Annotated in this window: 105 protein-coding genes and 3 pseudogenes (1 of these 108 only partly in view); 48 read left to right on the top strand and 60 right to left on the bottom strand. The window is 64.4% G+C overall.

Features of this window, described 5'->3' with window-relative positions; all coding sequences use genetic code 11:
• The 5 genes from DD542_RS14305 to DD542_RS14285 form a co-directional block, all read left to right on the top strand.
• Positions 1–597, top strand: the 3' portion of a protein-coding gene (locus DD542_RS14305; protein WP_066151269.1) for a methyltransferase domain-containing protein. It extends 243 nt beyond the left edge of the window; 597 of the gene's 840 nt are visible here — the last part of the coding sequence; its start codon lies beyond the left edge, outside the window; it ends in the stop codon at positions 595–597.
• A gap of 24 nt (positions 598–621) precedes the next feature.
• The gene (gene rnhA, locus DD542_RS14300) at positions 622–1056 is read left to right on the top strand and encodes a ribonuclease HI (protein ID WP_066151267.1); all 435 of its coding nucleotides are present in this window, start codon (positions 622–624) and stop codon (positions 1054–1056) included.
• Positions 1057–1218: 162 nt separating this feature from the next.
• Entirely contained in the window at positions 1219–2466 is a 1248-nt protein-coding gene (locus tag DD542_RS14295; protein ID WP_127806112.1) for an efflux RND transporter periplasmic adaptor subunit, read from the top strand.
• Positions 2467–2496: 30 nt separating this feature from the next.
• Positions 2497–5592: an efflux RND transporter permease subunit gene (locus DD542_RS14290; RefSeq protein ID WP_127806111.1), complete on the top strand. Its 3096-nt coding sequence runs from the start codon at positions 2497–2499 to the stop codon at positions 5590–5592.
• Positions 5589–6050, top strand: coding sequence for an isoprenylcysteine carboxylmethyltransferase family protein (locus tag DD542_RS14285; protein ID WP_079365748.1), 462 nt, complete (start codon positions 5589–5591; stop codon positions 6048–6050). Before DD542_RS14290 ends, DD542_RS14285 begins: the two co-directional genes overlap by 4 nt.
• A gap of 6 nt (positions 6051–6056) precedes the next feature.
• On the opposite strand, the gene glp is transcribed toward DD542_RS14285, so the two are convergent.
• The 4 genes from glp to DD542_RS14265 all read right to left on the bottom strand — a co-directional run bounded on the left by glp (position 6057) and on the right by DD542_RS14265 (position 9982).
• Entirely contained in the window at positions 6057–7334 is a 1278-nt protein-coding gene (glp, locus tag DD542_RS14280; protein ID WP_127806110.1) for a gephyrin-like molybdotransferase Glp, read from the bottom strand.
• Between the two features lie 7 nt (positions 7335–7341).
• On the bottom strand, positions 7342–7962 hold the full coding sequence (gene mobA / locus DD542_RS14275; RefSeq protein ID WP_127806109.1) for a molybdenum cofactor guanylyltransferase MobA: 621 nt from the start codon (positions 7960–7962) through the stop codon (positions 7342–7344).
• Positions 7963–7966: 4 nt separating this feature from the next.
• On the bottom strand, positions 7967–9082 hold the full coding sequence (gene moaA, locus DD542_RS14270; protein ID WP_066151251.1) for a GTP 3',8-cyclase MoaA: 1116 nt from the start codon (positions 9080–9082) through the stop codon (positions 7967–7969).
• A 75-nt stretch (positions 9083–9157) separates the two neighbouring features.
• On the bottom strand, positions 9158–9982 hold the full coding sequence (locus DD542_RS14265; RefSeq protein ID WP_066151249.1) for a metal-dependent hydrolase: 825 nt from the start codon (positions 9980–9982) through the stop codon (positions 9158–9160).
• 119 nt (positions 9983–10101) lie between these two features.
• Between DD542_RS14265 and DD542_RS14260 the strand changes: the two genes are divergently transcribed.
• Positions 10102–10698 carry a TetR/AcrR family transcriptional regulator gene (locus tag DD542_RS14260; protein ID WP_127806108.1) on the top strand — a complete coding sequence of 199 codons (597 nt, stop codon included), beginning with the start codon at positions 10102–10104 and terminating at the stop codon, positions 10696–10698.
• A gap of 62 nt (positions 10699–10760) precedes the next feature.
• Here the strand turns inward: DD542_RS14260 and DD542_RS14255 are convergent, their stop codons facing one another.
• Complete coding sequence (locus tag DD542_RS14255; protein WP_127806107.1) at positions 10761–12821, bottom strand: sodium-translocating pyrophosphatase; 2061 nt, start codon at positions 12819–12821, stop codon at positions 10761–10763.
• Between the two features lie 240 nt (positions 12822–13061).
• Between DD542_RS14255 and ppa the strand changes: the two genes are divergently transcribed.
• Complete coding sequence (gene ppa, locus DD542_RS14250; RefSeq protein ID WP_066151241.1) at positions 13062–13598, top strand: inorganic diphosphatase; 537 nt, start codon at positions 13062–13064, stop codon at positions 13596–13598.
• 82 nt (positions 13599–13680) lie between these two features.
• On the opposite strand, the gene DD542_RS14245 is transcribed toward ppa, so the two are convergent.
• From DD542_RS14245 to DD542_RS14220, 6 genes are all read right to left on the bottom strand, one after another.
• The gene (locus DD542_RS14245; RefSeq protein ID WP_066151238.1) at positions 13681–14085 is read right to left on the bottom strand and encodes a polymer-forming cytoskeletal protein; all 405 of its coding nucleotides are present in this window, start codon (positions 14083–14085) and stop codon (positions 13681–13683) included.
• 4 nt (positions 14086–14089) lie between these two features.
• Positions 14090–14569, bottom strand: coding sequence for a hypothetical protein (locus DD542_RS14240; protein WP_079365754.1), 480 nt, complete (start codon positions 14567–14569; stop codon positions 14090–14092).
• 7 nt (positions 14570–14576) lie between these two features.
• On the bottom strand, positions 14577–15167 hold the full coding sequence (locus tag DD542_RS14235) for a polymer-forming cytoskeletal protein (protein ID WP_127806106.1): 591 nt from the start codon (positions 15165–15167) through the stop codon (positions 14577–14579).
• Positions 15164–15616: a polymer-forming cytoskeletal protein gene (locus DD542_RS14230; protein WP_241559558.1), complete on the bottom strand. Its 453-nt coding sequence runs from the start codon at positions 15614–15616 to the stop codon at positions 15164–15166. The genes DD542_RS14235 and DD542_RS14230 overlap by 4 nt, the downstream gene beginning before the upstream one ends.
• A gap of 2 nt (positions 15617–15618) precedes the next feature.
• A complete protein-coding gene (locus tag DD542_RS14225; protein ID WP_127806105.1) occupies positions 15619–15933 on the bottom strand; it encodes a hypothetical protein in 315 nt (104 codons plus the stop codon).
• A 99-nt stretch (positions 15934–16032) separates the two neighbouring features.
• Positions 16033–17187: a GNAT family N-acetyltransferase gene (locus DD542_RS14220; RefSeq protein WP_241559557.1), complete on the bottom strand. Its 1155-nt coding sequence runs from the start codon at positions 17185–17187 to the stop codon at positions 16033–16035.
• A gap of 94 nt (positions 17188–17281) precedes the next feature.
• Here DD542_RS14220 and DD542_RS14215 point away from each other — a divergent pair, with 94 nt between their 5' ends.
• Together DD542_RS14215 and DD542_RS14210 are read left to right on the top strand one after the other, a co-directional pair.
• Positions 17282–18973, top strand: coding sequence for an NAD+ synthase (locus DD542_RS14215; RefSeq protein ID WP_127806104.1), 1692 nt, complete (start codon positions 17282–17284; stop codon positions 18971–18973).
• Between the two features lie 81 nt (positions 18974–19054).
• Complete coding sequence (locus DD542_RS14210) at positions 19055–19393, top strand: P-II family nitrogen regulator (protein ID WP_066151221.1); 339 nt, start codon at positions 19055–19057, stop codon at positions 19391–19393.
• Here DD542_RS14210 and DD542_RS14205 read toward each other — a convergent pair.
• Genes DD542_RS14205 through DD542_RS14195 form a run of 3 tightly spaced genes read right to left on the bottom strand, consistent with a single transcriptional unit; the run spans position 19390 to position 20920 of the window.
• Positions 19390–19977: a TIGR00730 family Rossman fold protein gene (locus DD542_RS14205; protein ID WP_066151218.1), complete on the bottom strand. Its 588-nt coding sequence runs from the start codon at positions 19975–19977 to the stop codon at positions 19390–19392. The genes DD542_RS14210 and DD542_RS14205 overlap by 4 nt on opposite strands.
• Positions 19974–20390 (bottom strand): diacylglycerol kinase, encoded by a 417-nt coding sequence (locus DD542_RS14200; RefSeq protein WP_277750674.1) that lies wholly within the window; start codon positions 20388–20390, stop codon positions 19974–19976. The genes DD542_RS14205 and DD542_RS14200 overlap by 4 nt, the downstream gene beginning before the upstream one ends.
• Positions 20375–20920, bottom strand: coding sequence for an RDD family protein (locus DD542_RS14195; RefSeq protein ID WP_241559801.1), 546 nt, complete (start codon positions 20918–20920; stop codon positions 20375–20377). The genes DD542_RS14200 and DD542_RS14195 overlap by 16 nt, the downstream gene beginning before the upstream one ends.
• 265 nt (positions 20921–21185) lie before the next feature.
• Between DD542_RS14195 and DD542_RS14190 the strand changes: the two genes are divergently transcribed.
• The 6 genes from DD542_RS14190 (at position 21186) to DD542_RS14165 (ending at position 28821) form a co-directional block, all read left to right on the top strand.
• Positions 21186–22967 carry an acetolactate synthase 3 catalytic subunit gene (locus DD542_RS14190; protein ID WP_079365762.1) on the top strand — a complete coding sequence of 594 codons (1782 nt, stop codon included), beginning with the start codon at positions 21186–21188 and terminating at the stop codon, positions 22965–22967.
• A 132-nt stretch (positions 22968–23099) separates the two neighbouring features.
• A complete protein-coding gene (gene ilvN, locus DD542_RS14185) occupies positions 23100–23591 on the top strand; it encodes an acetolactate synthase small subunit (RefSeq protein WP_066151204.1) in 492 nt (163 codons plus the stop codon).
• A gap of 110 nt (positions 23592–23701) precedes the next feature.
• Entirely contained in the window at positions 23702–24718 is a 1017-nt protein-coding gene (gene ilvC / locus DD542_RS14180) for a ketol-acid reductoisomerase (protein ID WP_066151200.1), read from the top strand.
• A gap of 111 nt (positions 24719–24829) precedes the next feature.
• Positions 24830–25639, top strand: a complete 810-nt coding sequence (gene pssA / locus DD542_RS14175) for a CDP-diacylglycerol--serine O-phosphatidyltransferase (protein ID WP_066151197.1) — start codon at positions 24830–24832, stop codon at positions 25637–25639.
• Between the two features lie 241 nt (positions 25640–25880).
• Positions 25881–27422 (top strand): 2-isopropylmalate synthase, encoded by a 1542-nt coding sequence (locus DD542_RS14170; protein ID WP_066151194.1) that lies wholly within the window; start codon positions 25881–25883, stop codon positions 27420–27422.
• A gap of 175 nt (positions 27423–27597) precedes the next feature.
• Entirely contained in the window at positions 27598–28821 is a 1224-nt protein-coding gene (locus DD542_RS14165; RefSeq protein ID WP_079365763.1) for a serine hydrolase, read from the top strand.
• Positions 28822–28884: 63 nt separating this feature from the next.
• Here DD542_RS14165 and DD542_RS14160 read toward each other — a convergent pair whose 3' ends face one another.
• The 4 genes from DD542_RS14160 to DD542_RS14145 are packed head-to-tail and all read right to left on the bottom strand — an operon-like array spanning position 28885 to position 31597.
• On the bottom strand, positions 28885–29688 hold the full coding sequence (locus DD542_RS14160; protein ID WP_127806103.1) for an IclR family transcriptional regulator: 804 nt from the start codon (positions 29686–29688) through the stop codon (positions 28885–28887).
• A 37-nt stretch (positions 29689–29725) separates the two neighbouring features.
• Positions 29726–30466 (bottom strand): arginyltransferase, encoded by a 741-nt coding sequence (locus DD542_RS14155; protein WP_127806102.1) that lies wholly within the window; start codon positions 30464–30466, stop codon positions 29726–29728.
• A complete protein-coding gene (gene aat, locus DD542_RS14150) occupies positions 30463–31236 on the bottom strand; it encodes a leucyl/phenylalanyl-tRNA--protein transferase (RefSeq protein ID WP_079365765.1) in 774 nt (257 codons plus the stop codon). Before aat ends, DD542_RS14155 begins: the two co-directional genes overlap by 4 nt.
• A 4-nt stretch (positions 31237–31240) precedes the next feature.
• Positions 31241–31597, bottom strand: coding sequence for a VanZ family protein (locus DD542_RS14145; protein WP_127806101.1), 357 nt, complete (start codon positions 31595–31597; stop codon positions 31241–31243).
• Between the two features lie 623 nt (positions 31598–32220).
• On the opposite strand from DD542_RS14145, the gene DD542_RS14140 reads away from it, so the two are divergent.
• The 3 genes and pseudogenes from DD542_RS14140 to DD542_RS14130 all read left to right on the top strand — a co-directional run.
• The gene (locus tag DD542_RS14140; protein WP_127806100.1) at positions 32221–33573 is read left to right on the top strand and encodes an integrase family protein; all 1353 of its coding nucleotides are present in this window, start codon (positions 32221–32223) and stop codon (positions 33571–33573) included.
• A gap of 73 nt (positions 33574–33646) precedes the next feature.
• Positions 33647–33847, top strand: a pseudogene (locus DD542_RS14135) (transposase); the annotation flags it as partial.
• A pseudogene (locus DD542_RS14130) lies at positions 33823–34329 on the top strand (transposase); the annotation flags it as partial. The pseudogenes DD542_RS14135 and DD542_RS14130, both read left to right, overlap by 25 nt.
• A gap of 431 nt (positions 34330–34760) precedes the next feature.
• On the opposite strand, the gene DD542_RS14125 reads toward DD542_RS14130, so the two are convergent.
• The 14 genes from DD542_RS14125 to DD542_RS14060 form a co-directional block, all read right to left on the bottom strand.
• Positions 34761–35423, bottom strand: a complete 663-nt coding sequence (locus DD542_RS14125; protein ID WP_008905364.1) for a TetR/AcrR family transcriptional regulator — start codon at positions 35421–35423, stop codon at positions 34761–34763.
• A gap of 135 nt (positions 35424–35558) precedes the next feature.
• Positions 35559–36752: an acyl-CoA dehydrogenase family protein gene (locus tag DD542_RS14120; RefSeq protein ID WP_008905365.1), complete on the bottom strand. Its 1194-nt coding sequence runs from the start codon at positions 36750–36752 to the stop codon at positions 35559–35561.
• 38 nt (positions 36753–36790) lie between these two features.
• On the bottom strand, positions 36791–38572 hold the full coding sequence (locus DD542_RS14115) for an acyclic terpene utilization AtuA family protein (protein ID WP_127806099.1): 1782 nt from the start codon (positions 38570–38572) through the stop codon (positions 36791–36793).
• Between the two features lie 30 nt (positions 38573–38602).
• The gene (locus DD542_RS14110; RefSeq protein ID WP_008905367.1) at positions 38603–39094 is read right to left on the bottom strand and encodes a PaaI family thioesterase; all 492 of its coding nucleotides are present in this window, start codon (positions 39092–39094) and stop codon (positions 38603–38605) included.
• Between the two features lie 38 nt (positions 39095–39132).
• Positions 39133–40773: an MBL fold metallo-hydrolase gene (locus DD542_RS14105; protein ID WP_127806098.1), complete on the bottom strand. Its 1641-nt coding sequence runs from the start codon at positions 40771–40773 to the stop codon at positions 39133–39135.
• A gap of 31 nt (positions 40774–40804) precedes the next feature.
• A complete protein-coding gene (locus DD542_RS14100) occupies positions 40805–42235 on the bottom strand; it encodes a VWA domain-containing protein (RefSeq protein ID WP_164868402.1) in 1431 nt (476 codons plus the stop codon).
• Positions 42219–43187, bottom strand: a complete 969-nt coding sequence (locus DD542_RS14095) for a MoxR family ATPase (protein ID WP_127806096.1) — start codon at positions 43185–43187, stop codon at positions 42219–42221. Before DD542_RS14095 ends, DD542_RS14100 begins: the two co-directional genes overlap by 17 nt.
• Positions 43159–44319, bottom strand: coding sequence for an acyl-CoA dehydrogenase (locus DD542_RS14090; RefSeq protein WP_127806095.1), 1161 nt, complete (start codon positions 44317–44319; stop codon positions 43159–43161). The genes DD542_RS14095 and DD542_RS14090 overlap by 29 nt, the downstream gene beginning before the upstream one ends.
• A 13-nt stretch (positions 44320–44332) precedes the next feature.
• Positions 44333–45496, bottom strand: a complete 1164-nt coding sequence (locus DD542_RS14085) for an acyl-CoA dehydrogenase family protein (protein ID WP_127806094.1) — start codon at positions 45494–45496, stop codon at positions 44333–44335.
• A 55-nt stretch (positions 45497–45551) separates the two neighbouring features.
• A complete protein-coding gene (locus DD542_RS14080) occupies positions 45552–47510 on the bottom strand; it encodes an acetyl/propionyl/methylcrotonyl-CoA carboxylase subunit alpha (RefSeq protein WP_277750656.1) in 1959 nt (652 codons plus the stop codon).
• 132 nt (positions 47511–47642) lie between these two features.
• The gene (locus DD542_RS14075; RefSeq protein ID WP_127806093.1) at positions 47643–49262 is read right to left on the bottom strand and encodes a carboxyl transferase domain-containing protein; all 1620 of its coding nucleotides are present in this window, start codon (positions 49260–49262) and stop codon (positions 47643–47645) included.
• Positions 49263–49337: 75 nt separating this feature from the next.
• Entirely contained in the window at positions 49338–51470 is a 2133-nt protein-coding gene (locus tag DD542_RS14070) for a 3-hydroxyacyl-CoA dehydrogenase NAD-binding domain-containing protein (protein ID WP_127806092.1), read from the bottom strand.
• A 45-nt stretch (positions 51471–51515) separates the two neighbouring features.
• The gene (locus DD542_RS14065; protein WP_127806091.1) at positions 51516–52724 is read right to left on the bottom strand and encodes an acetyl-CoA C-acetyltransferase; all 1209 of its coding nucleotides are present in this window, start codon (positions 52722–52724) and stop codon (positions 51516–51518) included.
• Positions 52725–52794: 70 nt separating this feature from the next.
• Positions 52795–53931, bottom strand: coding sequence for an acyl-CoA dehydrogenase family protein (locus tag DD542_RS14060; protein WP_127806090.1), 1137 nt, complete (start codon positions 53929–53931; stop codon positions 52795–52797).
• 164 nt (positions 53932–54095) lie between these two features.
• Here DD542_RS14060 and DD542_RS14055 point away from each other — a divergent pair, with 164 nt between their 5' ends.
• From DD542_RS14055 to DD542_RS13975, 17 genes and pseudogenes are all read left to right on the top strand, one after another.
• Positions 54096–54779, top strand: a complete 684-nt coding sequence (locus tag DD542_RS14055) for a TetR/AcrR family transcriptional regulator (protein WP_127806089.1) — start codon at positions 54096–54098, stop codon at positions 54777–54779.
• Between the two features lie 24 nt (positions 54780–54803).
• Positions 54804–56417, top strand: a complete 1614-nt coding sequence (locus DD542_RS14050) for a long-chain fatty acid--CoA ligase (RefSeq protein ID WP_127806088.1) — start codon at positions 54804–54806, stop codon at positions 56415–56417.
• A 79-nt stretch (positions 56418–56496) separates the two neighbouring features.
• On the top strand, positions 56497–57246 hold the full coding sequence (locus DD542_RS14045) for an electron transfer flavoprotein subunit beta/FixA family protein (protein WP_008905380.1): 750 nt from the start codon (positions 56497–56499) through the stop codon (positions 57244–57246).
• The gene (locus tag DD542_RS14040) at positions 57246–58184 is read left to right on the top strand and encodes an FAD-binding protein (protein WP_127806087.1); all 939 of its coding nucleotides are present in this window, start codon (positions 57246–57248) and stop codon (positions 58182–58184) included. The genes DD542_RS14045 and DD542_RS14040 overlap by 1 nt, the downstream gene beginning before the upstream one ends.
• A 36-nt stretch (positions 58185–58220) precedes the next feature.
• The gene (locus DD542_RS14035; RefSeq protein ID WP_127806086.1) at positions 58221–59876 is read left to right on the top strand and encodes an AMP-binding protein; all 1656 of its coding nucleotides are present in this window, start codon (positions 58221–58223) and stop codon (positions 59874–59876) included.
• Between the two features lie 208 nt (positions 59877–60084).
• Positions 60085–60873, top strand: a complete 789-nt coding sequence (locus tag DD542_RS14030; RefSeq protein ID WP_127806085.1) for an enoyl-CoA hydratase-related protein — start codon at positions 60085–60087, stop codon at positions 60871–60873.
• A 14-nt stretch (positions 60874–60887) separates the two neighbouring features.
• Positions 60888–62111 (top strand): CoA transferase, encoded by a 1224-nt coding sequence (locus DD542_RS14025; RefSeq protein ID WP_127806084.1) that lies wholly within the window; start codon positions 60888–60890, stop codon positions 62109–62111.
• Positions 62108–64090 carry an acetoacetate--CoA ligase gene (locus DD542_RS14020; protein WP_127806083.1) on the top strand — a complete coding sequence of 661 codons (1983 nt, stop codon included), beginning with the start codon at positions 62108–62110 and terminating at the stop codon, positions 64088–64090. Before DD542_RS14025 ends, DD542_RS14020 begins: the two co-directional genes overlap by 4 nt.
• A gap of 32 nt (positions 64091–64122) precedes the next feature.
• Positions 64123–64908, top strand: coding sequence for an enoyl-CoA hydratase-related protein (locus DD542_RS14015; protein WP_127806082.1), 786 nt, complete (start codon positions 64123–64125; stop codon positions 64906–64908).
• 52 nt (positions 64909–64960) lie between these two features.
• On the top strand, positions 64961–66118 hold the full coding sequence (locus DD542_RS14010; protein WP_008905387.1) for an acyl-CoA dehydrogenase family protein: 1158 nt from the start codon (positions 64961–64963) through the stop codon (positions 66116–66118).
• A gap of 29 nt (positions 66119–66147) precedes the next feature.
• A complete protein-coding gene (locus tag DD542_RS14005) occupies positions 66148–67308 on the top strand; it encodes a CaiB/BaiF CoA-transferase family protein (protein ID WP_127806081.1) in 1161 nt (386 codons plus the stop codon).
• 16 nt (positions 67309–67324) lie between these two features.
• Positions 67325–68695 carry an MmgE/PrpD family protein gene (locus tag DD542_RS14000; RefSeq protein ID WP_008905389.1) on the top strand — a complete coding sequence of 457 codons (1371 nt, stop codon included), beginning with the start codon at positions 67325–67327 and terminating at the stop codon, positions 68693–68695.
• Positions 68692–69531: a CoA ester lyase gene (locus DD542_RS13995; RefSeq protein ID WP_008905390.1), complete on the top strand. Its 840-nt coding sequence runs from the start codon at positions 68692–68694 to the stop codon at positions 69529–69531. The genes DD542_RS14000 and DD542_RS13995 overlap by 4 nt, the downstream gene beginning before the upstream one ends.
• 34 nt (positions 69532–69565) lie before the next feature.
• Positions 69566–70354, top strand: coding sequence for a citryl-CoA lyase (locus DD542_RS13990; RefSeq protein WP_008905391.1), 789 nt, complete (start codon positions 69566–69568; stop codon positions 70352–70354).
• A gap of 85 nt (positions 70355–70439) precedes the next feature.
• Entirely contained in the window at positions 70440–71486 is a 1047-nt protein-coding gene (gene bioB, locus DD542_RS13985) for a biotin synthase BioB (protein WP_008905392.1), read from the top strand.
• Between the two features lie 49 nt (positions 71487–71535).
• On the top strand, positions 71536–71952 hold the full coding sequence (gene panD / locus DD542_RS13980; protein ID WP_008905393.1) for an aspartate 1-decarboxylase: 417 nt from the start codon (positions 71536–71538) through the stop codon (positions 71950–71952).
• Between the two features lie 41 nt (positions 71953–71993).
• Positions 71994–73069: pseudogene (locus tag DD542_RS13975) on the top strand (aminotransferase class III-fold pyridoxal phosphate-dependent enzyme); the annotation flags it as partial.
• Positions 73070–73101: 32 nt separating this feature from the next.
• On the opposite strand, the gene DD542_RS24005 reads toward DD542_RS13975, so the two are convergent.
• The 5 genes from DD542_RS24005 to DD542_RS13955 form a co-directional block, all read right to left on the bottom strand.
• Positions 73102–73362, bottom strand: coding sequence for a hypothetical protein (locus DD542_RS24005; protein ID WP_236944226.1), 261 nt, complete (start codon positions 73360–73362; stop codon positions 73102–73104).
• 590 nt (positions 73363–73952) lie between these two features.
• The gene (locus DD542_RS13970; RefSeq protein WP_008905395.1) at positions 73953–74384 is read right to left on the bottom strand and encodes a Zn-ribbon domain-containing OB-fold protein; all 432 of its coding nucleotides are present in this window, start codon (positions 74382–74384) and stop codon (positions 73953–73955) included.
• Positions 74381–75580, bottom strand: coding sequence for a thiolase (locus DD542_RS13965; protein ID WP_127806080.1), 1200 nt, complete (start codon positions 75578–75580; stop codon positions 74381–74383). The genes DD542_RS13970 and DD542_RS13965 overlap by 4 nt, the downstream gene beginning before the upstream one ends.
• 23 nt (positions 75581–75603) lie before the next feature.
• Positions 75604–77241 carry a class I adenylate-forming enzyme family protein gene (locus tag DD542_RS13960; protein WP_127806079.1) on the bottom strand — a complete coding sequence of 546 codons (1638 nt, stop codon included), beginning with the start codon at positions 77239–77241 and terminating at the stop codon, positions 75604–75606.
• A 47-nt stretch (positions 77242–77288) separates the two neighbouring features.
• Positions 77289–78074: a nitroreductase gene (locus DD542_RS13955; protein WP_164868400.1), complete on the bottom strand. Its 786-nt coding sequence runs from the start codon at positions 78072–78074 to the stop codon at positions 77289–77291.
• On the opposite strand from DD542_RS13955, the gene DD542_RS13950 reads away from it, so the two are divergent.
• Positions 78073–80043: an AMP-binding protein gene (locus DD542_RS13950; RefSeq protein WP_008905399.1), complete on the top strand. Its 1971-nt coding sequence runs from the start codon at positions 78073–78075 to the stop codon at positions 80041–80043. The two genes, DD542_RS13955 and DD542_RS13950, sit on opposite strands and share 2 nt — an antisense overlap.
• Positions 80044–80097: 54 nt before the next feature.
• On the opposite strand, the gene DD542_RS13945 is transcribed toward DD542_RS13950, so the two are convergent.
• The 3 genes from DD542_RS13945 to DD542_RS13935 all read right to left on the bottom strand — a co-directional run bounded on the left by DD542_RS13945 (position 80098) and on the right by DD542_RS13935 (position 81756).
• Complete coding sequence (locus DD542_RS13945; protein ID WP_008905400.1) at positions 80098–80568, bottom strand: luciferase family protein; 471 nt, start codon at positions 80566–80568, stop codon at positions 80098–80100.
• Between the two features lie 111 nt (positions 80569–80679).
• Positions 80680–81507 carry a class III extradiol ring-cleavage dioxygenase gene (locus tag DD542_RS13940; RefSeq protein ID WP_127806078.1) on the bottom strand — a complete coding sequence of 276 codons (828 nt, stop codon included), beginning with the start codon at positions 81505–81507 and terminating at the stop codon, positions 80680–80682.
• 9 nt (positions 81508–81516) lie between these two features.
• Positions 81517–81756: a CDGSH iron-sulfur domain-containing protein gene (locus DD542_RS13935; RefSeq protein WP_008905402.1), complete on the bottom strand. Its 240-nt coding sequence runs from the start codon at positions 81754–81756 to the stop codon at positions 81517–81519.
• Between the two features lie 189 nt (positions 81757–81945).
• Here DD542_RS13935 and DD542_RS13930 point away from each other — a divergent pair, with 189 nt between their 5' ends.
• Positions 81946–82857 (top strand): LysR family transcriptional regulator, encoded by a 912-nt coding sequence (locus tag DD542_RS13930; RefSeq protein WP_008905403.1) that lies wholly within the window; start codon positions 81946–81948, stop codon positions 82855–82857.
• 66 nt (positions 82858–82923) lie between these two features.
• On the opposite strand, the gene DD542_RS13925 is transcribed toward DD542_RS13930, so the two are convergent.
• The 20 genes from DD542_RS13925 to DD542_RS23605 all read right to left on the bottom strand — a co-directional run bounded on the left by DD542_RS13925 (position 82924) and on the right by DD542_RS23605 (position 103008).
• On the bottom strand, positions 82924–83901 hold the full coding sequence (locus DD542_RS13925; protein WP_127806077.1) for an acyl-CoA dehydrogenase family protein: 978 nt from the start codon (positions 83899–83901) through the stop codon (positions 82924–82926).
• 15 nt (positions 83902–83916) lie between these two features.
• Positions 83917–85086 carry an acyl-CoA dehydrogenase family protein gene (locus tag DD542_RS13920; RefSeq protein WP_008905405.1) on the bottom strand — a complete coding sequence of 390 codons (1170 nt, stop codon included), beginning with the start codon at positions 85084–85086 and terminating at the stop codon, positions 83917–83919.
• 60 nt (positions 85087–85146) lie between these two features.
• A complete protein-coding gene (locus tag DD542_RS13915) occupies positions 85147–86316 on the bottom strand; it encodes an acyl-CoA dehydrogenase family protein (RefSeq protein WP_177134691.1) in 1170 nt (389 codons plus the stop codon).
• Positions 86316–87740: an MmgE/PrpD family protein gene (locus DD542_RS13910; protein ID WP_127806074.1), complete on the bottom strand. Its 1425-nt coding sequence runs from the start codon at positions 87738–87740 to the stop codon at positions 86316–86318. The genes DD542_RS13915 and DD542_RS13910 overlap by 1 nt, the downstream gene beginning before the upstream one ends.
• Before the next feature lie 33 nt (positions 87741–87773).
• Positions 87774–88424 carry a carbonate dehydratase gene (gene can / locus DD542_RS13905; protein ID WP_127806073.1) on the bottom strand — a complete coding sequence of 217 codons (651 nt, stop codon included), beginning with the start codon at positions 88422–88424 and terminating at the stop codon, positions 87774–87776.
• A gap of 20 nt (positions 88425–88444) precedes the next feature.
• Positions 88445–89233, bottom strand: coding sequence for an enoyl-CoA hydratase-related protein (locus DD542_RS13900; RefSeq protein WP_069047315.1), 789 nt, complete (start codon positions 89231–89233; stop codon positions 88445–88447).
• 93 nt (positions 89234–89326) lie between these two features.
• The gene (locus DD542_RS13895; protein ID WP_008905410.1) at positions 89327–90247 is read right to left on the bottom strand and encodes an MBL fold metallo-hydrolase; all 921 of its coding nucleotides are present in this window, start codon (positions 90245–90247) and stop codon (positions 89327–89329) included.
• Positions 90248–90329: 82 nt separating this feature from the next.
• A complete protein-coding gene (locus tag DD542_RS13890; RefSeq protein ID WP_127806072.1) occupies positions 90330–92333 on the bottom strand; it encodes a biotin carboxylase N-terminal domain-containing protein in 2004 nt (667 codons plus the stop codon).
• Position 92334: 1 nt separating this feature from the next.
• Positions 92335–93144, bottom strand: coding sequence for an enoyl-CoA hydratase-related protein (locus DD542_RS13885; protein ID WP_127806071.1), 810 nt, complete (start codon positions 93142–93144; stop codon positions 92335–92337).
• On the bottom strand, positions 93144–94304 hold the full coding sequence (locus DD542_RS13880) for an acyl-CoA dehydrogenase family protein (protein ID WP_127806070.1): 1161 nt from the start codon (positions 94302–94304) through the stop codon (positions 93144–93146). Before DD542_RS13880 ends, DD542_RS13885 begins: the two co-directional genes overlap by 1 nt.
• Positions 94305–94324: 20 nt before the next feature.
• Positions 94325–95518 (bottom strand): CaiB/BaiF CoA-transferase family protein, encoded by a 1194-nt coding sequence (locus tag DD542_RS13875; RefSeq protein WP_127806069.1) that lies wholly within the window; start codon positions 95516–95518, stop codon positions 94325–94327.
• A gap of 23 nt (positions 95519–95541) precedes the next feature.
• Entirely contained in the window at positions 95542–97149 is a 1608-nt protein-coding gene (locus DD542_RS13870; protein ID WP_069047310.1) for a carboxyl transferase domain-containing protein, read from the bottom strand.
• 46 nt (positions 97150–97195) lie between these two features.
• Positions 97196–98335 carry an acyl-CoA dehydrogenase family protein gene (locus tag DD542_RS13865; protein ID WP_127806068.1) on the bottom strand — a complete coding sequence of 380 codons (1140 nt, stop codon included), beginning with the start codon at positions 98333–98335 and terminating at the stop codon, positions 97196–97198.
• 8 nt (positions 98336–98343) lie between these two features.
• Positions 98344–99525, bottom strand: a complete 1182-nt coding sequence (locus DD542_RS13860) for an acyl-CoA dehydrogenase family protein (RefSeq protein WP_127806067.1) — start codon at positions 99523–99525, stop codon at positions 98344–98346.
• 29 nt (positions 99526–99554) lie between these two features.
• The gene (locus tag DD542_RS13855; RefSeq protein WP_127806066.1) at positions 99555–100382 is read right to left on the bottom strand and encodes an SDR family oxidoreductase; all 828 of its coding nucleotides are present in this window, start codon (positions 100380–100382) and stop codon (positions 99555–99557) included.
• A 62-nt stretch (positions 100383–100444) separates the two neighbouring features.
• Positions 100445–100861: a MaoC family dehydratase gene (locus tag DD542_RS13850; protein WP_008905419.1), complete on the bottom strand. Its 417-nt coding sequence runs from the start codon at positions 100859–100861 to the stop codon at positions 100445–100447.
• A 10-nt stretch (positions 100862–100871) separates the two neighbouring features.
• On the bottom strand, positions 100872–101315 hold the full coding sequence (locus DD542_RS13845) for a MaoC family dehydratase N-terminal domain-containing protein (protein WP_008905420.1): 444 nt from the start codon (positions 101313–101315) through the stop codon (positions 100872–100874).
• Between the two features lie 33 nt (positions 101316–101348).
• Complete coding sequence (locus tag DD542_RS13840) at positions 101349–102533, bottom strand: lipid-transfer protein (RefSeq protein WP_008905421.1); 1185 nt, start codon at positions 102531–102533, stop codon at positions 101349–101351.
• A gap of 71 nt (positions 102534–102604) precedes the next feature.
• Positions 102605–102847: a hypothetical protein gene (locus DD542_RS13835; protein ID WP_127806065.1), complete on the bottom strand. Its 243-nt coding sequence runs from the start codon at positions 102845–102847 to the stop codon at positions 102605–102607.
• Positions 102844–103008 carry a hypothetical protein gene (locus DD542_RS23605; RefSeq protein ID WP_008905423.1) on the bottom strand — a complete coding sequence of 55 codons (165 nt, stop codon included), beginning with the start codon at positions 103006–103008 and terminating at the stop codon, positions 102844–102846. Before DD542_RS23605 ends, DD542_RS13835 begins: the two co-directional genes overlap by 4 nt.
• A 180-nt stretch (positions 103009–103188) precedes the next feature.
• On the opposite strand from DD542_RS23605, the gene DD542_RS13830 reads away from it, so the two are divergent.
• The 11 genes from DD542_RS13830 to DD542_RS13780 all read left to right on the top strand — a co-directional run bounded on the left by DD542_RS13830 (position 103189) and on the right by DD542_RS13780 (position 115323).
• Complete coding sequence (locus DD542_RS13830; RefSeq protein ID WP_127806064.1) at positions 103189–104367, top strand: acyl-CoA dehydrogenase family protein; 1179 nt, start codon at positions 103189–103191, stop codon at positions 104365–104367.
• A 59-nt stretch (positions 104368–104426) separates the two neighbouring features.
• On the top strand, positions 104427–105227 hold the full coding sequence (locus tag DD542_RS13825) for an enoyl-CoA hydratase/isomerase family protein (protein WP_164868399.1): 801 nt from the start codon (positions 104427–104429) through the stop codon (positions 105225–105227).
• Between the two features lie 34 nt (positions 105228–105261).
• Positions 105262–106509, top strand: coding sequence for a thiolase family protein (locus tag DD542_RS13820; protein WP_127806063.1), 1248 nt, complete (start codon positions 105262–105264; stop codon positions 106507–106509).
• Between the two features lie 9 nt (positions 106510–106518).
• Complete coding sequence (locus DD542_RS13815) at positions 106519–107286, top strand: SDR family NAD(P)-dependent oxidoreductase (protein ID WP_008905427.1); 768 nt, start codon at positions 106519–106521, stop codon at positions 107284–107286.
• A 31-nt stretch (positions 107287–107317) separates the two neighbouring features.
• Positions 107318–108478: an acyl-CoA dehydrogenase family protein gene (locus DD542_RS13810; RefSeq protein ID WP_127806062.1), complete on the top strand. Its 1161-nt coding sequence runs from the start codon at positions 107318–107320 to the stop codon at positions 108476–108478.
• 3 nt (positions 108479–108481) lie between these two features.
• Positions 108482–109282: an ABC transporter ATP-binding protein gene (locus DD542_RS13805; protein ID WP_127806061.1), complete on the top strand. Its 801-nt coding sequence runs from the start codon at positions 108482–108484 to the stop codon at positions 109280–109282.
• A complete protein-coding gene (locus DD542_RS13800; protein WP_241559556.1) occupies positions 109279–111231 on the top strand; it encodes an AMP-binding protein in 1953 nt (650 codons plus the stop codon). Before DD542_RS13805 ends, DD542_RS13800 begins: the two co-directional genes overlap by 4 nt.
• On the top strand, positions 111228–112115 hold the full coding sequence (locus tag DD542_RS13795; protein ID WP_206610673.1) for a branched-chain amino acid ABC transporter permease: 888 nt from the start codon (positions 111228–111230) through the stop codon (positions 112113–112115). The genes DD542_RS13800 and DD542_RS13795 overlap by 4 nt, the downstream gene beginning before the upstream one ends.
• Positions 112116–112118: 3 nt before the next feature.
• The gene (locus DD542_RS13790) at positions 112119–113171 is read left to right on the top strand and encodes a branched-chain amino acid ABC transporter permease (RefSeq protein WP_008905432.1); all 1053 of its coding nucleotides are present in this window, start codon (positions 112119–112121) and stop codon (positions 113169–113171) included.
• Between the two features lie 68 nt (positions 113172–113239).
• Complete coding sequence (locus tag DD542_RS13785) at positions 113240–114469, top strand: ABC transporter substrate-binding protein (RefSeq protein ID WP_127806060.1); 1230 nt, start codon at positions 113240–113242, stop codon at positions 114467–114469.
• Positions 114470–114531: 62 nt separating this feature from the next.
• The gene (locus DD542_RS13780) at positions 114532–115323 is read left to right on the top strand and encodes an ABC transporter ATP-binding protein (protein WP_164868398.1); all 792 of its coding nucleotides are present in this window, start codon (positions 114532–114534) and stop codon (positions 115321–115323) included.
• Positions 115324–115343: the final 20 nt, after the last annotated feature.

Here is a 115343-nt window from a genome sequence, read left to right as displayed (position 1 = left end):
GTGCCCGCAGCCGGAGTCGCAGGGGCATCCTCCTCAGCGATCCCGCGCGTGGCGCTGGTGACCAACGCAGCGGCGCTTCCTTTTCCCGAAGCGAGTCTGGATCTGGTGGTGCTGCCCCACACCCTGGAGCTGAGCGCCGACCCGCACCATGTGCTGCGCGAGGTGGAGCGTGTGCTTGTGCCCGAAGGACGTGTGGTGGTGGCGGGTTTCAACCCCAACAGCTTCTGGGGGCTGCGCCAGAGCCGTGCGCGCCTGATGGGCCGCTTCGGCATCTCGGCGCTGGGTCTGTCGGAGTTGTACCTGCCCGAGGCCGGCGAGTTCATCGGGCCTGGGCGGCTGCGGGACTGGTTCAGCCTGCTGGGCCTCGAAGTCGAGTCGCAGCACTTTGGTTGTTACCGGCCCGCGGTCCACAGCGACAAGTGGCTGCAGCGCTATGCCTGGATGGACCGCGCCGGCCCCCGCTGGTGGCCGATCTTCGGATCGGTCTATTTTTTTGTCGCGGTCAAGCGGGTGCGTGGGGTGCGTCTGCTCGGGCCTGCCTGGCGACCGCGGCGCGCTTCGGGCACCGCGCCCGTGACCATTGCAAACCGGCGCTGAACGCGCCTTTCTGGAGCATTGAATTTGAATCACGTGGTGATGTACACCGATGGTGCCTGCAAGGGCAACCCCGGTCCGGGCGGCTGGGGGGTCTACCTGAAATCGGGCGGGCACGAAAAGGAGTTGTGGGGCGGCGAGCGCGAGACCACCAACAACCGCATGGAGCTGACCGCGGTCATTGAAGGTCTGGCGGCGCTCAAGCGCCCCTGCACGGTGGCGCTCTACCTTGACAGCGAATACGTGCGCAAGGGCATCACCGAGTGGATTCACGGCTGGAAGGCCAAGGGCTGGAAGACGGCCAGCCGGCAGCCGGTGAAGAACGCCGACCTGTGGCAGCGCCTGGATGCGCTGGTGCACCAGGGCACGCACAAGATTGAGTGGCACTGGGTCAAAGGACACGCCGGTGACCCGGGCAACGAGCGGGCCGATGCCCTGGCGAACCGGGGTGTGCCCACCTGAGGTTCGAGCGACCTGATGAATCCCGATGAACGGGTGACCGTTCTCGCGGGGCTTCGGGAACTTGTGCAGCGCAGCAGCGTCTGCGCTGATACATTGCGTTTCTTTCTCCGTCTCATTCGCAGCACGGACGCTGCATGAGGCCTTCGTGGACACGAAGACTACATGGCACAAAAACTCTACGTCTGGGTCGCTGTGGGCGGCATTGCGCTGGCGTCGGCCGGCGCCTGGTGGTTTCAGAACCGTCCCGCTGCAGGTGCACAGCAGGCCGCACCGGGCACTCCCGCTTCCCCCGGTGCTGCCGGTGGACGGCCCGGCCAAGGCGGTGGTGGCATGCCGGGGGTCGAGGTCACCAAGGTCCAGACCCAGCGCCTGCAGGACGATGCCCAGTCCGTCGGCACCCTGCGTTCGCGCCAGAGCGTGACCCTGCGGCCCGAGGTGGCCGGTCGCATCGTGCAGATCGCGGTGTCGGATGGTGCCCGGGTGCGCAGGGGCCAGTTGCTCGTGCAGATGGACGACACGTTGCAGAAGGCGGAACTGAGCCAGGCCCAGGCGCAGTTGTCGATTGCGCGCGCCAACCTCAAGCGCAACGAGGAGCTGGTGGCCCAGGCCTTCGTGGCCCAGCGGGTGCTCGATGAAAGCCGCGCCGCCCTCCAGGTGGCCGAGGCCCAGGTGTCGCTGGCGCAGGCTCGCTTGGCGCGTATGCGCGTCGTGGCGCCCTTCGACGGCACGGTGGGCCTGATCAACATCAACCTCGGCGAGTACGTCAAGGACGGTGCCGACCTGATCAACCTTGAAGACACCTCGCAGCTGACGGTGGACTTCCGCCTGCCCGAGCGCTACCAGAGCCTGGTGGCGGCGGGCCAGTCGGTGCAGGTTCAGCTGGATGCTCTGCCAGGCCAGAACTTTCAGGCCCGCATCCAGGCGGTCGACCCGCTGCTGGACGCCAACGGGCGCTCGGTGGCCGTGCGGGCGGTGCTGCCCTCGACAGCGGGCAAGGACCTGCGCCCGGGCATGTTCGCGCGGGTCAACACCGTGTTTTCGGTCAACGACGCGGCCCTGGTCGTGCCCGAGGAGGCCATCGTGCCGCAGGCGGGCAAGCAGTTCGTCATCAAGCTGCGCAAGGAAGGCGAGGGCGATGGCGCCAAGCTGGTCACCCAGCGCACCGAGGTCCGCATCGGCGTGCGCCGCGCCGGCCAGGTGGAAATCACCGACGGTGTGGCGGTGGGCGACACCGTGGTGGTCGCCGGGCAGCAGCGGCTGCAGCAGGACGGGACCGCCGTCCGTGTGGTGGACATGAGCCGGCCCGAAGCCGGCCAGCCAGGCGCTGGCAAGGGCGGGCCACCGGCCGGCGCTCCCTCAGCCAAGCCGGGTGATGCGCCTGCGGGCGGCAAACCGCCCGCAGCGGGCTGAGGCCGTTCCGCACCGCACAGGAGCCCGACCATGCAACTGCCCGAGATTGCCATCCGCCGCCCGGTCTTCGCGAGCGTGCTGTCCCTGTTGATCCTGCTGGTGGGCCTGGTGGCCTTCCAGGGGCTCACGGTGCGCGAGTACCCCAAGATCGACGAACCGACGGTCACCGTCAGCACCACCTTCACCGGGGCCTCCAGCGAGGTGGTCGAGTTGCAGGTCAGCAAACCGCTGGAGGATTCCATTGCCGGCATCGAGGGGGTGGACGTGATCACCTCCATCAGCCGACAGGAGCGCAGCCAGATCACGGTGCGCTTCAAGCTCGAACGCGACCCCGACTCGGCCGCTGCCGATGTGCGCGACAAGGTCAGCCGGGTGAGGCAGCGCCTGCCGCAGGGCATCGACGAGCCGGTGATCGCGAAGGTGGAGGCCGATGCCTTTCCGGTGATCTGGCTGGCCCTGACTTCCGACACCCACAGCGCGCTGCAGCTGTCCGATCTGGCCAACCGAATCGCCAAGCCGGTGCTGCAGACCGCGCCGGGTGCTGCCGAGGTGCGGGTGTACGGCGAGCGCAAGTACTCCATGCGCATCTGGGCCGACCCCGACCGCCTCGCGGCCTATGGGCTCACGGTGCAGGACATCGAGGATGCGCTGCGGCGTTCCAACCTCGAGGTGCCGGCCGGTCGCATCGAGAGCAGCCAGCGCGAGTTCAACGTGACCGCCGCCACCGACCTGCAGACGCCGCAGCAGTTCCGCGACGTCACCATCCGCAACGTCAACGGCCTGCCGATCCGGCTGGGCGACGTGGCGCGGGTGGTGCAGGGCCCTCAGGACGAACGCAGCTCGGTGCGCCTGAACGGCCGCGACTCGGTGTCGCTGGGCGTGATCCGCCAGGCCACGGCCAACCCGCTGGAGCTGTCCGCGGGCGTGCGCCAGCTGCTGGAAAAGGTCAAGGCCGACCTGCCGCCGGGCATCAACGTCGACATCGCCAACGACAACTCGGTCTTCATTGACCGCTCGATCAAGGCGGTCTACACCACCATCGCCGAAGCGGTGGTGCTGGTGGCACTGGTGATCTTCGTGTTCCTGCGAACGCTGCGCGCCTCCATCATTCCGCTGGTGACGATCCCTGTCAGCCTGGTCGGCTCCTTCGCGCTGATGGCGCTGTTCGGTTTTTCCATCAACACCCTGACGCTGCTGGCGCTGGTGCTGGCCATCGGTCTGGTGGTGGACGATGCCATCGTGGTGCTGGAGAACATCTACCGGCACATCGAGGAGGGCATGAAACCTTTCGACGCTGCCATCAGAGGGGCGCGCGAGATCGGCTTCGCGGTGGTGGCCATGACGCTGACGCTGGCGGCGGTGTACGCGCCGCTGGCCTTCACGCCCGGGCGCACCGGACGCCTGTTCGCTGAGTTTGCGCTTGCCCTGGCCGGCGCGGTGGTGGTTTCGGGCTTCGTGGCGCTGACGCTCTCGCCCATGATGAGCAGCAAGCTGCTGCGCCACAACCCCAACCCAGGCTGGTTCGACAGAGGCATGGAGCGCGTGCTGGTGGCCATCACCAACGGCTACAGCCGCATGCTGGCCGGTGCGCTGCGGGTGCGCTGGCTGGTGGTGGGCATCATGCTCGCCAGCGCGGTGGGCAGCTGGTGGCTGCTCAAGACCACCAAGCAGGAGCTGGCGCCGCTGGAGGACCGGGGCGTGATCCTGGTCAACATCAACGGCCCGGACGGCGCCACGCTGAACTACACGCGCCGTTACGCCGAAGCGGTCGAACGGATCGGACAGGACTACCCGGAGTTCGACCGCATCTTTGCCAACATCGGCAACCCGACCGTGGCCCAGGGCTCGGTGTTCCTGCGTGCCACACCCTGGGAAGAGCGGGAGCGCAGCACCCTGGAAATCGCGCGCGAGCTGCAGCCCAAGATCGGGGCGCTGCCGGGCATCAGCGCGTTCCCGATCACGCCGCCCTCGCTGGGCCAGGGCTTCCGCGAGCGGCCGATCAACTACGTCATCGTCACCAGCGACAGTTACGAAAACCTCTCGCGCACGGTGCGCCGCTTCCAGGACGAGATGGCGAAGTACCCCGGGTTCCAGCAGGTCGACACCGACCTGCGGCTGAACAAGCCGGAGATCCGCATGGACGTGGACCGCGAGCGCGCCGCCGACATGGGGGTGAGCGTGGACGCCATCGCCCGCACGGTGGAGACGCTGCTGGGTGGGCGCACCGTGACCCGCTACAAGCAGGGCGGCGAGCAGTACGACGTGGTGGTGCAGACCGACCGCACGCAGCGCAGCGCGCCCGACGACATCGACCGCCTGTTCGTGCGCGGACGGGGGGACGCCATGATTCCGCTGGCTTCGCTGGTCAAGGTCAGCGAGGTGGTGGTGCCGCGCGAGCTCAACCACTTCGGTCAACGGCGCAGCGCCTCCATCACCGCCAACCTCGGTCCCGAGCTGGCGCTGGGCGATGCGCTGCAGATCATGAACACCATCGCGGCCGAGGTGCTGCCGCCGGGCTACACCACCGACCTCAACGGCCAGAGCAGGGAGTTCCGCAGCTCGTCGGGTTCGCTGGCCATCGTGTTCGCGCTGTCGCTGCTGTTCATCTTTCTGGTGCTGGCGGCCCAGTTCGAGAGCTTCGTCGACCCGTTCATCATCCTGCTGTCGGTGCCCTTGTCCATGCTCGGCGCGCTGCTGGCGTTGCGGCTTACGGGAGGCACACTCAACGTGTTCAGCCAGATTGGTCTGATCACCCTGGTGGGGCTGATCTCCAAGCACGGCATCCTGATCGTGGAGTTCGCCAACCAGCTGCGCGAGCAGGGCCAGTCCAAGCTGGAGGCCGTGACCGCAGCCGCCGCGCTGCGCCTGCGCCCCATCATGATGACCACTGGTGCCATGGTGCTCGGAGCCCTGCCGCTGGCGCTGGCCTCCGGCGCGGGCGCCGAGAGCCGGCAGCAGATCGGCTGGGTCATCGTGGGCGGCATGTCGGTGGGCACGCTGCTGACCATCTTCGTGGTGCCGACCATGTACATGCTGCTGGCGCGCACCCGGCACGGCTCGCGCGTGCTGCCGCAGGAGACCGCCCAGGTTCCGTCGCATCCCGGTGACGTGCTGGTGGCCAAATGAGCTGGCTCGAACACCGGGTGCCGCCGCCCCTGGTGGGCCTGGTCACCGCGCTGCTGATGGTCTGGGCGGCCGGCGGCCCCGAGTGGCATGTGCCCACCGGGTCGAACGGACTGTCGTTGGCGCTGCTGGTGCTGGTCGGACTGTCGTTTGATCTCGCGGGGCTGCTGGCCTTCCGCGCGTCGCGCACCACGGTCAATCCGCTGCGCCCCGAGCGTGCCTCATCCTTGGTCACGCGCGGCGTCTACCGCATCACCCGCAACCCCATGTACGTCGGCATGGTGTTCCTGTTGCTGGCCTGGGGCGTCTACCTCGCGCACTGGCCGGCGCTGCTGTTGGGGCCGATGGCCTATGTCCTGTACCTCACCCGTTTCCAGATCGCGCCCGAAGAACGGGTGCTGCTGGGCCTGTTTGGCGAGGAGTACCGCACCTACATGGCGCGTGTGAGACGCTGGCTCTGAGTTGGCTCAGATCGCGCCATCGAACATCATCACGTCGACAGGATCGCCCACCGCCACGTTGCCTTGGTCGTGGTGCAGCACGATCAGGCCGTTGCCTTCGACCATCGAACGCAGCACGCCCGAGCCCTGGTTGCCGGTGGTGCGCACGCGCAGCGTGCCGTCCGCCTCGCGCGTGACGATGCCGCGCTGGTACTCGGTGCGGCCCGGCTTCTTGCGCAGCGCCTCGGCGCTGCGGGCCTGCAGCAGGACCGGCTCGCAGGCGGTGCAGCCCATCATGCGCTGCAGGGCCGGACGCACGAAGGCCAGGAAGGTGACCATCACGGCCACTGGGTTGCCAGGCAATCCGAAAAGCACCGACGACTTGCCCTCCTGGACGATCCGGCCCACGGCCATGGGCCGTCCGGGCCGCATCGCGATGCGCCAGAACGCCACGTCGCCCAGCTGCTTCATCATGGCCTTGGTGTGGTCGGCCTCGCCCATGCTCACGCCGCCGCTGGTGATGATGGCGTCGGCCTCGGTCGCAGCACGACGGAACGCTGCTTCGAGCGCGGCCGGCTCGTCCTTGACCACGCCCATGTCGAGGACCTCGATGCCCATGCGGGTGAGCAGGCCGAAGACGGTGTAGCGGTTGCTGTCGTAGACCGCGCCCTCGCGCGGCGCCTCGCCCAGGCTCAGGATCTCATCGCCGGTGGAGAAGTACGCCACCTTCAGGCGCCGGAACACGGGGACGGTGGGCAGGCCCAGGCTGGCAATCAGTCCCAGCGCCGCCGGTCCCAGGGTCTGGCCGCGCGCCAGGGCGGGGCGGCCGGCCATCAGGTCTTCGCCGAGCAGGCGGCGGTTGTCGCCCTGGCGGACCACGTCGGCCGGCACGGTGACTGTCTCGTCCTCGACCTTCACGAACTCGATGGGCACCACGGTGTCGGTGCCGGCGGGCATGATGGCGCCGGTCATGATCTTCACGCAGTCGCCCGCACCCGCCTGGCCGCTCCAGGCCTGGCCTGCGTAGGCGGTGCCCAGGCAGCGCAGCACCAGCGGCTGCCCCGGCTGCAACTGGCCGCCATCGAACGCGAAGCCGTCCATGGCCGAGTTGTCGTGCGGCGGCACGCTGATCGGCGAAACCACGTCATCGGCCAGAACCCGCCCCAGGGCACCGAACACGCCGCAGGCTTCTGTCTCGCTGACCGGTGTCACCAGCCGCGCCAGGAACGCGTTGACATCCACGGCCCTGAGGGCCTTGGGGTCGTAACCCTGCAATTCGGCGGCAATCTGTTCAATCGTCTTCATCGGTCGGTCAGGGCTTTTCGAGAGCGTGCAGTTCGTCCAGGGTGTTGGCATTGGCGAACGCCAGCGGGTCGTCGCCCGGGCGGTCAAACGGCACCACCACGGTGCGGTGCTGCCCGGTCCAGCGGTCGATCTTGCGGCCACCGCTGCGGGTGAACTCGGCTAGGCTTTCGAGCAGGCCGACCTTCATCAGGCAGAACACCGGCTGGGCCCGCCATTGCCCGTCGTCCTCGCGGGCGGCCGCCATGGCGATCTCGGTGTCGGGGGCCTCGAAGGCCTGCGCCAGGCGCAGCGCCAGGTCGAGCGGAAAGCGCGGCGAGTCGCAGGGCACGGTCAGCAGCCAGGGGGTTTCGCAGCGCTCCAGACCGGTGAGAAAGCCCGCCAGCGGTCCGGCGAAATTGTCGAGTGTGTCGGGCCAGACCGGGGCACCGAAGGCCTCGTAGGCCGAGAGGTTGCGGTTGGCGTTGACCATCAGGTGGCCGACCAGGTTGCCTTCCTGCATCTGCAGGCGCATGAGCGCGTTCAGCGCCAGCGGCGTGCCGTGGAAGTTCTGCAGCCCCTTGTCGACGCCGCCCATGCGCGAGCCGCGCCCGCCGGCCAGGACCAGCCCGGTGATGTCTCCCGCTTGCATGGGTTCAGCCTCCGATGTAGCTCATTTCGATGCGGCGCCCGCCCGCGCTCTGGTCTGGCGGCATGGAGGCGCGCAGTTCCGAGTAGCGGTCGTCACGGCCCTGCCAGATGCCGGCGATGGCGCTGGCCAGTTCGGCGTCGCTGGCACCACCGCGCACCAGCGGCTTGAGATCATGTCCCTGGGTTGCGAACAGGCAGAGATAGAGCTTGCCTTCGGTGGAGAGTCGGGCGCGGTTGCAGTCGCGGCAGAAGGCCTGCGTCACGCTGCTGATCACGCCAATCTCGCCGCTGCCGTCGGCGTAGCCCCAGCGTTCGGCCGTTTCACCGGGCGCCGACGGGTCCAGCTGCACCAGCGGCAGTTCGCGGTGAATCAGCTGCACCACCTCGGCGCTGGGCATCACCTCGTCCATGCGCCAGCCGTTGGTGGCGCCCACGTCCATGTATTCGATGAAGCGCAGCACCGCACCGGTGCCCTTGAAGTGGCGCGCCATCGGCAGGATCTCGTGCTCGTTGGTGCCGCGTTTGACCACCATGTTGATCTTCACCGGGCCCAGTCCGGCCTCGCGCGCCGCCTCGATGCCGCGCAGCACATCGGCCACCGGGAAGTCGACATCGTTCATGGCGCGGAACACGGCGTCGTCCAGCCCGTCCAGACTCACTGTGACGCGGCGCAGCCCGGCGGCTTTGAGATCGCGCGCCTTGCGTTGCAGCAGCGAGCCGTTGGTGGTGAGCGTGATGTCCAGAGGCCGGCCTTCGGTGGTGCGCAGTGCGGCCAGCTGCTCGATCAGGATCTCGATGTTCTTGCGCAGCAGCGGCTCGCCGCCGGTGAGGCGGATCTTCTGCACGCCATGGGCCACGAACTGGCGCGCAATGCGGGTGATTTCCTCGAAGCTGAGCAGGGCGCTGTGCGGCAGGTAGGGATAGTCCTTGTCGAAAATCGACTTGGGCATGCAGTAGCTGCAGCGGAAGTTGCAGCGGTCGGTGACGCTGATGCGCAGGTCGCGCAGCGGCCGCCCGAGCGCATCGCCGAGCAGACCGGTGGCAGCAATCGGTGTGGTGGGAACGACCGCGGCGCGGGTCGTCATGCGTTGGTCGACCAGGGGAATCACGCGTTCGGACATGGCGAGATTATGGTCGACCCTGCATAGCCCAGCCTGGACACACGGGCTCTGGGCAGGGACAATGCCCGCGGGCACTCAGGCGCTGCTGCCTACCCGCACGAACACCTGGGCGTTGGCAGCCAGCCAGCGCTCGGACAGCTCGCTGTGTTGCTGGGTCGGGTGGAAGTCTCGGCGGAAGTAGCGCTTCCATGGCGTGTAGCTGGTGCGCAGCAGCCCGTCTCGTCCGAGCAGGTGCCGGGCGGCGCTGCGCCAGGTGGACCAGCGCCACAGCGTGCCGTCGGCGCGCAGGTTGGAGACGGTCTGCCGAAGCGCGTCGCCGAGGAAGAACACGGTCACGCGGCGCATCCAGCGCAGCCGCCAGGCTTGACTGCCACCCAGGGCCTGGTAGATGTCGAAGGCTGTGGACTTGTGCTCGGCTTCCTCAGCGCTGTGCCACAACCACAGAGTTTTCAGCCGGGGTTCGCAGCCATCCAGCAACTCGGGGTGTGCGAGCATCCACTCGGCGAAGAGGGCTGTGAAATGTTCGTTGGCTGCCGTGATGGCCACACCGTGGCGCACATCGGCTCCGTCCATCCGTGCCAGCCGCCGACGCGCTCTGGGCTCCCAGTGGTTGGTCAGACCATGTTTCTCGATCTGGGCGTTGAACAAGGCGTGGATGCGTCGGTGCGTGGCCTCCTGGCCCACAAAGCCCTGGACCTCGTCGCGCAGCGGCGCCTGTTGTTCCGGTGGCAGGGCCTTGAAGCCGGCGCGCACCGAGTCGATGAAGAACTGCTCGCCGATCGGGAAGCTCATGGACAGGGCGTTGAACCAGGCGGTCAGGAATGCGTCACCGCCGCACCAGTGGCGTTCCACGGGCTGGTCCAGATCGATCAACAGGCGGCGTACGACAAGTTCGGTCATGACTTCAAGCCTTCAAGCGGTAGTTGGTACCGATTGGTACCAGAGTCGTCATGGTCTTGCTTTCAGGCATGGGTGTCAAGCCGGCAAACCCTGTGGTCCCGCGGCCTAAGATGTCGGTCATGGCCTTGAACCAGACCGCACCAGAGACCTTCAACGGCAGCGAGCACCGGCGACGCCTTTTGCAGGCCATGGCCAGCATGGCCGCTACCAAGGGGCTGGCCGCGGTGACCATTGCCGACGTGGTGGGGGAGGCTGGCGTCTCCAAGCGTACGTTCTACGAGCACTTCGAGAGCAAGGACGCCTGTTTTCTGGAGCTGTACCAAGCGGTGAGCATGAACGCCCTGAAAACCCTGAGGGACTCGGTGTCGGCCGAGCGGCCCTGGCAGCAGCAACTGGAGCAAGCACTGCAGGCCTATCTCACGCACATGGCGGCCAGCCCCGAGCTGCTGCGCACGCTGTTCATCGAGATCCACCACCTGGGAGTGGCGGGCGAACGGGCTCGCAGGGACGTCATGGACGCGTTGGCCTCGTTCATGGTGGAGACCCTTGGCCGCGGGCCGGGGGAAAGCGCCATCGACGAAGGACTGGCTCTGGCCGCGGTGGGCGGCATCAACGAACTGATCCTGCAGGCCATCGAACAGGGGCGGGTGGCGGAACTGCCCGCCATGACGCCAGTGGCCAGCGAAGTGGTGCGTCGTCTGGCGCGTTCGCACTAGGCATGAACAGAAGCCTGCTCCGGGGCCGTGCGCTGTGGCGGTCGGAGCAGGCGTAGACGGCGTCAGACCATCGGCAGCAGCGGCACGATGAGCAGCGCCACGATGTTGATGATCTTGATCAGCGGGTTCACGGCCGGGCCGGCGGTGTCCTTGTAGGGGTCGCCTACGGTGTCACCGGTCACGGCCGCCTTGTGGGCTTCGCTGCCCTTGCCGCCGTGGTGGCCGTCCTCGATGTACTTCTTCGCGTTGTCCCAGGCACCACCGCCGGTGCACATGGAGATGGCGACGAAGAGACCGGTCACGATGGTGCCCATGAGCAGACCGCCGAGTGCCTTCGGACCCAGGAACACCCCCACCAGGATCGGCACCACCACCGGCAGCAGGCTGGGCACGATCATTTCCTTGATGGCCGCGCCCGTCAGCATGCCCACGGCCTTGCCGTATTCGGGCTTGGCCGTGCCTTCCATGATGCCCGGGATCTCCTTGAACTGGCGGCGCACCTCGACCACCACGGCACCGGCCGCGCGGCCCACGGCCTCCATTGCCATGGCGCCAAACAGGTAAGGGATCAGGCCACCGATGAACAGGCCGATGATCACCAGTGGATCGCTCAGGTCGAAGCTCACGCTCTGGCCATAGGTTTCGAGCTTGTGGGTGTAGTCGGCAAACAGCACCAGCGAGGCCAGGCCTGCCGAGCCGATGGCGTAGCCCTTGGTCACGGCCTTGGTGGTGTTGCCCACGGCATCCAGCGGATCGGTGATGTCGCGCACGCTGCTGGGCAGCTCGGCCATCTCGGCAATGCCGCCCGCGTTGTCGGTGATGGGGCCGTAGGCGTCCAGCGCAACCACGATACCGGCCATGCTGAGCATGGAGGTGGCGGCCACTGCAATGCCGTATAGGCCGGCCAGCGAGTAGGCTGCCATGATGGCCACGCAGACGAACAGCACCGGCCAGGCGGTGGAGCGCATCGACACACCCAAGCCCGCGATGATGTTGGTGCCGTGCCCGGTGGTGGACGCCTGGGCGATGTGGCGCACCGGCGAGTACTGGGTGCCGGTGTAGAACTCGGTGATCCACACCAGCGCAGCGGTCAGCACCAGGCCCACCACCGTGGCCCCGAACAGGCGCATCTGGCTGCCGGCGGCGGCAATGGCGTTGTCCGGAATGATGGCAGTGGTCACGAAATAAAAGGCGATCAGCGAGAGCACGCCAGCGATGGCCAGGCCTTTGTAGAGCGCCGGCATCACGTTCTTCATGCCCGGGCTGGCCTTGACGAAGAAGCAACCGATGATGGAGGCGATGATGGACACGCCGCCCAGCACCAGCGGGTACAGCACGGCCTGCATCGGTGCGGCCACGACCATCAGGGCGCCCAGCACCATGGTGGCGATCAGTGTGACCGCATAGGTCTCGAACAGGTCGGCCGCCATGCCGGCGCAGTCGCCCACGTTGTCGCCGACGTTGTCGGCGATCACCGCCGGGTTGCGCGGGTCGTCCTCGGGGATGCCCGCCTCGACCTTGCCCACCAGGTCGGCGCCGACGTCAGCGCCCTTGGTGAAGATGCCGCCACCCAAGCGCGCGAAGATCGAGATCAGCGAAGAACCGAAGGCAAAACCGATCAGCGGGTTCAGCAGCTTGGCCAGGTTCTTGTCGGGTGTGAGGTTGCCATTGCCGACCAGGAACCAGAAGAAGCCGGCCACACCCAGCAGACCCAGGCCCACCACCAGCATGCCGGTGATGGCTCCGCCGCGGAAGGCCACATCCAGCGCCGGTCCGATGCCTCTGGTGGCGGCCTGCGCGGTGCGCACATTGGCCCGCACCGAGATGTTCATGCCGATGAAGCCGCAGGCGCCCGAGAGCACAGCGCCCAGCACGAAGCCGATGGCCGTGGGGCCGTCAAGAAACACGCCGATCAGCACGGCCAGCACAACACCGACGATGCCGATGGTGGTGTATTGCTTGGCGAGATAGGCGGCAGCGCCGGCCTGGATGGCTCCGGCGATTTCCTGCATGCGGGCGTTGCCCGCGTCCTGGGAAAGAATCCAGCTGCGGGACCAGAAACCGTAGACCACAGCCACCAGCCCGCACACCAGCGCAAAGATCAGCGCAGTTTGTCCAACCATAGATTTCTCCTGCTCCGTAACGTTTGACTTGGAGGGGGCAACGCTGAGAGGACTACCCCCGCTGCGTTGCTTCCTCGCGTCCGTCACGCACCCGGGGCGGGTGGGGCAGGGCGATTGGCCAACGAAGTGAATGTAGCGGGAATTGCTTCAGACACGAACTGATATGGATCAGGAAGTCAGGTTGGAATCAGTAAAATCAGGGTTAATCACTAGCGTTTTCTTCAACTTTCCAAAGAACCCATGTCTCTCGACAACGTCACCCCTGGCGACAAGATCCCCGAAGCGTTCAACGTCATCATCGAGATCCCCATGAACGGCGATCCGATCAAGTACGAAGTGGACAAGGAATCGGGCGCGATCTTCGTGGACCGTTTCATGAACACCGCCATGCACTACCCGACCAACTACGGTTATGTGCCCAAGACCATCGCCGGCGACGGCGACCCGGTCGATGTGCTGGTGGTCACCCCCGTGCCGCTGATGCCTGGTGTCGTGGTGCCCTGCCGCGCCATCGGCATCCTGAAGATGACCGACGAAGCCGGGGAGGATGGCAAGGTGCTGGCCGTGCCGACGAACAAGATCCTGTCGCTCTACAGCCGCTGGACGAAGCCGGAAGACCTGAACCCGATGCGCCTGAAAGCCATCGAACACTTCTTCGAGCACTACAAGGATCTGGAGCAGGGCAAGTGGGTCAAGGTCGCGGGCTGGGAAGGTCCCGAGTCTGCGCACAAGGAAATCATGGACGGCATCGCTGCATACAACAAGGCGCAGGGCTGATCTTTCACCGCCACCTTCGAGGTGTCGGGCGCAAAAAAGCCTGCCAAGTGGCAGGCTTTTTTTGTGGGCGCAGCAGAGGGGGTCAGTTCTGCGCTGCGTCGATGTCGCCCCGGTACTCGATCTTGCCGCGCACCCGGGCGCGCGGATGAATGTCGATCAGCTCGTCGTAGCTGGCGTCGCCGATCAGCGTGGCCGAGCCGGTGATTTCCAGCGCCTTGCGGGCGATCACGGCGCCGATCACCTTGCCTTCGATGAACACATAGTCGGCCTCGAGCCGGGTGTTCTCGATCACGCCAGTGGCGCCCACATGCAGGGTGCCGCCGGTTTCGAAGGTGATGTTGCCTTTGAGCTGGCCGTCGACCTTGATGCCCTGGTCGCGCGTGGTGTGAAAGTTGCCGTCGAACACGGCGCCTTCGGCGATCAAGCTGGTGATGGCGGAAAGGCGCTCGGCCGGAACGAGGCGCGTGGACGCAGGGTTGTGGCTCATGAGATCAGGGCTCCTTGCTGTGCAACCAGTTTTCAGGGGTGAGGGTGAGTGTATCGGGAGATGTCAGCGCTTCAACGGCTGTTGTCGTTGCGTTGGCGGCGAATTCAAGCTGCGCGTTGGCGTGCAGATTCAGCGGCGTCCAGTCAGTTTCGGCAATGGACTCCGGAGGGTCCACAGCAGCCGGCAAGGGCGCGTACATCGCAGCCTCTGCTTCGATCATTCGTGGCTCGGCTGCTGCGGGCGTTGCCGGGAGCCAGCCTGCCAGGTAGCCCGCGGCGAACAGCAGTGCCAGTGCGGCCACCAGCCAGGGCAGGTACCGCAGGGCGAACCAGACGATCCAGCGCCAGACGATCCTGCGCCGTGCCACACGCCGGTCCCGGCGCCAGCTGGCCTGGAGCGCGGCCAGACGCACCGCCTCGGAGTCGGGGACCGACGACTGGCGGGGAGCTGGCGGTTGCTGGTGTTCGCTCCGCTGCCACTGCATGAGGCCGTCAGGTCACTTTCCGGGCGGGTGCCACGCGTTCGAGCGTGGCGTTCAGATCGGCGCCGTTGACCTGGATGCGCCCGTAGCGCACCAGTCCGTGAACGCTGGCGGAGTCGTGCAGGGACACTTCGCCCTGGCCCGAGTCGAGCACACCATCGGTGTGCCCCATGACGGAGATCTTGTGGGCGGTGATGTCCCCCTTGACGCGCCCGGTTTCGGTGACCACCACCGACACCTGGATGCCTTCGGCCTGCGTGAGGTTGCCATCAATCTGGCCCGCCACGCTGAACGGCCCCTTGAGCAGGGCGTTGCCCACAAAGTGCATGCCGTCGGCCAGCATGCTGCGGGCCGAGGCCACATCGGTCGCGTCGATCTCAGGCATGGTGCTGTCCTGAGCCTGCAGCATGGGAATCGGTTCTGCCATGGCCGGCGGCATGGCGCGGCCCACGTCCACCTCCAGCGCCTGCGGCAGGTCGGATGCAGGTTGCTGCTCCGGACTGGGCACGGCTGGGAAGCTGTTCTGGTCGTTCATCATGGTCTGGGATCCTGGGTGCTGTTCGAGATGGCGTTCGGGAGGGATATAGCGGCGTGCTTTCATGATCGGCCTCCGGGTGCTCTCAAGGGCTGCTGGGACTGGACATCATGCAACACGGGCAGGGTGCTTCCCAACTTTAGCGTCTTGAACGGCCCGCGAAGATCCGCGCCCTCGTACAGCTGCAATCGTTTGGCCATCAGCGTGCCCGTGGACACACCGGTCTGGGCTACATAGGCCATGCCGTGGCATTCGAGCTGCGTGTCCTGCGCCGAACCTTCGGTCACGCCGAGCTGGCCAAACAGGTACAGGTCGCCCTGCACGCGCACCGTGCCCCGCACCACGCCACCCTTCCAGATGATGAGCCGACCGTTGACCCGAATCTGCCCGGAGATTTCTCCCTGGACCAGCAGACCGCCTTCGAACAGCAAGTCTCCCTCCAGCCGGCTCCCGGCAGCCACCCGGTTGACCACGTTCATGGCGATCGGGTCGATCGTCAGCGTGTCCTGTGGCAACTTTATTTCCACAGCAGCAGCCCCCAGGACACGGCCGACCCGGTCAGCGACAGCAAACCCAGAACCGCCACCCACAGCGCATGACGCTCCATCAGGCGGCGGACACGACCCGGCCGGGTCCTCGCGGTCCCGGGTGGTGTGGCATGGCTGAGCAGCGCCCATTCCTGCCAGAGCTGGCTCAGACGGCTTTCGCCGGTGGCCAGATCAATGCGCAGGCCTTCCGCTTGTGTGCCACCCGGCTGGCGGCGCCGGCCGAGCAGGACAGTGAACGGCGCGCCCACAACGGTCTGGGTGAAGAAGGCGTCAGTCGGGTCCATGGTTCTCGATTGTAGGGAGAGCGTAACAAGTCGCTGAGAGCGTTTGCGCAGGTCGAGTGCCACGAAGCATTCGGTGAAACACGCCCGGGTACGGCGTGACTACGCCAGATTGTCGGGAGTGGTCGCTGGTGGCGCCCCCGCGGATGCACGAACCGGATTGCGCTCTGCCAGATGCGAGAGATAGCTGTCCACGCCGCTCTCCTCGCGCTCCAGGAAACGCGCCACCGCATCGGAAAATACCGGGTGGGCCAGCCAGTGGGCGCTGCTGGTGCGCGTCGGCAGGAGCGCCCGGGCCATCTTGTGTTCGCCCTGGGCCCCGCCTTCGAATCGCTCGAACCCATGGTCAATGCACCAGTTCAGGGGCTGGTAGTAGCAGGCCTCGAAATGCAGGCAGTCCACCCGTTCCAGCGCGCCCCAGTAGCGGCCGTACGCCACCCGCTGTGATGCGTCGATGCCCACCAGGCTGCTCGCAATCGGACGTCCATCGCGTTCTGCGACGAACATCAGCCAGTTCTCGGGCATGTCCCGGGCCATGCGGGCAAAAAAATTAGGCTGCAGGTAGGGCGCATTGTCGTGCTCCAGGTAGGTGCGCTCGTAGCAGCTGTAGAAGAACCGCCAGTCTGCGGGGCTGATGTCCCGCCCCTGTGCATGGCGAAACTGCACGCCGGCGTCGGCGACCTTGCGCCGCTCCTGGCGGATCTTCTTGCGCTTGTCCTGCTGCAGGCTGGCCAGAAACTGATCGAAATCCAGATACTTCTGGTTGTGCCAGTGAAACTGGACCGTGTGGCGCAGCATCAGCCCGGCGTCGACGCAGGCCTGCTGATCGCGTGGCTGGGCAAACAACAGGTGCAGCGACGAGAGTTGCTGTTCCTGACAGTAACGGAGCAGCGCCTGCAGCAATGCGGCGCGCGATGCATCGTCGCGCGCCAGCAGCCGGGCGCCAGGCACAGGGGTGAAAGGCACCGCCACCAAAGCCTTGGGGTAGTAGGAGAGGCCATGCTGCTCGTAGGCGTTGGCCCATGCCCAGTCGAACACGTATTCGCCGTAGGAATGCTGCTTCAGGTACAGCGGGCAGGCCGCCACCATGTGTCCACTGTCCCACAAGGTCATGAAGGCTGGCCGCCACCCGGTGCGGTGGGTGGCACTGCCGCTGGCATCCAGCGCCGCCAGATACTCCAGCCGCATGAAGGGGCTGGGGTCGGCCTCGAGTTCCAGCAGGGCATTCCAATCGGCGAGCGGGATTTCCGCCGGCACGGTGAAAACCCGGGTGACATAATCTTCCACCCCCCCGCCGGGGCCAGGCGCTCCGGCGGTCGTTCCCTGTGTTGTTCCCCTTGATTCCGATTCCATGACGCTCAAGATTTGTGTGGCCCAACTCAACTTCGTGGTGGGGGACATGACTGGCAACGCCAGGCGCATTGTGGAAGCGGCGCGCAGCGCCCATGCGGGCGGTGCGCAGCTGCTCGTGACACCTGAACTGGCGCTGTGCGGCTACGCGGCCGAGGACCTGTTCCTGCGGCCAGCCTTCATCGACGCCTGCGATGATGCGCTCAAAGTGATCGCCAGCGGCACGGCCGACCTCAAAGGCCTGCACATCGTGGTGGGACATCCGGCCCGCAAAGGCGACGAAGCAGGGATGCGCAACCGAAGCGTGTCGGTGGCCAGCCTGTACAACGCTGCGAGCGTGGTCTGCGAGGGGCGCATCACCCACACCTACGCCAAGCGCGAGCTGCCCAATTACCAGGTTTTTGACGAGCGTCGTTACTTTGTTCCGGGGAGTGACCCCTGCGTATTCGATGTTCTGGACAGCACAGGGCAGTCTGCGAAAGTGGGCCTGCTGATCTGTGAGGACGCCTGGTTCGACGAGCCGGCAACCGATGCCCGAGTCGCCGGTGCCGAGGTGCTGGTGGTTATCAACGCCTCGCCTTTTCATGCAGGCAAAGGCGGCGAGCGGGAGGCCACCATGCGCGATCGAGCCCGGGTGGTTGGTCTTCCGCTGGTGTATGCCCACCTGGTAGGCGGGCAGGACGAAATCGTGTTCGAGGGGCGCAGTTTTGTCCTGGGCTCCGACGGGACGCTGGTGGGCCGTGCCGTCAGCTTTGAAGAGACGCTGTTTGACATTGCCATGACCCGGGCCGGCGGTGGCTGGCAGATCGAGGCCGGCATGGACCGGCCGCACAGCCTGGAGGCCGATCTCTGGCACGCGTTGGTGCTGGGGGTGCGCGACTACGTAGGCAAGAACGGCTTTCCTGGGGCGCTGCTCGGGCTGTCGGGCGGTATCGACTCGGCCCTGGTGCTGGCGATTGCGGTCGATGCGCTGGGCAAGGACCGGGTGCGGGCTGTGATGATGCCGTCCCCATACACAGCAGACATTTCCTGGATCGACGCGCGCGACATGGCGGCGCGCCTGGGGGTGCGCTACGACGAGATCGCCATCGCGCCAGAGTTCGAATCATTCCGGGCGTCGCTCAACCCCCTGTTCGAGGGGCGTCCCGAGGACACCACGGAGGAGAACCTGCAGGCGCGCATCCGCGGCACGTTGCTGATGGCGCTGTCCAACAAGTTCGGCTCCATCGTGCTGACCACCGGCAACAAGAGCGAGATGGCCACCGGGTATTGCACGCTCTACGGCGACATGGCCGGGGGTTTTGCGGTGATCAAAGACGTTGCCAAGACCATGGTGTTCCGCCTGGCGCGCTGGCGCAACGCGCACGATCCCTATGGCACCGGAACGAACCCGATTCCCGAGCGCATCATCACGCGACCGCCCAGCGCCGAATTGCGGCCGGACCAGAAGGACCAGGACAGCCTGCCGGAGTACGAGGTCCTGGATGCCATCATCGAGCGCTACATGGAGAACGACCGCAGCCCGGACCAGATCGTGGCGGAGGGGTATCCGCAGGCTGATGTGGACAAGGTGGTTCGGCTGATCCGCATCAACGAGTACAAGCGGCGCCAGGCACCCATCGGCATTCGCGTCACGCACCGAAGTTTCGGCAAAGACTGGCGCTATCCGATCACCAGCCGGTACCGCGCCTGACACGCCCGAGTGCCCCATGGGGGCAGACACCCTTGGGCATAATTACCCGGCAACTTTGCCCGCCTGACTGGAGACCCCGACATGAAGCAGATCACCGCCGTCATCAAACCGTTCAAGCTGGAGGAGGTTCGGGAGGCGCTCGCCGAACAAGGCGTGACCGGTCTGACCGTGACGGAGGTCAAGGGTTTCGGTCGCCAGAAGGGTCACACCGAGCTCTACCGCGGCGCCGAATACGTGGTGGATTTCCTGCCCAAGGTCAAGCTGGAGGTGGTGGTGAAGTCGGACGACGTGGACCGTTGTGTCGATGCCATCGTGCGCGCCGCACGCACCGGCAAGATCGGTGACGGCAAGATCTTTGTGACGCAGGTTGAACGCGTGGTGCGCATCCGTACCGGTGAAGAGGACGAAACCGCGGTCTAAACCCGGTCCAAGTGGTCGGCGGGCGTGATGCCCCCGGCCTGTACCAGTTCCGGCAGCAGCTGTTGCCAGTCGGATCCCACGCGGATCAACTCCATCTGCCAGGGCCCCATGAACTGCTGGTCGACACCGGTTTGCATGAAGCCCAGAAGACCATCGTAGTAGCCATCGACATTGAGCAGGCCGACTGGCTTGTCGTGGTAGCCCAGCTGGCGCCAGGTCCAGACCTCGAAGAACTCCTCGAACGTACCGATGCCGCCAGGGAGGGCGAGGAAAGCATCGGCCCGCTCGGCCATCATGCGCTTGCGCTCGTGCATGGTGTCGACCACATGCAGTTCGCTGCAGCCCTTGTGGGCCCATTCCCGCTCGACCAGTGCCTTGGGAATGATGCCGACCACCCGGCCGCCGGCCGCCAGTGTGGCGTCGGCCAGCAGCCCCATCAATCCGTTGTGTCCGCCGCCATAGACCAGCTGGCCGCCGTGGCGTCCGATCCACTCGCCCACAGACCTCGCAACCTGCGCGTAGGCAGGATTGGCGCCCGGTCGAGAGCCACAGTAGACGCAGAGAGAGAACGCAGGTGATTTCATGAGATTCGATGGATGATGGCTGCAACCCAGGTGCCGGCACACAGCAACAGGCTGAGCAGTACCGCGGCACTGCCCATGTCTTTGGCGCGCTTGGACAGTTCGTGCCATTCAGGTCCGATGCGGTCGATGGCCGACTCCACGCCGGTGTTGAGCAACTCGACGATCAGCACCAGCAGTACCGAGCCCGCCAGCAGAACGACCTCCACCCAACTGCGACCCAGCCAGAGGGACGACGGCAGCAGCAATGCGGCAGCGAGCATCTCCTGCCTCAGCGCCGTTTCCTGCCAGCCTGCGCGCAGCCCCGCCATGGAGTAGCCGAAAGCGTGCCACATCCGGCTGAGTCCGTGCCGGCGCTTCTGGGCGTCGGTGGGCTCGAGAGGGGTATCGGACGCGGTTTTCACAGATGCCAGAATTTGCGCGGACGAGGAGGCAGGTCGGGCTTGAAATGCACCAGGCGTGTGCCAGCCAGCGCGTCATGGACAAACTGGCCCTGCGCGTGGAACCGGGAGAGCAGGGCCCAGACCAGCACCCATCCGATCACGATGACCGACAGTTCCCCCGCGGGCAGCCTGAAGACCCCTCCAGCGGCCAGCGGCGGCAGGAACCACAGCCAGCTCAACAGATAGCGAACCAGCGCCCTTGTCTGGGTCAGGGCATGTCCGTTGGCGTCGACGACACGGATGTGCCAGGTCTTCATGGCCAGCGTCTGCCCCTTGGCCCAGAACCAGACGAAATAAATGCCGAACACGATGAACAGAAACGCCTGCTGCCAGTGGCGGTTGTCCAGTGCGTTTCGGGTCTGGGTGAGTGCGGAAAAAAGATAGCCCGCGATGAACACCACGCCAAAGAGCAGTGTGCCCTCGTACAGCCAGCAGGCCATGCGGCGCATCAGCGGAGGTGCGATGAGAGAGGGCGAAGTGGCAGGGACAGGAGAGGCTTGCATCATGGGGCGCGGGACAGCGGGCGATTGTCGCACCCCGCGACGGGTGCTTTGCGCAACGTTTCTGAACATCTTGGCGGGTCATGCGCGAAGGTTCGTGTTGCAGTGCGATAATGTCGAACTGCAATTCAAAAAAGCAAACGGGTCATGGTCCGGCGGGGTATGTGTCCGCTCATGTCCACTGGCCTCAAGTTCCGACACCGCTTCACGAGAGTAGGTGAAGGAGCACCCAAGGTATTTCGTCAGAGAAATTCTCGAAAGGTTGATCATGGAAATCTCCAAGGCCGAACTTGCCTCGGCCGCTGCTGCTGCCGGCCAATCCCCCGCATCCGAACAGCTCATGGGCGCCGAAATCATGGTGCGCGCCCTGCAGGCCGAAGGTGTGAAGTACATCTGGGGTTACCCGGGTGGTGCGGTGCTCTACATCTACGACGCCCTGTACAAGCAGGACACCATGCAGCACGTGCTGGTGCGCCACGAGCAGGCCGCCGTGCACGCCGCAGACGGCTACGCCCGTGCCACCGGCGATGTGGGCGTGGCGCTGGTCACCTCGGGGCCTGGCGTGACCAATGCCGTCACCGGTATTGCCACGGCGTACACCGACAGTATTCCCATGGTCATCATCGCGGGCCAGGTGCCCACGGCGGCCATCGGCTCGGACGCATTCCAGGAATGCGACACCGTCGGTATCACGCGACCCATCGTCAAGCACAACTTCCTGGTCAAGGATGTGCGCGATCTGGCCGACGTGATGAAGAAAGCCTTCCACATCGCCCGCACCGGTCGTCCGGGTCCTGTGGTGGTGGACATTCCGAAGGACGTGTCCTTCAACAAGGCCACCTGGACCGGTTATCCCGAGTCGGTGGAGATGCGCTCCTACAACCCGGTGCGCAAGGGGCATGGTGGCCAGATCCGCAAGGCGCTGCAGCTGCTGCTGAACGCCAAACGACCTTACATCTACACCGGTGGTGGCGTTCTTCTCGGCAACGCGGTTCCCGAACTGCGTACCCTGGTTGACCTGCTGGGCTACCCGGTCACCCACACCCTGATGGGTTTGGGCGCCTATCCGGCGACCGACCGCAAGTTCCTGGGCATGCTCGGCATGCACGGCACCATCGAAGCCAACCACGCCATGCAGAACTGCGACGTGCTGCTGGCGGTGGGTGCGCGCTTTGACGACCGCGTGATCGGCAACCCCAAGCACTTTGCTTCGGTGGAACGCAAGATCATCCACATCGACATCGACCCTTCGAGCATCGCCAAACGCGTGAAGGTCGATGTGCCCATCGTGGGCGACGTCAAGGATGTGCTGACCGAGCTGATCAACATGATCAAGGAAGCTCAGGCAAGGCCGGACGAGAAGGCGCTGGCCTCCTGGTGGGACACCATTGAGGGGTGGCGTTCGCGCGACTGCCTGCGCTATGACCGCACCAATACGCAGGTCATCAAGCCGCAGATGGTGGTGGAAACGCTCTGGAATCTGACCAAGGACGATGACTGCTACATCACGTCCGACGTGGGCCAACACCAGATGTTCGCGGCGCAGTTCTACAAGTTCAACGAGCCTCGGCGCTGGATCAACTCGGGCGGCCTGGGCACCATGGGTGTGGGTCTGCCATACGCCATGGGCATCAAGCTGGCCAAGCCCGATGCCGACTGCTGGTGCATCACCGGCGAAGGCTCTATCCAGATGAACATCCAGGAGCTGTCCACCTGCCAGCAATACGGCACGGCGGTGAAGGTGTTGTCCCTGAACAACCGCTATCTGGGCATGGTGCGCCAGTGGCAGGAACTGATTTACCAGGGCCGTTACAGCCACAGCTACATGGATGCGCTGCCGAACTTCGTCAAGCTGGCCGAAGCCTACGGTCACGTTGGCATACTGGTCGAGCGCCCACAAGATGTGGAAGCCGCATTGCGTGAAGCGCGTTCCATCAAGGACCGCTGCGTCTTCATCGACGTGCGCACCGACCCGACGGAGAACGTCTGGCCCATGGTGGAGGCCGGCAAGGGCATCACCGAAATGCTGCTGGGCTCAGAAGAGCTCTGACTTTCCCTCCGCACCCGGCGCTGCGCGCATCAGTGTGCAACGCCAAGGTGCTTCCCTTCGACGAATCTATTTGCAGCCGAGCCTGTGCATTACCGTGCGCAGGGGAGGGCTCAGAAAAGAGGAATCTTCATCATGAAACACATCATTGCTGTCCTGCTTGAGAACGAAGCGGGTGCGCTGTCCCGCGTCGTGGGGCTGTTCTCGGCCCGTGGCTACAACATCGAGTCGCTCACCGTGGCGCCGACGGAAGATCCATCGCTCTCGCGCATGACCATCCAGACCACCGGGTCGGACGACGTCATTGAGCAGATCACCAAGCACCTGAACCGCCTGATCGAAGTGGTGAAGGTGGTGGACCTGACCGAAGGCGCCTACACCGAGCGTGAGCTCATGCTCGTGAAGGTGCGTGCGGTGGGCAAGGAGCGCGAAGAGATGAAGCGCATGGCGGACATCTTCCGCGGTCGCATCATCGACGTGACGGAGAAGAGCTACACCATCGAGCTGACGGGCGACCAGGGCAAGAACGACGCGTTTCTGGAAGCCATCGACCGCTCTGCCATTCTTGAAACGGTGCGTACGGGATCGTGCGGCATCGGGCGTGGCGAGCGCATTCTGCGCGTTTAAGATCTCAGGTTTTTCGGGCTCAGCCGAACCGCCGTTCGGGCTGGGCCTGTCGAGGGCCTTCGACGGGCTCGTGTACGAACGGCAAACCAACACTCCAAAGAGGAATGACCATGAAAGTTTTCTACGACAAAGACTGTGACCTGAGCCTGATCAAGGGCAAGACCGTCGCGATCATCGGCTATGGCTCGCAGGGCCATGCCCATGCCCAGAACCTGAACGACAGCGGCGTCAAGGTCGTGGTCGGCCTGCGCAAGGGCGGCGCCTCCTGGGACAAGGTCGGCAAGGCTGGCCTGACCGTGATGGAAGTCAACGATGCCGTGAAGGCCGCTGACGTGGTCATGATCCTGCTGCCCGACGAGCAAATCGCCGAGGTTTACAGCAACAACGTGGCCCCCAACATCAAGCAAGGCGCTTCGCTGGTGTTCGCCCACGGCTTCAACGTGCACTACAACCAGGTCGTGCCGCGCGCCGATCTGGATGTGTGGATGGTTGCACCCAAGGCCCCCGGCCACACCGTGCGCAACACCTACACCCAAGGCGGCGGCGTGCCCCACCTGATCGCGGTGCACCAGGACAAGTCCGGCAAGGCCCGTGACCTGGCCCTGTCCTACGCCATGGCCAACGGTGGCGGCAAGGCCGGCATCATCGAGACCAACTTCAAGGAAGAGACCGAGACCGACCTGTTCGGCGAACAGGCCGTCCTGTGCGGTGGTGCCGTCGAGTTGATCAAGATGGGTTACGAAACCCTGGTCGAAGCGGGCTATGCCCCCGAGATGGCGTACTTCGAGTGCCTGCACGAACTCAAGCTGATCGTCGACCTGATCTACGAAGGCGGTATCGCCAACATGAACTATTCGATCTCCAACAACGCGGAGTTCGGCGAGTACGTGACCGGTCCGGAAGTGATCAACGAAGAGTCGCGCAAGGCCATGCGCAACGCGCTCAAGCGCATCCAGAACGGCGACTACGCCAAGATGTTCATTCAGGAAGGCCGTCTGAACTACCCGAGCATGACCGCTCGCCGCCGCAACACCGCCGATCACCAGATCGAAGTGGTGGGTGCCCAGCTGCGCGCCATGATGCCCTGGATCGCCAAGAACAAGCTGGTTGACCAGACCCGCAACTGATCGCCTCGGCGTCCGATGCAAAGGCCACTTCGGTGGCCTTTGTCGTTTGTGCGGGCTTGCCACTGGCTTACACTGCTTTTTTGACGCTTTTCGGCTTGAAGCCCATTCCTCATGCACGACGGATCCGACCCCCTTCACGAGCCCATGACGGAGAGCCCGCGGCGCCCCAAGGGCATCTACATGCTGCCCAACATGATCACCCTCGCGGCTCTGTTCGGCGGGTTCTACGCGATCGTGATGGCCATGAATGGCCGCTTTGATCTTGCGACCGTGGGCATCTTCGCTGCCATGGTTCTGGACAGCCTGGACGGACGTGTGGCCCGCATGACCAACACGCAAAGTGCCTTTGGTGAGCAGATGGACTCCTTGTCCGACATGGTGTCGTTCGGTGCAGCACCCGCGCTGGTGGCCTATGTCTGGGTCCTCAGGGACATCGGCCGCTGGGGCTGGATTGCTGCCTTCGTGTACTGCGCATGCGCGGCGCTGCGGCTGGCGCGTTTCAACGTCAACACGGGAGTGGTCGACAAGCGTTACTTCCAGGGGCTGCCATCGCCCGCTGCTGCGGCGCTGGTGTCCGGGTTCATCTGGTTGGCCAACGAGCTGGAACTGGTCAAGGCCGATCTCGTGTGGGCGATGTTCGCGATCACGCTGTACTCGGGCCTGACCATGGTGACCAATGTGCCGTTTTACAGTTTCAAGGATTTGAGTCTGAAGAAGAGTGTTCCGTTTGCTGCCATCGTGCTGGTGGCGCTGGGTATTGCGGTGATCAACATCCATCCGCCCACGGTGTTGTTCGGGTTGTTCGTTCTGTATGGTCTTTCTGGCTATGCCATGTATTTCTGGCGCAAGGCCAAGGGGCGGCCAACCAGCGTGATCAGCACGTCGACCGACGAACCGGACGAGCGTGGCCTGCACGAGTGACGCGGCGATGTCAATCGCGGTCATGGACGGTTTTTGTAGGGATGTCCGGGCCGTTGTGCTACATTGCTCTGTATGAAATCCGTTTCCTCCTCGCTACTACTGGGTGTCCGGCACGGGCAGGTCTGGTAACGCGCGAGTGATTTCCAACAACGGCCCGTTTGCACCCGCAGCGGGCCGTTTTGTTTTGGAACTGCGGGTTTTTTCAAGAGTGGTCCACGAGGCCACACACCGGAGAACTGAGATGAGCGACAAACTGATCATTTTCGACACCACCCTGCGCGATGGCGAGCAGTCGCCTGGTGCTTCCATGACCAAGGACGAAAAGCTGCGTATTGCACGTCAGCTCGAGCGGCTGAAAGTCGATGTGATCGAGGCGGGTTTTGCCGCCAGTTCCAATGGAGACTTCGACTGCGTCCAGGCGATTGCCAACACCATCAAGGACTCGACGGTCTGCTCGCTGGCCCGTGCCAATGATCGCGACATCTCTCGCGCCGCCGAAGCCCTCAAAGGGGCCAGCCGGGCGCGGATTCACACCTTCATCGCGACCAGCCCTCTCCACATGGAGAAGAAGCTGCGCATGACGCCGGACCAGGTGTTCGAGCAGGCCAAGCAGTCGGTGCGCTTTGCGCGGAACCTTGTCGATGACATCGAGTTCAGCCCGGAGGACGGCTATCGCAGCGACATCGACTTCCTCTGTCGGGTGCTTGAAGCCGTGATCAACGAAGGGGCCACAACGCTGAATATTCCTGACACGGTGGGGTATGCGGTGCCCGAGCTTTACGGCAACTTCATCCACACGCTGCGGGAGAGAGTTCCCAACTCCGACAAGGCCATCTGGTCTGTGCATTGCCACAACGATCTGGGCATGGCGGTCGCCAACTCGCTGGCCGGTGTGAAAATCGGCGGCGCTCGCCAGGTCGAGTGCACCATCAATGGACTGGGCGAGCGTGCAGGCAACTGCTCGCTCGAAGAGATCGTGATGGCGGTGAAGACCCGTCGCGACTATTTCAATCTGGACATTGGAATCGACACCACCCAAATCGTGCCAGCCAGCCGTATGGTCAGCCAGACCACCGGTTTTGTGGTTCAACCCAACAAGGCTGTTGTCGGGGCCAACGCGTTTGCGCACGCTTCGGGCATCCACCAGGATGGGGTGCTCAAAGCGCGCGACACCTACGAAATCATGCGCGCAGAGGATGTGGGCTGGAGCGCCAACAAGATCGTGCTGGGCAAACTCAGTGGTCGCAACGCGTTCAAGCAGCGCCTGCAGGATCTGGGCATCGAGATGGCGTCGGAAAGCGAGATCAACACGGCGTTTGCCGCGTTCAAAGAGCTGGCTGATCGCAAGAGCGAGATTTTCGACGAAGACATCCTGGCACTGTGCAGCGACGAGAGCGTGACCGCCGAAAAGGAACGATATGGCCTGGTGTCGCTGTCCCAGCGCAGTGAAACCGGTGAACGCCCTCATGCAGAGGTGGTGTTCACTGTCGAAGGCAAAGAGATCCGTGGCTCGTCCGATGGCAATGGCCCCGTCGATGCTTCGCTCAAGGCCATCGAGAGCCATGTCAAGAGCGGTGCGGAACTGGTGTTGTACTCGGTCAATGCCATCACCAGTGGTTCAACCGAAAGCCAGGGAGAGGTGACGGTTCGTCTGCAGCTCGGTGGCCGGGTGGTGAATGGGGTTGGAGCCGACCCCGACATCGTCGTGGCCTCTGCCAAAGCCTATCTGAGTGCTCTGAACAAACTGGAAAGCCAGGCAGAGCGGGTTGCTGCGCAAGGATAAAGCATTACAAATCAACCACTTGTAACGAAATCCTCGGATGAGGCTCCGAATAGCCGTGCATCTTCACGGTTGTTTTGGCGTTCACTGAGGAGTGCGTTACAAGCGTTTGATATTGCTAGTTTTTTTTCGTGCTCCTATACTTGGGCTCATCTTTGAGGTCGCTGGAGTGGAGTCCATGAAATTGTCCCGCGTACGATTTGTCACGCTGCTGCACTTGGTTGCGGTTGCCGTGATGTCGGTGTCCCTGGCGTTGCCGGTGACCGCGGAGGCGGCCTCCAACAAAGCCGAAAAAACCGCTCGCAAAGCGGATGCCCAGCCTGCCGAACGCAGCAAGCGCGCCAGCGTCACCAAACTGAGTGCGCGATCGGGCAAGAAGGAACTCTCCGCCAAGAGAAAGCAGGGGGCAAAGGCCACTCGTGTGGCCCGGTCTGATTCCCGGGCGAGCAAGCGCAAGCCCGAAAACAGCACCCGCTTGGCGAAGTCCCGCAAGTTCAGTGAAGCGAGGTATGTGCGTGGTGGTCGTCAGCCGGTGCGACTGGCTGCGCACCCGCGCAGCAGTACGGTGCGTCCGGTGGCGATGGAGCCCCGTTCTTCGATGGGTGAACAGATGGGGCTTCGGGCTGCTGGAGACCCTCTGGCTCTCAATTCAAGCGTTGCACTGGTGGTGGACCAGCAAACCAATGAGGTGCTGTTCAGCAAGAACGATTCTGCTGTCCTGCCAATCGCCTCGCTGACGAAGTTGATGACCGGGCTTGTGGTCACCGATGCAAACCTGCCCCTTGATGAGATGGTGACCATCACGTCCGACGACGTGGATACGGTCAAAGGCAGTCGCTCGCGATTGGCGGTGGGGACCACCCTGACGCGTCTGGAGTTGATGCACCTGGCGCTCATGTCCAGTGAGAACCGAGCCGCTCATGCTTTGGGGCGCACCTTCCCTGGAGGACTGGACCAGTTTGTGCGTCTCATGAATGCGAAGGCACGAGAACTGGGCATGCGCGACACCCGTTATGTCGAGCCCACTGGCTTGTCCAGTCTGAATCAGTCCAGCGCGCGTGATCTGGCGACTTTGGTGTCGGTGGCGTATCAACGGCCGCTGCTCCGCAGCCTATCGACCTCGCCGAGTCACCAGCTCGAACTGGGCCATAGGACACTGGAGTATCGCAACTCGAACCGATTGATTCGTGATCCCGACTGGGATATCGGTCTTCAGAAAACCGGGTACATCTCGGAGGCGGGGCGATGCCTTGTGATGCAGGCCCGTGTCGCAGGACGCCAGTTGATCATGGTCTTCCTTGATGCCACGGGCCAGCTGGGAAGGGCTCAGGATGCCGAGCGTGTGCGACGCTGGGTCGAGGCCCAACCAATGCACCAGGCGGCGGTGCGTCCGCAAGGGTGAGTCTCTTCTGCCGCCCCAACGGATAAAAAAGCGGCCCGCTTCGGGCCGCTTTTTGTTTGTGGATCAGCGGGCGACTGGCTGTGTGGCGAATCCTTTGGGACACCCCAAAGCAATCGAAATCTCTGCGGCTGTTGAGCGGAGTTTGGGAACCCAGTTTTCGTCGATGCGGTCGGCGGGCGCTGAAATCGACAGGCCAGCGACCAGACGGCACTGGTCGTCATAGATGCCAGCGGCCATGCAACGCACACCCAGTTCCAGCTCCTCGTTGTCGCGGGCCAGGCCTGCCATGCGGCACTGCTGCAACTCGCGTTCAAGATTGGGCAGCTGGGTCAGACTGTTGCGGGTGTTGCCGGCAAGACCGGTTCGGGTTGCATACGCGCGCACCCGTTGAGGTTCGTCGGCCGCCAGAAACAGTTTGCCCACCGAAGTCAGATGCAGCGGGGCACGCCCGCCAATGGCGCGTACTACCTGCATTCCGGACCGTTCGCTGTAGGCCCGTTCTACATAGACGATTTCATCGCCCTGCCGGACGCTCAGGTTGACCGGTTGCTGGATCAGCTTGTGAAGTTCCCGCATCGGAGCGAGCGCGGCATCCCTGACGCTGAGACGCGCTTTCACCAGGTTGCCAAGTTCAAGGAGGCGCATGCCGAGCCTGTAGCTTCCTGCCTCAGGGCGGTCCACGAAGCGGCCGATGGTCAGGTCGTTGAGAATCCGGTGTGCGGTTGAAGGGTGCAGGCCGGTCTTCTCGCTGATTTCCTTGAGCGACACCGGCTCTTCGCGGGAGGCGAGAACCTCCAGAAGATTGAACATCCGTTCTATGACCTGGACAGTCGGGGTGCTGGGCAGGGAGTCGTTTCGTTTTGTCATGGCCGCAATAGAGTTGCGGATATTTTACGAGATGAAATCAAGGCGCCATCACCCACTGCCCATCTCTGAGCAGTTCATGCGGTCTGAAGGCCGCCTTGTAGTTCATCTTCGAACTCTGCTCGATCCAGTAGCCCAGATACATGTGCGACAGGCCCAGCTCACGGGCCTGTTCTATCTGCCAGAGGATGCTGTAGGTGCCGTAACTGGCGCCCGCGTCGGATGGCTCGTAAAACGTGTACACGGCCGATAGTCCGTCGTTGAGGACGTCGACGATGGACACCATCACCAGACGGCTTGGACGGTCTGAGCGGGCGGGCTCACGGAACTCCACCAACCGTGAATTGACACGGCTTTGCAGCAGGAATTGGCTGTACTGGTCAATGCTGTCCTGATCCATGCCACCACCGGCATGGCGACTGTTCTGGTAGCGCAGGTACAGCTGGTAGTGCTCAGGTTCGAAACACAGTCCGAGAACCCGGGTCTCCAGATTGGCATGCCGGGCCATGGAGCGCCTCTGGCTGCGGCTGGCGCGAAACACGTTCACCGGAATGCGCAGCGGAACACAGGCATGGCAACTGTCACAGTGCGGGCGGTAGGTGAACACCCCGCTGCGCCTGAAGCCCAGGGTCACGAGGTTCGAATAGGCGTCGTTGTGGATCAGGTGACTTGGCGTTGCCACCTGCGAACGGGCCTGTCGGCCGGCCAGGTAGCTGCAGGGGTAGGGCGCCGTGGCGTAGAACTGCAACGCCTGCAGCGGAAGTTCTTTCAGGTGCGTCACGCTGTTGCGTCAGGGCCTGTGATGAGGTGGTTCCAGTATACGGGCTCGAATCGCCACACCGGTGCACGGTGGGACGTGGTCTTTCGCAGGTGCTGGCTGAAGTCGGTCCTTGGCATCAGGGTTGCACCGAGTGATGCCAGATGAGAGGTCTCCTGCTGACAGTCGATGAGGGGAATTCCATTGGCCAGGCAGAATGCGACCAGTCCGCACATCGCCAGTTTGGAGGCATTGCTGCGGCGGCTGAACATGGACTCTCCGAAAACCATGGCACCGAGATTGACGCAGTAGAGCCCGCCAGAAAGCTCTCCATCGATCCAGGCTTCCACGCTGTGCGCATGACCTGCGGAATGCAGCTGCAGATAGGCCTGGATCATGGGCTGCAGAATCCAGGTGCCCGCCTGATCTTTGCGGGGCGTATGCGCACAGGCCCGGATCACGCGCTCGAAGTCGTGGTCGAACCGGATGACCAGTCGCTGGTCCAGCAGAAGCTTGATCAGCGTCTTGCGAAGCGAGCGGTGCAACCTGAACTGGTGCGTGCGGAGCACCATCCGAGGGTCGGTCGACCACCAGAGGATCGGCTGCCCCGCGCTGTACCAGGGGAAAATGCCTTCGCTGTACGCGCGCAGAAGGGTGTCAACGTCCAGAGCCCCTCCTGCTGCCAGCAAGCCTGGCGCGGGGTCGGTCGCGCCCCAGGCGCGTTCCACCGCTGGGAATGGATCGCCCGGCTCCAGCCATGGGAGTTCCGGAGTGAACGTGGGGGTGGACGACATGCGCCTATTGTGGGCGGGATCGCTGCGACCAAGGCAGGGGCATTGCGAGCAACAGGGCGCCCAGCCACACACCCACGGCATCGGCCACCAGGTCGAACAGATCGCCGTTTCTCCAGCCTGTTGCGGACTGGGCTACCTCAATCAAGGCCCCGTAGACCAAGAGGCCGACCAACACTTTTCCCCGCGGCCTCTGGTAAGCGAGTCCGCCCAGCAGGGCCAGCAGCAGGAAGCCTCCGGCGTGCTGGGCCTTGTCCCATATGTTGAACACCTGCGCAGGCAGTTCGGTCGCGGGCACGAGCGAGAGGGTGCCCATGAGGACCACGGCTGCCCAGAAGGCGGCTTTTAACAGGAGGCGGTTCATGTGAGGCGGCACAGCCGTTGTTGAAGGTCGTTTCAGACAACAAAAGCACTTGGGCCAATGACCTGAGTGTCCTTTGGGTGCTCCCCGCCCTGGACTCGACCCAGACACCGTAGATCAGCCGTAGGCGTTCAGAGCATCTATTCGAGATTCCCCGGAATTATGAGGGGCGCCATGTCCACGGCGGGAGGTGAATGCGCTTAGGGATGCCGCGAGCGCAAAGCGAAGAGGTCCCGATTCCCCGAGAGGCAGATCGCGTGTTCGCGCGGGGCCGTCATCCAGACGGGGCCGTCGATCATCGAAGCCGGGAGCGTGTGCGTCCGAAGGCCGGCCTCAGAACACTGCTGGCGGCCAAAACAGCGCCCGTCAACCAGAAAATAAAAAAGCCAGCAGGCGAATGCTTGCTGGCTTTTGTGTTTTTGGCTCCCCGACCTGGACTCGAACCAGGGACCTGCGGATTAACAGTCAGTATAAACCGGATTTTCTGGGACGCTATGGGACGTCCTGGGACGATATAAAACCATTCTAAATCAATAGGTTACAAGAATTTGTTGTTTCATGCAGTCCCGCTCGGTAGCATTTGAGCTCAGGATTTTTCGGACACCAGTCGGACACGGAACACGCACATGCCGCTCCTCACGGTCAGAGCGATAGAAACCCACAAAGCCAAAGCGCAGCCCTACAAGCTCACGCTCGACCGAGGCTTGCAGTTGCGCATCGCGCCAGATGGCGTTCGCACATTGTTGGTCCGATACACCGTCAAAGGCTCTGATGTTGAGCGCCAGTATCGATTACCGCAGGAGTATGGGGAAGGTCCGGGCCAGATGAAGCTGGCCACGGCCTGTGCCGAGGCCGCTCGCATCCGGGCGCTGGCCCGCGACGGCGTGGACTGGCCAGCCCAAGAGGAGGCGCGTTTGCGGGCAGAGACAGCTGAGCGCGAGCAACTGGACCGGCAAGAGGGCATGACCGTGGCCAAAGCACTCAGCGAGTACGTCGACAAGAAGCGGCGGGCAAAAGATGGTCTGCCACTGAAGGCCCGTACAAAGGCTGACTACCTGGCCATGGTCGAACCCGGGGAAGTAACCAAGACGGGAAAGAAACTGGCTGACGGGTTGCTATTTCAGCTCGCAAACAAGCTGCTGGTGAAGCTCACTTCCGATGACATTCGGGACCAGTATTCGTCACTGCTCAAGCGGTCAAAGCGGCAAGCAGACTATGCGATGCAGGTGCTGCGAGCGGTGATGCGATGGCATGGGGTTGTGGTGCCAGGCAACCCATTGGGACGCGATACAGCAGGGCGTTATCGGATCGTGCTCACTCCAGCGAAGGGGAATCCGGCTCCCATCCCCCCGGAACGACTCGGCGCCTGGTGGCGGGTGAGCAGCAAAGCCCCCTCACAAATCGCAGCCGACTACTACCGTTTTCAGTTGTTAACCGGGTGTCGTGGAGGTGAGATTCATGGCGACAAGCGCTACAACTACCCGCCGATCAAGGTTAGTGACGTTGACTGTGATGCCGGAAAAGTCGTTCTGCGGGACACAAAGAACCGTAGCGACCACAAGCTGCTCCTGTCCCGACAGGCGCTGGAAATAGCTGCCAAGCACTGCGTAGGCAAGAAGCCCGAGGATGTGTTGTTCTCGATCACCGATGCCCGAAAAACGCTGAAGTGGATCAATGCGAAGGCAAAAACCGATGTGCAAGGACATGGCTTGCGCGATACATTTGCCAGCATCGCTGAAGAGCTGGTGTCAGGTGGTTTGCTGAAGCGAATGCTCAACCACTCGGTCGCAGGGGATGTGACCTTGGGGCACTACGTGGGCAAGAGTGAAGCGCAGTTGCGCGCCGGATGGCAGACGGTAGCTGACTTCATTGAGGCTGCGGCTCTGCAGCCAACGCCTGATGATGTGAAGGTGGTCTCTGGCGCCGCCACTGTGCGCGACTCAGTAGGTACCTCTGCAGGCATAGGTCTAGCCAGCTAAGTTCTAAGAACTTATCCGTAAATAGGTAAAATAGCAATCCGAGCCGCAGCGAACGCGGTGTCGGAGTGAGGTGTTGAGCAAACGAGTTGATTCCTGGGTGGTAACGGATGAGTTCTGGCAGCGCGTGGAACCGCTGGTTCCTCAGCGCGCGTTGGTGCCGGGCAAACAGTACGTTCGCAAGCCTGGAGCAGGTCGGCCGGCGAAGCCGGCGCGCCAGGTGTTCGAGGCCATCGTGTTTGTGTTGCGCACAGGCTGCCAGTGGAAGGCACAGCCAGCGAGTTGCGCTTCATGGGCCACACGCTGATGGAGAACCGCCATGGCCTGGTGGTGGGCGCCATGGTCACGCAAGCCGATGGCTACGCTGAACGCGAAGCGGCCAAAGCCATGGTAGCCCAAGCGCGTCAACGCAACCCCGAGACCGAGATCACACTGGGTGCCGACAAGGGTTACGACGCAGCGGAGTTCATCGAGGCCTTGCAAGAGAAGAAGGTCGTGCCCCATGTGGCACAGAACAAGTCGGGCAGAACGTCAGCGGTCCCGGATGCCATTGCCACCAGCGAGGGCTACGCCATCTCGCAGGAAAAGCGCAAGCTCATTGAACAGGGCTTTGGTTGGGGCAAGCTCATTGGTCCGATTCGTCAGGTGATGGTGCGCGGGGTCAAGAAGGTCGGCCTGCTCTTCACCATGACCATGGCTGCCTACAACCTCGTGCGCATGCGCTCCCTGGGACAAGTCCGTCTGGAGGTTGCGCAGTGAGCGCCAGATGAGCGTAAAAAGCCCTGCAAATGCGTAAAACAGCCCCCCTGGATGGCGCATGGCGCGATCGCGACCGACCAAACCATCCGAAACTGGCTCATCGTGCTGAGGCGGTCAGCTTCGGCAGGGGTATTTCAGCAGCCTGCTAAGATCTTTGCCCGCCTGATCTGATGACGTCGAATCTCACCCGCCTGTGAATCCATCTGGTAAACCTGAAAGACGCTCTTTGCGATATCCAGGCCAATGATGGGGAGCGATGCTGCTTCGAACATGATGAACCTCCAAAGTGGGGTGGAAACACCCTCACTTTGGCATCCGCTGCCTGTTCAAGCCAGAGACCGTGATCGAGTGCACTGCACAGCACGTGATAGGTGGGGTGACCATGCCATCTGACTGGCTCAGAAATTCGAGGGGACTTCAGGCTAACAAAATCAAGTCCGGATTGCCGGGGGGGCTTGTATGCACAGGGCTACCACTGCGTCGGTCAGGGCATCAATCGAGATTCCCTTTTTAGGATTGAACCACAGCGCTGACCCGTTCAATAGTCCAAAGATCAAATGGCGCGCAAGCGACACCTCGCCATGCAAGCAGCCGGTCGACGCGAGTTCTTGGAGCACGGGCGTCCATGTCGCTTCGTAGTCACCTTGCAGCTTCGCGATGACGTTGTGCTGCCTTGTGTTGAGAGAGCGGGACTCGTAGAGCACCGCATGCATGAAGTCGCTGCTTGGCCCCAGTAGCGTATCGAAATGCGATCGGATCAATTGCCGCAGCGTAGTCGCAGCGTCATGTTCGGCAAGGAGCACGATCGTCTGGCGCGCCAGCGCGCTACGCATGCCTTCCTGCATCACCTCATACAACAGCGCATCCTTGCTTTTGAAGTGACAAAACAGTGATCCGGAATGCATGCCAACGGCGCAGGCGATGTCGCGCGTGCTCGTGCCGTTGAAGCCGTTGCGTCGAAACAGTTTGGCCGCAGCCTTGACGATATCTTGGCGGCGGTTGCCTTCATTTCGCTCTTGCGGCGTCTTGCGTGGGCGGCCTCGCGGCCGCTTGGTTGCTGCGAAAGTGGGAAGGGAGCGCGCGGCACACATCATGCGCAAACGAGTAGCGACGCCTGCCAAAGGTGCCGGTTCGTAAGCTCAGGCCAGCCCGAAAGCGGCGGACGGAGGCCTTGACCGTGTTGCGAACCTTGGTCCGGCTGGTCGGCGCCGGGGATGACGGCCATCGGCTCAGTACGACTTCGGCAAGCCCAGCACATGTTCGCCGATGTAGTTGAGCAGCATCTCGTTGTTGATGGGCGCGATTTCCAGCAGGCGCACCATGGGCCACAGCGTAACGATGTCGTAGTCGCGGTCGAACCCGTAACCGCCGTGGGTTTGCAGCGCGGCCTCGACGGCGGCTACTGCCGCTTGCGAGCCTAGCAGCTTGGCCATGTTGGCATGCGCACCGGCGTCCTCGCCGGCGTCGAAGCGCTCGGCGGCGTTGTAGGTCATCAGGCGCGCCGCCTCGATTTGCGCCTTGGCCTGCGCCATGCGGTGCTGCAGCGCCTGGTAGGAGCCGATCGGCTTGCCGAAGGGCTTGCGATCTTTCGAGTAGGCCACCGCCTTGGCCAGCGCATAGTCACCCAGGCCGATGGCGGCGCCGGCGGCCAGCAGGCGCTCGGAGTTCAGGCCTTCGAACATCAGCTTGGCGCCCTTGCCGGCTTCGCCGATCAGCGCGTCGGCGGGCAGTTTGACGTTGTCAAAGAACACCATGTACTGGCGCTCGGCGGTCTCGACCTGGATGTTGAGTTGCGTGAGCTGGATGCCGGGCGTTTTCATGTCGAGCACGAACAGCGAGATGCCTTCGGTGCGGTTTTTCACCTCGCCTGCCTTGGTGGTGCGGGCAATCACCAGCATGTAGTCGGCATCGCGCGCGCCAGAAATGAAGACCTTCTGGCCATTGAGCACCCAGCCATCGCCGTCCGATGTGGCCAGCGTGGTCATGGCAAAGCTGTTGGTGCCGGCATTGGGTTCGGTGATGGCAAAGCACAGTTTCTTCTCGCCGGTGCAGGTGGGCGTGACGAACTTGCGGATTTGCTCGGGTGTGCCGTTGCGCATGATTGGCACCCGGCCCAGGCCGGTGACGACCAGAAACAGCGTGGGAACGCCGGCCAGCGCCAGGGCTTCATTGAGCGCGGTGATCTCCAGCACGCCGCCGCCTGAGCCGCCGTACTCTTCCGGAACCGACAGGCCTAGCAGGCCGAATTCGCCGAGCTTTTGCCACAGCTCGTCGGGGAAGCGGTCTTCCTTGATGCACTGCAGGATGTAGCTGCGTGGGTACAGGGTGGTGACGCCGCGGGCGGCTTCCTGCACGTCGCGGATGCGATCACGCAGGGCTGCGGAAGCGGTGTTGGCAATGGCGGTGGTGGCCGGGGTGTTCATGGTTTGTGTCTCCGTCTTGGGTTAGTGGGTGAACGTTCTCAAAGAGCCATGTCGGCTGGAATGGGTACCGGAAAATCGAGCAGCATCTGCGCAAAGGCTTTGCCCTGCGAGTCCATGCGAACCGAAGCGATGCCGCCGCCGCCCAGGGCTTCGTGCATCAGAAAATTCAGCGCGTGCGTGCCGGGCAAATCGAAGCGCTGCACGCTGCCCTTGACGAGGTGGGCGAACCAGGCCGCCACCGCCTGCTCGCTCAGGGCGGCGCGGATGAAGGGCAGGTAATCGGGCTGGCGCGCCAGGATGCCGATGTTGGCGGCGTCGCCCTTGTCGCCGCTGCGGCCCCAGGCCAGCTTCACCAGCGGCACTATCCGCGTGCCGCGCGCATAGGCGTCGGCGGCAGGCAGCGGGCCGCCGACCTGGGGCAGGGTCGCCGGATCAAACGCCTGGCCGTGCCATGGCGGTGCCGCCACGGTCTGGTCGCCCATGTCGATGCGCGCGGCCACCTGGGTCTTGGGGATCAGACAGGAAAACAGCCGAACCACTGGTTGCACCTTGGGTCGGCCACCGGTGAAGCCCGTGATGGCCGGGGCCGACATCAGGGCCATCGGCGCCACTTCGCGCGAAAACAGTTCGAGCGCGTCCTTGACCGGGTGGCGCACGCCGACCTTGAGCATCACTTCGCGCGCATTGGGCCGCGCGTGGGGGCCGTAGGTATCTTCGGCGCCGATGGCCTCGACACAGGTTTCGGTGAAGTCGGGCCAACCGCGCTGCGCATAGTGGCGCCGCATGCGCGCCAGTGTGGCGGCGCCCACGCGCTGCGCCTTGGCGCCGGCATCGATGCCGCCGATCATGAACAGGCTCATGGCCCGAAAGCCGTCGGCGTAGGTGACGCTGACTTTGGCCTGATCGGTCGGAGGGAGGCCGCGCGCGCCCTTGACCTCGACGCGGTCGGGGCCGATCTGCGTCAGCGTCACGCCGGTGAAGTCGCACACCACATCGGGCAGGATGTAGGCGCGCGGGTCGCCGATTTCATAGAGCATCTGCTCGCCCACCGTGGAGGGGCAGACCAGCCCACCCGAGCCTTCGGGCTTGGTGATGACGAAGCTGCCGTCGGCGCGGCACTCGGCGACGGGAAAACCCATGTCGTCCCAGCCCGGTACCGACTCCCAGTCGGTGTAGTTGCCGCCGGTGGTCTGTGTGCCGCACTCGATCAGGTGGCCGGCCAAGCTGCCCTGCGCGAGCAGATCGTGGTCGGTGGCGGCCCAGCCAAAGGCATGGATCAGCGGCGCCAGCGTGACCGCGCTGTCGACGCAGCGGCCCGTGACCACGATGTCGGCGCCGGCATCGAGCGCCGCGGCGATCGGGAAGGCGCCCAGATAGGCGTTGGCGCTCATGACCTTTTGTGGAAAGGGGCTGCCCGCGAACATCTCCTGGGTGTTGGCCGAGCGCAGTGCCTCTACCTGAGGCATCAGGTCGTCGCCCAGCACGGCGGCGATTTTCAGATCGACACCTTCGGCCTGGGCTGCCGCCACCAGCGCGGCGCGGCAGGCCGACGGGTTGACGCCGCCGGCATTGGCAATGACCTTGATGCCGCGTGATTTGATCTCCTTCATCAGGGGCTGGAGGGTGGTCACGAAATCCGGTGCATAGCCCAGTGCCGGATCCTTGGCCTGGGCGCGGCTGAGCAGCGACATGGTGATTTCGGCCAGGTAGTCGAACACCAGGACGTCGATGTTGCCGTGCTGCACCAGTTGGGCGGCGGCGAACTCAGAGTCGCCCCAGAAGCCCGAGGCGCTGCCAATGCGAAGGGTGTCTTTTTTCATGAATGTCTCCAGTTGATTGGGGGAGTGGGGTCAGCGCGGGGTGGTGGCAAGACTGCGTGGCCAGAACACGCGCCAGATACCTTTGGCTGTGGCGCAGACGGTGCCATGGGCATCCAGGAACTCCCCTTCGGCAAATGCCGTCGTGCGGCTGATGCGCACCACCTTGCCGCGCGCCTCAAAGCTATCGCCCAAGGCAGCGTTGAGGAAGGTGATGTCGAGGTTGATCGTGAACTGGCGCAGCTCGAAGGGGTCAATGTCGGCCGCCTCAGGCATGTCCAGCAGCGAGGAGATGATGGCCCAGCCCAGCGCGCCGTCAAACATATAGGAGATGACGCCGCCATTGATCACGGTGTCCGAACCGCCGCCGCCGCGTTGGGTGGGGAGGGCTTTGGGCAGTCGCACAATGGCTCTGCCCACGCCTGTTTCTTCCACTTCCAGCCCTTGCGCCTTCAGAAAGGGGTTGTCGTTCCAGCTTTTCTTGTAAGCGGCGATGCGGTCAAGGTGGGGGGCGTTGGCATTCATATGGGGTTCCTGAGGCTTGTTTAAAAATCGTAGGGGATTCAAAGCATCGCCAGTTGTTCGATGCGTTGCACATGGGCCGCCAACGAACGGCGCGCCAGTGGCCAGAGCGCTGCGGGCGTGTCGTCATAGGCGAGTGGCAGCCAGTCGTCCAGGCTGCCTTGCGGGACGGCGCGCATGGCCGCCAGCACCTTGGCCTCGCGCCGCAGGCGGTGCGCCTTGAGCTGCGCAATGGACTGCGCCGCCCAGCCGATGACGTGGCCGTGCGCCGGCAGGATGAATTCGATACCGTCCTCTTCGCAGGCCTGCGCCAGGCGGTCCAGCGAATCGAGGTAGGCGCTCATGTCGCCGTCGGGCGGGTCGATGATGGTGGTGCTGCCGCTGAGAATGTGGTCGCCCGAGAACAGCAGACCGTCTTCTTCGAGGATGAGGCAGAGGTGGTTGGCGGCGTGCCCTGGGGTATGGACCACGCGCAGGGTGCTGTGGTGCTCGCCATCGTGCAGCATCAGGCGCTCGCCGTCGGCCAGCGCGCGGTCGGGGGCGAAGGCTGCCGTGGAGCGGGCGGTGGCGGCGCTGGCCAGGCCCAGCACGGGCGGCGTACGGCCCGTCAGGCGGGCGCAGGCCTGGGCCAGCGGCCGTGCGGCGGGGGAGTGGTCGGCGTGCGAGTGGGTGCAGACGATGGCCGTGATCTGGCCCGCCGTGAACGCCAGCAGGCGCTCGATATGGTCGTTCAGCAAGGGGCCCGGATCGATGACGATGTAGCCACTGGCCGCGTCACCCACGATGTAGCTGTTGGTGCCGGGGCCGGTCATGACGCTGGCGTTGGGGGCGGTGAGGCGATGCAGGTGCCGCAGCAGGGGCACCGGCCGTTCGTGCTGCCAGTCCAGCGCATGTTCCAGTTGTCCGGATGGGCACACCAGCGCGAGCTCGGCGTAGGGCAGGTCCTGCTCCATGAAGCGCTGCGGTTGACCGCCGACCAGACCACCACGGGGGGTGGAGTTCCACAGTGGTTCGTCCTCGGTGCAGGCCGCCAGGGCCTGCCCGGCCTGTTCGAAGGCCGACAGCCAGTGCAGGGTGCGGATGGTGGGGAAGATCATGAAGAAGTTGCCGGCCTGGTGCTGCGCCAGCGCATCCTGGGGCCGGACCCAGACCGGCTCGAACTGCTCCATTTCGTCGGCCACCGGTTCCTGCTGGTCGGGCATCAGCGCAGCGAAGAAGACGGTGTCGAAACGCTTGGGCACGCTGCGGTCGGTGGTCCAGCAGGCCAGCATGCGCGCCTGATCGACCGCCAGTGACCAGCCCTGGGCTTGCAGTTGCGGGTACAGCGCCCGGCTGCGGTCCAGCGCTTGAAGGTGGGTGCGGGTGATGGGCCTGCCATCGGCCTGCACGGCCAGCAGGATGCCCAGTTCCTCGAAGGTTTCCCGCAGCGCCGCCAGCGCCGCCGTGCGGTAGCGTCCGCCCGCGTCGGGGGCGCGCGCCAGCGTGTGTGTCTGGTGGTCGTCGGCGTCCACTCGCCCGCCGGGGAACACATAGGCGCCGGGCAAGAAGCTGGCGTTTGGCGAGCGCCGGGTCATCAGCACTTCGACGCCCAGCGCTCCGTCACGCAGCAGCAACAGGGTGGCCGCTGGGTGCGCCACGGCCGGTTCTTTGCGGGGGTGCAGTTGCAGGGTGGGGCGGGCCATGGCGGTGTTCCTTGCGCGGGGGATGGGGGCTCTACGCGCTGGCCGAATGGGTGCGCAGCAAGGCGTCGAGTGTGCTTTCCAGGTGGGTGAGGGAATTGCATTCGCGCGCGATGTGGCAATAGGGCGCGTAGCGCTTCATCTCCGAATCGCCCAGGCCCCAGAACGAGGTGGGCTCGGGATTGAGCCAGATCACCCGGCGCGCGCGCTCATAAAGCTGCTTCATGACCTCGACATGCGCCTCGCCGCGGTTGTTGCGCGCGTCGCCCAGGATCAGCACCGTGGTGCGGCGGTCGATGTCGCCCAGCAATTGTTCTTCAATATCGAGCAGGGTTTGACCGTAGTCGGTGCCGCTGCCGCCCACGGCCTGCATCACTTTGTCGACCGCTTGCTCGACCGGCAGCAGCTCGAAGGTGTCGCTCACGTCCACCAGGTGGTTGGTGAAGGCGAAACTGCGCACGTCGCTGACCTGCTCGCCCAGGCTGTGCAGGAACAGCAGCAGAAAGCGCGCGTACTGGCGCACCGAGCCGCTGACGTCGCAAATGGCCACCACGCGTGGCCGGTCCACCACCTTGGAGCGCCAGAAGGTCTCGAACATCACGCCGTCGTAGGCCGCGTTCTTGCGCAGGGTCTTGCGGAAGTCGAGCTGGCCGCGCACCCGCTGCTTCTTGCGCCGCGAGTGGCGATCAGCCAGCCGCTTGGCGATTTTGCTGACGATGACGTGCATGCGCGCGAAATCGCGCTTTTCGATGTTGGAGAGCTTTTGCGTTTGCAGGAAGTCGTCGTGCAACTGGCGCGTCGGGGCCGTGCCGAAGAGCGCGAGTTTGCGTTCGACAAAATTGCGAACCTCCTCGAACAATTTCTTGCGCGCCAGTTCAAGCTCCTTGGCGCGCTCGGGCGCCAGCGTCTGGCGTTTGGCGTCAGAGATTTCGCGGTCCAGCAGTTCCAGGCCCATGGCCTGCTGGATCTTCTGGGTGTAAAAGCCCTTTTGCGTGAAGAACCAGATGTCGGTCAGGCCCACCTCGCGCGCGGCTTCCTGCATGCGCTTGGCCAGCGCCGCCGAGTCGCCCGACAGCAACAACTGCGACAAGGCCTGGCCACCGCTGCCCTGGCAACCGCCCGGCCCGCCGGAGCCGGTGGCTGTCTGGTTTTTGGGGCTTTGCTCGGGCGGGTCCTGCGCTGGTGTGGCGTCGGCGCCGGGTTGGACGCCGGGCCGGACCGCGCCGCCAGGGGCTGCCAGGTTTTCAAAAGAGCTGAAACGAAAGAAATGGTCAAAGGCCTCGTCGAACAGGGCGCGGTCGACCGTGGTCTTGGCCAGCGTGGTGCCCAGCGCGCTCTTGAGCAGGGCGCGGTCGCTCCAACCCACCAGTTCGACGGCACGCGCCGCATCGACCTGGGCGTTGAGATGGATTTCAAGGTCGCTGCCGCGCAGCGCCTTGAAAAAGTCTTCAAGCGTGGCTTGCACGGGGACTCTCCGCATCCTTGCGCGCTTGTTGCAGCAGGGTGGACATCTGCGCGTTGGCGGTGGCGATGTCTTGCTCGAACTTGAGGAAGACATTGAGCGTGTCGCGCACCACGTCCAGGTTCAGGTGTTCGGCGTGCAGCAGCAGCAGCGTCTTGGCCCAGTCGATGGTTTCGCTGACCGAGGGCAGTTTTTTCAGGTCCAACTGGCGCACCGCCTGGATGAAGGCCACCAGCTCCCGGTTCAGTGTTGCCGACAGGCCGGGCACGCGCCGCTCCAGGATGCGCCGCTCCAGCGCGGCTTCGGGGAAGGAGATGTGCAGGTGCAGGCAGCGGCGCTTGAGCGCGTCGCTCATTTCGCGCGTGTTGTTGCTGGTGAGAAAGACGAGGGGCTTGACCTTGGCCTTGATGGTGCCGAGTTCGGGTACCGAGACCTGGAAGTCGGACAGCACTTCGAGCAGGAAGGCCTCGAATTCGGGGTCGGACTTGTCGATCTCGTCGATCAGCAGCACGCAGCCGCGCTCCTGGTGCAAGGCCTGGTAGAGCGGGCGCGGTTCGAGGAAATGCTCGCTGAAAAACAGGTCGTCGTGCGCATGCAGCTTGTCCATGGAGGCGGCCAGGCCGACGGCGCCCTGCATCATCTCGCCCAGCTTGTCCTTGAGCAGTTGCGTGTAGAGCAATTGCTTGCCGTATTTCCACTCGTACAAAGCCTTGGATTCGTCCAGGCCTTCGTAACACTGCATGCGGATCAGGGGCACGTCGAGAATCTCGGCCATGCCCTTGGCCAGTTCGGTCTTGCCGACGCCGGCCGGGCCTTCGACCAGGATCGGCTTTTCCAGGTTGAAGCCCAGGTAGACCGAGGTGGCGATTTCGCGGCTGGCGATGTAGTCGACCGAGGCGAAGGCTTTGGAGACTCGGTCAACGGAATCAAAGTGGGCTTGGTGCAGTGTTTTCATGGGTTGTCGTTGATTCCAAAAGGGTTTCTCCGGCCTGGAATTGCCGGGATTCGGCGATGCTGCGGGCGATGCCCTGCACCAGGCGCAGGTCGCGCGCCAGGGTGAGCAGGGCCGGTTCATGGTCGTCCAGGGCTGCGGCAAAGGATTCACAGGCGCCTTGCCAGCGATCAAACAGGCGGCGCGCGCCCAGGTTGAACGCCGCCAGCGCCTCGTCGGGCCCGTGCTGGTCCAGGTGCTGGGCGGCATGGCGTGCCACGGGCGAGAGGGCGTCGAGTTCGAGTTGCAAGCCACCCAGCTCCCGGGTCAAAGCCGGCGTGCGGGCTGCATGGCGAAACCAGCGTGCCAGGGTATCCAGCTCGGCTTGCATGGCGCCGAGCATCGGGCCCAGCAGCAGCGCGTCTTCGATCGCGCGCAGCGGCCGAGCGATGGTGTCGAAAGCCTGTCCAGGCTCGCCCAGGCGCTGGCTTTCCGGCACCCGGCAGCCGACCAGGCGCAGGCCGCAATGGCCCAGCGGCGCCAGTCCGCGCACTTTGTCGTCCAGTTCGCGGGTCAGGCCCGGTGTGTTGGCCTCAACGACGAAAGCATCGAAGCGCTTGCGCCCTTCTTTTTCGCCGCTGACGGCCAGCACGATGATGGCATCGGCGGCCGGGCCGTTGCTGACGAAGGCCTTGTGGCCGTCAAGAAGCCAGTCGTCGCCGTCCCGTACCGCCCGGCAGCTCAGGTGTTTGGGGTGTGCGCCGGTGCCGGGCTCGGAGATCGCGAGTGCCAGCAGGGTGTCGCCGACCGCCATGGATTGCAGCAGCGCACGATGCCGGTCGCTGCGCAGATTCGGCGACAGCACGAAGCGCGCCAGCATTTGCTGCATCATCCACGCCATGCCCAGCCCCAGACTGGCGGATTCCCGGGCGACGATGCCGGCCAGCGCGCTGACCAGCGCGGAGTCCGCTACGGGCGCCCCACCGTCGCTGTCGAAGCCCACGCCGAGCAGGCCACTGGCGCCGAGGTGGCGCCACCAGGCGCGGGGGAAGCCGTGCGTGCAGTCAGGCGCTGGCGCGTTCGCCAGGGCCAGGCGCATGGCCTCGGGCAGCGCCGGGTCCGACTTGGGTTGCTCAGGGGATTGAGAGCGGCTCATAGGTCCATCCAGATCAGGCGTAAAACCCGAGCTGTCGCGCCGCCAGGTCGCGCATCACTTCTTCGGCGCCGCCACCGATGGCGTTGACCTTGACTTCGCGGTAAATGCGCTCCACCTTGACGCCGCGCATGAAACCGGCGCCGCCGTGCAGTTGCACCGCCTCGCTGGCGCAATAGGCCATGGTCTGGGTGGCCTGGTTTTTCAGCAGGCAGATTTCGCCCACCGGCGTGTCGCCCTGTTCGACGCGCCAGGCGAGCAATTCCAGCATGGCCTGGGTCGCCTCGACGCGCATGGCCATGTCGGCGAGTTTGTGGCGGGTGACCTGCTGGTCGATCAACTTGCCGCCAAACATCTCGCGCTCACGCGACCAGGCCAGCGCCTCGTCCAGGCAGACACGGGCAAAACCGTTGGCGCCGGCGGCGAGAAAGATGCGCTCGCGGTTGAAATTCTTCATGATGGCTTTGAAGCCCTGGTTTTCCACCCCCACCAGGTTCTCCACCGGCACGCGGCAGTTGTCGAAATACAGGGTGGCGGTGTCGGAGCACCACCAGCCCATTTTTCTCAAGGGCGTTTGCGTAAAGCCGGGCGTGCCTTTCTCGATCAGCAGCAGCGACACGCCGCCCGGCCCCGGCCCGCCGGTGCGCACCGCCACGGTGTAGAAGTCGGCGCGCATGCCGGAGGTGATGAAGGTTTTCGAGCCGTTGACGACGTAGTGGTCACCATCCCGGCGCGCCGTGGTCTTGAGGTTGGCCACGTCCGAACCGCCGGAGGGTTCGGTGATGCCGAGTGCGCTGATCTTCTCGCCCCGCAGCACCGGCGGCAAGACGCGCTGCTGGAGCGCCTCGCTGCCCACGTTGACGATGGGCGGGCAGCCGATGGTGTGCGACAGCAGACTCGCCAGCACACCGCCAGCACCGCAACGCGCCAGTTCCTGCGCGGCGATGATGGTCATGAACAGGTCGCCGTCGTTGCCGCCATGGCTTTGCGGAAAACCCAGGCCCAGCAGGCCGATTTCGGCCGCCTTGCGGTACAGATCGACAGGAAAGGACTCGGCTTCGTCCCAGGCATCCACGTGCGGACTGATTTCTCGGGCGACGAAGCGGCGCATCGCGTCGCGGAACGCCAGGTGCTCGGGCGTATAGAAGGGACTCTTGGCAGGCAGGGTTTCGGCAGGCATGGGTATTACTCCTCGTGGGTGTGGCGGGTGTCGTGCGTGCAGGGCGGTGCGCGCCTCAATCAGGCTGCTCGACCAGCGACACCAACAAGGCGCGCGTGGCCACCTGGTCGCCAGCGCGCACCGCCACTTGGTCCACCACGCCGTCGCGACGGACCAGCAGTTGGTGCTCCATCTTCATGGCTTCGAGCACCACCAGGCGTTGCCCCTTGGTGACGGTGTCGCCAGGTTGGACGTCAACGGCCAGTACCCGTCCATTCATGGGGGCGAGCACACGTGACTCCGCGCTGCCTGCAGCTGCGGCCGGTGGGTCATAGGTCAGGTCTTCAAAGCTGGCGCTCAGGTCGCCCAGTTCCAGGTGCAACACGCCGCCGGCAAACACCGCAGCCGCGTGCTGTTGCACGCCATCGGCGATCAGGTGCAGGCACTCGCCTTGGCGCCCGCTGAGGGTGATGTGGTGCAGCGCCGTGCCCACCTCGAGCGTGTAGCGGTGGGTGCCAGTGACCGTGATGTGCACGGCATGGCGGTGTTCGCCCTCGCCGATCAGCATGGGCCAGCGTGCCGGTCCGCAGGAGCGCCAGGGCGCGGCTGCGACCGGCGTGGCGCTGGCTTCGAACCACAGCGTGCTGGCCAGCGCCAGCGCCAGCGAGTCGGGCTGGGGCCGCACCAGCGCCGCAGCGCCGAAGTGCTGGGCGATGAAGGCCGTGGTCGTTTCGCCAGCGGCGAAGGCCGGGTGGCTGGCCACGGCTTCGAGGAAGGCACGGTTGTGGGGCAGGCCGAGCAGGCGGGTGCGTTGCAGCGCACCGATCAGGCGTCGTCGGGCCTCGTCGCGGGTGGCACCGTGCGCAATGATTTTGGCGATCATGGGGTCGTAGTGCGGGCTGACGATCTGGCCCGATGCCAGGCCGTGGTCCACGCGCACGCCTTCGCCTGTGGGCGGGTGCCAGAGCGCAACATCGCCACTTTGCGGCAGGAAGCCGTTGTAGGGATCTTCGGCATACAGGCGCACTTCGATCGCGTGCCCGTTCAATTGCACTTGCTCCTGCGTCAGCGGCAAGGGCTCGCCACGGGCCACGGCGATCTGCCAGGCCACCAGGTCCAGTCCGGTGATGCACTCGGTCACCGGGTGTTCGACCTGCAGCCGTGTGTTCATCTCCAGAAAGTAGAAACGCCCTTCGCGGTCGAGCAGAAACTCGACCGTGCCGGCGCCGACGTAGTTCACGGTGCGCGCCGCCGCCACCGCCGCCGCGCCCATTTGCGCGCGCAGCTCGGGCGTGACCGCCGGGGAGGGCGCTTCTTCGAACACCTTCTGGTGCCGGCGCTGGATCGAGCAGTCGCGTTCGCCCAGGTGGATGATGTGGCCGTGCTGGTCGCCGAAGACCTGGATTTCGACGTGGCGCGGCTCCATCACCGCGCGCTCCAGGATGAGCTCTTCGCTGCCGAAGGCGTTGCCGGCTTCCGAGCGGGCGCTGACCAGGGCGACCGCCAGGTCTTGCGGGTGTTCGACCAGCCGCATGCCGCGCCCGCCGCCGCCCGCCGCCGCCTTGACCATGATCGGGAAACCGATCTCGGCAGCTTTCGTGAGCAGCGTGGCATCGGATTGGTCGGTGCCCTGATAGCCCGGCACGCAGGGCACGCCCGCCGCCAGCATCAGGCGTTTGGCGCCGGCCTTGTTGCCCATTTTCAGGATGGCCTGCGGGTCCGGGCCGATGAACACCAGCCCGGCGTCCAGGCAAGCCTGCGCAAAGCCGTCGTTCTCGGACAGGAAGCCGTAGCCGGGGTGTACCGCGTCGGCGCCTGTGCTGCGCGCCGCCGCCAGCAGCGCCGCAACGTTGAGGTAGCTCTCGCGTACCGGCGCCGGGCCGATGCACACGGCCTCGTCGGCCAGGGCGACATGCAGCGCCCGCGCATCGGCTTCGCTGTAAACGGCCACCGTGCGGTAGCCCAGGGCCTGGGCTGTGCGGATGATCCGGCAGGCGATTTCTCCGCGGTTGGCGATCAGGATTTTTTTAAACATGCTCAGCTCCCGCGGAAAAATCCCCTGCGCACGCTGTGCGTGCCATGCGATGTGGCTTTGCCGCTGCGCCGACTGGCGTCGGCTGGTCGCCGCGGTTGGCAATCAGGATTTTGGTGAAGTTCATCGGGGTTCTCACATCCGTGCCACGCCAAAGGTGTTCGGGTTCAGTGGCCGCAACGCGGCTTCGCGACACACCGCCAGGGTGGTGGCGAGCGCGCGGCGGGTGTCGCGCGGGTCGATGATGCCGTCGTCCCACAGGCGCGCGGTGGCAAACAGCGAATGCGATTCGAGGTCAAAACGTGCCAGGATCTCGCTTTTCATGGTGGCCATGGTTTCGGCGGGTGGCTCCTTGCCGGTGCGGGCAAATTTTTCTTCGGTGACTATGCGCATCACGGTCGCGGCCTGCTCGCCGCCCATCACAGCCACCCGCGCGTTGGGCCAGGAGAACACGAAGCGCGGATCGTAGGCACGGCCACACATGCCGTAGTTGCCGGCACCGAAGGAGGCACCGGTCATCACGGTGATTTGCGGCACGGTGGCATTGGCCACGGCCTGGATCATCTTGGCGCCATGCTTGATCATGCCGACCTGCTCCACATCCTTGCCGACCATGAAGCCGGTGGTGTTCTGCAGGTAGACGATCGGGGTGCCCGACTGGCAGCACAACTGGATGAACTGGGTCGCCTTGGTGGCGCCTTGCGGATCGATGGGGCCGTTGTTGCCGATGAAGCCGCATGGGTGTCCCTCGATGGCGCCGTGGCCGCACACGGTGCTGGAGCCATACAGCGGCTTGAATTCAAGGAAGTCGGAGTCGTCGATCAGCCGTGCCAGCATCTCGCGCATGTCATAGGGCTGGCGGAAGTCGGTGGGCACGACGCCGGCCAGTTGCTCGACCGGATAACGCGGCTCTTTCCAGGTCTTCACCGCGCGCATCGGCAAGCGGTCGTTCCAGGGCAGCCGCGCCAGGATGTCGCGCGCGATGCGGATGCCGTCGGCATCGTCCTCGGCCAAGTACTCGGCCACGCCCGACATCGAACAGTGCATCTCGGCGCCGCCCAGCTCTTCGTCGGTGGCGATTTCGCCGGTGGCGGCTTTTAGCAAGGGTGGGCCGGCCAGGAAAGCCTTGGCTCGTCCGCGCACCATGATCACATAGTCGGACATGCCCGGCAGGTAGGCGCCGCCGGCGGTTGAGTGGCCGTGCATCACGCAGACCTGCGGAATGCCCCTGGCCGATAGCCGCGCCTGGTTGGCAAAGCCGCGGCCGCCTTCAATGAACACCTCGCCCACATGCATCAGGTTGGCGCCGCCGGACTCGACCAGTCGCACCACTGGCAGTTTGTTCTCCAGTGCGATGGCTTCGGCGCGCAGGCTCTTCTTCATGCCCATTGGTGTGATGGTGCCGCCCTTGATCGCGCTATCGGAGGCGATCACCATGCAGCGGATGCCCGACACCACCCCGATGCCGCAGATGATCCCGCCGCCCAGCACGTTCTTCTCGCCGTCGTCATCGTGCATCCTGAAGCCGGCCAGGGTCGAGAACTCCAGCCATGACGAGCCGCGGTCGAGCAGCAGCGCGATGCGCTCGCGCGGCAGCAGCTGCTTGCGGGCGCGGAACTTGGCTTCCTGGCTGTTCGATGTGTTGCGTACACGGTCTTCGAGCGTGCGGAAACTGTCGATCAGCGCGAGCATCTGTGCGCGCTCGCGACGGAAGCTCTCTGACTGCGGATCGACTTGACTTTGAATGGCGGGCATGGGCGGTTCTCGCTGAACTGAAAGGTCGCAGTGAACGAATGGGGTAGCAGGCCTGCTTAGATCGTGAGTACGTTCTTACAGGTCGTAAAAACGTTCACCCTGATCGGCCATGCGGCGCAGCAGTTGCGGCGGCGCAAAGCGCGCACCGTGCCGCTCGGCCAGGGTCTCGCAGGCCTTGACAAAAGCGGCCAGCCCCAGGCTGTGGATCTGGCCGATCGGGCCGCCCAGGTAGGCCGGGAAACCCCAGCCCAGGATCGCGCCGACATCGGCATCGATGGGCGCCAGCAGCACTTTTTCTTCGAGGCAGCGCGCGGTTTCGACCGATTGGATGAACATCAGGCGTTGCTTGACCTCTTCGACCGTGGGTTGCGTGGCCGCCAGCGGGAACGCCTGCGCCAGGCCTGCCCACAGTTGCTTCTGGCCATCTTGCGGGTAGTCGTAGAAACCCTTACCGGTCTTTTTACCCAGTCGTCCCAACTTGTCCACCATGCGGTCGCAGACGTCGTCGATGGCGCTGCGCTGGTAGGCCTTGCCGAGGTCGGCGGCGGTCTGTTTCCGGATGCGCGCCATCAATTCGAGCGAGACTTCGTCGGCCAGCGCCAGCGGCCCCACCGGCATGCCGGCCATGCGCCCGGCGTTGTCGATCAGCGCCGGCTTCACGCCTTCGGCCAGCAGCGCCAGGCCTTCGCCGACGTAGGTCGAGAACACCCGGCTGGTGTAGAAGCCGCGGCTGTCATTGACGACGATGGGCGTCTTGCGGATCGCCTTGACGAAGTCCATGGCACGGGCCAGGCATTCATCACTGGTGGCCTGGCCGCGAATGATCTCCACCAGCGGCATCTTGTCGACTGGGGAGAAGAAATGCAGGCCGATGAAATTGGCCGGACGTGCGGACGCCTCGGCCAGCCCGCTGATGGGCAGGGTGGAGGTGTTGGAGGCGAAGATGGCGCCGGGGGCGATCACCGCCTCGGCCTTGCGCGTCACGTCGGCCTTGATGGCGCGGTCTTCAAACACCGCTTCGACCACGATGTCACAGCCTGCCAGGTCGGCGAAGTCGGTGGTCGGTTTGATCAGGGTGAGCTTGGCATCACGCTCGGCCTCGGTCATGCGCTTGGCGGCCACGCGCTTGTTCCACAGGTTCTCGCTGTAGGCCTTGCCCTTGGCCGCGCTGTCGGTGCTGCTGTCGAGCAGCACCACTTCCATGCCGACCTCGGCGGCGGCGAAGGCAATGCCCGCGCCCATCATGCCAGCCCCCAGAATGCCGACCTTGCGGTAGCTGGCCTGAGGCACGCCCTTGGGCCGGGAGGCCAGCTTGCTGGCGGCGGGAATGCCAAAGAACAGCGAGTGAATCATGTTCTTGGCCTCTTTGCCGGTCGTCAGCTTGACGAACTCGCGCATCTCGACCTTGCAGCCGGTGTCGATGTCGACCTGGCAGCCGTTGTAGACGCAGTTCAAGATCGCCTCGGGCGCGGGATAGTTGCCAAAGGTCTTGGCGCGCAGCATGGCGTTGCCTGCGGTGAAGGTTTCGTAGCCCATGGGGCTTTGCACGGCGCCGCCCGGCAGCTTGAAACCCTTGCGGTCCCAGGGCTGAACAGCGGCAGCGGCACCGTCGGTCAGCAGCCACTGCTTGGCGCGGGCCAGCAGTTGGTCGGCCGGCACGACTTCATCGACCAGACCCGCTTCCAGGGCTTTTTGCGGGGCGAGCTTTTTGCCTTCGAGCAGGAAGGGCAGCGCGTTGCGCACGCCGATCATGCGCGGCAGACGCTGCGTGCCGCCTCCGCCCGGCAGTAGGCCAAGGCCCACCTCGGGCAGGCCGATGAGGGCCTTAGGGTTGTCGGCGGCAATGCGTCGGTGGCAGGCCAGCGCGACCTCGTAGCCGCCGCCCAGCGTGGTGCCGTTGAGGGCCGCGACGAAGGGCTTGCCGCTTTTCTCAATGCCGCGCATCAGGGCGTGCAACTGGGTGACAAAGTCCATCATGCCGGCCACGTCGGTGATGGCGAGCATCATGTTGAGGTCGGCGCCGGCGATGAATTCGGGCTTGGAGGATGTGACGACCACGCCCTTGACGGCAGAATCCGCTTGGGCACGCTTCACGGCGTCGGCGAAGGCGGGAATGGATTGCCCGTTGAGGACGTTCATCGGCACGTCCTGCATGGCCCAGGTGATGGTGGCGATGCCGTCGGCATCAACCTTGTAGTCAATAGTCATGGTGGTGGTCCAGGTCTGTGATGAGGATCGCGTCGTGCCGGGGCTTCAGACGCGCTCGATGATGGTGGTGGTGCCCATGCCGGCGCCCACGCACAGCGTGATCAGGCCAGTGGACAGGTTGCGCCGCTCGAGTTCGTCGAGCACGGTGCCCAGAATCATGGCGCCGGTCGCGCCCAGCGGGTGCCCCATGGCAATGGCACCGCCGTTGACGTTCATCTTGTCGTGCGGGACGTTCATCACTTCCATGAAACGCAGCACGACCGAGGCGAAGGCTTCGTTCAGTTCATAGAGGTCGATGTCGCTGGCCCTCATGCCGGCGAGCTTGAGCGCCTTTTCCGCCGAGTAGGAGGGGCCGGTCAGCATGATGGTGGGTTCGCTGCCGATGGAGGCGAACGAGCGGATGCGTGCACGGGCTTTCAGGCCCAGCAGCTTGCCGGCCTCGGCGTTGCCGATCAGCACCGCGGCCGCGCCGTCAACAATGCCCGACGAGTTGCCGGCGTGGTGCACGTGCGCCATGCGCTCGATCTCCGGATAGCGCTGCATGGCCACCGCGTCGAAGCCGTATTTCTCGCCCTGCACCTTGAACGCAGGCTCCAGCTTGGCCAGCGACTCCAGCGTGGTTTCGGCGCGCATGTGTTCGTCGCGATCCAGTACGACGCAACCGTTCACGTCCTTGACGGGAACAATCGACTTGGCGAAGCGGCCTTCGGCCCAGGCGAGTGCCGCGCGGCGCTGGCTTTCGACCGCGTAGCTGTCAACATCGTTGCGGCTGTGGCCGTAAAGGGTGGCAATCAGATCGGCTGAAATGCCCTGCGGCACAAAATAGGTCGGAATCGCTACCGCGGGGTCAGCCGCCCAAGCGCCGCCGCTGGTGCCCATGGGCACACGGCTCATGCTCTCGACGCCGCCGCCGATGACCAGTGGCGACTGGCCCGACATCACCTTGGCGGCGGCCATGTTGCAGGCCTCCAGGCCCGAGGCGCAAAAGCGATTGATCTGCACACCGGCAGCGCTTTCGTGGTACCCGGCGGCGATGGCCGCAACGCGGGCGATGTTGGCGCCTTGCTCGCCGGCGGGTTCGACGCAGCCGAGGATGATGTCGTCCACGAAGGCGGTGTCCAGGGTGTTGCGGTCGCGCAGCGCCTGCAGCGCGGTGATGGCCAGACTGATGGGCGTGCTGCCGTGCAGCGCACCCGAGCTGCGGCCCTTGCCGCGCGGCGTGCGCACGGCATCAAAAATGAATGTTTCGGTCATGGTGGGTTTCCTTCTTTCTGAATCTGTGGAAGCGATAGGCAAGATGGCGGAAAGCGGCTGGCGGCGTGTGCTACAGCGTACGGCTGATGATTTCCTTCATGATTTCGTTGGCGCCACCGTAGATGCGCGCGACGCGCGCATCCGCATAGGCACGGGCAATCGGGTACTCCCACATGTAGCCGAAGCCGCCGAACATCTGCAGGCATTGGTCGATCACCTTGCAGTGCAGGTCGGTGGTCCAGTACTTGGCCATCGCGGCGGTGGCGGCATCAAGCTGACCATCCATCAGCAGGCCGAGCAGGCGGTCGACAAAGACCTGTGCGATCTGCACCTCGGTTTTCATTTCGGCGAGCTTGAAGCGGTTGTGCTGGAAATCGATCACGCGCTGGCCGAAGGCCTTGCGATCCTTTGTGTAGGCCAGCGTCCATTCGAGCGCGGCCTCGGCGCCCGCCACCGCGCCGATGGCGATCTGCATGCGCTCCCAGGCCAGTTCCTGCATCAGCAGGAAAAAGCCCTTGCCCTCGCCGCCGAGGATGTTGCTGACCGGCACGCGCACGTCTTCGAAGAAGAGTTCCGAGGTGTCCTGCGCCTTCATGCCGATCTTTTCGAGGTTGCGCCCGCGCGTGAAGCCGGGGCGATGGGTCTCGACCAGCACCAGCGAGGTTCCCTTGGCGCCTTGCGTCGGGTCGGTCTTGGCGACAACGATCACCAGGTCGGCGTTCTGGCCATTGGTGATGAAGGTCTTTTGACCATTGATCACCAGTTCGTCGCCGTCACGGACCGCGCTGGTGCGCACGCTTTGCAGGTCGCTGCCCGCGCCCGGCTCGGTCATGGCGATGGCGCCAATCACCTCGCCGGTGGCCATTTTCGGCAGCCAGCTGTGCTTTTGCTCCTCGGTGCCGTAGGCCAGGATGTAAGGTGCCACGATGTCGGAGTGCAGGCCAAAGCCGATCCCACTCGTGCCGGCGCGCGCGACTTCCTCGATCAGCACGGCACTGTGCAGGCGCGTGCCGCCACCGCCGCCGTATTGCTCGGGTATGGCGGGGCACAGCAGGCCCGCGGCGCCGGCCTTGCGCCAGACGGCGCGCGGCACGATGCCATCGGTTTCCCAGCCAGCGTGATGGGGAATGACTTCTTCCGCCAGAAAGCGGCGGGCCTGGTCCCGGAAGAGTTCGTGTTCTTCACCGAAGAGGGTGCGGTTGAGCATGGGTCTGTCCTTGAAATTTGATTAACACTGTGACACTGGCCTGGTCAAGGCGTGCACTGGGAGCTCATTTCCACAGGCGGGCGCCAGACGCGCCAAACACACGATGAACAAGAACCAGTATAAGTATATCGACCAAACGCTTGTTAGATGATATAGTATACGTCATGGCAAAGGTGCGTGACAACGGGCGAAAAGACGCGATTTTGGCGACTGCGGCGAGCCAGTTCCGGCAACGGGGGTACGAGCGCACCTCGGTGCGCGAGATTGCCCAGGCGTTGGGCATGACTTCGGGCTCGCTTTTCTATCACTTCGCCACCAAGGAGGAACTTCTGGTGGCGATCATGGAGGAGGGCGTTCGCGACATCATGCAGTCGGTGCGCGACGGGCTGGCTGGCGAGACGCGCCTGCCCGAGCGGCTGCTGTCGATGGTGCGCAGCCACCTGAAGGCATTGCTGGGTACGAGGCTCGACGCCATGACCGTGCTGCTCTACGAGTGGCGCAGCCTTTCGCCGACCGCCCAGACCCGGGTGATGGCATCGCGCGACGCCTACGAGGCCTTGTGGACGGCTCCGATCAGCGAGGCTGCGGCGCTGGGGCTGGTCGATGCCGATGTCGTGCTGGTGCGCCAGACGGTGCTCGGCGCCCTCAACTGGACGGCGCAGTGGTACCGACCTGGCGGGCGTCTGGATATCGACACGTTGGCGCAGCGCATGTACACGATGCTGTTTCCTCGTGTGGTCGCATCCGATGTGCAAGGTGCGGCATGCGCAAGTAGGTCGAAGGCTATCGGTACCCCTTCGGAGAGCCCGGGAGCAGGGCCGTCCGAAACAGTACCTTCTTTGAATTGAAAGCTAAACAGGAGAAAAGCAGCTATGAAATCGACCATGATGCAAGTGCCGCTCTCGCTCAATCATTTCCTGGAGCGGGCCAAGCTGTACCACCCGAAGGTGGAGATCGTATCGAGGATGCCCGACAAGTCCCTGCATCGCCATACCTACGCCGACTTCCACCGTCGGGCCAAGGGTCTGGCCGAGGCGCTGGTCAAGGCCGGCATCCAGCCCGGTGACCGGGTCGCAACCCTGATGTGGAACCATTACGCCCACCTCGAGTGCTACTTCGGCATTCCGGCGGCCGGCGCGGTGATGCATAACCTCAACTTGCGCCTGTTCCCGCACGACATTGCGTTCATCGTCAACCACGCCAAGGACCGTTTCCTGATCGTCGACGATGTTTTGCTGCCGTTGCTGGCGCAGTTCGCCAAGGATGTCAACTTCGAGCGCATCATTGTGGTGCCGCTGACAGGCAAGCCGGTGCCGCAGGGGTACGAGGACTATGAAGGCTTCATCGATGGAGCGACCGATGACTTCAAATGTGTTGAAGTCGATGAAAACGCGCCCTGCGGCATGTGCTACACCTCGGGCACCACGGGCAGCCCCAAGGGTGTCGTCTATTCGCACCGCTCCACCGTGCTGCACACGCTCGTGGCGGCACTGCCAGGGGGGATCAACGTGTCGGGTACTGACACAGTGCTGCCGGTGGTGCCAATGTTCCACGCCAACGCATGGGGTTTGCCATTCGTCTCAACTTTCGTCGGTGCCAAGCAGGTGTTTCCCGGCCCGCACCTCGACTCAGAATCGCTGCTCGACTTGTACCAGCGCGAGCGGGTCACTGTCACCGGTGGTGTGCCCACCATCTGGTTGTCGCTGCTGCAGACGCTGCGTGCAAACCCGGGCAAGTACGACCTGGTGCCTGGCATGCGCATGATGGTGGGCGGCTCTGCGGCGCCCGAATCCTTGTTCCGTGGCTTCGATGAGTTTGGTCTTGAAGTTGGCACTGCCTGGGGCATGACCGAGACTTCCCCGCTGGGTACCGTGTCCTCGCTCAAACCCTCCATGCGGGCACTGCCCAAGGAAGAGCAATATGCCTTCCGTATCAAGCAGGGCATGGCCGCGCCATTGGTTGAGATTCGGCTGGTCGGCGACAACGGTGAAGTACCGTGGGATGGGCGGTCGGTCGGCGAGATTCAGGTGCGTGGGTCATGGATTACCGGCTCCTATCACGATCTGCCCATCAACGAAAGCAGCTTCACTGCCGATGGCTGGCTGCGCACAGGTGATGTCGGCTGCATCGACTCCGAGGGTTTTCTGCAGTTGACCGATCGCACCAAGGATTTGATCAAGTCGGGCGGCGAATGGATTAGTTCGGTCGATCTGGAAAACGCCGTGATGGGGCATCCGGCGGTGCTGGAGGCATCTGTGATCGCGGTGCCGCACCCGCGCTGGGCCGAGCGGCCGCTGGCGGTGGTGGTGTTGCGCCCTGGCATGAGTGCCACTGGGGAAGAGATTCGCGATCATCTGGCCAAGACGTTCGCCAAGTGGCAGTTGCCCGAAGGTTTCGCTTTCGTGAATGAAATCCCGCGTACTTCGACCGGCAAGTTCCTCAAGACCAAGCTGCGGGAGATGTACAAGGACTGGAAGTGGGAGTGAGCCGGGATTGAAGGGGCCGGCTTCGGGCTGCGTTCTTGCCGGTTTTGAATTGTTTATTTTTTACCCCTATGGAGATAAAGTGAAGATATTGGTCGCTGTCAAGCGGGTGCTGGACTACAACGTCAAGGCCCGCGTCAAATCCGACGGTTCGGGAGTCGATCTCGCGAACCAGAAATTGTCCATGAACCCGTTCGACGAGATCGCCTGCGAAGAGGCGGTGCGCCTCAGGGAGGCCGGTGTCGCTTCTGAAGTGATCGTCGTGTCCTGTGGCCCGACCGCTTGCCAGGAGACGCTGCGCAGCGCGATGGCCATCGGCGCCGATCGCGCCGTGCTGGTTGAAACCGACGCCGCGCTCGAACCGCTCGCGGTGGCCAAGCTGATGCAGCATGTGGCCCAAAAAGAGGGCGTTCAGTTCGCCATCTTCGGCAAGCAGGCGATTGATGACGACGCTGGCCAGACTGGCCAAATGTTTGGCGCGCTGATGGGCTGGGCCCAAGCCAGCTTCGCCTCCAAGGTGCAGATCGGCGGCGACACCGCCACCATCACGCGCGAGATCGACGGCGGCCTGGAAACCCTGGCCATGAAGCTGCCGGCCGTGATCACGACCGACCTGCGCCTGAACGAGCCGCGCTTCATCACGCTGCCCAACATCATGAAGGCCAAGAAAAAGCCGATGGAGGTGATCAAGGCGGCCGAGCTCGGCATCGACATCGCGCCGCGCACCGTGACCCTGCACGTCAGCGAGCCGCCGACCCGCAAGGCCGGCATCAAGGTGGCCGACACGGCCGAACTCGTCAAACGACTCAAAGAAGAAGCGAAGGTGATCTGATGACAACCCTGATCATTGCGGAACACGACAACGCCGTACTCAAAGCGGCCACGCTGAACACGATTGCCGCGGCCACGCGCATCGGCGGCGACATCCATGTGCTGGTGGCGGGCAGCAACTGTGCGGCCGTTGCCCACGCTGCGGCGGCGGTCGCGGGTGTCACCAAGGTGCTGCACGCCGACGCGGCGCACTACGAGGCCCATATGGCCGAGAGCCTGGCCGAGCTGGTGCGCTCACGCGTGCGCGCCGATGCGGGCTACACCCATGTGCTGGCACCGGCGACGGCCTTTGGCAAGAACGTGCTGCCGCGCGTGGCGGCCTTGCTGGACGCCTCCCAGGTGTCGGACGTGATCGCGATCGAGTCGCCCGACACCTTCCTGCGCCCGTTCTATGCCGGCAACGCGCTGGCCCGCGTGCAATCAAAGGATGCCATCAAGGTGCTGAGCATTCGCACCACCGCCTTCGACCCGGTCGGTTCGGGCGGCACGGCAGCGGTCGAGACGCTGGACGCGGCTGGCGATCTCGGCTTGACCACCCTGGTCGGGCGTGAGGTGGTGAAGCTGGAGCGCCCGGAACTCGCCGCTGCAACGGTCATCGTATCGGGCGGACGCGGACTGGGCGCGGCCGACAAGTTTCACGCCGTGCTGGAGCCGCTGGCCGACAAGCTTGGCGCGGCGATCGGCGCCTCGCGCGCCGCCGTCGACGCCGGCTACGCGCCCAACGACTACCAGGTCGGCCAGACCGGCAAGATCGTGGCACCCCAGTTGTACGTGGCGGTCGGCATCTCGGGCGCCATCCAACACCTGGCCGGCATGAAGGACAGCAAGGTGATCGTTGCGATCAACAAGGACGCCGAAGCGCCGATCTTCCAGGTGGCCGACTATGGGCTGGTGGCGGATCTGTTCACAGCGGTGCCCGAATTGGTGACTGCGTTATAGGTCGCAGCGGATGCCGAGGTAAAGCAGAGGCCAGGCTTGTTCCTGGCAGGATGGTCGGCGGCACCGGTCAAACAATTCAAAATGCAGGAGACATCGATCATGAACCCATCAACCTCCGTCATCGCTGGTGTGCCATCCCCTGGCGCAATTGCCCGCGTGGCCATCGGCGACTTCCTGCGCCGCTCGGCAGCTCGAGACCGCGCCAAGACGGCGTTCGTGCTCGGCGATCAGCGCATGAGCTACGGTGAGCTCGATGAGCGCGTGACCCGCTGCGCCAATGCCTTGCTGGCCGCTGGCTTGGTGCGAGGTGACCGCGTGACCACGCTATGCAATAACTCGCTTGAGTTCCTGGTGGCCATGTTCGGCATCCATCGCGCCGGCCTGATCTGGGTGCCGATCAACACAGGCCTGGGGCTGGATGACGTTCGCTACATCATCGACCACTCTGAGGCGCGCTTCCTGCTGGTGGATGCCGCTCTGCTGGTGCGCCCGGAGTTGCGTGCAGTCATCGAGGCGCAGCCCGGTCGCGGATGGGTGCTGGAAGGCGAGGGGGCTGGGGCTTTTAGCAGCTTCGCTGCTGCGATTGCTGCGCAGTCTGCCACTGAGTCCGAGGTCGAAATTCATGACCGCGACGTAGCCCAGATCATGTACACCAGCGGAACCACCGGCCGCCCTAAGGGGGTGATGCAAAGCCATTTGTCGGTGGTGATGGCAGCGATGAACAACGCGCTTGAGTTGGGGGTGTGGCGCGATGCCGTGAACATTGCCGTGCTGCCCCTCTTTCATTGCGCCCAGCACACGCTGATGTGCGGCGTGCTGGCGGGCGGCGGCACGGTGATTGTGATGCGCGCATTCGACCCCGCAGCCATGCTCGACGCCATCGAGCGTGAACGGGTGACCTTGCTGGTGGGCTTGCCGCTGATGCACCAGGCCATGCTCGATCATCCCTCGCGCCCGGGGCGCGACCTGTCGAGCCTGCGCATGTGCGTGTACGCCATGGCGCCCATGGCCGAGACCCTGCTGCGCCGCCTGATCGCCGAGTTCTGCCCGAATTACTCATTGGCCACCGGTCAGACCGAGATGTACCCGCTCACCATGGCCTTCCGGCCGGAAGAGCAGCTTAAACGCTTTGGTTCCTACTGGGGCGTCAGTGCATTGATCAACGACACGGCGGTGATGGACGACGCGGGCCAGCTGCTCGGCCCCGGCGAGGTCGGCGAGATCGTGCACCGCGGTCCGAACGTGATGGAGGGTTACTACAAAAATCCCGAAGCCACCGCCGAGGCACGCGCTTTCGGCTGGCACCACACCGGTGACCTCGGCATGTGGGTCGATGGCCAGATGATGTTCAGGGACCGCAAGAAGGACATGATCAAGACCGGTGGCGAGAACGTGCCGTCCATCAAGGTCGAGGCCACGTTGCTGCGCCACCCGGCGGTGGCCAATGTGGCGGCGGTAGGTTTGCCGCACCCGCGCTGGATCGAGGCGGTCACAGCCTTCGTGGTGCTCAAGCCAGGGGCGCAGGCCGACGAGACCGGGTTGATCAACCACTGCAAGGAGCATCTCGGTGGCTTTGAGGTGCCCAAGGCGATCCGCATCGTCGATGCCTTGCCGATGACCTCCACCGGCAAGATTCAAAAGCATCCGCTGCGTGACAGCTATCGCGCCCTGTACGAGGACATTGAACGATAGGTGTCGGGAAGGTCATGGGGTGTGCAATACACGCCCGCGCCTGTGACCAGGCTGCTTGCAAGGCGTGCTTCGGCTTGTGCTCCTAACTAACCACCGTTCTGTCAATATGTTCGCATGGCGTTTATCGAAACCAGCCGGTTTCCGGCTGGCGCGGACAGTCGCCCTTGTTCCTTAATCCTTGTTCATTCCACCGTCAGAAAGGTTTTCCATGTCCGTCGTTCCTGCCATCTTGCTTGCGGTTGATGCCGACGGCATTGCGACCCTGACCCTCAACCGGCCCGATCAGCTCAATGCCTTCGATCTTGAGATGGTGGATGCCTGGCGCGCGGCGCTGGAGCAGGCCGAGGCTGATGAGCGCGTCAAGGTCATCGTCGTCACCGGTGCCGGTCGTGCTTTTTGTGCCGGCGGCGATTTCGAGGAAATGGCCAGGTTCAGCGAAATGGACAGCATGGGGCGCAAGGATTTTCTCTACCGCCACGTGCATCGCATCGCGCTCACGCTGGAGCGGATGGAAAAACCGGTCATTGCCGCTGTCAACGGCGCGGCGCGCGGCGCGGGCTGCGACATGGCCTTGATGTGCGATATCCGCTTGATGGCCAGCTCGGCCACGCTGGCCGAGAGTTATATCAACATCGGACTGATGGCCGGTGATGCCGGCGCCTGGTTCCTGCCGCGACTGATAGGCACTGCGCGCGCGCTGGAGCTGTTCTGGACCGGTCGCGTGGTGGGCGCGGAAGAGGCCGAGCGCATTGGCATGGTCAATCGCGTGGTGCCCGATGCCGAACTGATGGCAGCCACTTACGAGATGGCGCGCACCATTGCCTCCAAGCCGCAGCAGGCGGTGCGCTTCTTTCGCCGCGCCGTCTACCAAAGCCAGACCATGGCGCTGGCCACGCACCTGGACATGGTGTCCTCGCACATGGCGGTGCTCGAAGACACGCCCGAGCATCGCGCCGGCATTGCGGCCTTCCGCACCCGCTCGCGCACCAGCAAGTAAAAAAGGGCGGTGCCGTGCAAGGTATTCTGAGTGACATCACCGTCATCGACCTGTCCCGCTTGATTGCCGGGCCTTACGCGGCCATGGCGCTGGCCGACCTGGGCGCGCGCGTCATCAAGGTCGAGGCCATCTCCGGCGAGGAGGGGCGGCATTTCGGCCCGCCGTTTTATGGCGAATCCAGCGTTGCTTTCATGACCTGCAACCGGGGCAAGGAGTCGGTCGCGATGGACATACGCACCCCCGCCGGGCGCTCGGTGCTGGAGCGGCTGATTTCAAAAGCCCAGGTTCTGGTGCACAACTTTCGCCCCGACTTTGCCGAGACACATGCGCTGACCTACGACGCGGTGCGGCGCATCAACCCGACGCTGGTGTACTACATGGTCAGCGCCTTCGGTGAGCAGGGCGACTACCGGCTCAGACCCTCGGTCGACAGCGTGGTGCAGGGCATGACGGGGGCCTTCTACGCCAGTGGGGAAGAAGGCGATCCACCGGTTCGTATCGGCTTGCCGATCATCGATGTGGCGTCCGGCATGTGCGGCGCGCTGGGCGTGCTGGCCGCAGTGATGCATTGGCAGCAGACCGGCCAGGGGCAGCGCGTGGAGTTGGCCCTGGTGGACACCGTGTTCAATTTTCTGGCCAGCAAGGTGGGTGAATATGCGATTGAACAGCGCGAGCCGATTCGCTCGGTGAACCTGCCGATTGCGGTGCCCAGCCGCCACTTTCGCGGCTCCGACGGCGCATGGTTCAGCGTGTCGGTGGTCAATGAAGGGGCGTTCAAGCGCTTTTGCGCCGTGGTGAAGCGGCCCGAATGGCTCACCGATCCGCGTTACCAGCGCAACGCCGCGCGCATTGCCAACCGGCCGGCGCTGCTGGCCGAGCTGGAGGCGATTTTCATCACCCGTGCGGCGGCCGCCTGGGTGGTCGCCTTCGAGGCCGCCGATATTCCCTGTGGTCCGGTGAACACGGTGACCGATGCCATGGCCGATCCGGTGCTGGCCGCCCGTTTCGTGGAGCACCCCGAGATGCCGGGGCTGCCGCTGATCCCTTTTCCGGCGCAGCTGGCTGCAGGCATGCGCAAGATCGGTGAGATGCCGGCGCCTCCTGCGCTGGGGCAGCATACCGGGCAGGTGCTGGGCGAATTGGGCTACGGTGCGCCGGAGATTGCCCAACTGGTGCGCGACGGGGTCGTGCGCCTGCAAGAAACCGCCATGGCAAGCACAGCAGGAGGGAAGCCATGAGCCCGTCTTCCACCGACATCTTGTGGACCCCCCGCGCGGATCGCATCGCGGGTGCCGAGGTGACCCGTTTCCAACAATGGCTGGAACGCGAAAAAGGCCTGCGCTTTGCCGACTACGAGGCCTTGTGGCAATGGTCCGTGGATGACCTGGAGGGCTTCTGGCGCGCCATCGTCGAGTATTTCGAGTTGCCGCTCGACGACTGGAATGGCCCGGTTCTGAGCGATCGCCGGATGCCGGGCGCGCAATGGTTTGTGGGCGCGCGCACCAACTATGCGCGGCAGGTGTTCCGGCACGCCACGGACGCCAGACCGGCCATCGTCTTCCGCAATGAAGCGGGCGAGCGGGCGGACATGTCCTGGCGCACGCTGCAAGACCAGGTGGCGGCGCTGGCCCAGTGGCTGCGCGCGGCGGGCGTGGGGCCGGGCGACCGCGTGGTGGCCTACCTGCCCAATATTCCGCAGACCATCGTGGCTTTTCTGGCCACGGTTTCGGTGGGGGCGGTCTGGTCGGTGTGCTCGCCCGACATGGGGGCGCCCACGGTGCTGGACCGTTTCCGGCAGATCGATCCGAAGGTGTTGATCGCGGTCGATGGCTACCACTGGGGTGGCAAGCGCTTCGACCGGCGCGAAGCCGTGGCCACGCTGCTCGACGGGCTGCCAAGCGTCGAGCGCTGCGTGCTCTTGCCCTGCCTGGAGCGCAGCGCCAGCGCGGACGCGCTGCGCGGTGGCGTGCTCTGGAGCGAGGTGGTCAGCGCCCCGGCTGAACTGCGCATCGAGTCACTGCCTTTCGACCACCCGCTGTGGGTGGTGTATTCGTCGGGCACCACCGGCTTGCCCAAACCCATCGTGCACGGCCATGGCGGCATTGTGCTGGAGCAGGTCAAGCTGATGCGCCTGCACAACGACCTCGGTCCCGAAGACCGCTTCCACTGGTTTTCCACCACCGGCTGGATCATGTGGAACTGCCAGGTGGGCGGTTTGCTGGTGGGGGCGACGGCCTGCCTGTACGACGGCAACCCGGCCTGGCCCGACTACACCACGCTGTGGCGTTTCGCTGGGGAAGTCGGCGTGACGTTTCTGGGTGCCGGTGCGGCGTTTTATGCGGCCTGCCAGAAAGCCGGTGTCGAGCCGCGCGAGGTGGGCGCGCTGGGGCCGCTGCGCACCGTGGGTTCGACCGGCTCGCCACTGTCCCCGGAAAGCTACCAGTGGATTGCCAAGCATGTCGGGCGCGATGTCTGGATCAACCCGATCTCCGGCGGCACCGACTTCGCCGGGGCCTTCGTCGGCGGCGTGCCGACCCTGCCCGTCGTCGTGGGAGAAATGCAGGGACGCTGCCTCGGGGCGCGCGTCGAGGCCTTCAACGAGCAGGGCCAGCCGGTCGTGGACGAGGTGGGCGAGCTGGTGTGCACCGCGCCCATGCCGTCCATGCCCCTCTACTTCTGGAACGACCCCGGCAACCAGCGCTATCTGGACAGTTATTTCGACATGTACCCCGGCGTCTGGCGGCATGGCGACTGGATTCGCATCACACCGCGCGGCGGCGCCATCATCTACGGCCGCAGCGACACCACCATCAATCGCCACGGCGTGCGCATGGGCACGAGCGACATCTACAGCGTGGTCGAGGCGCTGCCCGAAGTGCTCGACAGCCTGGTGGTCGACCTCGAATATCTGGGGCGCGAAAGCTATATGCCGATGTTCGTCGTGCTGCGCCCGGGCGTGGCGCTGGAGGCGCCGCTGATCGGGCGCATCCAGAGCGCCATCCGCGCGGCCGCGTCGCCGCGCCATGTGCCGGACGCGGTGTTTGCCGTGGCCGAGGTGCCGCGCACGCTCACCGGCAAGAAGCTCGAACTGCCGATCAAGAAGCTGCTGCTCGGCCAGCCCATCGACAAAGTGGTCAACCGCGATGCACTGGCCAACCCCGCCAGCCTGGACTGGTTTCTTGAATTTGCACGCGTGCATGCCACGCAGACCCACTGATTTCCCCCAACCCTTTTTCACAAGGAATCACCATGAGCGACCAGGAAGTTATTTACGACGTCAAAAATTACGTTGCCACCATCACCATCAACCGGCCCAAGACGCTCAACGCGTTCACCGGCGACACCATCAAGGAGATGGAGCGACGCCTGGCTGAGGCGGGCAATGACCCGAAGGTGGGCGTGATCGTGCTCACCGGCACCGGCGAGCGTGCTTTCTGCGTCGGCGGCGACGTCAATTGGGAAAAGGGCGACAGCAGCGGCAAGAGCGGCCTGGAAGACCTGGAGTTCAACTTCAACCGCCAGATCGTCGAGTGCCCGAAGCCCGTGATCTGCCGTGTCAACGGCTACGCCATCGGCGCCGGTCACCACATCGCCTATTTCTGCGACTTCACCATCGCCGCCGAGCACGCCATCTTCGGCCAGAACGGTCCACGCGTCGGTTCACCCGCGGGTGGCTACATCGTTTCGCATTCGGCCAATGTGCTGGGTCACAAGCGTGCGCGTGAGCTGTGGATGCTGTGCCGCCGCTACAGTGCCAAGCAGGCGCTGGACTGGGGCCTGGCCAACTCGGTGGTGCCCATGGCCGAGCTCGATGCAGAAGTGCAGAAATACTGCGACGAACTGCTGTCGCTCTCGCCGACCTGCCTGAAGATCGTCAAGTGTTCGTTCTACCACCACATGGCCCCGATCATGGGCAAGGACATGAACGACCTGATCCAGGAAGTGGCACCCAACTATTTCAGTACCGGCGAGCAGCAGGAAGGGGCCAGCGCCTTTCTTGAAAAACGCAAGCCCGACTTCAGCAAATTCCGCTAACCGGTAATCTTTGTCCTGCGCGGCTCAGCGGGGAACTTTTAGAGACTGAAAAATGATGAACCAAGAACGTTACCCCGAGTTGCGCGCCGCCCTGCGCGATCTTTTCAAACGCTTCCCCGACGAGTACTTTCGCAAGATTGACGATGCCCGTGCTTACCCCGAGGCGTGTGTGGACGCGCTGACCAGGGCCGGCTGGCTGGCGGTGATGATTCCGCAGGAGTACGGCGGAGCTGGCTTGGGTCTGGCCGAAGCCTCGGTGGTGATGGAAGAGGTCAACCGCTGCGGCGGCAATGCCGGCGCCTGTCACGGCCAGATGTACAACATGGGCACCTTGCTGCGCCATGGCTCGGATGAGCAGAAGCGCCTCTACCTGCCCAAAATTGCCAGCGGCGATCTGCGCCTGCAGTCCATGGGCGTGACCGAGCCAACCACAGGCACCGACACCACCAAAATCAAGACCACCGCGGTCAAGCAGGGCGACCGCTATGTGGTCAATGGCCAGAAGGTCTGGATCTCGCGGATTCAGCACTCCGACCTCATGATTTTGCTGGCACGCACCACCCCGCTCAAAGATGTGAAGCGCAAGTCAGAGGGCATGTCGATCTTCATCGTTGACCTGCACCAGGCCATTGGCCAGGGCATGACGGTGAACCCGATCCGCAACATGGTTAACCACGAGACCAATGAGCTGTTTTTTGACAACCTCGAAATCCCGGCCGAGAACCTGATCGGCGAGGAGGGCAAAGGTTTCAAGTACATCCTGGACGGACTGAACGCTGAGCGCACGCTGATTGCCGCCGAGTGCATTGGCGACGCCCGCTGGTTCGTCGAGCGCAGCGCCCGCTATGCCAGTGAGCGCCGCGTGTTTGACCGCCCGATCGGGCAGAACCAGGGCGTGCAGTTTCCCCTGGCCGAGGCACACATCGAGACCGAGGCCGCTGACCTGATGCGCTGGCGTGCCTGCGAGCTGTTTGACGCCCACCAACCGTGTGGCGCAGAGGCCAATATGGCCAAGTACCTGGCCGCCAAAGCCTCCTGGGAGGCGGCCAACACCGCCATTCAGACCCATGGCGGCTTTGGTTTCGCCTGCGAATACGACATCGAGCGCAAGTTCCGCGAAACCCGGCTGTACCAGGTGGCGCCGATCTCCACCAACCTGATCCTGAGCTACGTGGCCGAACACGTGCTGGATCTGCCCCGTTCATTCTGAAAGAAATTGCCATGCGTCCATTGGAAGGAATGCTGATCGTTACGCTGGAGCACGCGATTGCCGCGCCGTTCTGCACCCGCCAACTGGCCGACCTCGGCGCGCGCGTCATCAAGGTCGAGCGCCCGGGTGAGGGCGACTTCGCCCGCGCCTACGACAGCCGGGCCCACGGCTCGGCTTCCCACTTCGTCTGGTGCAACCGCTCCAAGGAAAGCCTGACGCTCGACCTCAAGCACCCAGATGCCCGCGCCGTGCTGCAAAAGCTGGTGGAGCGCGCCGACGTGCTGGTGCAGAATCTGGCGCCCGGTGCTGCCGCGCGCATGGGACTGGACCACGCCAGCCTGGCGCCGGTCAATCCGCGCATCGTGGTGTGCGACATCTCGGGCTACGGCGACGGCGGCCCCTACACCGAGAAAAAAGCCTATGACCTGCTGATCCAGAGCGAGGCCGGTTTTGTCTCCGTCACGGGCACGCCCGAACAGCCCTCCAAGGCCGGCCTGTCGATTGCCGACATCGCCGCCGGCATGTACGCTTACAGCAGCGTGCTGGCCGCCTTGCTGGAGCGTGGGCGCACCGGGCGCGGCCAGCGGCTCGAAATCTCGATGCTCGAAGCCATGTCCGAATGGATGGGCTTCCCGCTCTATTACACGCTGGACGGCCAGCCGCCGCCGCCGCGTGCCGGCGCCTCGCACGCCGCCATTTACCCCTACGGCCCCTTTGCCTGCGGCGACGGCAAGCAAGTGGTGCTGGCGGTGCAGCACGACCGCGAATGGGCCACCTTCTGCAACCAGGTGTTGCAATTGCCCGAGCTGACCGCACAGTACCTGGGCAACGCCAACCGGCTGGCCCAGCGCGAGAAACTGCGCGGCATCATCGAAGGCGTCTGCGCCACCCTGACCGCGGCGCAACTGGTGGCGCGGCTGGATGCGGCGCAAATCGCCAATGGCCAGCTCAACGAGATGGCCGACCTGTGGAAGCACCCGCAACTCGCGGCGCGCGGGCGCTGGACCGAGATCGGCTCGCCCGGCGGCACGTTGCCGGCGCTGTACCCGCCGCACCACGTCAATGGCAGCGAGCCGCCGCCGCCCATGGGGCCGGTGCCTGCGCTGGGCCAGCACACCGAAGCCATCCTGACCGAGCTCGGCTACGGCGAGACTGACATTGCCCGGCTGCGTGCGGACAAAGCCATCTGACTGCGAGATCGATGCCATGACCCTGGATACAAACCCGAGCGCGACGCTGGCTGCCTTTGCCGCCGATCTGTCATTCGACACCATTCCGGCGCCGGTGCTGCGCCGCACCGAAGACCTGTTCCTCGACTGGTACGCCTCCGCGCTGGCGGGCAAGGGCGCCCGGCCGGTCGAGGCCATCGAAGCCTATGCCCGCACCATGGGGCCGGACTCGGGCCGCGCCGAGGTGCTGATCTCGCGCCGCACCACCTCGCCCCATTTCGCCGCGATGGTCAACGCGGCCGCCTCGCACTTCGCCGAGCAGGATGACGTCCACAACGGCTCGGTGTTTCATCCCGCGGCCGTCGTGTTCCCGGTGGCGCTGGCCATCGCGCAGGACATCGGTGCCAGCGGCCGCGAGTTCCTGGCCGCCGTGGTGGCGGGCTATGAAGTCGGCATTCGTGTGGGCGAGTTCCTGGGCCGCTCGCACTACCGCATCTTTCACACCACGGCCACCGCCGGCACGCTGGCCGCCGCCGCAGCGGCCGGACGGCTGCTCAAGCTCGATGCCGCCACCATGCTGCATGCCTTCGGCAGCGCCGGCACACAAGCCGCCGGACTGTGGGAGTTTTTGCGCGACGCCGCCGACTCCAAGCAGCTGCACACCGCGCACGCGGCATCCTGCGGTCTGACCTCGGCCTACCTGGCGCGAAGCGGTTTTACCGGCGCGCGCCAGATTCTGGAAGGCGCGCAGGGCATGGCCGCGGGCATGTCGAGCGACGCCGATCCGGCGCGCCTGACCGACCGCCTGGGCCAGCGCTGGGCCACGGCGGAAACCTCGTTCAAATACCACGCCTCGTGCCGCCACACCCACCCCAGCGCCGATGCGCTGCTGACGCTGATGCAGACGCACGGCGTGAAAGCCGACGACATCGAAAGCGTCACCACCCAGGTGCACCAGGGCGCCATCGACGTGCTGGGCCGCGTCACCGTGCCGGCCACCGTGCACCAGGCCAAGTTCTCGATGGGCACGGTGCTGGCGCTGGCGGCCGAATACGGCTTTGCCGGGCTGAATGAATTTGAAGCGCATTACCTCGCGCCGCGCGTGGCCGCCTTGCGCGACCGCGTGACCATGCAGCTCGACGCCGAGGTCGATCAGGCCTACCCGCAGCGCTGGATCGGCAAGGTGACGGTGACGACGCGCGATGGCCGCAGCTTGAGCGCGCGGGTCGATGAGCCCAAAGGCGACCCCGGCAACACACTGACGCGCGCCGAGATCGAAGACAAGGCGCAGCGCCTGGCAGCCTACGGCAAGGGGGCTACGCCTGCCGAGGTTCAGGCGCTGATCGCGCGCGTCTGGGCGGTGGCCGAGGCGCCGCGCATGGACCGCTGGTTGGAGGCACGCGCATGACAGCCCATACCTCTGGCCCAAAGGCTTTGCTGCATGCCTATCTTTTTGTGCCCGCCGACCGGCCCGAGCGCATTGCCAAGGCGCGCGCCAGCGGTGCCGACGCGGTGATTGTTGACCTGGAAGACGCAGTGGCCCCCGAGGCCAAAGTGCGCGCGCGCGAGGCGCTGGCGGCGCTGCTGGACGAGGCCGCGCCGCTGGTGGTGCGCATCAACGCCGCCGGCACGCCCTGGTTTGACGATGACCTGGAACTGTGCCGCCACCCCGGCGTGGCCGCCATCATGCTGCCCAAGGCCGAAGGCATCGACGCCGTTTGCACCGTGGTCGAGACCACCTACCAGGACGTGCTGCCCATCATCGAGTCGGCGCGCGGCCTGCATGAGATGGACAGCATCGCACGCGTGCCGGGCGTGATCCGGCTGGCCTTTGGCAGCGTCGATCTGGCGCTGGATCTGGGCATTGAGTGTGCGCCCGATGGCACGGAAATCGAGCTGCTGGCCTTCCGCTCCCAACTGGTGCTGGCTTCGCGGCTGGCCGGGCTGGCGGCGCCGGTGGATGGTGTCAGCACCGCCATCGACGACCTGCAACGCTTGCAGGCCGACACCGAACGCTCACGTCGACTCGGCTTTGGTGCCAAGCTGTGTATCCACCCGAAGCAGCTGGCCACCGTCCAGGCGGTGTTCACGCCGAGCCCTGAACGGCTTGACTGGGCGCGCCGCGTCTGCAAAGCATTTGAAACGGCGGGTGGTTCCGCCGTGGCCGTGGACGGCCAGATGGTCGACCTGCCGGTGGTGCAGCGCGCGCGCGCCGTGCTGCGCGACGCGGGTCTGAGCGCCTGATTTTTTAACCCACTCCAATCGACTGGAATTCCTTATGACTCGCAAAGCCAAACCCATCCGCTCCGACATTGCCTGGAGTACCCCCGACCGCATCGAGGTGCACGGCAAGAGTCTGCCTGACGAAATCCTCGGCCATCTCAACCTGGGTGATATGGCCTTCTTGCAGATCGTCGGGCGCATGCCAACGCAGCAGGAGTCCAACGTCTTCAACGCCATCGCGGTGACGCTGGTCGAGCACGGCATCACGCCCAGTGCGCTGGTCGCGCGACTGACCTACGCCGGTGCGCCCGAGTCGTTGCAGGCCGCAGTGGCGGCCGGATTGTGCGGCCTGGGCAGCGTGTTCGTCGGCAGCACCGAAGGCACCGCCAAAATGCTCTACGAGGCCCTGCCACCCGGAACGAAAGGGGCTGACCTGGAGCGCATCGCCATCGACACCGTGGCAGCCTTTCGTGCCCGCGGCCAGATCATCCCCGGCCTAGGACATCCGCTGCACAAGCCGGTCGATCCGCGCGCCCCGCGCCTGTTCCAGATCGCCAAGGACAATGGCTTTTCCGGCGACTACATCCGGCTCGAACAACTGATCTGCGCCGAGGCCGAGCGCGTCGCTGGCAAGTCGCTTCCCGTCAACGCGACCGGCGCCATCGGCGCCATCAGCTGCGAGCTCGGGCTACCATGGAAAATTGTGCGCGGCATCGGCGTCCTGGCGCGTGCCATAGGGCTGGTGGGACACATCCTGGAAGAGAGCAAGAACCCGATGGCGGTCGAGATCTGGCAGCGGGTCGAAGACGAGGCCACCCAGCACATCAGACCACAAGGCGCCTGAAGCGCTGTGGCTGGCCTTGCAGGCACGATGCGCCCGCGTCGACCTATCGATTGAATTTTGCTGGACACCACTGGAGTATTGCGCAATGAATGACACGATCCTGAGAGAAGAACCCATCCACTGGGTGCAATCACCCCCGCAGCCTGCCGAGGCATCGAGCGTGGGAACCTTGTCGGTCGAGGCCCGCCAGCAGGCCTGGCCGGTGGCCGAGGTGCAGGCCCTGCTGGACCTGTCATTCCCTGAGCTGATGCACCGCGCGCAGACCGTGCACCGCGAGCACCACGACCCCACCGAGATGGAGCTGGCCACGCTGCTGTCCATCAAGACCGGCGGCTGCCCGGAGGACTGCGGCTACTGCCCGCAGTCGGTGCACTACGAGACCGGCGTGCCCGCCACCAAGATGATGACGCCCGAGGAAGTGCGCGAGGCCGTGCTCGGCGCCAAGGCGGCCGGCGCCTCGCGCTTCTGCATGGGTGCCGCCTGGCGAGCGCCCAACGACCGCGACCTGGAAAAGGTCGAGGAGTTGGTGCGCGTGATCAAGGACGAGGGCCTGGAGGCCTGCTGCACCCTGGGCATGCTCACGGGCGACCAGGCGCAACGCCTCAAGGGTGCTGGTCTGGACTACTACAACCACAACCTGGACACCGCGCCCGAGCTGTACGGCGACATCATCACCACCCGCGACTACCAGGACCGGCTGGACACGCTGGGCCACGTGCGCGGGGCCGGCATCCACGTCTGCAGCGGCGGCATCGTGGGCATGGGCGAGTCCCGCGCCGGGCGCGCCGGCCTGATCGCGCAACTGGCCAACCTGGCACCGTACCCCGAGTCGGTGCCGATCAACCACCTGGTCAAGGTGCCCGGCACGCCGCTGGCCGACGAGCCCGACCTCGACCCGCTGGAGTTCGTGCGCACCGTGGCGGTGGCCCGCATCACCATGCCCAGGGCCAAGGTGCGCCTGTCGGCCGGGCGCCGGCAGATGGACGAATCGACCCAGGTGCTGTGCTTCCTGGCCGGCGCCAACTCCATCTTCTACGGTGACAAGCTGCTGGTGACCGGCAATCCCGACGTGGAAGCCGACCAGGACCTGCTGGCCCGCACGGGCATGCACACCACGCGGGCGCACGCCTGACCTTGGCCCTGTCGATGGCCGAGGCTCCCTCCGTTCAAGCAAATCCCCTATGTTCCGCACCCTGCTGAAATCCAAAATCCACCGCGCCATCGTCACCCACTGCGAGCTGCACTACGAAGGCTCTTGCGGCATCGACGAAGACCTGCTGGAGGCGAGCAACATCCGCCCCAACGAACAGGTTCACATCTGGAACGTCAACAACGGCGAACGGTTCATCACCTACGCCATCAGGTCGCCGCGCGGCAGCGGCATCATTTCGCTCAACGGCTCGGCCGCCCGGCGCGCCAGCGTGGGCGACCTGGTGATCATCGCGGCCTTCGGCATGGTGCACGAAGACAAGCTCGACGAGGCCGTGCCCCAGCTGGTGTTCCCCGACGCTGCCAACCGCATCGTCGAGATCCGCAGCGAGCCCGCAGGTCCGCAGGCCGGCGACCCGGTCATCCTGCCCCTGGGCGCCGAGCTTTGACGCAGCCCGTGTCGGCCAACGCCGTGGCGCCAGCGCAGCCCTGGTGGGTCAACCTGTTCGGCCACAACCACCCCGCGATCCGCGCCGCGCTGATCGACCAGCTGCACACACTGGGCCACGTGATGCTTGCAGGCTTCACCCACGGGCCAGTGGTTGAACTCTCCGAACGCCTGGCCGCGCGCACCGGCCTTGGCCACGCCTTCTACGGCAGCGACGGTGCTAGTGCCACGGAGTTCGCGCTGAAGATGAGCGCCCACCACTGGCGCAATGCGGGCCGGGCAGGCAAGTGCCGGTTTGTCAGTGTCGCCGGGGGCTACCACGGAGAGACGGTGGGCGCGCTGGCCGTGACCGACATCGCGCTGTTCCGTGAAGCCTACGCGCCGCTGGTGCGCATGGCCGCCACCGTGCCCAGCCCCGACGCCAGGCAGGCCGCGCCCGGCGACACCCCGGCCGACGTGGCCGAGGGGGCCGCCGCCTCACTGGGCGACTGGCTGGCCGAACACGCGCACGAGACCGCTGCGGTGATCATCGAGCCGCTGATCCAGTGCGCCGCCGGCAAGGCCATGCACGACCCGCTGTACCTGAAATGTGAAACGCGCGCGTGAGCTTTGCGACCGGCACCAGGTGCACCTGGTGCTCGACGAAATCGCGGTCGGCTTCGGCCGCACCGGCACACTGTTCGCGCACGAGCAGGCGGGCATCCGCCCCGACTTTCTCTGCCTCTCCAAGGGCCTGACCGGCGGCACGCTGCCACTGTCGGTGGTGCTCACCACCGACGCGGTCTATGCCGCCTTCTACGACGACGAGGTGGCGCGCGGCTTCCTGCATTCGCACAGCTACACCTGCAACCCGCTGGCCTGCCGCGCCGCGCTGGCCACGCTGGACCTCTTCGCGCAGACCGACGCGCTGCGCCAGAACCTGGGCACCAGCGAGCGGCTGGCCGCGCAGTTCGCGCCGATCTCCAAGCACCCGCGTGTGCGCTTCGATCGACGCAAGGGCATGGTCTTCGCGTGGCACGTGCTCAGCACGCCTGCCCGACTTCGGCCGCCGCTATGCCTGCCGCGCGCTGGCGCAGGGGCTGCTGCTGCACCCCATCGGCCACACGATCTACGCCATCTTATCGACGATGCCCTGGTGCGACAGTAGTGGTCACGCCACCTCCAAATCCACCATCGCCTCGATGCACAGGTTGCGTTCGTACAGCAGCAACGCGCGGATCGCGCGCAGCCTGACCGCCAGGCACGAGGCGTCGGGAGCAAAAGCCAGCTCTTCGGTCAGCGCCGAGGTGCTGTCTGCCAGGGCCTCACGATGCCGCCCCGCCTTGAACAGCAAGGCGGAAAAGATCACCCGCACCCACATGTGGCCGAAAGGCGAAGGAGCCTCCCCGAACTTCACTTGCACCTCGCGCAAGGACTGGGGGGCCACGGTGAAACGTCAATTGCATTTGTGCGCATAGGCCAGAACCGTTTGTGCGGCGCCATAGTGGAATGGGTCCTGATCTTGTGGTCCTGCCGGCCACTGGCGCACAAAGACCTGGCATAGCGGCGCAAAAAAGCATCATGGGACGACGACGTTGTCCAAGGGCCTGCAACAACGCCAGCAAGCCGCTCTCGACCACCGCCGCCGCGTCAATGGCCCCCATCGCGACCGGCTCCGACGGGCCTCCGATCGCATTCAACAAGGAGCGAACAAAGAACACCTGGTCGCGCCAGGAAGCATCGAGTCCCACCCACACGGGGTCTGCGTCTTTGCAAGCGCGAAACCATCCGCCCATCAATGTCGTCTTGCCATAGCCGACCGGCGCAACGATGGCCACGATCCGTTCATGCATGGACAAGGGCGCAATCGCCCGCCGCGCCACTGTGGCCGTCGTCAGGTCAGGAGGAGCCCCCTCGACTGCCGCCTGGGAGGACGGCGCAGCAACAAGCTGCGGCCACCGAAATCCCGCGTTGGGTTGGGTCATGTCCTCAGACACTCAGAAGGCGCACGACGACGCTGCCTCACGCTGGAGGTCCGGCCGCCCGGAATCGCGGCAGCGACACACCACCACCGACGGGTTCGCAAACCAACTCGACAGCCATGTCGAAAGTGACTGCTGAAGGGTCTGCGCCGATGAAGGAGCTGATCATCCGCGGACCTTCTTCGAGTTCGACCAGCAGCACCGCATAGGGCGTGTCCTGTTTGAAAGCCGGGCCGGGCGCCCGGTGAACCACGCTGAACGAATGCACCTTGGCGCGACCGCTGGCGGCCCGGTGCTCTAGGCGCTCGCTACCGCACTCACGGCAGATCGCCTGTTGGTAGAGCTGCACGTGGCCGCACGCTGGGCAGTGCTGCAGCAGCAGCTTGCCCTCCTGAATGCCGCGCCAATAGATGTCCGAATCTGCATCTGGCATCGGCTGTGGCTTGAGGTGGGCGTCTTTGAGGTTGATCACAGCGTGGCCTCCGTTCCCAGGATGGTGGTGGCGTTGGTCGCAAAACCGGCGCCCAGGCTGTGCACCAGGCCAAGTTCAGCGCCCGCGACCTGGCGTTCACCGCAGCTTCCGCGCAGCTGGTTGACGACCTCGTAGAAATGAAACAGCGAACCCGGCATGCCCGAGTGCGCAAACGACAGCAGGCCTCCATGGGTGTTGCAGGGGATGGCGCCGCCGTAGGTGATCTGCCCGTCTTCGACGAAGCGCCCACCTTCGCCCTTGGGGCAGAAGCCGAGGTCCTCCAGCATCATGATCACCGTGCCGGTGAAGCAGTCATAGATCCCGGCCACGTCGATGTCCTTGGGCCCGCAGCCGGCCATGGCGTAGGCCTTGGCGCTCGACTGCACCGCGCCCGTGGTGGTCAGCGAGGGCATCAAGAAGATGTGCTCGTGCGTGTAGCATTCGCCGCCGCCGAGGATGTAGATGGGCTTGGCAATTCCCAGCGCCCTGGCGCGCTCGGTCGAGGTGACGATGAAAGCTGCTGCGCCGTCGGAGATGAGCGAGCAGTCGAGCTTGTGGTAGGGCGTTGTCACCCAGCCGGAATTCAGCACGTCATCGACGCTCAGCGGATCGGTCATCTGCGCCCCCGGCGTGCGGCGTGCGTGTTCGCGGTGGATCACCGCCACCTTGGCAAATTGCGCGGAGGTGGTGCCGAACTCCTTCATGTGGCGATGCGCTGTCATGGCGAAGGTGTTGGCCACGGGAATGCCGAAGGGCATTTCGTATTGCTGGTCCCGGCTTTCGGTCATCGAGCGCAGGGCCAGGTCGGGCGACAGACCGGTCAGCAAGCTGTCGCCGCCCACCACCAGAACGGTCTCGGCCAGGCCGCCAGCAATGGCGGCGGCGGCGATGTTGAAGAGGGTGGCCGCCGTGGCGCCGGAGACCTGCATCGTGTTGGAGAACGTCGGCTGGATGCCGAGGTACTCACTGAAGGCTACGCTGAATCGGTGAAACGGCGAGGCGAAGGCGGAGCTGGAAAGCACGCCATCGACCTCGTGCTTGCCGATGCCGGCATCGGCCAGCGCCTTGACTGCTGCGTCGGCGGCCAGCGCGAGCGCGCTCTTGCCCGGCACGCGGCCGACGGCCGAAATGCCGGCGCCGATGATCGCGGTTTTACCGCGGAGACTGCGCGGCGATGAGTTCGTTTGAGGGGTCATGATTGAGTGTCCAGAGTTGGAGGTCACGCCCCCGAAGCATGCACGCGTTGTCGCAATTGCGCCTTCAAAATTTTCCCCACCGGGTTGCGCGGGATGATGTCAAGGTACTCAATATGCTCGGGCAGCTTGTAGACCGCCACGCCAATTTGTTTCAAGTGGTCAACGATATCTTCCAGCGTCGGCAGCCGGGACTTGTCCTTGGGCACGACGTAGATACAGGTCTTCTCGCCCATGATTTCGTCGGGCACCGCCACCGCTGCTACCTCTTGCACACCGGGGTGGGTGAGTACCAGGTTCTCGACCTCGGCGGCGCTTATATTGAAACCACCACGAATGATGATGTCCTTCTTGCGGTCAAAAAAGCCGATGTGGCGTTCATCGCGCACGATGAAAAAATCACCGGTGCGAAAGAAACCGTCGGCCGTGAACGAATTCTGCGCGAGGTCTGGCCGCCGGTAGTAGCCGGCAAACACGTTGGGTCCGCGATAGACCAACTCGCCCACCTCGCCTGGCCGCGTGCATTCTTGGTCTTGCTCGTCAAGCAGCTTGGCTTGTACGCCTTCCATTGTCGACGGCCATTCAAGTCCCGGCTTGCCCCACCAGGGAAAATGTTCCGATCGCATAGCGAAGTCCGGCACGTCAACCGGGCCGCCAACCAAGCCTGTGCCCTCGGTCTGCCCCCACAGGTTGCAGATCTCGATGTTCCAGCGGCGCTTGAACTCCTCCATGCTCCAGCGCGAGGGCGGCGCTGAGCCTGTGGCGATTGAGCGGATGGATGACAAATCGAGGCTGTCGACATTGGGCAGCTTGAGGATCATGTTCAGGATTGCAGGCACCAGAATCGTGAACTGAACCTTTTCCGTGAGTATTTGCTTGAGGAACAGTTCGACATTGAGCGGATGGTGCAGCAGCAGCGTGCCACGCGCTGCCAGCCAGCTCAGCCAAGCCACGGCACCCGTCATGTTGACCATCGGTGCTGGTGCCAGTACACGGTCACCCTCTTGAATGCCCGCCGTATTGGGCACCAGCCGCATCTGGTAAAGCCAGTTGTTGTGCGACATCGGACAGCCCTTGGCATGTGATTCAGTACCCGAGGACCAGCACAGGCTGAAAATATCGTTGGCACTGACGCTGACAGCGTCCAGCAGGGCCTGGTCTGGTGCCTGTGCGGCCAAAGCGGTGACGTCTTCAATCGCCACGGTGGCGTAGCCTAGCTTGGCAGCCATCGAAATGTGGTCGAAGCCCTTGAAATTTTTTACGCCGATGTAGAGCTGCGCCTGACTGGCCTCTGCGACGTTGCGCAACTCGGTTTCGCGCCACTGCATGGCCACCGGAGACAGCACGCCTCCGGCGCGGGACACAGCAAAGTACAACGCAATCAACTCCCAGACATTGGGTAACTGCGCAACCACAACATCGTCTTTTTTAAGTCCACGGCGAATCAGCCCGGTGGCAATCGCGTCGACGGCTTTGCCGAACTCGCTCCAAGTTACCGAGGTGGCGGGCGTGCCGATGAGCGCCTCACGGTCTGGTGTATCGACGATGGCCACTCGTTGCGGAACATCGACAACATGTGCCGCAACCACATCAAGCAGGGTGCGGCCCCCCCAAAGTTTGGTGGCAGTGTAGTGTTCAATCGTAGAAGGCGAATGCAGGATCATGAGTAGTTTCTTCAGAAAATTTTGATTAAATCAACGAAAAGCTTTGGTCAGCTCTGGGGATCGAAACCATGGAAGCTGGCAAACGCCTCCACATCGGTTCGTTCGGTAATGAAGGCATTCTCCGGGGCCGACAGATCCTCGTGCCCGAGGGCGATGCCGCAGGCGAGGATTTCGTGGTCACTGATCGGCAACTGGGCGCGCGCCACCTTGTGGAACCAGGCAAACGCGGCCTGCGCACAGGTGTGCAGTCCCTGCGCGCGCGCGGCCACCAGAATGTTCTGGATGAACATGCCCAGGTCCATGAAGCTGCCAGTGTTCAAACGGCGGTCGAGCGTGACGAGCAGCCCCACCGGCGCGTCGAAGAACGTGTAGTTGCGCAGCATCTGGCGCTCGCGTGCCGCCGCGTCGTCGCGGGCGATGCCCAGGCTGGCATACAAACCGAAACCGCAGCGACGCCGGCGCTCCAGATAAGGCTCGACCCAGGTCGTGGGGTAATACGCGTACTCGGGCTGATGCCGGTCAGGCTCGTGCGTGGCCGCCTCAATGAAGGCATCACACAGGCGCTGCCGGGCCTCACCCGCCACCGCATACACCTTCCACGGCTGCACGTTGTTGCCACTCGGGGCACGCGCCGCCACGCTCAGAATGTGCTGCACCACCGAGGAAGGAACGGAGGCAGGTAGAAACCGCCTGACCGATTTTCGGCTGCGAATCGCTTCGTCGACATGCACGGATAGACCGCCTTTCTGACTACGTAGAGCTGCGGAGAAGAAACGACGCGGTGAGACTGCACCGCTGGACTCCAATACGACGTTCGGATAGGATTGCCACATGAATTCTACCAAACAACCGTTTGATTGGGCGCCTTCCCCTGAACTGATGGCGCAGTCCAACCTGACCGCTTTTTTGCACAAAGTGGGCGAGTCCGACTTCGAAAACTTGAGTGCCCGTGCCGACGCCGATCCGGCCTGGCTGATGCAAGAGGTGTTCGAGTTCTGCGACTTCCGCTTCTACCAGCCCTACACGCAGATGCTTGACACCTCGCGCGGCATCGAATGGGCACGCTGGTGCATCGGCGGCACCACCAACATCGTGCTGAACTGCCTGGAACGGCACCGCGGAACGCCGGTGTGGGACCAGCCTTTCCTGGTGTGGGAGGGCGAAGACCCGAAAAACCGCAAGTCCTTGAGCTACCGCGAATTTGACGCCGAAGTCTGCCGCCTGGCCGGAGCGCTGCAGTCGCTGGGCATCGGCCAGGGCGACCGGGTCGGCCTGTACCTGCCCAATCTGCCGGAGACCTTTGTCGCATTCTTTGCCGTACTGAAAATTGGCGCCGTGTTGATGCCGCTGTTCTCCGGCTTCGGGCCGCAGCCCATTGTCGCCCGCCTGAACGACGGCGAGGCCAAGGCGGTGCTGACGGTGGACGGCACCTGGCGGCGCGGCACGCCCGGCGTAATGAAGTCGGTGCTGGACGAAGCACTTGCCGAGGTGCCCAGCGTGCAGCACGTGGTGGTGCTGCGCCACCTGGGCGACGCCGCCCCCTGCCCGATGACGCCGGGACGCGACCACGACTGGGCCAGCCTGGTCGCCGGCCAGCCTCACGACATGCCGACCGCCGAGATGGCCGCCGACGCGCCCGCCGTGCTGCTCTACACCTCTGGCACCACCGGCAAGCCCAAGGGCTGCGTCTGGACGCACGTCGGCTTCCTGGGCTCGATGGTCACGCGCGACATGCACATCTGTGCCGATTTCAAGTCGAGCGACCGTTTCTTCTTCATGAGCGACATGGGCTGGATGGTGGGCGCCATGTGCGCCTGCATTCCGAGCTATTTCGGCGGCAGCCTGCTGGTGGCCGAAGGCACGCCCGACTTCCCCGACACGGGCCGCTTCTGGCGCCTGGTGCAAGATCACAAAGTCACCTACCTGGGTGTCGCGCCCACGCTGATCCGCAGCCTGATGCGCTACGGCGACGAAGAAGTCCAGCGCTACGACTTGTCTTCGCTGCGCATCACCTGCTCCGGCGGCGAGGCCTGGACCGAGGCGCCCTGGCGCTGGTTCTTCAAGCACATCTGCAAAGAGAAATTGCCGTTCCTCAACATCGTCGGCGGCACCGAGGTGGGCGGCTGCAACTTCACCGGCACCCTGCACCATCCCTTGCGGCCAGGCTCGTTCGGCGCGCGCGGGCTCGGCGCCGGGGTTGACATCGTCGATGAAAGCGGCGAGCCGGTCGGCGCGGGCCAGGTCGGCGAGCTGGTGCTGCGCAACCCCAACATCGGCTTCACCAAGAGCCTGTGGCGCGACGACGAACGCTACCTCGACAGCTACTGGCGCACCATTGCGGGCGTCTGGGTGCATGGCGACTTTGCGATGCGCGATGCGGACGGCCTGTTCTACATCCTCGGACGCAGCGACGACACGATTAAGGTCTCAGGCAAGCGCACCGGCCCGTCGGAGATCGAAACCCTGCTCACCGGCACCGGCAAGGTGTCAGAGGCGGCGGTGATCGGCGTGCCCGACGAGATCAAGGGCTCGGCCATCGTCTGCGTCTGCGTGCCGATGCCCGGCGTGGCGGCGGACGCGGCGCTGAAGGCCGAACTGTCGCAGGCGGTCGTCCATGGCATGGGCGCCTCCTACCGCCCCCGGCAGGTGCTGCTGGTCAGCGACCTGCCCAAGACGCGCAACATGAAGATCATGCGCCGCGTGGTGCGGGCGTTGTACAAGGGCGACAGTCCGGGCGACTTGTCGTCGCTGGTCAACCCGGAAACGGTGGCCGAGCTGCAGGGCAAACTTGCAAAAGCTTGAGCCTGGTTGTGCGCCATATCCTGCCCTGACGGGCAGGATGTGGCCCCGGATTTTTCACGCCTCTGACGATGTCGCCGCAGTATGCGACGCCGTCAGCAAATCGCAAACCACCTGCAGTTCCTCGTCGTCACGCGGCCCATAGACCATCACGATGTTCCCGGGCAGGCCATATTGACCCGCCAGCGGATGCAACTCCGCCCAGCCGTTTTCGATGACCTGGGGAACGATCTCGGGCGGCAAGGTCATGTGCAGACTGCCGTCACTGGGCGGGTGGATGTGGGCGAACTCCTTGCCGAACATGAAGGCGCCGAAGGACTGGCATCCGCATCGCGGTAAATAAAAGGCACGCGCTCCGGGAACAGACACCTGGCTCGGACCAACTTCCACGCTGCCCAGGGACTGCCCCCTCTCGAAAACCAGCTCTTGCAGTTCTACCGGCGCATTCTGTTCAAGCTGCGTGTGCGGGTCGCTTGGCGTCGTTTGTGGGCGAGCGCCACGGCGCTGATGGCTGAGATAACTTGTCATGCGGTTCTCCGTCTTCGCACTTCATCGTTTGTTGCTGTACACCTGCCGCGAGGGTAACCGGCAACACCCCTCCGGCGACAAGCGCCTACCGGCCCAGCAAGCCACCGCCACTCAGACCCCGCCTTCCTGGCCGAACCTGAAGCTGGAGACGGTGACGCCGCCAAAGAAGCCTTCCTCGTGGTACACGCACACGGTTTCATCATGCCCGGCGGCACCCACCGCCACCATCAGGGGCAGCAGATGGTCTTCTTGCGGATGGGCCACGCGGGCGGCCGGCGCGTCTTGCCAGTCGATCAGCCGCTGCTCACGCTGGTGCGGCTCGGTGGTGATCAAGGTCTGCTGCAGCCAGTCGTCGAATTGCATTGACGGCCCTGCGGCGGACGGCCCCATGCGGCGCGTGTTGTCGTAGCTCAGCCCGCTGCCGACGATCAGCACGCCCTGCTCGCGCAGCGGCGCCAGGGCACGGCCGACGGCCAAATGCTCTGCCGGGTCATAGCCCGCGCGCAGTGACAGTTGCACGACCGGCACATCGGCCAGCGGGTACATCACCACCAGCGGCGCGAAGCTGCCGTGATCGAACCCGCGCTGGGCATCGAGCCGCGCCGAGAACCCTGCGCTCTGGATCAACTGCCGCGCCTGCTCGGCCAGCGCTGGCAGGCCCGGAGCCAGGTACTGGACATGGTAGGTATGCTCGGGGAAGCCAGCGTAGTCGTAAACCATGGGAGGTCGTTCGGCGGCCATCACGGTGAACTCGCGCTCCTCCCAATGGGCGGAGATCACGAGCACCGCCTTCGGTCGCTCGCCGAGCTGGCGCGGCATGTCCCGCAGGGACTGCGCCAGACGGTCGTACATGCCGTTGGACTGCGCCATCATGTATCGCCAGGGCCCACCGCCGTGTGAGATGAAGTAGGTCGGCAATCGCTCCGTTGTCACGGGCATGGTCCGCTCTTACAGAGCTTTATGCGTGCCGTCGCAAAGCGCGCCGTTCTTGCTTTGCTTGCAGCCGCAAAAATAGACAGTCTTGCTTTCGTCGGCGCTGTAGTTGGTCGGCACGAACTCGCCGCCCTTGTGGCTGCCGTCGCAGAACGGCTGCGATTTGCTGAGACCGCAGGCACACCAGTAGTAGTCCTTGCCTTTTTCCACGTCGATTGCGAACGGCGTGGTGGCGGCGATATGCGGCTTACTCATGTTGAGCTCCTGAGGATGATTAAGAAGTGATACGGCATTGGTTGAAGGCATCAACGAAAGCGCGGCTGATGGGCAGCCTCTTTGAGACTGGATGTCTACCCGACTGACCATGAGGAATAGCTTAATGTTTAATTTTGGTTAATCAATAGCTGTATTATTAACACATCATTTCCTCACAAGAAACCATAAATGGATCGTCTGACCAGCCTTCGCGTTTTCAGGGAAGTGGTCGAGGCTGGCAGCTTTTCCCGCGCCGCGGCGCGCCTCACCATGTCCGCTCCGATGGCCAGCAAGCATGTCGCCCAGCTCGAACGAGACCTCGGTGCGAGGTTGCTGCACAGGACCAGCCGCAAGCTCAGCCTGACGGAGGCCGGCGCGATGTACTACGCACAATGCCGCGAGGCGCTCGACACGCTGCAGGCTGCCGAAGCGGCGCTTCGGCAAAGCGCGCAGGCACCACGCGGACAATTGAAAATCAGCGCGCCCGTCTGGTGTGCAAACCGGCATTTCGCCAGCGTACTGGCGGCCTACCGCAACACCTATCCGGAGGTGCTGGTCGACATGCGACTGGAGAACCGCAAGATCGACCTGGTCGCCGACGGCTACGACCTCGCGCTGCGCGCCACGCGCGAACTGTCCCCGGCGCTGATTGCACGGCCGATTTGTCCCGTGCAGTTCCACCTGGTCGCAACCCCGGCTTACCTGAAGCGCGAAGGCTCTCCGCGCAGACCCTCCGATCTGGTCAGGTGCAGCGCCGTGGTACCCAACTACGTGAACCTCGATGGCCTCGAAATGCAGGGACCTGCCGGCAAGGCGCGGATCAAGCTGAATGCGGTGATGCGCTCGGACGACAGCACGCTCACCTATCACGCGATGCACGCCGGCATGGGCATGGCGTTCCTCCCCGAATGGACGGTCGACGACGATCTGGCCGCGGGCTGCCTCGCGCGCGTGCTGCCGACCTACACGGTGCCCCCTTTCACGCTGTATGCGGTTTACACGAATCGGCAGTACGTGACACCCAAGCTGAGAACCTTCATCGACTTCTTCAGTGAAGCGCTTGGCGGGGGCAAGTCGTTAGCGCAACAGCCGGATCGATGAACCGAAACTGTTGCAAGCCCCGGGTGTCGATCACTTCGCCGCTGATCGTGGGCACAAAAGCGGCGGCTAAACAGACCGCACAAAATCAACGATGGACACATCGGCAGAAAGCACGCGCTGGCCGATCAACACATTCCAGTGCGCCTCCGAGCCATGCGCCATGCGCCACTCGCGCAGGCGCCGGGTCAGCAATTGCAGGTCGTATTCTTCCGCAATACCGATAGCGCCGTGCAGTGCATGCGCGATGGAGGCGACCAGAACCGCCGCCTCACTGGTGCGGGACTTGGCCATCGCTGCGGCGAGCAGGGACGGTGCCGCAGCGTCGGTGTGGAAGGCCGCTTCGGCTGCCATCGAGGCAGCAGCCACATGTTCGGCCATGACGCTCAACTGGTGCTGCACCGCCTGGAACTTGCCCAGGGTTTTGCCGAACTGGATGCGGTCATTGCAGTGTTTCAGTGTCATTTCGAACACACGGGTCATGGCCCCGCTGAGCAGGGCGGCGTGCAAGGCCGCCGCGAACGTCGGCAGCAGCGGGCCAGCGCCGGGCACGTGCGTCGCGACGCGCGCATCGGACCAGCGCAGGGTGGCCGTCAGGCTCCCGTGCACGCCGCTTGCTTCACGCTGCGCCGCTGCGCAATGCAGCAGCAACAAGGCATCACCATCTTGGGCCAGCACGAAATCCGCCAGCATGCCGTAAGGTGTGAATGAGCACACGATAGCGCCACCGGCCTCGCGCCGCAACGCAGCGCCCAGCGTAATCATGCCGCTGGGCATCGCAAACTGCGACCCCAGCAGCGCTCGCGCCACAATCGTCTGCGCCACCGGCACCGGCACCGTGTAGCGGCCGAAGCTGCACAGTATCGGGAACAGATCGGCCAGCGGGAGGCCGGCACCGCCAGCGTCCTCGGACGCCAGCAGTTCGAGGAAGCCGGCACCTTGCAGCGCCTGCCACAGCTTAAGCGGCGAGCCGCCCGCTTCAATCGCGCGCACCACGGCGGGCGTGCACTGGTCCTGGAGGATATCTTCAATCGCTTGTGCAAACATGGAATGCTTTCTTTTTCAGCGCAGACCCAGACCGCGCGCGATCATGCCGCGCAGGATCTCGCGCGTGCCGCCGCGCAGGGAATAGGTGGGCGCCATCTGGCTCACATAAGCCACGGCGCGGTACAACTCGGCATCGACCAGGGCGTCCGGGTCCATGGCGAGGGCGGCTTCGATCACAGAGGGAATGCTCTGCTCGAATTCGGTGCCAATGTCCTTGACCAGGGCCGCTTCGACCAACGGGCTGTCCCCGTTGACGAGCTTGGCCGTGACGGCGATCGACATGTTGCGCAGCGTGGCCAGGTGCGTGGCGAAACGCCCGATGGTGGCGGCATGGACCGAGACCGCCGGTGTCTTGCGCAGGCAGGTGATCCAGTGCTCCAGCAGCACGATGCTGGAGTACACCCGCTCCGGGCCGCTGCGCTCGAAGGCCAGTTCGGCATTGACTTGCGCCCAGCCGCTGCCTTCATGGCCGATCAGCGCGTCGTCGGTCAGCAGCACGTTGTCGAAGAACACTTCGGAAAAATGTGCATCACCCGCCAGGTCACGGATCGGGCGCACCGTCACGCCGGGCAATGCCAGATCGACAATGAACTGCGACAAGCCTTTTTGCCGGTCCTGCGGCTCGCCCGACGAGCGCACCAGCGCGATCATGTAGTGGCAGTGCTGCGCGTTGGTGGTCCATATCTTGCGGCCGTTCAGCCGCCAGCCGCTTGAACCGTCAATTTGGCAGCGCGTGGCCCGCGTGCCGACGCTGGCGAGGTCGGAGCCGGCATTGGGCTCACTCATGCCGATGCAGAAAAACGCCTCGGCGGCGCAGATTTTCGGCAGGTAGAACTGGCGTTGCGCCTCCGTGCCGAACTTGAGGATCAAGGGCCCGCTCTGGCGGTCGGCGATCCAGTGCGCGGAAACCGGGGCGCCGGCGGCCAGCAGTTCTTCCACCAGCACGAAGCGCGAGAAGGCGTCCAGGCTGGCGCCACCGTATTGCGCCGGCAAGGTCACGCCGACCCAGCCCCGTGCGGCCAGCTTCTTGCTGAAAGCGGCATTGAAACCCATCCATGAACGGGCCCGGATGTCGGCGGGCATTGGCTCAAAGCTGGATTGGAGAAAGGCCTTCACCTCGGCGCGAAATGAATTCGTCCCGGCGGGCAGGGCGGCGAACCGGAAAGCGGACAGCAGGTTGTTCAAGAAATTTTCCTCCGAGGGGTTCATTCACCGCCGAGTTGAGGCGCCGCCCCAGGCGATACATCAGATCGGGCTGCGCTCCACCAGCTGGGCGGAAATGATCAGGCGCTGCAATTCGTTGGTGCCCTCGCCGATGCACAGCAGCGGCGCATCGCGGTAGTAGCGCTCGACATTCATTTCCTTCGAGTAGCCATAAGCCCCGTGGATGCGCAAGGCCTCCATCGAGTTCTCGACCGCCGCCTCGCTGGCGAACAGCTTGGCCATGCCGGCTTCCATGTCGCAACGCTGGCCGGCGTCATAAGCCCGCGCGGCCTGTTCAACCAGCAGACGCGCCGCCTCCGCCCGAGTGGCCATGTCGGCCAGCTTGAGTTGGATCGCCTGGTGTTCGCAGATCGGCTTGCCGAAGGTGCGACGCAGTTGGGCATAGGCTACCGACTCCTCCAGGCAGGCGCGCGCCACACCCACGCCGCGCGCAGCCACATTGATGCGCCCAAGTTCCAGTCCGCCCATCACGTGCTTGAAACCCTGTCCCTCCACGCCACCGACCAAGTTGGCGGCCGGCACGCGAAAGTTGTCGAACACCAGCTCGGCGCTGTCGATGCCCTTGTAGCCGAGCTTTTCCAGCTTCTTGGTGGACGTGAAGCCCGGGCCCTTCTCGCAGATGAACAGGCTCATGCCGCGATGGCGCGGTTGCGCTTCGGGGTCGGTCTTGACCAGCACGGCAAAGACCTGGCCATGGATGCCGTTGGATATCCAGGTCTTGGTGCCGTTGATGACGTAATGGTCGCCGTCGCGGCGCGCCACCGTGCGCACCGCCTGCAAGTCGGTGCCGCAATCGGGCTCGGTCAGCGCCAACCCGCCGCGCAGTTCGCCGCTGGCAAAGCGCGGCAAAAAATGCTGGCGCTGCGCCTCGGTGCCGTTGCGCTGCACGCAGGCGGCCATTATGAGGTGCGAGTTGATGATGCCCGACACCGACATCCAGACCCGCGCGATGCGCTCCACCACCTTGGCATAGGTGCTGGCCGACAGGCCCAGGCCGCCGTACTCCTCGCGGATGATGCAGCCGAACAGGCCCATCTCGCGCATGCCGGCCACAATGTCGGCCGGCCATTCGTCGGCATGCTCGAGCCGCTGCGCCACCGGCTTGATCTCGCGGTCCACAAAGCGTTCGACGGCGTCGAGCACCATATTTTCTTTTTCGGCATCAAAGGCCACGGACTGGCTGGTCGTCATCAGAGGGTTCCGGAAGTGTTGGAATGGGTCAGGGTCTGCGCCAGGACGGCGGCATCTGGGGCGCGGTCGGCCGTCAGCAGCGCGTCGAGCAGGCGCAGCGCCTGCTCGCGCGGCAAGGTCAGTAGCGCATTGCCCATGAATTTGGCTTCGATGTCAGCGGCCGTGATGGGGCGCCCCGGCGCGCCGCGGTGCGCGGCCTCGCGGTGGCGCAGCTCGCGCCCATCGTGCGTGCGCACGCGCAGCTCGCCGGAAAAGAAGGTGGGGTAATCGGCATCGGGGTCGGCCGCGTGTTCGATGCGGTCAGCCAGCGCCTGCACCTGCGGGTCGCTCAGGTTGGCGGCATCCAGTTCGGCCAGCCCCAGCTCGCCGCGCAGCAGGGCCAGCGCGACCAGATGGTGAATGCTGAACTGCGATTCATAGACGTTGGCCGGTCGCCGCTTGGCCGCCACCGGCTCGCACACCACCGGGTGCACCCCTTGCGGCAGCAGCACCTGTACCGAAGCGATCTCGTCAGTGCGCAGACCGGCCGCGCGCAGCGCCAGCGCGGCATCGATGCTGGCGTGCGTGAAGTGGCAGGTTGGATACAACTTGACCGCCACATCCATCAGTTCCCAGCGCTCGCCCAGGCCGCGCGCGCACAAGGACAAATCGGCGTTTAGGCCGCGCGCGGCCAGGTGACTGGCGTACAGACCAAAGCGGCCTTCATAGGGCTGCGACGGGCCGCGGAATCCGGCACCGGCCAACGCCGTGGCGGTCAGCCCGCTGACACCGGCCCAGCCCGGGTGCATGCGCTTGGTCCAGGCGCCGTCGCTCAGAAATTCCATGCTGCCTGATGCCATCGACAGCACCACGCCTTGCGCGTGCTCAAGGCCCGCCTGATCCAGTCCCATCAGCTTGCCGGCCGCCAGTGCGCACCCAAAAGCCCCCACCAGGCCAGTCGGGTGAAAGCCCACGTCGTGGAAGCGTCCCTGGGCCGCTGCACCCAGACGTGCCGCCACCTCGATCGCCAGCACATAGGTCATGATCATCTCGGCCCCGCTGGCATGCCGCTGCGCCGCCAGACCCAGCGCCAGCGGAAAGGCGCTGGCGCTGGGGTGGGTGATCGCGCCGGGGTGGGTGTCGTCGAAATCCAGCCCGTGGACCAGGATGCCATTCATCAGCACCGCATCGCGCAGCGGCAGGGGGGCAAAGGCACCCATGACGGCGCTGTCACCCGCACCGCCCAGGGCGTGCAAGCCGCGGTAAGCGCAGTGCGCGAAGTCGTGCTGGGACGAAGCCAAGGCGATGCCCAGTGCGTCGAGCATCAGCAGCTTGGCCTGTTCGACCACGGCTGCGGGCAGCATGTCTGGCGTCAGGCCGTGCGCGAAGGCGGCCAGTTGGGCGGCGATGCTGGGGGCAGGGAGGGTTGTCGTGTCGGCTGGCATGTGGAATAACCTTACTTGTATTCTTCGTATCACTCAGAGTGTGCCAAGCGCAGCAAGAGACTGGGCGTATTGCTTCTGCTGGTCCTGACCGCGGTTGACGCTGCCCCCGACCGGCCGCAGCAAGCCGTCGCGCAGGCCGTAGACCAACCCGTGCACCTCGACTTGCTGCCCGCACTCCCAGGCGCGGCGCAGGGTGGTGGTGCGGCACACGTTGCTGACCTGCTCGATCACGTTCATCTCGCAAAGCCGCGCTGCGCGCTCGTCAACGCTGGTAATGCCGTCGAACCGATCAGCGTGTTTGCGCGCCACGTCCTCCAGATGGCGCAGCCAGTTCTCGGCCAGACCGGTGCGGCGCTGTTCTATCACCGCCTGCACGCCGCCGCAGCCGTAGTGGCCCACCACGAGAACATGCTCGACCTTCAACACCTCGACCGCATACTGCAGAACCGTCAGGCAGTTCAGATCGGAGTGCACCACCAGGTTGCCGACGTTGCGGTGCACGAACACCTCGCCAGGCCGCAGGCCCAGAATTTCGTTGGCCGGCACCCGGCTGTCAGAACAGCCGATCCACAGGTAGCGCGGCATCTGCTGGTGCGCCAGCCGCTCGAAGTACTGCGGATCTTCCGCAGCGCAGCGCGCCGACCAGGCACGGTTGTTCTCCAGCAGAGGGGCCAGGCTGGACATGGCATCTCCACGGAGCGACATCAACGCCCCTTCCACACCGGCTTGCGCTTCTCGGCGAAGGCACGCGGACCTTCCTGCGCGTCCTCGCTGGCGTAAGCGGCACGGTAGATGTTGTGGGCCAGCGCCATACCGGCCTCGCAGCCGGCGCTCATCGCCGTCATGATCGATTCCTTGCCCGCCATCACCGACAGCGGCGCGTTGTCGCGGATGCGTTCGGCCAATGCGGTGGCGCGAGCGCGCACGGCATCCGGCGTGTCTTCCAGGTAGTTGATGAAACCGAGCCCATGAAAGGTTTCGATCGGATACAGGTCGCCGGTCAGCACCATCTCCATCAGCAGCGGCTGCGGCAGCATCCACAGCAGGGGAATGGCCCACGGGCTACCGCGCCCGGCGATGCGGGTTTCGGTGATGCCGACCTGCGTGCCCTTGAGGCCGACGCGCAAATCCGAGTTCAGGCTCAGCATCATGCCGCCGGCAATCAGGTGCCCGGTCATGGCCGCGATGATGGGCTTGGCCACACGGCGCTGGCGGCCATGGAACGGGTCCTTCATCTTGGTCAGGATGTCCACGCCTTCTTCCTTCTTGACACGCGAAGCCTCACGCAGGTCGAGCCCGGCGCAGAAGGTGCCGCAGTCGGCAGAAGTCAGGATGGCCACGCGTACGTTTTTGTCGGCATCGACTTCACCCCACAGATCGTGCAGCCGGTTGGCGGCGGCCGGTGACAGCGCGTTACGCATCTCGGGGCGGTTGATCTTCACGGTGGCAATGCCATCGCGCACTTCGTACAAAACCGTTTCTGCTTCACTCATATCCTGATCTCCTGTTAAAAAAATTGCTTGCTCTGCACATACGAACGCTGATTCGTCAGCGCCTTCGTCGCATGATTCACTCCGTGACCGATTTCACGCGTTGTAGACCATGTCACCTTCTCTTCGTGCGGCTGCTGAACGCACAAGCTCTTGCGTCAACTGCTCCATCCAGCGGTCGATGGGAACAGAAGGAACAAACCTCTGGTGAATGAGCTGGAAGTAGCGGGTGTTGGCGGCCCAGTCGACAAAATCGGCAAAAGGCAGTTGCTGCTGATCCAGCAATTTGAACTTCAGCAACACCTTGACTGCGTGGTGCGCATGTCGGTCAGGGCTCTTGACAAAGGCGTTGAGGCGCGCGCGCGCGTAGGCCAGCACCTCGGCGCGGTAGCGGAATACCGGGCCGTGGCCAGGAATGACCCAGCACGGGTCAAGCCGCTCGATCAGGTCGAAGGTGGCGGCCACTTCGTCGAATGCGGCGTCGCCCTCAAGCTCAGGAAACACCACGCCGAAGCCTTTTTCCCACAAGGCATCTGCCGAGATCAGGGTTTGGGACTGCGGCTCAAACAGAATGACTGAATGGGGATCGTGGCCCGGCGCCGCATGAATTTGCCACGCCGTGTCGGCCAGCTGAATTTCCGTGCCAGGTAAAAGAAGACCATCGAACTTGAACCGGGGGCAGTGTTGCCCGGATGGCACATAGTTCAGGGCGACGGGGTCCCATGACGAGACAAGTGATGCATGGCCTGGCGGAATGAGGGTTTGAAGTTCAGGGTAATTGCCCTGGAGGACGGCATTGCCGCCGCAGTGGTCGCTGTGTAGATGCGTGTTGAGCAGCAAGTCCAGCGGACCCTGCTGCAAAGCGGCGCTGACCAGCCCGGTCGTTAGTTCCGCGTGCGTGCTGTAGCCACTGTCAACGAGTGCGCTGGACTGTGCTCCGATGAACAAAATATTGTTCGAGGACAGCCAGCCGCGCTCAAAAACCTGAATACCGTTCGGAAGTTGGATGCCGGTCATGGGCCGTCTCGGGCACGTCATTTTGAGCGGTGGATAACACCAGGTTTGCAAAGAGGGGCGCGCATGCTGGATTTGCTGCCGCTCATTCCGCGGCGCCCTCGGACTCAACCACGGCCACCACCAGGCCGCGCTCGACCATCTGCCCGGGCTGCACCGACAGCGAGCGCACCACGCCATCGTGATCGGCGTTGATGCGCATCTCCATCTTCATCGACTCCATCGTCGCCACCACGTCGCCGGCACGTACCCGCTCGCCAACCTCCACATGGGTCTTCAGGATCATTCCCATCATCGGCGTGCGCAACTGTCCGCTGGCCTGGCGGCCAGTGGCGACCTGGCTGAGGTAGGAGGTCACGCCGATGGCGTGGGCGGTGCCGCCGCTCTGCACAAACACGGTATCGTCGCTGCGCACGATGGTCAGTACCTCATGACAATCCCCTATGCGCAAACGCCAATCGCTCCCGGCGCTGGCGGTCAGCGCCAGGCGAACCCGTTCGGTGCCGATTTGCACCGTCACTTCGGACTCGGGCGAGACGGCGCCGAACCGGGCTTCGTGTGTTGTTCCTCCCGAGCGCAGCAACAGCGCCGGAACCGGCGTGAGCCGATCGTCGCCAGCGTGCATCTGCCAACCCGTCACGTCCAAGGCCGACCAGGCTCCGAATGGCTTGCTGCTGCGCCGCGCATCGAGCAACCACCAGGCCGCCGCTGCAGCCAGCCGCTCCAGCGGCGCGCTACCCGTGCCCTGACCCCCCTCTGCCAGCACCTCGTCAATCAGACGGGTGTGGAAGCTGGCGTCCCGCGTTGCAGGCAGGGCCAGCAGACGCTGCAGAAAAGCGCAATTGGTTTCGACGCCGTGCATCTGGGTTTCGCCCAGCGCCCCACTCAGACGGTCCAGCGCAGCCTCGCGCGTGGGCGCATGAACGATCAGCTTGGCCAGCATCGAGTCGTAGTAGGGCGTGACCACCATGCCGGCCCGCACCCCCGATTCAACCCGCACACCCGAAGTCGGGAACCGCACCGCGATCAGTTCACCGGTGGATGGCAGGAAATTTTGCGCTGCGTCTTCAGCGCAGACCCGCGCCTCAATCGCGTGGCCGCGCATCTGCACTTCGCTCTGACGCAAGGGTAATCCCTCGTTGGCAGCGATGCGCAGCATGACCTCCACAATGTCGATGCCAGTCACCTCTTCAGTCACCGGATGCTCAACTTGCAGCCGCGGGTTGACTTCGAGAAAATGGTGACTGTCGCCCTGCACGATGAACTCCACCGTGCCGACACCGCGATAGCGCAGTCGCTGCCCCAGGCGCACCGCGTCACCGAGCATCGCCTCGCGCAGCGCCGGGGCGAGATTCACCGCTGGAGCCTCTTCGATGACTTTCTGATGGCGCCGCTGCAACGTGCATTCGCGCTCGAACAGGTGAATCACTTCGCCGTGGCCGTCGCCGACAATCTGCACCTCGATGTGGCGCCCGCGCTCGACAAAGGCTTCGACGATCAACGCCGCGTCGCCAAAGGAACTTTTGGCTTCGCGCATGGCCGCCTCGATGGCCTCCATCAACCCGTCCAATTGCTGCACCACCCGCATGCCCTTGCCGCCGCCACCGGCGGCCGCTTTCAGAATCACCGGCAGTGGCAGGCCGCGTACGGTGGCCGCCACTTCAGCCGCGTCGCGGCTGGGCAGCTCGCTGCCGCCGAGCACGGCCACGCCAGCGGCGCGGGCCTCGCGCTTGGCCGACGCCTTGTCGCCCAGGCGCTCAATGACCTCGGGCGTCGGGCCGACGAAGACGAGGCCGGCTGCCTCGACCGTGCGCGCGAAGACCGCGTTTTCGGCCAGAAAGCCAAAACCAGGATGAATGGCCTGCGACCCGGTCCGCCGGGCCGCATCGATCACCGCATCAATGCGCAGGTAGCTCTCGGCTGGCGTTGCCCCACCGATTTCGATCGACTCGCCGATCAGGTCAACGTGCAGCGCATCGCGATCAGCACTCGAATGCACACCGGCCACTGCAATACCGAGGCGCCGGCAGGTGTGTGCAATGCGGCAGGCGATTTCGCCGCGGTTTGCGATCAGGATTTTTTTGAACATGTCAGAGTCCGCTCCAGCGCGGTGGGCGCTTTTCATTGAAGGCCTTCACGCCCTCCAGCCTGTCGGCCGAGGACACCAGCACGTTGTAGGCGGCGATGTCGAGCATGTAGCCGCTGTGGAAGTCAATCTCGCCGCCGCGCGAGGCGGCGAGTTTGGCGTAGTGGGTGGCCATCGGTGCGGCCAGCACGATGTCGCGCGCGTCGGCGACTGCGGCGGCCAGCGCCGTACCCGGCTCGGCCAGGTCGGTGACCATGCCCCATTCGGCGGCTTCTTCGGCCGAGAAGCGGCGCGCGGTGAACAGCAGCTTCTTGGCGCGCCGCGCACCGACGGCGCGCACGAGGTTCTGGATACCCCCGCCGCCGGGCATGATGCCGCGCCGCAGCTCGGGCAGCGAAAATACCGCAGCGCGCGAAGCGACGATGTAGTCACACATCAACGCCAGTTCGCAGCCGCCGCCATGTGCGTGGCCTTCGACGGCGGCGATCACCGGTTGCGGGAAATCCTTGACCGCCAGCAACACCTCTTCGGCGAGCTGGTGTTGGCGCCGCCATTGACCGTCGGTCATGCCGTCGCGCTGCTTGAGGTCGCCGCCGGCCGAGAAAGCTCGTTCACCGGCGCCGGTGATGATCAGCACACGCAGGCCGTCGTCGAAGGCCAGTTCGTGCAGGGCGTTGCGCAGGTCGACGAACATCTGCGTGTTCATCGCGTTCATCACCTCGGGGCGGTTGAGCACCAGGCAGCGGATGCCGTCCTCCGGTGCGGTGCCCGGCGCGGGGTGGATCAGCAGGGTTTCGTGGTGCATCTGGGCCATCAGTAAGAGCGGGGCATACCCAGCAGATGCTCGGCCACCTGCGCCAGCACCAGGTTGTTGGAGATCGGCGCGGTGCGGAACAGCCGGCTCTCTTTCCATTTGCGCTCGATGTCGTACTCGCAGGCCACGCCATAGCCGCCGAAGGTGGTCATGGCCGCCTCGGCTGCCTCCCAGGCGGCTTCGCTGGCCAGGTACTTGACCATGGTCGCCTCGCGCCCGCAGGGCAGGCCGGCGTCGAACAGCGTCGCGGCCTTGTTGCGCATCAGTTCGGCGGCCTCGATGTTCATGTGGGCGCGCGCGATCGGAAACTGCACGCCCTGGTTGGCGCCGATCGGGCGGTCGAAGACGACACGCTCGCTGCCGTAGCGCGCGGCCTTGCCGACGAACCAGTGGCCGTCGCCGATGGCCTCGCTGGCCACCAGCAGCCGCTCGGAATGCAGCGAATCCAGCAGGTAGTAAAAGCCCTTGCCTTCCTCGCCGATGCGGTCGTCGTCGCTCAGTTCGAGGTTGTCGATGAAGACCTGGAAGGTGTGGTGATTGATCATCGTGCGGATCGGCGTGGCCTTGAGCGACGCGCCCGCCTTCTTGATGTCGATCAGGAACAGGCTCAGGCCATCGGTCTTCTTCTTCACCGCGTCGATCGGCGTGGTGCGCGCGATCAGCAGATACATGTGCGAGTGGCTGTAGCGCGAGGTCCAGATCTTCTGGCCGTTGATGACGTAGCCGCCCGGCACCTTGCGCGCGAAGGTCTTGATCGCCAGCGTGTTGGAGCCTGCGTCAGGCTCGGTCACGCCGAAGGCCTGCAGCCGCAGGCTGCCGTCAGCGATGCGCGGCAGCGTGCGGCGCTTCTGTGCCTCGGAGCCGTGGCGCATGATTGACGCCATCGTGTACATCTGCGCATGGCAGTGCACCGCGCTGCCGCCGTTCTGGTTGATCTCCTGCAGGATCAGGCAGGCGTCGAGCAGCGGCAACCCGGCGCCGCCGTATTCCTCGGGAATCAGCGCAGCCAGCCAGCCGGCCTTGGCCATCGCGTCGACGAAGGCTTCCGGATAGGCGCCGTCCTGCGCGCACTGGCGCCAGTATTCGGGGCCGAAGCCCTTGCACAACTCCTTGACGGCGGCGCGGATCTGGCCCTGGGTCTCGGTGTAGTCGAAGTTCATGGGGATGTCGGCCTTGTCATTCAATCGACGACGCGTTGCTGTCGCAGCGCCGCCAGTTCATTGGCATGCAGGCCCAGTGCCGTCAACACCTCGTCGGTGTTCCCGCCCAGCACTGGCGGCGGCGGGCCGCTGCGCCCGCGACGGCCCTGCGAACTGATGGGCAGGCCCATCGTCTGGTGTTGCGGTGCGCCCGGCAGCGGCAGCGCGCCCAGCATGCCGACCGCTTGCACCTGTTCGTGCGCCAGCATCTGGGCCACGTCGTGCATCTCGCTGCAGGGCGCACCGGCCGCGCGCAGCGCCGCCACGCAGTCGGCGGTGCTGCGCTGCCGGGTGCGCGCTTCCAGCGCGTCGTGCAGCGCCTCGCGGTGGCCGATGCGCGCCGACATGTCGATGAAGCGCGGGTCCTGCGCCAGCTCTGGGCAAGCCAGCGCGCTGCAGATGCGGCCGAACAGCCGGTCGTTGGCCGCGGCGATGAAGACCTTGCCGTCGGCACTGTCGAAGAGCTCGTAGGGCGCCATCATCGCCATGGCCGAACCCATCTTGCGCGGTAGGCGCTGGGTGGCCAGGTAGTTCGCCACCGGCACCGTCATCCACGACAGCCCGGTCTCGAGCAGGCTGGCGTGCACGCGCATGCCTTCGCCCGTTGTGGCGCGGCGCAGCAGCGCGGCCAGGATGGCCATCGTGGCCCACATGCCGGTGCCCATGTCGATGAGCGACACGCCGACGCGCGCCGGCTCGTCACCTTCGTGGCCGCTGACGCTCATGATGCCGGTGAAGGCCTGCATCAGCGGGTCGTAGCCGGGCAGCGCGCGCATCGTGCCGACCTCGCCGAAGGCGCTGATCGCGCAGTACACGAGGCGCGGATTGGTCGGTCGCAGGTGTTCGTCGCCGAGGCCGCGCGCTTCGGCGCTGCCGGGCTTGAGCGAATGCACCAGCACGTCGGCACCGGCCGCCAGGCGCGCAACCAGCTGCTGGCCGGCCGCGCTGTCGAGGTCGATGCAGACGCTCTTCTTGTTGCGGTTCAGCGCCACGAAGCCGGTCGAGACGCCGGCCACTTCGGGCGGTTTCCACTGGCGCGCATCGTCGCCGCTGCCGGGGCGTTCGATCTTGATAACCTCGGCGCCGAGGTCGCCGAGGGTCTGGGTGCAAAACGGGCCGGCCACGTTTTGGGTCAGGTCGAGCACGCGGCAGCCGGAGAGAATGGCGTCGAGCATGTTCAATTCGGTGGGCCAAAGGATTACATGCGGAACACGCCGAAGTGCGTGTCGCGCGCCGGCACGCGGCCCGCCAGCTCCAGCAGCAAAGCCATGGTGTCGCGTGTTTCCAGCGGGTCAATCACCATGTCGCACCACAGGTTGGAGGCGTAGTTGTAGGGACTGGAAAAGCTCTCGAACTGCTCGCGTATCGGTTGCTTGAATTGCTCGCGTTCTTCGTCGCTCCAGCTAGTGCCCTCGCGCCGGTGGATGTTCTCGCGCACCAGGCCCAGGGTGGTGGCGGCCTGCTCTGGGCCCATCAGCGCGGCGCGGCCGGTAGGCCACATCATCATCACGTTGGGCTTGAACGGGCGCCCGCACATCGCCAAGTAGGCCGCCGCGTACGAGCCTCCGGTGATCAGCGTGTAGCGCGGCACGTTGGCCGAGGCCATGGCCGTCATGAACTTGGCGCCGTGCTTGGCAATGCCCTGCTGCTCCACGGCTTTGCCGACCATGAAGCCCGACACATCGGCCATGAACAGCAGCGGAATGTCGCGCTGGCAGCACAACTCAATGAAGTGCGCGCCCTTGAGCGCGCTCTCGGAGAAGATCACGCCGTTGTTGGCCAGAATGCCGATCTGAAAGCCCTTGATGCGAGCAAAGCCGCAGATCATGGTGTCGCCGTACAGGGGTTTGAACTCCTGCAGGTCACTGTCGTCGATCAACCGCAGCAGCACTTCGCGGTTGTCGGTCGGATGCCGGTTGTCGGCGCTGACAATGCCGTAGATCTCGCGCGGGTCATGGCGCGGCGGCAGCGGCGGCACCACGTCCCAGCGCTGCTTGGCTGCGGTACCGAGGTTGGCCACGATGCCGCGCACGATGGCGATGGCATGGCCATCGTTCTCGGCCAGGTGGTCAGTGACGCCGCTGATGCGGCTGTGCATCTCGCCGCCGCCCAGGGTTTCAATGTCAACCTCTTCCTTGGTGGCGGCGTACACCAGCTCGGGCCCGGCGAGGAACATCGCACCCTGGTTGCGCACGATCACCGCCTCGTCGCACAGCGCCGGGAGATAGGCGCCGCCGGCGGTAGACGGCCCGTGCACGGTCGCGATCTGGGTGATGCCCTCGGCCGACATGCGGATCTGGTTGTAGAAAATGGAGCCGAACTGGCCGTCGTCGGGGAAAATATGCGCCTGCTCCGGCAGGTTGGCGCCGCCCGACTGGACCATGGTGATGCACGGCAGCCGGTGCTGCCAGGCGAACATCTGGGCCCGCACATGCTTTTTAGCGGTGATGCCGTAGTAGGTGCCGCCCTTGACCGTGGCATCGTGGATCATCAGCATGCAGGCGCGCCCGCACACCAGCCCCACGCCGGTGATGATGCTGCCGCCCGGCGGCACGCCCTCGTACAGGCCGTCGCCGGCAAGCTGCCCGAACTCGAGGAAGGGCGAGCCGGGGTCGAGTACGGCAGCCAGGCGCTCGCGCGGCAGCAATTGCTTGCGCTTCTTGTGCAGCAGGCGCGCCTTTTCGGGGCCGCCGATCAGGGCACGTGCGCGGCGTTCATGCAAGTCGTCAATGCGCAGCTCATAGGCTTCGCGGTTTCGCTGAAATTCGGGCGAGTTCGGCGTGGCGGTGGATGTCATCAAGCTCATTTAGGCAGCCCTTCCAGTGACTCGGTATGGGTCGGTCATCAGGCAATCAGGCCACCGCACGCAGCGTCGCAAAGCGCTGCAGGTGGTGGTCGGTGCTGCCCAACAGGTTGCAAAAGAGCGTCAGGCGGCGAAAGTAATGGCCGATGTCCAGCTCCTCGGTCATGCCCACGCCGCCGTGCAACTGCACCGCTTGCTGTGCCACGAAGCGGGCGCGCTCACCAATGGCGGCCTTGGCGGCCGAGACGGCGCGCGAACGGGTGGCCGCGTCGGGGTGCTCGGCATGCAGGGCCGCCATCAGCACCAGGGAGCGGCTGGCCTCGACCGCGGCGAACATGTCGACCAGCCGGTGCTGGATGACCTGGAAGCTGGCAATCGGCACGTCAAATTGTTTGCGCGTGCTGACGTATTCGCCAGTTTTGCGCAACAGCGCGCCCATGGCACCCAGGGCGTCGGCGCAGGCGGCAACAATGCCAAGATCAACCAGGTGCTCAAGCAGCCCCAGGCCCTCGCCTTCCGTGCCCAGCAGTGCGTCGGCCCCGAGCACGACCTGTTCCAGTATCAGATCACCGGCGCGACTGCCGTCGTAGGACCGGTAGCCCGCCACCTGCACGCCCGGCGTTTTGGCATCGACCAGAAACAGGCTGATGCCCTGGCGCTCGTCCGCTGCGCCCGAGGTTCTGGCGACGACCACGAAGCCATCGGCCCAAGGGGCGCCCAGCACGCCGCTCTTGCGACCCGACAGCAGCCAGCCACCGTCCTTGGCCGTGGCACGCGTGATCACATAGCTGAGTTCATGACGGGCATCGGCCTCGCCGTGCGCCAATGCGAGTATCCGCTGGCCGGACGCGAGCCCGGGCAGCCAGGCCGCCTGCTGCGCAGCACTGCCCGCGCGCGTCAGCGCCTGCGCGCCCAGCACCGTGCTGGCCAGGTAGGGCTCGACCACCAGCGCAGCCCCCATCGCCTCGGCGATCTGGATCAACTCGACCACGCCGCCAAAGCCGCCATGCGCCTCGGGCAGCCCGAGCCCAAGCCAGCCGAATTCGCCGAATCGCTGCCAGTGCTCCCGGCTCATGCCGGACGCTGACGCAACGATCTGGTTGCGGGCATCGAAACGGTATTCGGTGCGCAGAAATTTCTGTGCCGCGTCGCGCAGCATCTTTTGTTCTTCGGAGAGATCAAAGTTCATGACGATCCTTAGCGCGTGCCGCCGGCCAGCAGCATCTTGGCCAATACATTCTTTTGCACCTCGTCGCTGCCGCCGTAAATCGTGGCAGCGCGCGAGAAACAGTAGTGCGGCATTGCATGGGCATGGCGTCCGCTGCCAAACTCGCCGCCGTCATGCCAGGGCCAGGCTTGCTCGGCGGCGATCTCGACGCCCAACTCGGCCAAGGTCTGTTGCACCGCCGTGCCCATGGTCTTGAGCAGCGAGGATTCCGGCCCCGGCGCCTTGCCCGAGGCGGTGGCGGCCAGCACGCGGAAGTTGGTGTATTCGAGCGCCATCAGTTCGATCTCGGCGCGCGCCAGCTTGAGCCGCATCGCCGCGTCCTCCATCAGCGGTTGGCCACCCGAGCGGCGCTCGGCGGCGGCCACGCGCAGGTTGGACAGGTGCGCCTTGCAGTCGGCCACGCCGGCAATGCTGGTGCGCTCGTGTGTGAGCAGGTACTTGGCAATGTCCCAGCCCTGACCTTCGCGACCCACCAGATTACTCTTGGGCACGCGCACATCGGTCAGAAAAACCTGGTTCAGGTGGTGTTCGCCGTCGATCGATACAATAGGTTTGACATCGATGCCGGGGCGGTCCATCTCGATCAGTAGGAAGGAAATGCCCTCTTGCTTTTTGCCGCTGTTGGCGGTGCGCACCAGGCAGAACATGTGCGTGGCCCAGTGCGCGTAGGTGGTCCAGATCTTGGAGCCGTTGATGACGTAATCATCGCCATCGGCCACGGCCGTGGTCTTCAGGCTGGCCAGGTCGGAGCCGGCGCCGGGCTCAGAATAGCCCTGGCACCACCAGTCCTCGCAGCGGCGGATGCGCGGCAGGTACTGCGCCTTTTGCTCTGGCGTGCCGAAGGCAATCAGCACCGGTCCGAGCATGATGACGCCCATCGACAGCCCCACCGGCGCGCTGGCCGCCGCGCGCTCCAGGTCGAAAATGTAGCGCTGCGTCGGCGTCCAGCCCGGCCCTCCATGCTCCTTGGGCCAGCCGGTGACCAGCCAGCCCTGGCTATCGAGTCGGCGCTGCCATTGAACGATGTCGTTCTTCTGCAGCATCTCTCCGGTGACGGCCTTGCGCTTGAGATCGGACGGTGTGTGGGCTTTGAACCAGGCGCGAACCTCTTGCTGGAACGCCATGTCTTCCGGGCTGAAATCGATGTCCATCGTGGGCCTTTCTGCGTTCGGCTTGCGCTTTAGATCGAGATGCCGCCGCCGCAGATCAGCGTCTGTCCGCTGACGTAGTTCGACTCGGGAATGCACAGCAGGTAGACCGACCCGGCTGCCTCCTCGGGCGTGCCGCCGCGACCCAACGGAATGGTGCGCTCCATCATTTCCAGCAGCTCGGGGTTGACGCCGACCTTGATCTTGCGACCCTCGACGTCGATGGAGGCATCGCCACTGGCTGGTGCCTCGGTCAGCCGCGTCTTGATCATGCCAAAAGCAACGGCGTTGACGTTCACCTTGTAGCGACCCCACTCCTTGGACAGCGCCTTGGTCAGACCAATGATGCCGGCCTTGCCCGCCGAGTAGTTGGCCTGACCGGCGTTGCCACCGGTGCCGGCGATGGACGAAATGTTGACCACCTTGCGAAACACCTCCTGCCCCGCTTCGGCTTCCTTGCGCGAGGCGACGCGGATGAACTCCGAAGCAGCGCGCAAAATCTTGAACGGCGCGGTCAGATGCACGTCGATGATCGCGTTCCATTGCTCGTCCGTCATCTTCTGAACCACGTTGTCCCAGGTGTAGCCGGCGTTGTTGATGATGATGTCCAGGCCGCCGAAGCCGTCGATCGCGGTCTTGACGAACTTTTCAGCGAAGCCGTCGGCAGTGACGCTGCCGGCACAAGCCAGCGCCATGCCGCCAGCGGCCTTGATGTCGGCCACGGTCTGCTCGGCCGGGCCGGCGTCCAGGTCATTGACGACCACCTTGGCGCCTTCGCTGGCGAGTTTCATGGCGATGGCGCGGCCGATGCCGCGACCCGATCCGGAGACGATGGCAACTTTGCCTTCAAGTGTTTTCATGGTGTGTCCTTGCTTGTGATTAAAAGGAAATAAATAGAAAGTCGGGCCGCCAAACGGAGGCCTCAGTTCAAGGCAACCAGTGCCTCGCCGGCCAGCGTGATTTCGCCTGTCGCCTTCGTCGCGCTGATTTGAACGCGCACGCAGGGCCGACCTGCATGCTCAATCTTTTCAAGCACCTTGCCCGTGCAGCGTATGCGGTCGCCGAGGTGGGTCATGGCCGCGAAGCGAACGCCATAGCTGAGGAGCTGGCGCTGCGGCACCCATTCGGTGAGCGCACGCCCGAGGTAGGCCATCGACAACATACCCTGCGCGAACACATCCTTCATACCCGCGCTGCGGGCGAAGTCGATGTCGATGTGGATCGGGTTGTGGTCACCCGACGCACCGGCGAACAGTGCCAGTGTGGTGCGGCTGATCGGTGGCAATTCCAGTACAGGCATTTCGTCACCAACATCCAGGATTTTTACTTGAGTGTTCATGAATAGTCCTTCAGGCGTGGCGCACGACGACCACCGAATGCAGGTCAGAGACATGCTCGCCGAGCTGATTGGTGACTTTCGTGTCGTTGACGACAAACTCGAGCGCGCCGCCCTTCTTGTCGTAGATGTCGGTGACGCGGGTCTGGAAGCGCAGCGTGTCGCCAGCGCACACCGGGGCGTGGTAGTCAATGCGTTGCTCGCCGTGCAAGACCTTGCGCAAGTCGATCTTGAGCGTGTCGAGCAACGTCATCAACACCCCCGAATCGCTCTCGGCGCCAAAGATGAAGGTCGGTGGTGCCACGACGTTGCGGTAGCCAGCGGCCTGGGCGGCGCTCGCGTCGAAGTAGATCGGGTCGGTGGCACCGATCACCTCGGCGAAAAAGCGGATGCGCCCCTTCTCCACATCCCACAGCGTGGGCGGCACCTCGTAACCGATGAATTGCTTGTCAATCATGGGACTCCAGCTTCTGGTTTGCTGCGCCTGCGCTCAGCCGGCCTGGTAAAGCGTGACGACGCAAGCGCCGCCCAGCCCGAGGTTGTGCTGCAAGGCCACACGCGCACCCTTGACCTGGCGTTGCTCCGCCGTGCCGCGCAGTTGATGGGTCAGCTCGAAACATTGCGCCAGGCCGGTCGCGCCCAGCGGATGACCTTTCGACAACAGGCCGCCCGACGGGTTGGTCACCACCTTGCCGCCATAGGTGTTGTCGCCATCGAGCACGAACTTCTCCGCGCCGCCCTCCGGGCACAGGCCCAACGCCTCGTAGGTGATCAGTTCGTTCTGCGCGAAGCAGTCGTGCAGCTCAACCACGTTCACGTCCTGCGGGCCGATGCCGGCCTGCTTGTAGACCTTTTGCGCCGCATCGCGCGCCATGTCGAAGCCGACCACGCGCATCATGTCGTGCGACTCGAAGGTGCTGGGGAAATCGGTCGTCATTGCCTGGGCGGTAATCGACACGCGGGTGTCGAGCCCATGCTTTTTGGCGAAGGCTTCGGAGCAAATCACCGCAGCAGCGGCGCCGCAGGTCGGCGGGCAAGCCATCAGGCGGGTCATCACGCCCTCCCACAGCATCGGTGCGTTCATCACGTCATCGACCGAGACCTCCTTGCGAAACAGCGCCAGCGGGTTGTTGGCGGCATGGCGGCTGGCCTTGGCGCGAATGCTGGCAAAGGTCGCCAGTTGGGTGCCGTACTTGTCCATGTGCGCCTTGCCGGCACCGCCGAAGTAGCGAATGGCCAGCGGGATTTCCGGATGACCCACAAGCTCGGCGGTGGCCCGGTCAAACTCCTCGAACGGTGTCGGCCGGTCCTCGAACTGGGCCTTGATGGCTCCGGCGGCCATCTGCTCGAAGCCCAGGGCCAGCACGCACTCGGCGGCACCGCTTTCGACCGCCTGGCGCGCCAGGAACAGCGCCGACGAGCCGGTGGAGCAATTGTTGTTGACGTTGACGATGGGGATGCCACTCATGCCCACCGGGTAGAGCGCCCGCTGGCCGCAGGTGGAATCGCCATACACATAGCCCACATAGGCTTGCTGGATCATGGGGTATTCGACGCGCGCATCGGCCATGGCCTGGCGCACCGCCTTTTCTCCCATCACGTGATAGGGCTCGCTGGCCCCCGGTTTGGTGAACGGGATCATGCCCACACCGGCAACAATAACTTTCTGGTTCATCGCACTGACTCCTTGGGTTGAAATGTTTCGATCGCAACGTTTTCGACTCGGACACCGGGAGGCCGACGGCCTCAGCCGCCCTTGTCCGCGTTGGCATACTCGGTTTTGAGGTCCTTCTTGAGGATCTTGTTGGCCGCACTGATTGGCAGCGAGCTTCGGAAGTGAATCCGCTTCGCCGCCTCGAAGCCGGGCAGGCGGCCACGACAGAACTCGAAGATGACCGTATGTTTTTCTCCGGTTGCCTTCACCGCGCGGCGCAAGTTGTCGCCCACGTTCTGGCGGCGCAGCAGGTTCATCCCGAGTTCGTGGGTCAAGGCTGTTTCCTTAGGTCGAAGCGTCGTTTGTCACTGATGAAGGGTCGCGCCGCGAGCGGCGTGATCCGATAGGTGTCCCGGGTGAATGCGGCACGGGTGACCACCTGCTTGAGCAACAGGTCGGCCCCCGCCAATGAATCCGCACCGATTCCGCCTCCCATGGCCGAAGTCTCCAGATCTCTGGCACTTCAGGTGAGCGCCTACAACGAATCCTACCTAACGCTTGACAGTTTGGCAATCCCTCATTAAATTCGCGCAAACCCAAAGAGACCTCGTCCCCGCAGCTTGGGCGCGCGCCGTGACACCTTGACCCGCAGCCCACGCATTGATAGGCATCCTTTATGTCCACGCCTCGCAGTTTTGCCCTCTCCGCCGACGACCGTGCCGTGCTCGAAGCCGCCGACAAGTTCGCGCGCAAGGAATTCGTGCCACTCGCGCGCCGCATGGACGACGAGGAGTGGTGGCCATCTGATATCTTTCAGAGAATTGGAGCGGCTGGCTTCATGGGGGCCACCGTGCCTGCCGAGCATGGTGGCGCGGGCATGGACCTGTTCAGCTCGGGCCTGATCTGCCAGGCCTTTGCGCGCTGGAACCCCGCCATCGCCTTGTCCTGGGCGGCGCACGACAACCTGTGCGTCAACAACATCTACCGCAACGCCAACGAGGCGCAGCGCCGCCAATACCTGCCCGATCTGTGCAACGGCACAAAAATCGGCGCGCTCGGCCTGACCGAACCCGGCGCCGGCTCGGATGCGCTGGGCGCGATGCGCACCAGCGCGCGCCGCGAGGGCGACCTCTACATCCTCAACGGCACCAAGATCTACATCACCAACGGCCCGGTGGCCGACGTGCTGCTGGTTTACGCCAAGACCGCGCCGGAGTTGGGTGCCAAGGGCATTTCGGCCTTCATCGTCGAGAAGAATTTCCCCGGCTTCAAGGTGGCTCAAAAGCTCATCAAGATGGGTTTTCGCGGCAGCCAGACCGGCGAGCTGGTGTTCGACAACTGCCGCGTGCCGGCAGCCAACCTGGTGGGCAAGGAAAACGAAGGCGTCAAAATCGTCATGAGCGGGCTCGATCTGGAGCGCGCGCTGGTGGCTGGCTTGTGCGTGGGCATCTGCGAACGTGCGCTCGAATTGAGCGTCGAGTACGCCAGGACGCGCGTGCAGTTCGGCAAACCCATCGGCAGCTTCCAGATGGTGCAGGCCATGCTGGCCGAGATGTACACCGAGATCGAAGCCATGAAAACCCTGGTCTGGCGCACCCTGGCCGAGGTCAATGATCTGGAGGTGGGCGGCGGAGGCCGCGGCGATGTGCACAAGCTCACCGCAGCGTCCATCCTCTACGCCGGCGAAGCCTGCAACCGGGTGCTCAACAAGGCCGTACAAGTGCATGGCGGTAGCGGCTACATCTGGGAGTCCGAGATCAACCGGCTGTTCCGTTGCATCAAGATCCTCGAAATCGGTGCAGGCACATCCGAGGTGCGCAAGATGATCATCGCCGAAGAGCTGCTGCGCGGTTGATTCCCCAAACCCGCATGGCAAGCGCAGCTGACCACCACACAAACAAGCAGGCCTTGAAGATGCAACCCTCGTTGACCATCCGCTTTGAGCAACGTGGCGCCGTGGCGTGGATCACGCTGAACCGGCCCGATGCGATGAATGCCCTGTCGGAGTCAATGTGCGCCGAATTGCGCAATGCGACCGAGCGTTGCGAGCGTGACCCGGCCATCCGCGTCATCGTGCTGACCGGTGCGGGCCGAGCCTTCTGCGCAGGCGCCGACCTCAAAGGTGTGTTCGAGAGCAGCGCTGGCGACCCCGGCCCAAGCGACCCGATGGGCGAGTTTCTCGATCTTGTCGGCGGCATGATGGATCGGCTGCGCGTTTGCCCCAAACCCACCATCGCCGCGCTGAATGGCCTGACGATGGCCGGCGGGCTGGAATTGGCCATGGCCTGCGACCTCATCGTCGCCGCCGAAAGTGCCCGCATCGGCGATGCGCATGCCAACTTCGGCGTGTTTCCGGGCGCGGGCGGCGCGGCGATCCTGCCACGGCGCATCGGCGCCACCGCCGCCAAATACCTGCTGTTCACCGGCGACACCATGCCCGCGCGCGAACTGGTTCCGTTGGGCCTGGTGAACCGCGTGGTGCCGGATGCCGAGCTGGCGTCCGAGGTCGAAAAAATCGCCTTGCGTATCGCCAGCAAGAGCCCGTTGGTGCTGCGCCGCATGAAACAGGTCGTGGCCGATGGGCTGGAGCAGCCACAGGCTTCGGCACTGCGGCTGGAGCGCCTGGTGCTCGACGCGCACCGCCATTCGCACGACATACAAGAGGGCCTCGCGGCTTTCGTCGGCAAGCGCACACCCGATTTCAAGGGCTACTGATTTCACACCGCTTCTTCTGAATGGACGCATTACCATGACCAACCCGCAAGCCGCCGTTTACATAGTCGGCGTCGGCATGACGCCGACCGGCAAGTTTCTTGACCGCGATATCAAGCAACTGACCGCCGCTGCCGTGAACGCCGCGCTGGCCGATGCCGGACTGTCCATCAGCGACATCCAGTCGGCCTACTTTTCCAACGCAACACAGGGCGCACTCGAAGGCCAGACCATGATCCGTGGCCAGGTTGTGTTGCGTTCGATGGGCTTCGAGTCCATCCCGATTTTCAACATCGAGAACGCCTGCGCCAGTGCCAGTTCGGCTTTCAACCTGGCGGTGCAGTATGTGCGCTCGGGGGCAGGAGAGATAGCGCTGGCCATTGGTGCCGAGAAAATGTTTTGCGCCGACAAAGCCAAAATGTTCAGCGTTTTCGATGGTGCCTGGGACGTGGCCACGGTCGAGGATAACAAACGCAGGCTGCTGCAAATGGGGCACGGTATTGAGCCACCGGAAGGGTCCATGTCCAAGGCGCCCTACAGCCTGTTCATGGACATCTACGCCGCCTTTGCTCGCTTTCACATGCGCGAGTTCGGCACCACGCAGCGACAAATTGCCGCCGTGTCCGCCAAGAACCACGGCCATTCGGTGCACAACCCGCTGGCGCAATACCGCAACGCCTACACCATTGAAGAGGTGCTGGCCGCGCCGCCGATCACCTACCCATTGACGCTTCCGATGTGCGCACCCATCAGCGACGGGGCTGCTGCGGTCGTCGTGTGTTCCGAAGCAGCATTGGCGCGTCTGGCCAACCGCGGGCGCGCCATCAAGGTGCTGGCATCAATCATTGCCACCGGCAGCAACCGCCTCCCTGAAAACCTGGATCAACACATCACCGTCAAGGCATCCAAACAAGCCTACGAACTCGCTGGCGTCGGCCCGCAAGACATTTCGCTGGCCGAAGTCCACGATGCCACGGCCATTGGCGAAATCGTACAGAGTGAGAACCTTGGCTTCTGTGCGTTCGGCGAAGGCGGGCCGCTCGCCGAGAGCGGCGGCACCACGATTGGTGGACGCATCCCGATCAACACCTCGGGTGGACTGGAGTCCAAAGGGCACCCGATCGGCGCCACCGGGCTGGGTCAGCTGCATGAACTGGTCGTGCAGTTGCGCGGCGAAGCGGGGGCTCGCCAGGTGCAAGGGGCCCGCCTTGCCATCGCAGAAAACGGTGGGGGCCTGTTCGGAATTGAAGAAGCCGTGGCCGCCATCACCATCCTCGGTCGCTGAAGGACAAAAATGATTCTGCATGACAAGGTGGCCATCATCACAGGTGGTGCTTCAGGCTTGGGGCGCGCGGTGGCTGATGCGCTCGCCGCAGGCGGCGCACGGGTGTCATTGTTCGACCGCGACAGCGAGCGTGGTGTACAGGCAGCCACCGAACTGGGTTCTGCCGCCATGTTCGAGCAGGTAGATGTCACCAGTGAGTCACAGGTGCAGGCGGGCATCGACGCAACCCTGGCCCGTTTTGGCGCCATTCACATTTGCATCAACTGCGCTGGCGTGCCCGACGCAGCCAAGACCGTGGCCGATGGAAAACCCTTTCCCCTGGCACTGTGGGACAAGGTGATTGCCGTCAACCTGACCGGCACGTTCAACGTGCTGCGCCTGGCCGCCGTGGCGATGGCGCGCAATGAGCCTGAGGGTGATGAGCGCGGCGTCATCATCAACCTGTCGTCCGGTGCCGCACAGGACGGCCAGATGGGACAGGCGGCCTACGCCGCCAGCAAGGCCGGGGTGATCGGCCTCACGCTGCCAGTGGCACGGGACCTGGCCGATCTGGGGATCCGCTGCGTAGCGGTTGCGCCTGGCTTGTTCGAAACGCCAATGGTCGCGGGCCTGCCAAAGAAAGTCGCGCAGGCCATTGTTGACCGCATGATTCTGTTCCCCCGCCGCATGGGCCAAGCCAGCGAGCTGGCCCACCTGGTGCGCTCCATCGTCGAGAACCCTTACATCAACGCCACCTGTCTCCACATTGATGCCGGCGCACGCATGAGCTCACGCTGAACGAAATCAACACCACACAAAGACCACAATCATGAACTTTCTCCCGACCGAAGAGCAACGCATGGCCGTCGAAGGCTTCACTCGCTTCCTCGAAACCGAGCTGCGCCCCATCGTTGAACGCTACCAGCCCGACAAGCTGATCGAAAAAGAGCTGATGCTGGAGATATTTCAAAAGATGCTGCCCTACGGCATGGGCGGCAACGGCATCATTGCCGAGGAATATGGCGGCATGGGCATGCCCTGGCTGACCTATGCACTGATGTACGAGCAGCTCGCGCGCATTTCCGGCGACGTGGCCATCTCGCTGCTGATCCAGCAGCTCGGCGCTTACTCGCTACAGGTGTGCACCAACACCGCCATGCGCGAAAAATACCTGCCGCGCATGGTCCGCGCCGAAATCATTGCCTGCAGCGGCATCAGTGAGCCCGGGGTCGGATCCAACGTGGCTGAAGTCACCTGCCGCGCCCAACGCGATGGTGACCACTACATTGTCACCGGTGAAAAAACCTGGATCTCCAACGGCCACTACTCCGACTTTTGCATGGTCATCGTGCGCACCTCACAAGAAGGTTCGGGCGCCATCTCGATGATCCTGGTGGACCGCGCCGAACACGGCTACGAAAGCCGCAACATCGACAAGCTGGGGCTCAACAGCACGTCAACCGCACAACTGTTCTTCGACGGCGCGCGCGTACCGGCCGAGAACATGATGATTGAACCCGGCACCGGTCTGAAGAACACCATGGTGCTGTTCGAGAAGGCGCGTCCCATGGTCGGCATGACTTCGATCGGTATCGCCCAGGCGGCACTCGACAAGGCGGTGGCCTATTCGAAGGAACGCCGCCAGCATGGCAAGCCGATCGGTGGTCATCAATTGATCCAGGGCATGCTGGCCGAGGCGGCCACCGAACTCGACGCCGCGCGATTGCTGGTCTACCGCGCGTTCAACCTGATCGACCATGGCGTGCGCAGCGAGGTGCAAAGCGCCATGGCCAAGTGGTACGCGACCGAGATGGCGGTCAACGTCGCGTCGAAAGCATTGCAGATTCATGGCGGCAACGGCATCACCAAAGACTTCGGCGTTGAACTGTTGTTCAGAAACGCCCGCATGATGCCGATTCCCGACGGCACCACCGAAATCCAGAAACTCATCATTGGCCGCGCCCTGACCGGTATCAACGCCTTCTCCTAACCCATGACCTCTAACTCCTTGAATAGCCCGTCCAGCGAGGCTTCGGTGCTGCAGGCGCGGGACATCACCTTGCGCTTTGGCGGTGTCACCGCGCTGGCCGAGGTCGCCATCGATGTGCGTGACAACGAGCTGCTGGCCATCATTGGACCCAACGGTGCAGGCAAGAGCTCGCTGATGAATGTGCTCAGCGGCTTTTACCTGCCGCAACAAGGCAGCGTGCACTACCGTGGTCAAAACATCAAAGGCCGCGCGGTGCATGAGATCGCGCGCGATGGTGTGGTGCGCACTTTTCAGGGCACCCATTTGTTCTCCAACATGAGCGTGATCGACAACATCCTGGTCGGCCGCTACAGCCAGATGCGATCAAATCTGGCACAGGCATTTCTCTACTTTCCCTGGACCCAGCGTGAAGAAACCCTGCACCGGGAAGCGGTCGAGGAAATCATCGACTTCCTTGAAATTGAAAACATCCGCCACCAGCCGGTAGGCGCACTCGGCTACGGTCTTCGCAAGCGCGTTGACCTGGGCCGTGCGTTGGCGATGGAACCCAAGGTGCTGCTAATGGATGAACCGATGGCCGGTATGAACACCGAAGAAAAAGAAGACCTGGCCCGCTTCATCATCGATGTGCGCGAGGCCAAGCGCATCCCAGTGGTGCTGGTGGAGCACGACATGGGGGTGGTCATGGATCTGGCTGACCGCGTGGCGGTGCTCGACTTCGGCCGCAAGATCGCCGACGGCACGCCGGCACAGGTGCAGGCCGACCCGGCCGTGATCCAGGCCTACCTGGGAGCTGCGGCATGAGCGCGACCTACCCCACCCCGGAAGTCGTCATGACCCTGCCGCAGAAGTTGTTCGCCCACGCCCGGGAACATCCGCAACTGCTGGCGCAGCGCGTCAAGCGCAAAGGTATGTGGCGCTGCCATACATGGGCCGACGTGTTTGATCGCACGCGCAGCATTGCGCTTGGCGCGGCGGCGCAGGGCCTGCAGCGCGGCGATACCGCGATCGTGATCGGCGAGAACGAACCCGAGCATTACTGGGCGCTGTTTGCGGCCCAGTCACTGGGCGCCAAAACCGTGTCGGTCTACCCAGATGCCACCGTCGACGAATTGCATTACCTGTGCGAGGATTCAAAGGCCCGTTTCATCTTCGCGCAGGATCAGGAGCAGGTTGACAAGGCGCTCGCGCTGCTGGAGCCGCTGCCTGATATCCAGGGCATCGCCTACTGGGACAACTCGGGCATGTGGTCGTACCGGCATCCGCTGCTGCAATCCTTTGATGACCTGACCGCTGAAGGTCGGCGTCAGCACGAGAAGCACCCGCTGCGCTTCGAACGTGAAGTCAACGCCGGCCAGGCGGACGATCTGGCGCTACTGACCTACACCTCCGGCACCACCAGCAAGCCCAAGGGCGTGATGATCAGCCACCGTTGGCTGATGGACAACGCGATGCGAATGAAGAGTTCGTTGCCGATACAACCCGGCATGGAATATTTGTCTTACACGCCGCTGGCCTGGATCACCGAGCAGTTGCTGGGCGTGACCCTCGGGCTGATCACGCCCCTGGTGGTCAACTTCCCGGAGGGCCCCGACCAGGTCTTGCCCAACCTGCGCGAACTTGCGCCACACATCGTGCTGTTCGGACCGCGTCAGTGGGAAAACATCGCCGCCACCATCGAGGCGCGCATGCTCGCCGCGAGCTGGATGGCACGGGGCATCTACCGCTGGGGCATTCGCATCGGCCACGACGTGCATGTGGCGCGGCTCGAAGGGCGCACGGCACCGTGGCTGTCGCGCCTGCTGCTGCCGGTGGCCGAAGCGCTGGCCCTGCGTCCGGTGCGCGATCAGTTCGGCTTTGTTCGCAGCGACGTCGCGGTTTCAGGCGGCACCGCCATGGCGCCCGACGTGTTTCGTTTGTTTCACGCCATGGGCGTCCATTTGCGCAATATTTATGGCTGCTCGGAGTTTGGTCTGATTGCTGGCCACCGCGGCGAGCGCTACGACCTCGAAACCGTGGGCCCGCTGCTGGATGTGGACCCAGCCTTCGGCGCGCCGCTGGAATCGCGCATCGAGGACAACGGCGAGCTGCTGCTGCGCGGCGGCACCGGCTTTCTCGGCTACTGGGGCAAGCCCGACAAAACCGCCAGCATCCAGCGCGATGGCTGGTACGTCAGCGGTGACGCAGTGCGCAAGACCGAGCGCGGAGAACTCGTGTACCTCGACCGCGTGGAACACCTGGTCAAACTCGCCAGCGGTCACTCGTATCCCCCGCAGTTCATCGAGACGCGTTTGCGCTTTTCGCCCTTCATCAAGGATGTGATGGTGCTGGGCGACACCACCCGGCCTTGGGTTGGAGCGCTGATCAACATCGACATGGCGGTGACCAGCCGCTGGGCCGAGGAGCGGCGCATTGCATTCTCCACCTTCACCGACCTGTCGCAGCGGCCCGAGGTGCGGCAACTGGTGCAGGGCGAAATCCGCCGCATCAACAAACTGCTGCCCGAGAGCTCGCGGGTGGTGCGTTTCGCCAATTTTCCGAAGGAGCTCGACCCCGACGAAGGCGAACTCACCCGCACGCGCAAGCTGCGCCGAGAGTTTCTCGAGGTGCGCTATGGAGCGCTGATTGACGGACTGTATGCAGGTGTCGCCGACATTGCCTGCGAAATAGCCGTGACCTACCAGGACGGCCGCCAAGGCGCGTTGCGCGCAACCGTGGTGGCCACCGACATTGAAGGAACACACACCCCATGATCATCGAATTCATCAACTACACCATCAACGGCGCGCTGCTCGGCCTGCTGTATTCGCTGGTGGCCATGGGCTTTGTCGTCATCTACCGCGCCAGCAAGGTCTTCAACATGGCGATCGGCGAGATGATCGTGCTGGGCGCCTTCCTGCTGTGGTGGGCGATCCAGTCGCGCGGCATGCATCCGGCGCTGGGCATCGCCGTTGCACTGGGCATTTCGGTGCTGATCGGGCTGGCGATTGAAAGGCTGCTGTTCAGGCGGCTGATTGGCGAGTCGGTGTTCTCGATGATCATGGTCACCATCGGGCTGCTGATCCTGATGCGCGGCCTGGTGCTGGTGATTTGGGGTCCGCAGGAGCGCCAGTTCCCCGCCATCTTTCCCCTCACGCCCATCATCTTGGGCGAGATGATCATCCCGCGCTCGCTCGCCATTGGTGGCCTCATCGCGGTGCTGGCGGCGGTGGCGCTGCACTGGTTTTTCAACCGCAGCCGCACCGGACTGGCGATGTCGGCGGTGGCCGAGGACCACCAGATCGCTCTGGCCATGGGCATCAGCGTGCGCCGCTCCATCGCCTTCGCCTGGGCGCTGGGCGGTGTGCTGTCGGTCATCACTTCGATGGTCTACCTGAGCGGCAAGTCGCTGACATTCCTGTCCTCCGAAATCGGCTTCGCCGCCCTGCCGGTGGCCCTGCTGGCAGGGCTCGAATCCATCGGCGGCCTGCTGCTGGCGGGCATCATCGTCGGGGTCGTGCAGGGACTGACCGCCGCCTACATCGACCCGCTGATCGGTGGCAGTGCCGCTGCCGTCGTCCCCTATATCTTCATGCTGGTGGTGCTGGTTGTTCGTCCGACCGGCATGTTCGGCTGGAAACGCATTGAAAGAGTCTGACCCATGGATCCATCCGGCATTTTTTCCACCAGCTATGCGCGCGACCGCGCGCTGATCCGCACGCGCGCCCAGTGGGTCACCCTGGCGCTGTTCATTGTCATTCTGCTGATCCTCCCCTGGTTCGCCTCGGAGCGTCTGGTAGCCGTAGCCAACCTGATGCTGGTCACGTCCATCGTGGTGGTCGGGCTGCAAATCACCACCGGCTACGCCGGGCAGATCAACCTGGGCCAGGCTGCCTTCATGGGGGTCGGTGCCTACGCCGCCAGTGTGGTCGAGGTCAAGGCCGGGCTGCCGTTCTGGGTGGCGGTGCCGGTTGCCGGCCTGGTGGCTGCGCTGGCCGGTTGGCTGTTCGGCATGACAGCGAAACGCATCAAGGGTTTCTACCTCGCACTGACCACCATCGCGGCCCAGTTCATCTTTCACTTCGTTGTCCTGAACCTGCCCTCATCCTGGCTCGGCGGCGTCAATGGTTTCAGCCTGGAGCCTGCGAGGCTGGGCACATTTTTGTTCAACACCGACCGTTCTCTGTATTACCTGTTTCTTGTCGTCACCATGGTGATGGTATTCGGCGCTTTCGGCATCCTGCGCAGCCGCCACGGGCGCGCCTTCGTCGCCGTGCGCGACGACGATGTGGCCGCCGGCATGATGGGCATCGACGTGGCCGGCGCCAAGTCGCGCGCCTTTGTGCTCGGCGCTTTTTACGCTGGCATCGGCGGTGCCCTGTGGGCCTACCAGGTGCGCTTCGTCTCGGTCGACCAGTTCACGCTGTTCAACTCGATCTGGTTCATTGCCATGATGATCGTCGGCGGGCTCGGTTCGATCGTCGGGGCACTGATCGGCACCGTGCTCATCCGGGGCGTCCAAGAAGTCATCACCAGTCTGGGCCCCGACCTGGTCGAGCGAATTCCCAGCCTGAGCAGCGACCTGATCTTCGCCAGCATGAATGTGTTTCTCGGCCTCATCATCACGCTGTTCCTGCTGCTTGAACCGAAAGGCCTGATGCACCGCTGGAACATCCTGAAAGCCAACTACCGGCTCTGGCCGTTTCACCACTGAGCCCGCCCGGCACAGCGAGTCGCAATTCCCCCCGCCCCTTTTCCTCACCACCACCACTGGAGACAAGCATGCAACGCAAAACCTTTCTGAAACTCACGACCGCCCTGGCCACTGGCCTGCTGCTGAACGCGCCCGCCCACGCGCAAACGACGACGATCAACGTGGCCGCCTTTGCCGACTTCGCCGGCCCCTACGCCAACGTCATGCCACAGATGCAAGGCGGGCGACTCGCCGTGATCGAGTGGTGGAACAAGGAAGTCGGTAGCAAGCTCAACGTGCAGATCGTCGTCAAAACCTTCGACACGCGCTACGACGTGGCTCAAACCGCCAGCCTGTGGCCCGGCATCAAGGCCGAAGTCAAACCCGCGCTCCTGCTCGGCCTCGGCGGCCCGGATGCCGCCGCGCTGCAGCAGCGCTTGCCGGAAGACAAGATCCCCATGCTCATGAGCACCGCCACCTACGGCTTCGGATGGAAACCCAACCAATGGGCCCTGAACCTGCGCCCCACCTACGCCCATGAGGCGGGCGGATTCCTGGAATGGTTCCGCACCACCAAACTCGATGGCAAGCGCCCTGTCAAGGTGGCGATCATCACCTCCGAAGCCACACCCGCCTATGCCGACATGGCCAAGGGCCTGCAAAGCTTCACCAAAGCCAACCCCGACAAGGCCACCTTCGTCGAGGCGGTCTGGACCGAAGTGCAACCGGCCGACGTGACCCTGGCAGTGCGTCGCCTGGTCAACGCTGGCACCGACGTGATCGTGATCCAGACCAACACCGCGCAGGCCGTGGCCACCAAGCGTGCGCTGCAGGCGCTGGGTAAAAACGTCCCGATCATGCTCTCGCTGCACAACGGCTTGGTGGGATCATCCAAGGCACTGGGCGACCCGAACGGCTTTGCCGGTGATTTCGAGGTGGGTGCCATCGCCGATGCCAGCGAAAGTGACTCGACCGCACGCCAGTTCTACAGCATGTTGCAGGAAAAGCACGGCCTGAAATCGACCTGGAATGCCATGACCATCATGGGTCTTGGACAAACCATCGTGGCCGTGCGCGCGATTGAAGCCACCATCAAGGCCAAGGGCGCCGGCAAAGTCACCGGTGAATCCGTGCGCGAGACCTTGATGAACAGCCAGTTCACCAGCAACGACCTGATGGGCATACTGCCAGGCGCGGACTTCAGCAACGACAACCCCTTCCCCACCGGCACCGCCAAGGTCAACATCGTGACCATGAAGGACGGCAAGGTCGTTCGGGCGGCGGGCGATGTGGCCGTCCCAATGGTGCCCAAATGGTGAATTCAGCCCTTGCTGCAGCACCGGATCAACGGACCACGCCCCATGCGGCCGCCAATCCGGCGGTGCTGACGCTGTCCAACGTCGAGGTGCTGTATGCCGAGGTGATCCTGGCGCTCAAGGGCGTGTCGATGCAGGTCCCCGAAGGCGGATGTGTGGCGCTGCTGGGCGCCAACGGCGCAGGCAAGAGCACCACCCTCAAGGCCATCTCCGGCGTCATTGACTCGGAAGATGGCCGCGTCTCAGGGGGGGCGATCACCTTCGACGGCCGACCGATTCAGGGGCACAACCCGGCGACCGTGGTGCGCGGTGGTCTGGTTCACGTGATGGAAGGCCGGCGCGTGCTGCAGCACATGACGGTCGAGCAAAACCTCATCATCGGCGGCCACATGTTTCCATCGGCGCAGGCGATGCGCCGGGCGATGGACAGCGTGTACGAAGCGATTCCGCGCCTGGCCGACCTGCGAAAACGCACGGCCGGTTATCTGTCGGGCGGCGAGCAGCAAATGCTGGTGATCGGGCGCGCGATCATGGCCGAGCCGAAACTCATGCTGATCGACGAGCCGTCACTCGGGCTGGCGCCGCGCATGGTCGAGGAAGTCTTCAGCGTGCTGCGTCACCTGCGTGAGCAGGGGCTGTCGCTGCTCATCGTCGAACAAAACACACGCGTGGCCCTGGAGATCGCCGACTATGGTTATGTCATGGAGAGCGGTCGCATCGTGCTGGAGGGGCAGGCCCAGGAACTGCGCGACAACGAGGACGTGCGCGAGTTCTATCTCGGCCTCGATCGCGAGGGGGTGCGCAAGAGCTTTCGCGAGGTCAAGCACTACAAGCGGCGCAAGCGCTGGCTGGGGTAACAGACGGATGGCTGGTGGTT

The organism is Hydrogenophaga sp. NH-16 (genome assembly GCF_004006415.1).
Classification (GTDB): Bacteria; Pseudomonadota; Gammaproteobacteria; order Burkholderiales; family Burkholderiaceae_C; genus Hydrogenophaga; species Hydrogenophaga pseudoflava.
The sequence above is the reverse complement of the archived record's forward strand: the minus strand, read 5'-3'. Positions and strand labels throughout refer to the sequence as shown.

Excerpts from the sequence above, each read along its gene's own strand:
- DD542_RS13825 (WP_164868399.1), top strand. The coding sequence starts at position 104,427 with ATGCAACCCTCGTTGACCATCCGCTTTGAGCAACGTGGCGCCGTGGCG.
- DD542_RS13895 (WP_008905410.1), bottom strand. The coding sequence starts at position 90,247 with ATGACCGGCATCCAACTTCCGAACGGTATTCAGGTTTTTGAGCGCGGC.
- DD542_RS13795 (WP_206610673.1), top strand. The coding sequence starts at position 111,228 with ATGATCATCGAATTCATCAACTACACCATCAACGGCGCGCTGCTCGGC.
- DD542_RS14070 (WP_127806092.1), bottom strand. The coding sequence starts at position 51,470 with ATGACTATTGACTACAAGGTTGATGCCGACGGCATCGCCACCATCACC.
- DD542_RS14195 (WP_241559801.1), bottom strand. The coding sequence starts at position 20,920 with ATGCAAGCCTCTCCTGTCCCTGCCACTTCGCCCTCTCTCATCGCACCT.
- DD542_RS13815 (WP_008905427.1), top strand. The coding sequence starts at position 106,519 with ATGATTCTGCATGACAAGGTGGCCATCATCACAGGTGGTGCTTCAGGC.
- can (WP_127806073.1), bottom strand. The coding sequence starts at position 88,424 with ATGTCCAGCCTGGCCCCTCTGCTGGAGAACAACCGTGCCTGGTCGGCG.
- DD542_RS14235 (WP_127806106.1), bottom strand. The coding sequence starts at position 15,167 with ATGAAAGCACGCCGCTATATCCCTCCCGAACGCCATCTCGAACAGCAC.
- DD542_RS13995 (WP_008905390.1), top strand. The coding sequence starts at position 68,692 with ATGACAGCCCATACCTCTGGCCCAAAGGCTTTGCTGCATGCCTATCTT.
- DD542_RS13790 (WP_008905432.1), top strand. The coding sequence starts at position 112,119 with ATGGATCCATCCGGCATTTTTTCCACCAGCTATGCGCGCGACCGCGCG.
- DD542_RS13935 (WP_008905402.1), bottom strand. The coding sequence starts at position 81,756 with ATGAGTAAGCCGCATATCGCCGCCACCACGCCGTTCGCAATCGACGTG.
- DD542_RS13880 (WP_127806070.1), bottom strand. The coding sequence starts at position 94,304 with ATGAACTTCGACTACACCGAGACCCAGGGCCAGATCCGCGCCGCCGTC.
- DD542_RS13840 (WP_008905421.1), bottom strand. The coding sequence starts at position 102,533 with ATGAACCAGAAAGTTATTGTTGCCGGTGTGGGCATGATCCCGTTCACC.
- DD542_RS13990 (WP_008905391.1), top strand. The coding sequence starts at position 69,566 with ATGACTCGCAAAGCCAAACCCATCCGCTCCGACATTGCCTGGAGTACC.
- DD542_RS13925 (WP_127806077.1), bottom strand. The coding sequence starts at position 83,901 with ATGTTTGCACAAGCGATTGAAGATATCCTCCAGGACCAGTGCACGCCC.
- DD542_RS13910 (WP_127806074.1), bottom strand. The coding sequence starts at position 87,740 with ATGCCAGCCGACACGACAACCCTCCCTGCCCCCAGCATCGCCGCCCAA.
- DD542_RS13800 (WP_241559556.1), top strand. The coding sequence starts at position 109,279 with ATGAGCGCGACCTACCCCACCCCGGAAGTCGTCATGACCCTGCCGCAG.
- DD542_RS13945 (WP_008905400.1), bottom strand. The coding sequence starts at position 80,568 with ATGACAAGTTATCTCAGCCATCAGCGCCGTGGCGCTCGCCCACAAACG.
- DD542_RS13890 (WP_127806072.1), bottom strand. The coding sequence starts at position 92,333 with ATGTTCAAAAAAATCCTGATCGCAAACCGCGGCGAAATCGCCTGCCGC.
- DD542_RS14030 (WP_127806085.1), top strand. The coding sequence starts at position 60,085 with ATGTCCGTCGTTCCTGCCATCTTGCTTGCGGTTGATGCCGACGGCATT.
- DD542_RS13900 (WP_069047315.1), bottom strand. The coding sequence starts at position 89,233 with ATGAGTGAAGCAGAAACGGTTTTGTACGAAGTGCGCGATGGCATTGCC.
- DD542_RS13845 (WP_008905420.1), bottom strand. The coding sequence starts at position 101,315 with ATGATTGACAAGCAATTCATCGGTTACGAGGTGCCGCCCACGCTGTGG.
- DD542_RS14085 (WP_127806094.1), bottom strand. The coding sequence starts at position 45,496 with ATGCCTGCCGAAACCCTGCCTGCCAAGAGTCCCTTCTATACGCCCGAG.
- DD542_RS14065 (WP_127806091.1), bottom strand. The coding sequence starts at position 52,724 with ATGACCGAAACATTCATTTTTGATGCCGTGCGCACGCCGCGCGGCAAG.
- DD542_RS14060 (WP_127806090.1), bottom strand. The coding sequence starts at position 53,931 with ATGCTCAACCGCACCCTCTTCGGTGAAGAACACGAACTCTTCCGGGAC.
- DD542_RS14245 (WP_066151238.1), bottom strand. The coding sequence starts at position 14,085 with ATGAGCCACAACCCTGCGTCCACGCGCCTCGTTCCGGCCGAGCGCCTT.
- DD542_RS14005 (WP_127806081.1), top strand. The coding sequence starts at position 66,148 with ATGCTGATCGTTACGCTGGAGCACGCGATTGCCGCGCCGTTCTGCACC.
- DD542_RS14080 (WP_277750656.1), bottom strand. The coding sequence starts at position 47,510 with ATGTTTAAAAAAATCCTGATCGCCAACCGCGGAGAAATCGCCTGCCGG.
- DD542_RS13930 (WP_008905403.1), top strand. The coding sequence starts at position 81,946 with ATGGATCGTCTGACCAGCCTTCGCGTTTTCAGGGAAGTGGTCGAGGCT.
- DD542_RS14110 (WP_008905367.1), bottom strand. The coding sequence starts at position 39,094 with ATGAATGCCAACGCCCCCCACCTTGACCGCATCGCCGCTTACAAGAAA.
- DD542_RS13810 (WP_127806062.1), top strand. The coding sequence starts at position 107,318 with ATGAACTTTCTCCCGACCGAAGAGCAACGCATGGCCGTCGAAGGCTTC.
- DD542_RS13960 (WP_127806079.1), bottom strand. The coding sequence starts at position 77,241 with ATGATCCTGCATTCGCCTTCTACGATTGAACACTACACTGCCACCAAA.
- DD542_RS23605 (WP_008905423.1), bottom strand. The coding sequence starts at position 103,008 with ATGGGAGGCGGAATCGGTGCGGATTCATTGGCGGGGGCCGACCTGTTG.
- DD542_RS13805 (WP_127806061.1), top strand. The coding sequence starts at position 108,482 with ATGACCTCTAACTCCTTGAATAGCCCGTCCAGCGAGGCTTCGGTGCTG.
- DD542_RS14125 (WP_008905364.1), bottom strand. The coding sequence starts at position 35,423 with ATGATGTGTGCCGCGCGCTCCCTTCCCACTTTCGCAGCAACCAAGCGG.
- mobA (WP_127806109.1), bottom strand. The coding sequence starts at position 7,962 with ATGCAAGCGGGAGACATCACCGGGCTGGTCCTGGCCGGCGGGCGCGGC.
- DD542_RS14165 (WP_079365763.1), top strand. The coding sequence starts at position 27,598 with ATGAAATTGTCCCGCGTACGATTTGTCACGCTGCTGCACTTGGTTGCG.
- DD542_RS14160 (WP_127806103.1), bottom strand. The coding sequence starts at position 29,688 with ATGACAAAACGAAACGACTCCCTGCCCAGCACCCCGACTGTCCAGGTC.
- DD542_RS14255 (WP_127806107.1), bottom strand. The coding sequence starts at position 12,821 with ATGGTTGGACAAACTGCGCTGATCTTTGCGCTGGTGTGCGGGCTGGTG.
- DD542_RS14265 (WP_066151249.1), bottom strand. The coding sequence starts at position 9,982 with ATGACCGAACTTGTCGTACGCCGCCTGTTGATCGATCTGGACCAGCCC.
- DD542_RS14290 (WP_127806111.1), top strand. The coding sequence starts at position 2,497 with ATGCAACTGCCCGAGATTGCCATCCGCCGCCCGGTCTTCGCGAGCGTG.
- ilvN (WP_066151204.1), top strand. The coding sequence starts at position 23,100 with ATGAAACACATCATTGCTGTCCTGCTTGAGAACGAAGCGGGTGCGCTG.
- DD542_RS14105 (WP_127806098.1), bottom strand. The coding sequence starts at position 40,773 with ATGGCCCGCCCCACCCTGCAACTGCACCCCCGCAAAGAACCGGCCGTG.
- DD542_RS13850 (WP_008905419.1), bottom strand. The coding sequence starts at position 100,861 with ATGAACACTCAAGTAAAAATCCTGGATGTTGGTGACGAAATGCCTGTA.
- DD542_RS13950 (WP_008905399.1), top strand. The coding sequence starts at position 78,073 with ATGAATTCTACCAAACAACCGTTTGATTGGGCGCCTTCCCCTGAACTG.
- DD542_RS13830 (WP_127806064.1), top strand. The coding sequence starts at position 103,189 with ATGTCCACGCCTCGCAGTTTTGCCCTCTCCGCCGACGACCGTGCCGTG.
- ppa (WP_066151241.1), top strand. The coding sequence starts at position 13,062 with ATGTCTCTCGACAACGTCACCCCTGGCGACAAGATCCCCGAAGCGTTC.
- DD542_RS14000 (WP_008905389.1), top strand. The coding sequence starts at position 67,325 with ATGACCCTGGATACAAACCCGAGCGCGACGCTGGCTGCCTTTGCCGCC.
- DD542_RS14170 (WP_066151194.1), top strand. The coding sequence starts at position 25,881 with ATGAGCGACAAACTGATCATTTTCGACACCACCCTGCGCGATGGCGAG.
- DD542_RS13820 (WP_127806063.1), top strand. The coding sequence starts at position 105,262 with ATGACCAACCCGCAAGCCGCCGTTTACATAGTCGGCGTCGGCATGACG.
- DD542_RS13915 (WP_177134691.1), bottom strand. The coding sequence starts at position 86,316 with ATGACGACCAGCCAGTCCGTGGCCTTTGATGCCGAAAAAGAAAATATG.
- DD542_RS13885 (WP_127806071.1), bottom strand. The coding sequence starts at position 93,144 with ATGGCCCAGATGCACCACGAAACCCTGCTGATCCACCCCGCGCCGGGC.
- bioB (WP_008905392.1), top strand. The coding sequence starts at position 70,440 with ATGAATGACACGATCCTGAGAGAAGAACCCATCCACTGGGTGCAATCA.
- pssA (WP_066151197.1), top strand. The coding sequence starts at position 24,830 with ATGCACGACGGATCCGACCCCCTTCACGAGCCCATGACGGAGAGCCCG.
- DD542_RS14215 (WP_127806104.1), top strand. The coding sequence starts at position 17,282 with ATGACGCTCAAGATTTGTGTGGCCCAACTCAACTTCGTGGTGGGGGAC.
- DD542_RS13785 (WP_127806060.1), top strand. The coding sequence starts at position 113,240 with ATGCAACGCAAAACCTTTCTGAAACTCACGACCGCCCTGGCCACTGGC.
- DD542_RS14075 (WP_127806093.1), bottom strand. The coding sequence starts at position 49,262 with ATGCCCGCCATTCAAAGTCAAGTCGATCCGCAGTCAGAGAGCTTCCGT.
- DD542_RS14260 (WP_127806108.1), top strand. The coding sequence starts at position 10,102 with ATGGCCTTGAACCAGACCGCACCAGAGACCTTCAACGGCAGCGAGCAC.
- DD542_RS13855 (WP_127806066.1), bottom strand. The coding sequence starts at position 100,382 with ATGAAAACACTTGAAGGCAAAGTTGCCATCGTCTCCGGATCGGGTCGC.
- ilvC (WP_066151200.1), top strand. The coding sequence starts at position 23,702 with ATGAAAGTTTTCTACGACAAAGACTGTGACCTGAGCCTGATCAAGGGC.
- DD542_RS13965 (WP_127806080.1), bottom strand. The coding sequence starts at position 75,580 with ATGACCCCTCAAACGAACTCATCGCCGCGCAGTCTCCGCGGTAAAACC.
- DD542_RS14115 (WP_127806099.1), bottom strand. The coding sequence starts at position 38,572 with ATGAAAAAAGACACCCTTCGCATTGGCAGCGCCTCGGGCTTCTGGGGC.
- DD542_RS13865 (WP_127806068.1), bottom strand. The coding sequence starts at position 98,335 with ATGAACTTTGATCTCTCCGAAGAACAAAAGATGCTGCGCGACGCGGCA.
- DD542_RS14050 (WP_127806088.1), top strand. The coding sequence starts at position 54,804 with ATGAAATCGACCATGATGCAAGTGCCGCTCTCGCTCAATCATTTCCTG.
- DD542_RS13870 (WP_069047310.1), bottom strand. The coding sequence starts at position 97,149 with ATGAGCTTGATGACATCCACCGCCACGCCGAACTCGCCCGAATTTCAG.
- glp (WP_127806110.1), bottom strand. The coding sequence starts at position 7,334 with ATGAAGACGATTGAACAGATTGCCGCCGAATTGCAGGGTTACGACCCC.
- DD542_RS14140 (WP_127806100.1), top strand. The coding sequence starts at position 32,221 with ATGCCGCTCCTCACGGTCAGAGCGATAGAAACCCACAAAGCCAAAGCG.
- DD542_RS14040 (WP_127806087.1), top strand. The coding sequence starts at position 57,246 with ATGACAACCCTGATCATTGCGGAACACGACAACGCCGTACTCAAAGCG.
- DD542_RS14055 (WP_127806089.1), top strand. The coding sequence starts at position 54,096 with ATGGCAAAGGTGCGTGACAACGGGCGAAAAGACGCGATTTTGGCGACT.
- DD542_RS13875 (WP_127806069.1), bottom strand. The coding sequence starts at position 95,518 with ATGCTCGACGCCATTCTCTCCGGCTGCCGCGTGCTCGACCTGACCCAA.
- panD (WP_008905393.1), top strand. The coding sequence starts at position 71,536 with ATGTTCCGCACCCTGCTGAAATCCAAAATCCACCGCGCCATCGTCACC.
- DD542_RS14210 (WP_066151221.1), top strand. The coding sequence starts at position 19,055 with ATGAAGCAGATCACCGCCGTCATCAAACCGTTCAAGCTGGAGGAGGTT.
- DD542_RS14015 (WP_127806082.1), top strand. The coding sequence starts at position 64,123 with ATGAGCGACCAGGAAGTTATTTACGACGTCAAAAATTACGTTGCCACC.
- DD542_RS14020 (WP_127806083.1), top strand. The coding sequence starts at position 62,108 with ATGAGCCCGTCTTCCACCGACATCTTGTGGACCCCCCGCGCGGATCGC.
- DD542_RS14145 (WP_127806101.1), bottom strand. The coding sequence starts at position 31,597 with ATGAACCGCCTCCTGTTAAAAGCCGCCTTCTGGGCAGCCGTGGTCCTC.
- aat (WP_079365765.1), bottom strand. The coding sequence starts at position 31,236 with ATGTCGTCCACCCCCACGTTCACTCCGGAACTCCCATGGCTGGAGCCG.
- DD542_RS14240 (WP_079365754.1), bottom strand. The coding sequence starts at position 14,569 with ATGCAGTGGCAGCGGAGCGAACACCAGCAACCGCCAGCTCCCCGCCAG.
- DD542_RS14010 (WP_008905387.1), top strand. The coding sequence starts at position 64,961 with ATGATGAACCAAGAACGTTACCCCGAGTTGCGCGCCGCCCTGCGCGAT.
- DD542_RS14120 (WP_008905365.1), bottom strand. The coding sequence starts at position 36,752 with ATGAACACCCCGGCCACCACCGCCATTGCCAACACCGCTTCCGCAGCC.
- DD542_RS14205 (WP_066151218.1), bottom strand. The coding sequence starts at position 19,977 with ATGAAATCACCTGCGTTCTCTCTCTGCGTCTACTGTGGCTCTCGACCG.
- moaA (WP_066151251.1), bottom strand. The coding sequence starts at position 9,082 with ATGTCCGAACGCGTGATTCCCCTGGTCGACCAACGCATGACGACCCGC.
- DD542_RS14285 (WP_079365748.1), top strand. The coding sequence starts at position 5,589 with ATGAGCTGGCTCGAACACCGGGTGCCGCCGCCCCTGGTGGGCCTGGTC.
- DD542_RS14225 (WP_127806105.1), bottom strand. The coding sequence starts at position 15,933 with ATGGACCCGACTGACGCCTTCTTCACCCAGACCGTTGTGGGCGCGCCG.
- DD542_RS13860 (WP_127806067.1), bottom strand. The coding sequence starts at position 99,525 with ATGGACATCGATTTCAGCCCGGAAGACATGGCGTTCCAGCAAGAGGTT.
- DD542_RS14295 (WP_127806112.1), top strand. The coding sequence starts at position 1,219 with ATGGCACAAAAACTCTACGTCTGGGTCGCTGTGGGCGGCATTGCGCTG.
- DD542_RS14095 (WP_127806096.1), bottom strand. The coding sequence starts at position 43,187 with ATGAAAACACTGCACCAAGCCCACTTTGATTCCGTTGACCGAGTCTCC.
- DD542_RS13940 (WP_127806078.1), bottom strand. The coding sequence starts at position 81,507 with ATGCCCGTGACAACGGAGCGATTGCCGACCTACTTCATCTCACACGGC.
- DD542_RS13955 (WP_164868400.1), bottom strand. The coding sequence starts at position 78,074 with ATGTGGCAATCCTATCCGAACGTCGTATTGGAGTCCAGCGGTGCAGTC.
- DD542_RS14090 (WP_127806095.1), bottom strand. The coding sequence starts at position 44,319 with ATGAGCCGCTCTCAATCCCCTGAGCAACCCAAGTCGGACCCGGCGCTG.
- DD542_RS14190 (WP_079365762.1), top strand. The coding sequence starts at position 21,186 with ATGGAAATCTCCAAGGCCGAACTTGCCTCGGCCGCTGCTGCTGCCGGC.